Consider the following 81551-nt stretch of genomic DNA (forward strand, 5'->3'; position numbering starts at 1 on the left):
CCCCCATGCCGCCTTGTTCAAAGGCTGCGTGACCGTATTGGTCATACGCTGCTTTCTTTTGAGGCTCGGTTAGGATCTCGTACGCTTCTTTTACTTCTTTAAACTTCTCAGCCGCCGCGTCATCACCTTGGTTTCTATCTGGGTGATACTTCATCGCAAGACGCTTATACGCCTTCTTGATGTCGCGCTCTGATGCGTCACGATCAACGCCTAATACTTCGTAAAAATCACGTTTTGACATATTGCTTGTTACCAATTACTTCGACAAACAGCCCGACGCTGTTTGGGGATTGTATCGTTCTAGATAAGGATTTTAGTCCTTGGTGCTTGGTCCTTGGTCCTTGGTCCTTGGTCCTTGGTCCTTGGAGGTAGTTTCCTTATCTAGAGCGACAATGTTTACAAATTTGCGGGCGTAAAGGTTACCCCAAACGCCCGCAACAATCATTTTTCGAGAACCCAGTTCACTGAATTCTCTAAGCTATAAAGTCCAAGCTCAAGGAGGAAACGCGCAATTTGCTTAGTTTTCACAGAGAAAGTGCAAATGAGCATTTCCGACGCCGAGATTGGGCTTTATAGCGACGAGAAATTATTTTTTCTCGTCTTTTACTTCTTCAAACTCAGCATCAACAACATCGTCGTCTTGCTTAGGCTGTTCGCCAGCTTCAGCGCCTGCACCTTGTGCTTGAGCTTGCTGCTGTGCGATTTCCATTAGCTTCTGAGCCGCTGCCATTAGCGCTTGAACTTTCGCGTCGATCGCTTCTTTGTCTTCACCTTTACGAGCTTCTTCTAGCTCAGTGATTGCCGCTTCGATCTTCTCTTTCTCTTCTGCAGGTAGCGCTTCACCAGCTTCTTCTACTTGCTTACGAGTACCGTGAATCATTTGGTCTGCTTGGTTACGTGCAGTTGCTAGCTCTTCGAACTTCTTGTCCGCTTCTTTGTTAGCTTCTGCTTCTTGTACCATTTTTTCGATGTCTTCATCGCTTAGACCGCCAGACGCTTGGATAGTGATCTTCTGCTCTTTACCAGTCGACTTATCTTTCGCAGATACGTGTAGGATACCGTCCGCATCTAGGTCGAAAGTCACTTCAATTTGAGGCATACCACGAGGTGCAGCTTGAATGCCTTCTAGGTTGAATTGACCTAGAGACTTGTTGTACATCGCTTGCTTACGCTCACCTTGAAGAACGTGGATAGTTACCGCGCTCTGGTTGTCTTCTGCTGTAGAGAAAACTTGGTTCGCTTTCGTTGGGATAGTGGTGTTCTTCTCAACAAGCTTAGTCATTACGCCGCCCATAGTCTCGATACCTAGAGACAGAGGAGTAACGTCTAGTAGAAGTACGTCTTTCACATCACCCGCTAGTACACCACCTTGAACTGCAGCACCCATTGCTACTGCTTCGTCCGGGTTCACGTCACGGCGAGCTTCTTTACCGAAGAACTCAGCCACTTTCGCTTGAACCATAGGCATACGAGTTTGACCACCAACTAGGATTACGTCGTTGATGTCGCTTACTGATAGGTCAGCGTCAGCTAGAGCAACTTTTAGTGGCTCAAGAGAACGTTGTACTAGGTCTTCAACTAGAGATTCTAGTTTCGCACGAGTCACTTTTACGTTCATGTGCTTAGGACCCGTTGCATCTGCAGTTACGTAAGGTAGGTTTACGTCCGTTTGAGAAGTAGAAGAAAGCTCGATTTTCGCTTTTTCTGCTGCTTCTTTAACACGCTGCATTGCTAGTGGATCGTTCTTAAGATCGATGCCTTGCTCTTTCTTGAACTCTTCAACTAGGTAGTTGATCATGCGGTTATCGAAGTCTTCACCACCAAGGTGCGTGTCACCGTTAGTTGCTAGAACTTCAAATGTTTTCTCGCCTTCAACTTCATCAATCTCGATGATAGAGATATCGAATGTACCACCACCAAGGTCGTAAACTGCGATAGTGCGGTCGCCGCCTTTCTTGTCAAGACCGTAAGCAAGTGCCGCTGCTGTTGGTTCGTTGATGATACGTTTAACTTCTAGACCTGCGATACGACCAGCATCTTTCGTTGCTTGACGCTGTGCATCGTTAAAGTAAGCAGGAACGGTGATAACTGCGCCAGTGACTTCCTCACCTAGGAAGTCTTCAGCCGTTTTCTTCATTTTCTTAAGTACTTCAGCAGATACTTGAGGAGCCGCCATTTGCTGGCCTTTTGCTTCTACCCATGCATCACCGTTGTCAGCCTTAACGATTTTGTAAGGCATGATTTCGATGTCACGCTGAACTTCTTCGTCTTCAAAACGACGACCGATAAGACGCTTAATAGCAAATAGCGTGTTCTCTGGGTTTGTAACTGCTTGACGTTTTGCAGGTTGACCAACTAGCGTCTCGCCGTCAGTGTAAGCGATAACCGATGCGGTTGTACGCTCACCTTCAGCATTTTCGATTACGCGTGGTTTGTCGCCGTCTAGAACAGCAACACAAGAGTTAGTAGTACCTAAGTCAATACCAATGATTTTACCCATCAGGCTATCTCCGAATAATTCTATTGTTTCGTTTGCTGCCTCAGTGTGAGGCTGAGAGCCGACAAAAACTGTCCGCTCGCAATAGGTTTGTTTTCTGTATGACCCTTAGATAAGGGCGTCAAAATGCTTTTCAAGGGAAAAAGTGAAAAAAGTTTAAGTTTTTTCTGCTGCCCTAGTGCACCTGAATACCATTTATACCCGATGGCTTGCGTTGTAATTGCTTGAAAAATAAAAAACGGAGCCAAAATCGGCTCCGTTTATCATCTAAAGAATTTTTTTGTTCTTATGCATGGCTCTCTGCAAGTACGGCGTCAGAATCTTGAGTTTCTGGCTGACCAATCTCACCTTCGCTACCCGCAACAATGGTGTTGACTGCAGTATCACCAACCACGTTTGAGCTAGTACAGAACATGTCATTGATACGGTCAACAGCAGCAACAATAGCTAAGCCTTCTGGTGGCAAGCCTAGTTGGTGAAGGATAACACCAATCATCACTACGCCGCCGCCTGGAACACCACCCGCACCAATTGAAAGTAGGAGTACCGTAAAGCCTAGAGTAAACAGATCGCTCATTTGGATTGGCTGACCGAAGGCATTAGCGATGAAGATAGCCGCAATCGCGATGTAGATAGACGCACCTGCCATGTTCATAGTCGCACCTAGAGGTACACCAAAACCAGCTACAGATTTAGACACACCAATCTTGTCTGTCAGAGTGCGCATCGTCACAGGAATCGTCGCGTTAGAGCTTGCCGTTGATAGTGAGAACAGAACCTGCTCGCGAGTCGCACGGATAAACTGTGCTGGCGTCATTTTCGTCGTCGCGCCAACCATTAGAGGGTAAACCACAAAGATCCACAGAACAAGAATACCCACAACCAGTGCCACATAGCCCGCTACCGAAGCTAGTGTGTTTGCATCAAGCGTTGCGCCAAGCTGAATCATCAATGCAAATACACCATATGGTGCTAGGCTCATGACAAGACCAATGAGCTTCATCATCACATCATTTGCTACTTTGAATGCGTTGATAGCAGGACCGCCTTTTTTATCCAGAGCTTGGATAGCTAGACCTGTCAGAATCGCCATGAAGATGATTTGTAGCATGTCACCGTTAGCAAACGCCTGAATTGGGTTGCTCGGGACGATGTTAGTGATCATTGAGAAAATATCTGGCGTCGTCGTTGATGTGATTGCCACAGACTCCGCAACAGTACCGCCTAAGTTAGCACCCGCACCCGGCTGAACGACCATACCGATAGCAAGTGCAAAAGTAATCGCAATCACAGTATTTAGAATGTAAAGCGCAAAAGTTTTGCCGCCAAGGCGACCGAAAGAGTTGATGTCTTTAAGCTCTACAATACCGCAAACGATAGAAACGTATACCAATGGCACAACAAGTAGTTTGATTAATGAGACGAACATGCCGCCTACGCCTTCTGCAAAACCAAGAAGGTATTGGTCAAAAAGGCTAACACCTGCGAAAAGGTACTGGATAGCTGTACCAATTAATAGGCCAGCAAATAGACCTATAAAGATCTTTTGGGATAGTGATTTATTCATTCAATAACTCCAGAATGTTGTATTTGTTCCCTATATTTTTATAGTTATTTGCTTTCTTATTTGAAGAAAGCTCAGGGGATATTACAGATCTAAAGCCAGATTGAAAGCATAAATTTTACATTTCCTTATCCATTTTTTAAAGTTTATAAATCCAAATTTTAAGATAAAATTAGAATAAAAAACCAAAAAAATGAAGCCAATAAGGCTTCATTTTATAGAATGGAGAATTTTGTTGGGACAACCTCTAGTGTCAACCCCTAGAAATTTTCTGTTACTTTGACACCATAACCATAGCTGGTCGGATCACTCGGCCATTGAGCTCATAACCCTTTTGCATAACAAACATAACGGTATTCGGCTCGTGATCGGCACTTTCCTGAATAGACATTGCTTGGTGCTGCTCAGGGTTGAATGCTTCACCTTCTGGGTTGATCTCTTTTAGACCAAACTTAGCAACCACATCAACAAACGTCTTGTGCGTCATTTCGACACCTTCAACGATCGGTTTTACCGCTTCGTTTTCAGCATCTGCAGCTGCGATCGCACGCTCTAGATTGTCAATTACAGGTAGCAGCTCTTCCGCGAACTTGTTCAGTGCGTACTTACGAGCCTTGTCAATTTCTTGCTCAGTGCGGCGACGCATGTTTTCAACGTCTGCTTTCGCTCGTAGCACAGAATCTTGCTGCTCTTTCACTTTCGCTTCGCTCGACAGTAGCGCCGCTTCTAGTTGCGCAATCTTAGCTTCTTGAATGTCTTGCTCGGATTCTTCGTTCCATTCCACGTCAGCGTCAGAACCTACCACCTCTGCATCTTCCTGTTTTGCTTCCGCTTCTTGGGTGTTTAGCTCTTCTTGATTTACCTTATTTTCTTCGTTGCTCATGGTCTCTCCGGAATACTCGCTTCAAGGCAATGCATAATACGACTCACCCACAATTCTTAGGAACTAAATCGCACCAAACACTGCATATATACATACTTTGGGTATATTATGGGGATGAAGATTTGTGATTCAAGCACTAATAGTTTGGAAGTGATATGAAAAAACCCTTTGAGGTGATCGCCATCATAGGCAAACCTCGAGCTCAGCAAGCCATTCAAACCCATAAAGAGCTGTTTTTGTGGCTCACCTCGAAAGGCTACAAGGTTCTTGTCGATGATCGTCTTATCGATATTCTTGTCGACATCCCAAGGCAGCACTTCTTCAGCTTAGTGCGGATAGGCCGAGAAGCCGACTTGGCGATTGTGGTTGGCGGCGACGGGAATATGCTTGGTGCAGCTCGTGTATTATCTCGATTCGATGTAGCTGTGATTGGTGTCAATCGTGGCAACCTTGGCTTTCTTACAGATCTCAACCCTGAAGGCTTTGAAACCGCGCTCGAATCTGTGCTCAAGGGTGAATACCTTGAGGAGAAACGTTTTCTCCTAGAAGCGGAAATTCATCGACACGGGCAAATAAAAAGTCATAACGCCGCACTCAATGAAGCGGTTCTTCACCCGGGACAAGTCGCGCATATGATCGAATTTGAAGTCTATATTGATGACTCTTTCGCGTTCAGTTTGCGCTCTGACGGGCTTATTGTGTCTACGCCAACAGGCTCCACGGCCTACTCACTCTCCGGTGGTGGCCCTATATTATCATCACAACTCAATGCAATCTCATTAGTGCCGATGTTCCCACATACCTTGTCGAGTCGCCCATTGGTGGTTGATGGCAACTGTTGTATCAAACTGGTTGTCTCTCCTGATAACCGTGGCACCCAAGAAGTCAGCTGCGATGGACAAATCTCGCTACCGGTATCGCCTGGTGACGAAATCCATATCTATCAAAGCCCGAATGCGCTAAAACTGATCCATCCAAAAGATTACAGCTACTATCACGTACTGCGAAACAAACTCGGATGGTCGAGCAAACTGTTTTAATAAAATCAGATAGATAATCGTCATTCCAATCGATAGCCTCAATGTTTTCATTGAGGCTTTTCTGTATCTGGGGCCTAAATCCCTGCCTTTTCGATCAAATAATCAGCAACAGTGCGTCCTGTCACATAAAAATTTACCTGTGCAACTTTACTGTATAAAGAAACAGTATATACTGAACTTACATACAGTAGTGTTCATTTAAACAGGTAACTAAAAATGCTGTCTCATCTAAGTGTTAATAATTTTGCTATCGTAAAATCGCTGCAGTTAGAACTATGTACAGGTATGACAACCATCACTGGCGAAACTGGCGCAGGTAAATCTATTGCTATCGATGCGCTTGGGCTGTGTTTAGGTGGCCGTGCCGACGCTGGCGCCGTACGTGCTGGTGAAGACAAAACCGAAGTCACTGCCGCATTTGCGATTGAGAACAATCAACAAGCGACACGCTGGCTCGAAGATAATGACCTGTTTGATGGCACTGAATGTATCTTGCGCCGCACCATTACCAAGGAAGGCCGTTCTCGCGCTTTCATTAATGGCAGTCCGGTTCCACTATCGCAGCTTAAATCACTTGGTCAGTTGCTGATAAACATCCATGGTCAGCATGCGCATCACCAATTGATGAAGAGTGATTATCAGCTTAGCTTGCTTGACCAATACGCAGGTCACACTGCACTGCTTAAACAGGTTCGTTCAAAATACCAAACCTGGCGTAGTGCCGATATTGCACTCACCAAACTGAAAGAGAACAGTGCTAACAACCTAGCTCAACTGCAGTTGCTCGAATATCAGATCAAAGAGCTCAATGAGCTAGCGATTGGCGAAGACGAATTCCCCGAACTTGAACAAGAACACAAACGTTTATCCAACAGTGGTGAATTGGCGGTGACATGCCAACAAGCCATCGACATCATCTACGAGGGTGATGAAGTCAACGCGCTTGCCATGCTGCAAACCGCCAGCAGTAAACTGCTGCAGCTTGTCGAGCTCGACGCGGGCCTAACGCCATTGCCTAACATGATTGAAGAAGCCATCATTCAAATTGAAGAGGCCAATACCGAGCTGCGCAATTACCTCGACAAGATTGATGTTGATCCTGAGCGTATGGCTTATGTAGAAGAGCGTTTTTCTAAAATCATGTCACTGGCACGCAAACACCACGTGATGCCAGAAGAGCTCTACCAGCACCATCAGGACTTACTCGCACAAATCGAAGCACTCGATTGCTCAGACGAAAAAATGGCAGAAATGGAGCAAGAAGTGGCAAACCACTTTGACGCTTATGTCAGAGCCAGTGAAAAGCTGAGTAAATCTCGTGGACGCTACGCAAAAGAACTCAACAAGCTGATTTCTCAAAGCATGCATGAGCTGAGTATGGAGAAAGCCAAATTCGCCATTGATGTCGCATTTCAATCTGACCACCCTTCCCCAACTGGCATGGATAGCGTGGTGTTCTTGGTCTCTACCAACCCAGGCCAGCCTATGCAACCGATCGCCAAAGTGGCCTCTGGTGGTGAGCTATCGCGGATATCCTTGGCTATCCAAGTGATCACTGCGCAAAAAGTCGATACGCCAAGTCTTATCTTCGATGAAGTCGATGTAGGTATCAGCGGCCCCACTGCCGCAGTAGTGGGTAAAATGCTGCGTAAGCTGGGCGAATCGACGCAAGTGCTGTGTGTGACTCACTTGCCACAGGTAGCCGGTCATGGCCATCAGCAGCTGTTTGTTACCAAAACGACCAAAGCCAACAAAACCGAGACCAGCATGCTGACTCTAAATGAGCAAGAGCGTATCAGTGAACTTGCTCGCTTACTCGGTGGCAGCCAAATCACCGATTCAACGCTGGCTAATGCGAAAGAACTGCTCATCGCCGCGTGATTGCACTGCGAGAAGATAGTTCCCTAGCAAGCCAAGATTAACTGAGGATTGTTGCTTAACTCATAAAACCGAGCTTGAGCGACAATCTTACGCAGACAAGTTTTTACTTCTGGCTCATCCTTGTTTATTATCTTTGCAGTTTCACAAATCGACGTTGTAAATTAAAGCTATGCAATTTAAGAAGTGGTTACTTGCATTACCACTAGCACTCAGTGTGCTGACAGGATGTTCAGTAATAGAAAAAATCGTATATCGCATTGATATCAACCAAGGCAACTTCGTTGAGCAAAGTGCGGTAGACCAACTGCGTTATGGCATGACCAAAGAGCAAGTTCGCTTCGTTCTTGGCTCTCCAATGCTTATTGAAAACGGCTACCCGAATACTTGGTACTACATCTACCACGCAACCAAGGGACACGATGATTCTGTTCAGCAGAACCTCATCGTCAACTTTGACGGTAATGGCGTGTTAGCGTCTATCGCTGGCGACTACGAAGCAAGCGATAACTTCTTCGACGCACTGAATTAGCTCGTTAAAATACAAAAAGCTCGCCTAGGCGAGCTTTTTTCGTTTCTGCAGTAAGCAAAGGTATTAGCTTGCTTCCGCACTCTTTCTAAGTGGCGATGGCTTGCCGCCTGTCACCGGATCGGCTTTGCCAGCGTTTTTAGCTTGTTCAGCACGCTTGCGTCTGATTTCTTTTGGATCGGCCAGTAGCGGGCGATAAATCTCAATGCGGTCTTTATCTCTTACCGTGGCATCCAGCTTCACGTTACGGCTAAAAACGCCAACCTTGTTGACCGACAAATCGATCTCTGGATACACCGACAGCACGCCCGACTTTTGGATAATCTCTTCCACCGTCGATTCATGGTTCACCACCAACTGAAAAACGCGCTGTTCATTCGGTAGGGCGTAAACCACTTCTACGTGAATAAGCTGAGCATCAGCACTCATAGGTGTACACCTCTTTGGCACGCTTAGTAAACGCGTTCACCATGTTACTGGTGACATCGTGGAAGATCTTTCCAAACGCCAATTCAATCATTTTGCTTGAGAATTCGAACTCAAGTTTTAGCTCAACTTTGCACGCCTGATCATCGAGTGGAATGAAAGACCAAACGCCTTTGAGCATTTTAAATGGCCCGTCCACCAGCTCCATCAGGATCTCGCTTCCATGCACCAAAGTATTCGCAGTGGTAAATGTTTTACTGATCCCTGCCTTTGAAACGTCTACCGACGCAACCATCGCTGAGTTTGTTGCCTCTAGTACACGCGAACCTGAACAGCCCGGCAAAAAATCAGGATAACTGGCGACATCATTAACCAAGTTAAACATTTGATCAGCGCTAAACATCACGAGCGCTGAGCGAGTCACTTGTTGCATAAAAACTCCCCAAACTAAAAGGTTGCCTCCGATTCTACTGTTAAGCAGCTGTTAGCTCAAGTCACACGCTCATAGCCTTTAGTAATCGGGAGGTAACGCGCGCTCACACAAAACAAAAGCTTGGCAAATAAAACCCTTCCCTAAACGCAAAAACTCGCCGTATAATGACGCCATTATGGTAAAGAAGAATTCAAAGAATAAAGCGGGTAGCAATACCATCGCTCAGAACAAGAAAGCTCGCCACGAATTTCACATTCAAGACGAGATCGAAGCTGGTATCGAGCTGCAAGGCTGGGAAGTAAAATCCCTACGCTCAGGCAAAGCGAATATCGCTGAGAGCTACGTTTTCCTGCGTGATGGCCAAGCTTACATCAGCGGCATGTCAATCATTCCGCTTAACCAAGCATCAACTCACATTGTTGCCGAGCCAACACGCGTGCGCAAACTGCTCTTGCACCGCCGCGAACTGGACAAGCTTATTGGTCTCGTTAACCGTGACGGCATGACGCTAGTTGCTACGACTATGTATTGGTCGCGCTCTTGGGCTAAGATCAAAGTAGGCGTCGCGAAAGGTAAAAAGCTTCACGACAAACGTGCTGATTTAAAAGAAAAAGATTGGGCACGCGATAAAGCGCGAATCATGAAGAGCAATTTGCGCTAAAACTGACCAGTTAAACTCCGCAGTGCTAGACAGGCTAAGCTTTTCTGGTAACATGCGAAGAACACTTTGGGGCTGATTTAGGATTCGACAGGAATTTTGCAGTCTGAGGTGCATGCCGTGGGGCGGTTGGCCACGTAAAAAGCCGCAAAAAAATAGTCGCAAACGACGAAAACTACGCACTAGCAGCTTAATAACCTGCTCAGAGCTCTCTCGCCCTAGCTTCCGCACGTAAGACGGGGACCAACGAGAGATCAAACCCAAACGCGCTAGCCCGGATTTTCCCACCTGAGAGATGAACGGCGAATTATAATTCAGGTTAGCCATTAACTAGCGTGTCGGTTCGCAGGTTGGTGGTGAATTTAAAGATCGACTAAGCATGTAGTACCAATGATGAATGGTTTCTGGACGCGGGTTCAACTCCCGCCAGCTCCACCAAACGTTTGGAAAGGGCGCTAACTTAACAGTTAGCGCCCTTTTTCTATCCCGATGCTCAATCGCACTGGTTGTCAATCATGCATCTCAGGTGGCAACAATCAAATCATAGAAAAACAGTTGGTTCTTTTCCCTTTATAGAATCTGAAAATCCGTATTCAGCTGTTTCCAGTGCAGAATGAGAGCAGCCTTGTGTTCATTCAACATTGGTAAGTCTTGTAGCAGTTCCAACCATCGAGTCCTCGCCATTTCTAAGACATCCAGAAGGTGCGGTTTGATGGCAACCCAAGGTGCGCCTGTTTTCTCTGACCATAATTGGAAGCTCTCCATCGTGATATCGAACCATTGCTTGGTGCCCGCCATATTGAGAGCAAGGCTATCGTTTTCGATATAGGGTGTGGTAAATACCACATCATAAAGCGGGGACAAGCGTGGTGATTGCCTATCGGCATAAATAAGCGTCCAGTTTTTTAAGTGCGCGTCTCCATTACCAAGCAAAATGTTGATCAGCAACCTTCTTGCCATTTGTTGAATGTCCTTCAACCGCTCAGCACTGGTTCGATAGAGCACATTGCCAAGTTGCTCATAATTGACTCGTTGGTACTTGTCTGCCGGATAGAGGCCAAAAACCTGTGCAAAGTCTTCGGTATGAATACGACCTGCGCTGCTGCGATCAAACCTTTTAATACCGTAGGCATACTGCTCATCTGGCAACCTAATACTCGGCAAGCCTCTAGCTCACTAAGCTCAATTAATCGTACTTCAGGAATATCAGCCCCCGCCGCCTCTGCCAATTTCATGCAGCCATACTCATTAACAGGTACACCTTTGTGGACAGTTGACGGCGTCTTGATAATCCACATATCTTCAGAAATTTCCTGATCAATATGGTAACGACCATCCACATGAGATGAGGAGAACTTCATCTGCACACCAGCCAAAGAGAACTTGGTATTAGCATGTTTAACATCTATCTGCTGAGGCTCTGTCGACAAACGCTGTTCCAATGCCCAAATTGGTACATCGCCCGCTTTAATCGGCTTAGCAATAACCGCTCCCGGCAAGTTGGAGCCAAGATAGGCTAGAATTGAGAACTCATTATTGGTGTGGCATTGAAGCGCTTTCGCCGTCAGTTCTCTCAATACTCCCTCAGGCAATAGATTGGAAAGGACGGGAGGGATCTTATCGGTTCTAATCTGCGGTTTGTTCAAATAGTTGGGGTCAAGCATCTGCCTCAGAGTGAAGACTGGGCGCAGATCATCAGGCATTGCGGCAAAGTCAGGGTTGAAGGTCAGTATATTTTTGCCACCAGCATAATGGGCTATCACAGCAACATCGATACCATGAAGCTGAATCTTAAGGCCTTCCACCTTTTCTATCTGCTTACCCATCATTTATCCTCAGAACCAAACCAAAAACCGAGATCATCCTCATCGTCGTGCAGCGACTCACCTTTAGATTCTTGACTCTGACTTTCAAAAGCACCCTCTATTGGAACGGTATGCCCTTTGCTTTGCTTCGGCGATATAGAAAGTTCCAAATCAAGTCCTTCCAACACTCTAAGCAAGGTCGATAACTTTACGTCGCTACCCGATTCGATGCGTTGATATTGCTGCTGCTTCATGCCGATTCGCATGTACATGTCTTTTTGCTCGATACCGAGTTTTCTGCGCTGCTCAGCGAGCAAGGTTGAGATTTCGTCTAAGCTTTTCATTCTTTCCACCAAACAACCAAAGAGTTGTACCAACCGCCATTAACAACATATTAGTTGTATCCAATTCCAGAAACAACTTTTAAGTTGTCAAAATATCTTATAACAACTTAAAAGTTGTTTATGCATTCTTACAGTGAAAGTGTGGGATGCTCAGAAAAACGCTTAAAAATGAGGTAACAAAAACGAATGGGTACACCACTAGGTACACTATAAAAAATCAAACCAAGATTAATTCAATAAAAACAACATCATGAATAACAAATTCAACTTACGCCAGCAAACGTTTGGAAAGCGCGCTAACTTAACAGTTAGCGCGCTTTTTGTATTTGCAGACTCAATAGATTAGCTATTTGTTACTGAAACATCTCAAACCTGCACATTCCAAAAAAACGGCATTTGGCAGTTCCGTTGTCACATCCCACAGCTCCTCAACGCCTTATGCCTTCGCAAATCGATACCCCACTAAAGGATAAGTCATCTTTCATCCCCTAGTGGGGATAATATAGACTTTATCCTCTTGTGGGGATATACTTTCAACTATCCTCACTAAGTGATAATTGAATATCTTCAAGGTGTACCTTAACTCTATAGAGAGCTGGAACAAATGATATACAGTCCAAAACAGTTGGCAGATATGATGCTACTGATACGTCAGAAGAATGGATGGACGCAATCGGAACTAGCGAAAAAAGTCGGTATCAAGCAAGCGACGATCTCGAACTTCGAAAACAACCCTAACAAAACAACACTTTCTACCTTCTTCAAGCTTGCCCAAGCTATGGATCTAACATTGAGTATCCAAGAAAAATCACAGGTGGCTTCGTTAAATGAAAATGATGATGAGAGTTGGTAATGCAGAAGCTAATCGCATACATGAATGGTGAATTGGTTGGCACTCTAGAGAAACATAACAATGGTGCTCACACGTTTCAATACGATAAAAGCTGGTTAACCAATGCGGTGACTCGACCACTATCATTGTCTTTAAGGCTTCAGTTACCCGTAATCACTTCCGATGCGGTGATAAACTATTTTGACAATCTCTTACCAGATAGTCCTCAAGTCAGAGATAGAATCGTTGCAAGGTACAAGACGTCATCTAAACAACCATTTGATCTCCTGAAAGAAATAGGAAAAGACAGTGTTGGTGCAATTGCTTTACTTCCTCCAGACCGCCCCTATAAAAAAGAACCACTTAGCTACGAAGTCCTGAGTGACAAAAAACTAGAAACTGTTCTTTCTGCCTATAAGTCTGATATACCCCTAGGGATGCTCGAAGAAGAGGAGGACTTTAGAATCTCCGTGGCCGGTGCTCAAGAGAAAACGGCTCTCCTACTCGTTGATGAGCAATGGTGTATACCGAAAGGAAACACACCCACCACTCACATTATCAAACTGCCAATAGGCGAGATACAACAAGCCAACGCGACCCTAGATCTCAAAGATAGCGTAGAAAACGAGTACCTTTGTATTGAACTTGCCAGAGCGCTAGGATTCGCCGTTCCCAACGTCAAAATAGTCGAAACAGACAACATTAAAGCTTTAGCTGTAGAGCGCTTTGATAGACGCTGGACAAAAGACAGAGCTGGCTTGCTACGCTTACCTCAAGAAGATATCTGCCAAGTATTTGGTATGCCATCATCCATTAAATACGAATCTCAAGGTGGTCCAGGCATCGCTCAGATCATGACGTTGTTAATGGGGTCAAGTAATGCTCTAGAAGATCGATATAACTTCATGAGATTCCATGTATTTCAATGGCTCATTGGCGCTACAGATGGACATGCTAAAAACTTTTCTATCTACATTGATAAAGGAGGCAGCTACAGACTCACTCCATTCTACGATATTTTGTCAGCCTATCCACTGCTGGGAGGAAAAGGGCTCAATATCAGAAAGCTAAAGCTGGCGATGGGATTGAAAGCAACAAAAGGCAAGAAGTATGAAATCAGTAAAATCCTGCCTCGTCACTTTTTGGATACAGCTAAAGAAGTCAACTTTAATCAAGACACGATGCAAGAGATAATTGATGAAATGAAAGATGCCTTACCTAAGGCAATGTTACAAGTAAGCGCTAAATTGCCTGAGGGCTTTCCTGAGCATATCGTAGACTCAATTTTTGAGAATACTCAGAAGCTAATTGAGAAGATTTAGCTTTATGCAAGACCAAACGTTTGGAAAAGGCGCTAACTTTACCGTTAGCGCCCTTTTTGTATCTTAGCAGCAGGCAAATCGTTCAAGCATCGAGACCTTTTGACCACCGATAGGCCAAAAAGTCTATCACCGACTAAAAGCTAAACACACCCTTGCTCAATCAATCGGAGATACCCTCTTACATCGTCATCCGACATGTCCAGTAGCCTATCCCCCACATACCACTCAATGTAGCTTTGCTCTGCTAACATGCCTTGTTGTGGGTTGCCAATCCATAAGCTGTGCTCATTGGCAAGCTTATCTCGAAGCGCTATCGCTTTGTCTTGGCTAATAGGGAGATGGATATGCAGCATGTTCGCTTGTGGTTTGACGGGGTTTGGCGTTAGCGATGGGAACTCTGCGAGTATTTTATAGACTTGCTTCGTGCGTTCGAATAACGTGGGCATTAAGGCCAGTCTTTGATCGAACTGCATAGCTGCTGCAACGATATAAGGAGTACGATGATAGACACTGCCACCCTGACGATGCATCCATACTGCGGCTTGATCGATAAACGCTTGATCACCGAGTAACATCGCACCGCCCAGACCGCCGATGCCTTTGTACATAGAAACATAGGCCGAATCAAAGCCCTCGCATATCTCAGCGTAATCCTTTTGATAGTAAGCGGCGGTTTCCCACAGTCGCGCACCATCCATATGTAAGTGGGTATCGTTTTGACCGCAGTGAACTTTAATGCGTGATAACTCTTCAAAGCTTGGCAACTGCCCACCGATTTCACGCATCGGCAGTTCGTAAAGTACGGCTGCAAGAGTGTCTGGGATCTTAACTAAATCCTCCAGCACCCAAGGCCTGAACGGTTTGCCAACGGGAAGCAAATTAAAACGCTGCTGCAACTGATAGCCTTGGTTTTCATGCAGTTGGATATGACTTGAAGGATGCATAGCAACCTTATTGTTGCGCTTCATTTCGCAAGCGATCTGCAATGCCGTTGGCTGGGTCATGGTACCCGTAATAACAAATAATCCCGCTTCAAATCCCAGTAGCTTTGCCAGCTTCTGTTCAAAACTTTGTATTAACTCCCCTTCCCCATAACGGTCATGGCGGACTTGGTTCTGTTCACACCATGCAGACATTTGAGCAAACGTCTCGGCTGGAGAGTATTCTTTATTTCCTGGCAACGAAATCTTGCATTGTTGTTGCATCGTCTATCCCTATCTAGCATCGAGTTCGATTAGGGTAACACTGGTCTATCACTCATTAACAGCGAATCAATAGCAGCGCTCTAAACGGATGACGCTCATCTGGGAGAGATCATCAGATTCACTGTTCACTTTGTGGAGACCCAGTCGCTCACACACAGCAATCGCCGCTTTATTGCCGGCACGGGTCTCGGCAAAAATACAGCGTACCCCCATCTTCTCACGGCAAAAAGCGATAAGCGTCGACATCGCTTCCACTGCAAGCCCTCGTCCTTGCCTATCCACCGCCAGACCAAATCCGATCGAGGCTTGATCGTTGGGCTCTAAACGAAATGCGACAGTACCAATCACTTGATGGCTCTCTTTGCCTTCAATCACCAATTGAAACTTAGTGCGGGGGACTTGATGTGCCTGCTCAACAAACATTTCCAATAAGTGCGCATTGAACTCTGGGGAACATTCTTCTTTTGGATAAAAAGTTTGGTACTTGGGGTGCGAGGTGATTTTTAGCCACGATTCAATATCACCAAGTTCGAAATCTCTTAAGATAAGTCGTTCAGTTTCTAGATGGAGCGCCATTGTATTCTCTTGTTTGATTGGACGAACTGCGTCTTTATAGAAGTGTTTGAGAATAGTAGCTCACAATCCGTTATGCGAATGTGTTTTATCCTTCTGCTCTGTGACGCAAACCTAAAGTTTTTGTTAGCAAAGGTTAAAGCTAAGAATTCGGCCACAATCGCCATTTTTGCTGGCATTAACACCATACAGCTGCTTTAGGGTTTTCAACTGACTGAATTATCGTTACCATTCAGTGGTCGAAATGACATTCATCTATTCTCAGGGCGGGGCGAAATTCCCCACCGGCGGTAAATCATCATGATAAGCCCGCGAGCGCCTGATACAGAGTATCAGGGTCAGCAGATCTGGTGTGAATCCAGAGCCGACGGTTATAGTCCGGATGGGAGAGGATAAGACTATCGAGTCACCCTATCATTTATTGGTCGGGTGGGTAGGCTATTTGTGCCTAAACTCGATTTTTAGCGTTATGACTGCCATTGAGGGACACTTATCCTTTCGATGCTTTAGCGGTCGTATCGCTTAGCTCTATCTTTGGATAAACCACTTCAATGATGGTGGTGCATCCCCATATCTATGCCCTGATTCTGGTACTTAAATTTTGGAGTATTACCATGAATCAGAACCAAACTTCACTTCTTGCCGATTTTGGCACACCTTTAGAGCGTGTTGAACTGGCGCTACAAGCACTTCGCGAAGGCCGTGGCGTATTGCTACTCGATGACGAAGATCGTGAAAACGAAGGCGATATCATCTATTCCGTGGATCATCTCACTAACCAACAGATAGCACTGATGATCCGAGAGTGTAGCGGCATTGTTTGCCTATGTGTGACTGATGAGCAAGCCAAACAGCTCGATTTGCCACCTATGGTAGAAAACAACAACAGCGCTAACCAAACCGCTTTTACTGTGTCTATTGAAGCTAAAGTTGGGGTAACTACTGGCGTATCTGCAGCGGATCGCGTCACAACCATCAAAACCGCTTGCCAGCCTAGTGCCCGTCCGGAAGATCTGGCGCGCCCAGGTCACGTTTTCCCGCTGCGTGCCAAGCAAGGCGGGGTACTGACTCGTCGCGGTCACACTGAAGGCACCATCGATCTGATGCAAATGGCTGGTTTGTCACCATTTGGCGTTCTTTGTGAAGTGACCAACCCAGATGGCACGATGGCCAAAGCGCCAGAAATTGTTGCCTTTGGAAAGCTTCACAATATGCTGGTACTGACGATAGAAGACATGGTTCAATATCGCCTAGCTGCGAGTGAAAAGTCAGCATAACTACGCAGACTAACAATCGCCACGCAGACTAAAAATAGAAACAGCCGCTCATGACAAACTGAGCGGCTGTTTTACTTTGGTGCCATCATAACTCGCTAGGTGCAGTGGAGAGGTGTCATGCAACCCAGCACACCAGCGTGCGAGCTATGATGACTTAACACTTCTGGGTTACTGACATGGACCTAGATCTTTCCACACACCCCATTCACCTGATTTACTTGGCTCATCGCCTTGCGTCCACCACTTAGCAGAATACACGTGACCTTGGTACGTCACTTCTTGTCCACCAGTGTAAACAGCGGTTGAATCCCAAGGCGCAGCGCATGTTGCACCGACAGTGTCGGCTTTGACCGTCACTGTTTGTGACTGACTTGATGTAAGAGAACCATCACTCACAACAACCGTTAACACATAGTCGGTATCAACATTAACACTCGGAGCTGTGAAACTCACTTGTGCACCATTCGTTACTACAGCCAATCCAGCTGGCGCCTCCCAAACAAACGTCAGTGGATCATTCTCTTTGTCTGTCGAGCCTGATGCATCCAGTGTCACCACGTCATTAGCGTTCGCCATTGTTGGGCCAGCAATGGTCGCCACCGGTGCAGTGTTTACTGGTGTCGTGCTTTTCGGATTAACCGTTAGCGTAACTGTGGCACTGTCTGTGGCACCTTCGTTATCAGTCACTGTCAGTGTAAAGCTGTATTGCTCGCTAGCCGTTACTTCTGCCACATCCACGCTTAACTGAGCGGTATTCGCGCCAGTCACTGTAAGAGACTGACCCGCAGGTTGCGACCAAGCGTAACTGACAATCGAACCATCGCTATCACGAGAGCCGGAACCGTCTAACAGTGCAGTAGCAGGTCCTACTACCGTTTGATTACCACCAGCGTTTGCTGTTGGTGCACGATTCACTGGCGTGCCACCAGCAAGACCTTCGTGCATCGCATTGAGGATATCGCCATTGTCTGCATCGATTTCCCACGAGAACAGACCTGCAAAACCATTTGCACGTACATACTGACCTTTAGCAATCACAGATCTAGGGTCATCAAAAGTGACCAACTCCCCTGTCGTGCGGTTCCAAACATAAGGCGCTTCAGCAAGCTCGTCATAACCATATTCAAACCCATTAACGCCGGTATTGTTTGAACCAATCATGTACGTCTTCAGACCTTTATAGTCAATGACACCATCTTCCCACACGCCTTGTGTCGTCGAGCCTTTCAGCTTACCTGTTGCGACACCTGTCATTGGATCGGTTGGGTCTGTCAAAGTCTCAGGAATGACCCCTTCCCAGCCGCGACCATACATGGCAGCACCGACAACCAGCTTGTTCGCTGGTACGCCTTTCGCTAGCAGCAACTGAATACCGTTGTCTGTCGTATAGGCTGGCCCTTTGTATGGTACGCCATCCGCATCAACACCATTACCATCACACTGCCCAGGACGCATAAAGTTACCGCAATAAAGCGCCGCTTGGTGACCAGGTACATTGTTCCAACCGCCATAGAAGTCGTAAGTCATCGCGAAGATGTAGTCCATATGTGGAACGGCATCAGCGTAGTTTACGTCTTCAATTTTGTCGTAGCCCACACCCACTGCCGATGTCAGTTCATAAGTACGTCCGGTTTCTGCTGACAATTCATCAAGCATCATACGCAGCTCTTGCATTAAGGCTGCGTAGCATCGCCATCACGCAATGGATCGCCAAGATCAGGCGCCGCACCTTGTCCACCAGGATATTCCCAGTCGATGTCCACGCCATCATAGAACTTCCACGTTTGCAGGAAGCGCTTCACCGATGCGACGAAAACGTCACGATTGGCTTTGTCAGTAAAGCTGTAGAAGGGGTCAGAAAGCGTCCAGCCACCGATAGAAGGAAGAATTTTTAGATCTGGGTTGCGCTGTTTAAGCGCCATCATCATGGCATAGTTACCCTTAATAGGAGAGCTGTACTCATGCCCCGCTTGTGGGAAACTTTTTTGGTATGCAGCCCAAGGGTCATGAATCACGACTTCGTAATCAGGCATTCCCTGACAAGCCGTTTTTAGTGCATTAAAGCTATTGCCGCCCACAGATTTCACCGATTCGTTTGGTCCACAAATTGGAATGAAGCCATAAATGATGTGCGTGAGATTATCGACAGGGATATTGTCGACCGTGAACTTACGTCCATAGATGCCCCACTCTACAAAGTAAGTTCCAACTACGGTATTTGGATCGGTATTGAACGTTTTATTGTTCGGGTCGACATTCATTGTCAGCGGCGGTAGATGTGCGCCGTCGGTATCGGCGACAATCAGCTCAGCAGGGGCACTGCGCGTACAACCTGTTGCATCACAGGCTTCAACTTCGACTTGATATCGACCACCTTGTGCATAAGTAAACTGCGCCAGTGTTTGACTGCCTGAGATTGGTCCCGTGGCCACTTTCACGCCGTCGAAATAAATATTGTAGGTATCGCCAGTTGTTCCACTCCATTGGTTGAACTGGATGCTAATGTCTGCGGCATCTTTGTACTGCACCATCTGGTTGTAACCAGAGGTGGTTTCCATCGCGAGTTGGATTTTAGAAAACTGAAGGTTGTTTGAGCCATAGACGTCGATAGACGGCGTTGCTGGAGCAGCAACTGCGCCTTGACTTACTGCCAACGCAACAGCAGATAAGCCTAATAATAATTTTTTCATTGTCATTCTCTTTCCTTGAAAGACGAAAAGTATCTCTGCTCACACACGTTAACAAAGTGTGAACATCGGTATTTATTAATAGGCTGATGCGTTTATTTTTTGCGCAAAAATAAAATTCACTTCGAGTCACCACTCAAAATTAACTCTCTCGTCTCACGAAGTTTCATTCAGTACTCAATCCTGTACCCAGAATTTTCCTCTCAATTAGATCATCACATAAGTGATTAACACTAAAGAGATTCAACCCAGACATCCAAGAAGAGAAACATATTCATCCGAGAAATGAAAGTTACTCTGAGACACAAATAATATGTTGTTATTCGTTAACACTGGAAAAATCGCTGCGCTTATATGACAATGACATCCTTATTAGTCGGGGGGCATTTTTGCTGAGATCACCATATGGTGAGACCCGTTGAACCTGATTCAGTTAGTACTGGCGTAGGGAACTATAGAAAGCAAAGATGCTGTAATCAGCGTCTTTCACATCGCTATGGATCTCTTTCGCAAGTAAGGAGCATTTATGGCGACAACATCTCAAAACACTCCCATTGTCTTAACCATCGCAGGTTCCGATTCTGGCGGCGGCGCAGGCATTCAAGCAGACATCAAAGCTATTTCAGCGACGGGCGCTTACGCTTGTTCTGTTATTACCGCACTGACGGCGCAAAATACACAAGGCGTGACTGGAATTTTGGGTATCGACCCTGAATTCGTAAAAGCACAGCTTGACGCCGTATTCACCGATCTCAATGTTGTCGCAGTCAAAATCGGCATGCTTGCTGATGCAAAAATCATCGGCGTTGTGGCAGAAAAACTTCGCGAGTACCAGCCAAAGTATGTGGTTTTAGACCCAGTGATGGTTGCCACCAGCGGCGATTTGCTACTCGAAAACTCGGCCATTGATGCACTAAAGTCGGAACTGCTGCCGCTAGCGACGGTTATCACACCCAACCTTCCAGAGGGTGCTGCTCTATTAGGTACCGACGTCCCACAATCTCAGCAACAAATGGAAGCGTTGATAGATTCCTTGCGTAGCCTAGAGACACCGGCCATTTTGCTTAAAGGTGGGCATTTAGAATCGGAGCAAAACAGCAACGATCTACTTATCACAGCGGTGGATGTGGAGCATTTCGAGACCAAGCGAATTGCTACTAAAAATACCCACGGCACTGGTTGTACATTAAGCTCGGCTATCGCGTCTTTCCTTGCTCAAGGTCATGGGCTGAGCGAAGCCGTTAAGCATGGTAAGGCCTATATTACGCAGGCGATCGCGCACGCCGATGAACTCGATATTGGGAAAGGTCACGGCCCGGTGCACCACTTTTACGCGCTCAATAAAGACGCTTAATGCGATGACACCTATTCGCATACAAGGCGCGACCCTAACTTATCTAGGAGATAAGGCGCCAATATTTTCTGAACTCAACGTAGAGTTTAATGCCGCTACTTGGACCGCAATACTTGGCCCAAGTGGCTGCGGAAAATCAACGCTACTGCGCTATTTAGCAGGGCTACTTAGCGTCAAAGTCGACTTTCGTGCTGCAGAGTTTACACCCGCTCTAAGCGAACTTTCCGGGCAAGTCGCCTATATGGCGCAGCAAGATCTCCTGCTGCCTTGGCTCAGCGTTATCGACAATGTGTGCCTCGCTTCTAGGCTCAATGGTAACAAGGTCGATGACCCCACTCGCCAAAAAGCGCTTTCACTGCTTGAGCAAGTGGGTTTAGTCGAGAGGGCTGCGGCAAAGCCTGCGGAGCTGTCCGGCGGTCAGCGCCAACGCGTTGCACTTGCTCGCACATTAATGCAAGACAAACCCGTGGTATTGATGGATGAGCCATTCTCTGCTCTTGATGCAGTCACACGTCATAAGTTGCAGGCGCTTGCTGCAGCTTTACTCAAAGACAAAACCGTATTGCTTATTACCCACGATCCTCAAGAAGCGCTGCGATTGGGAGAACAGATCTTGGTAATGAACGGCACGCCAGCCAGGCTGCATAGCATAGCGCCTCCCAAGCAAGCAATCCCTCGCAGTATCGACGGTGAGTTTGCTGAAATTCAGCAATCCATTCTCGAGCATTTAGCGCGAGTACCGACCGATAACACGCCTGGAGGCTCACATGACGCCACTCGCTGATATCGCGACTCGAAGTCACAAGCAAGCTTCGAAGCAGGGGTTGAGTGCCATGATGCGAGTACTCATCAGCTTGGTGATCATATTGGCACTCTGGAAAGGTATTGTTGTTATTTTCGAGATGCCCAGCTTCATCCTACCCGCTCCAGAGGCTGTGTTTATCAAGCTTGTAGAGCGTCATGATGTCTTACTCAAACATACTTGGGTCACCAGTCAGGAGATTTTACTCGGGCTGCTACTCGGACTTTCTATGGGTCTGTTCTTTGCCTTGCAAATGCTGCTGTTTCAGCCGGTAAAACGTTGGCTACTACCGATACTCATTACCAGCCAAGCCATCCCAGTATTCGCGCTCGCGCCAATTTTAATGCTTTGGTTTGGTTATGGGATAGCCTCTAAGGTGGTTATGGCAGCGCTGATCATCTTCTTTCCGGTCACCACTTGCTGCTACGACGGGTTACGAAATACGCCGACTGGTTATCTAGATCTTTCGCAAACGATGGGCGCAAGCCGCTGGCGTCAGCTTTGGCATATCCGCTCCCTGCTTCTTTACCCGTGCTTGCCTCAGGCATTCGCGTCGCTGTTGTAGTTGCTCCCATTGGCGCAGTCGCTGGTGAGTGGGTAGGTTCTAGCGAAGGGCTCGGCTATCTCATGCTCCAAACCAATGCTCGCATGCTCATTGATGAAATGTTTGCTGCGCTGTTTATTTTGGCGGCGGTGTCCGTCTCTCTTTACTTCATTACCGACTGGGCGCTAAAGCGTCTGATCCCTTGGGAAAATAACTAAAGTCAAAAGGAAAACACATGACATTCACCTCTAAGAAAGCTGTGGCTGCACTGCTCACTGCCATGACCACATTCGCGGCCAACGCAGCAGATAAGTCTATCACGTTGATGCTTGACTGGTTCGTCAACCCAAACCATGGTCCGATTGTGATTGCCAAAGAGCGCGGCTATTTTGAGGAACAAGGCCTTGAAGTCAACATCCAAGAACCCGCCGACCCGAGCACACCAGCCAAACTCGTTGCTGCTGGCAAAGTGGATATGGCGGTGTCTTACCAGACCAGTCTCACCATTGATGTGGCTGCCGGACTGCCACTAATTCGTAGCGCCACGCTTATCGCTACCCCGCTCAATACTATGATGGTGTTGGACAATGGCAAGATTAACTCTCTCGGCGATCTCAAAGGCAAAAAAATAGGTATCGCTATCGCTGGCAATGAGGAAGCGACCATTGGCACTATGCTAAAAACGGAGGGTGTTGAGTACAAAGATGTTCAGATCATCAATGTAGGTTGGGCGCTGTCATCGTCATTGGCATCTGGCAAGGTGGATGCGATTTGGGGCGGTCTACGAAACTTCGAAACTAACCAACTAGAGCTGGAAGGCTTCAAACCAAAAGCGTTTTTCCCTGAAGAACATGGCGTGCCAACCTATGAAGAGTTGGTGTTTGTGGCGAATGCAAACAGCTATGACAAAGAGGCGATTGCCAAGTTTAACCGCGCGATTGAAAAAGCGACAACTTACATCGTCAATCACCCTCAAGCGTCTTGGAAGGAATTTGTTGCTTACGCACCAGACACACTGAACAACGAACTGAACAAACGAGCATGGCGCGACACCCTCACTCGATTTGCACTTCGTCCATCGGCTGTTGATGCCGCCAAATACGATGCGTTCACCGAGTTTATGTACCAACACAAGATCATCTCTAACAAGCCGACTGCCCAAACAATGGTGCCGGTACTTTAGGAGCAACTATGAACCACCAAGATCTTATCAATGCTTGCCGTGCAGAATGGCAAGGCTACACCGAGCATGAATTTGTACAGCAGCTCGCTAAAGGTCAACTTGAGCAGAAAGCCTACTTGCACTACCTCAAGCAAGACTTTCTATTTCTCAAGCAGTATGCAAGAGCCTATGCGCTGGCTATCTATAAAGCGAAAACGCTGACGCAAATGCGAGAAGCTGTACCGAGCGTGGCGGCACTTCTTGAGTCTGAAATTGGTCATCACGTCGCCTATTGCAGTCAATGGGGCATCACCGAAGCCGATATGGAAGCGGAAACGGAAGACTTTGGTACCGTGGCTTATACACGCTATGTGCTCGATGCCGGCATGACAGGTGAGCTTGTCGATCTTTACGCGGCACTCGCCCCTTGTGCGATTGGCTACGCTGTTATCGGTAAAGCGTTGATTGAGTCGCCAACAACGGTATTGGAAGGCAACCCCTATCGCAGTTGGATTGAGCTTTATGCGGGTGAAGATTTTCAATCCGGGGTTCAGGTGAGTATTCAACGTTTAGACAAACTACTCAAAGAGATTGAGCTCGATAGCCAAAGAGGCCAAGAACTCATACAAGTGTTTAAAACGGCCACAAGAATGGAAATTGCCTTTTGGCAGCAAGGTCTTGATACAAAATAAACCCTCAATGCCGACCCTATGGTCGGCATTTTTTCATCTCCCTACCGGTCACTTAACAAACAAAAATCACATCCACAAGCCCCACTTCGGATTTTGTGCCCAAAGTCACGCGTTAACACAATATTTACAACCAAGATTAACATTAGCAACAAAGTTGGTTAGGATGTCGTCTCGTGTTTGTAAGGTTCAAACACTTCGCGCTTACCTTTGTCATGCTTTTCGTGCAAGCAAGGACGATTGATAAAGGATGAGCATCAACAAATGATGTCGAACAATCAGACCATGAGTCGCTGAGCTTCGACCTCATCCCAAGCTTTACAGGGAAGAACTATGCAGTCTTTAGTTGATTTTTTAAATGGGATTATCTGGAGTCCCGCTCTTATTTATTTATGTCTTGGTGCTGGCCTTTTCTACTCCATTCTTACTCGATTTGTACAAGTCCGTCATTTCTTCGAAATGTGGCGCCTACTACTATCAGGTAAGAGCTCAGAGAAAGGGATCTCATCGTTCCAAGCACTGGCCGTTTCGCTGTCTGGACGCGTCGGTACAGGTAACATCGCAGGTGTGGCTGCGGCGATCGGTTTTGGTGGTCCTGGTGCGGTTTTCTGGATGTGGATGGTGGCCTTCTTTGGTGCTGCAACAGCCTACATCGAATCAACACTCGCGCAGATCTATAAAGAGGAAGATCGTGGCGAGTTCCGTGGTGGTCCGGCTTACTACATTGAAAAAGCCATGGGTCAAAAGTGGTACGCGTGGATCTTCGCAATTGCGACTATCTTTGCATGCGGTGTGCTTCTTCCAGGCGTTCAATCGAACAGTATTGGTAACGCCGTGGAAACGGCCTTTGGCACAGGCGCAATGATTGAAACAGCGATCGGTACCATCAGTTTTGCCAAAATTTTCACTGGCGCTGTCATCTCTATCATTCTTGCTTCATCATCTTCGGTGGCGTAAAACGTATCGCGCATTTCACCCAAATCGTTGTTCCTTTCATGGCGCTGGCTTACATAATCATTGCATTTGTGATCATTCTTCTAAACATCGGTGAAGTGCCACGTATCGTGGGTATGATCATCGGCGATGCTTTCACGCCAATGGCTGGCTTTGGTGCTGCAATTGGTTGGGGGTTAAGCGCGGCGTATACTCTAACGAAGCGGGGCAAGGTACCGGTCCTCACGCAGCGGCAGCAGCAAACGTTGATCACCCTGCGCAGCAAGGTCTGGTTCAGTCTTTCTCTATCTACATCGATACCCTGCTGGTTTGTTCTGCAACGGCATTTATGATTCTAATCACTGGCGCGTACAACGTACACGGTCCTGAAAGCACATTCTTGGTTCAAAACCTTGCTGAAACCATTGGTGCTAACGGCCCTGCGTTCACTCAGCTAGCGATTGAAAGTACTATGCCTGGCGTTGGTAAGCTGTTCATTGCGTTCGCGTTGTTCTTCTTCGCCTTTACCACTATCTTGGCGTACTACTACATTGCAGAAACCAATATTGCTTACATTCGTCGTACCTTTAAGTTAAACGGCCTGATGTTCTTATTGAAGCTGGTTCTGATCACCTCGGTATTCTACGGCACGGTGAAAGCTGCGAACCTAGCTTGGGCGATGGGTGATGTCGGTGTAGGTCTCATGGCGTGGCTAAACATTGTCGGCATCTTGATTATCTTCTTCATCGCGAAACCAGCTATCGTGGCACTTAAAGACTACGAGAAGCAGCAAAAACAAGGGGTTGAAGAGTATACGTTTAACCCAGTTGCACTTGGTATCAAAAACGCAGATTACTGGGAAGGTCGATACGAGCGTAAAACAGGTAAAAAGCCTGAAGCGGCTCAAGAAACGGATTCTGCGTCGACTCAGACACAGACATCATAATTAGAGTTAGTGATCGCATAAAGAAAAAGGGGTAGCTTAGCTACCCCTTTTGTCATTCACTGTTCCCGAATGAATGAAACTTAAATTATGCTGCCACTTCGTGTGCAGAAGCTACTGGCGCTTTTTTCTCACCGATAGGCAAAATAGTGCGGCCGTACTCATTGTTCAGTACTTGAGCCATAGCGAAGTAAATCGCACTCGCGCCACAGAAAATGCCTTCAAAGCCTGCGATGGTACCAATCAATTCACTACCGAAGAAATCACGCGCTGCTAGCAAGAAGAATAGGATAGTTAGTGAACCAAACACTACTTGCTTAGCCACTGGGTAGCAAAGTGAACCAATAAACATGAAACCCGTAAACACGCCCCAAAGCAGTAGGTACCAACCCATGAACTTCGCAGGGCTTGCTGGAAGACCCATGTAAGGCATCACAATAATACCTACAAGCGTCAACCAGAATAGACCGTACGATGTGAACGCAGTGGTGCCGAAAGTGTCGCCACGTTTAAAGCACATCATGCCAACAAACACTTGGCTTAGACCGCCATAGAAAATACCCATCGCCAGGATCATCGAGTCAATTGGGAAGAAACCTGCATTGTGGATGTTAAGTAGGATGGTGGTCATACCAAAACCCATTAGGCCAAGCGGCGCTGGGTTCGCGAGTTTGTTAGACATTGTCAAAGAGCCCTAAATTCAAAATTAGTGGTAAAAGTTACAGAAAAATTTTAATCCAAAATATGAATGTTGAGCAGATCTATTATTTGCAATCTAAGTTTTACAGATTGCATATCTAATATAAGAAGTTTCTGATAGGCATAAAAAAAGCCGACGTAATGTCGGCTTTGTACTGTCAGTCATTGTCTTAATTGACGCAGTCTATCGAGGATTATTCCCACTCGATAGTTGCAGGTGGCTTACCAGAGATGTCGTAAACCACGCGCGAGATACCGTCTACTTCATTGATGATACGGTTAGAAACCTTACCTAGGAAGTCGTATGGTAGGTGCGCCCAGTGAGCCGTCATGAAGTCGATAGTCTCAACAGCACGTAGAGAAACTACCCAGTCGTATTTACGGCCATCGCCCATTACACCTACAGAACGCACAGGTAGGAATACCGTGAACGCTTGAGATACCTTGTGGTAAAGGTCTGCATTGTGCAACTCTTCAATGAAGATAGCATCAGCACGGCGCAGTAGATCACAGTACTCTTTCTTGATTTCGCCAAGTACACGTACACCTAGGCCTGGACCTGGGAATGGGTGACGATAAAGCATGTTGTATGGAAGACCTAGCTCTAGACCGATCTTACGTACTTCGTCTTTGAATAGCTCGCGTAGCGGCTCAACCAGACCCATTTCCATATCATCAGGAAGACCACCCACGTTGTGGTGAGACTTGATGACGTGTGCTTTACCTGTTTTCGATGCTGCAGATTCAATAACATCTGGGTAGATAGTACCTTGAGCCAACCACTTCGCGTTTTTTAGCTTCTTCGACTCTTCGTCGAATACGTCTACGAATACGTGACCGATAGTCTTACGCTTCTCTTCTGGATCAGACTTGCCTTCAAGTGCTGCAAGGAAACGCTCTTCTGCATCTACCTTGATGATGTTTAGGCCGAACTTGTCGCCAAACATCTCCATCACTTGCTCGCCTTCGTTTAGACGAAGTAGACCGTTGTCTACAAATACACACGTCAGTTTGTCGCCGATAGCGCGGTGAACAAGCATCGCCACTACTGATGAGTCAACACCGCCAGACAGACCTAGAATTACTTCATCGTCGCCCACTTGCTCTTTAATGCGAGCAACCGCGTCTTCAATGATAGAACCAGGCGTCCATAGACGCTCACAGCCACAAGCGCCAAGAACGAAGTTCTCTAGCATTTGTAGGCCTTGCTTAGTGTGTGTCACTTCTGGGTGGAACTGAACACCGTAGTATTTCTTCTCTTCGTTTGCCATTGCTGCGTACGGACAGGTATCCGTCTCACCAACTTTTACGAAGTCTGCTGGGATTTCAACAACTTTGTCGCCGTGGCTCATCCAAACATCTTGAGTTTCTTCAAGATCTTTAAAGATTGCAGAGTCACCAGATACTTTAACTTGTGCGTAGCCAAATTCACGCTCGTTAGAGCCCGCTACTTTACCGCCCAGCTGCTCAGCCATGGTTTGCATGCCGTAGCACACGCCAAGAACTGGAACACCTGAATCAAATACGTACTGAGGAGCACGTGGAGAGTTGTCTTCCGTAACGCTTTCTGGACCACCAGATAGGATGATACCGTCTGGGTTGAATTCACGAATATCCGCTTCTTCTACGTCCCAGCTCCACAGTTCACAGTAAACACCGATTTCACGAACACGACGTGCTACTAGCTGCGTGTATTGAGAACCGAAGTCTAGGATCAGAATTCGTTGGTCATGAATATTTTTCGTCATTTTGGGCAATCTTATCAGCTAAGTGTTGAAAACGGAGGCGAGTTTACCCGCCTCTTATCTTTGCTTCAAGGAAAAAAGCAAACGTTTACGTAGGATTTATTTCACTACGTTATCGCTAGTAACCTAAGTGGTTAATTAACCTAAACGATTAATTAACCCAAACGGTAGTTAGGCGCTTCCTTGGTGATTTGAACATCGTGTACGTGAGATTCGTTTAGGCCTGCACCAGAGATGCGAACGAATTCTGCTTTAGTACGCATGTCTTCGATAGTCGCAGAGCCAGTTAGACCCATGCTTGAACGAAGACCACCCATTTGCTGGTGAACGATCTCTTTTAGGCGACCTTTGTAAGCAATACGACCTTCGATACCCTCTGGAACCAGCTTGTCAGCCGCGTTGTCAGATTGGAAGTAACGGTCAGAAGAGCCTTGAGACATTGCGCCAAGTGAACCCATACCGCGGTAAGCTTTGTATGAACGACCTTGGTAAAGGATAACTTCACCCGGAGCTTCTTCAGTACCAGCGAACATTGAGCCAACCATGACACAAGATGCGCCAGCTACGATAGCTTTACAGATATCACCTGAGAAACGGATACCGCCGTCAGCGATAACTGGAATGCCATACTCTTCAGCTGCTGAAGCCGCGTCTGAAATCGCTGTGATTTGAGGTACACCAACACCCGTTACGATACGAGTTGTACAGATAGAACCAGGACCGATACCGACTTTAACTGCGCTTACGCCAGCTTCAATCAGAGCTTTAGCGCCTGCCGCTGTCGCCACGTTACCACCGATGATGTCAAGATCTGGGTAGCTGCGCGAGTTTCGCGGATACGGTTTAGAACACCTTCAGAGTGACCGTGTGAAGAGTCGATAAGTAGAACGTCAACACCCGCTTCAACAAGCGCTTTAACACGTTCTTCGTTACCAGCGCCAGCACCAACTGCAGCACCAACACGTAGACGACCTTGTGCATCTTTACATGCGTTAGGCTTACGTTCTGCTTTGTGGAAGTCTTTTGCTGTGATCATACCGGTTAGTTGGAACTCGTCGTTTACAACCAGTACCTTCTCAACACGTGCGCGGTGCATCTCTTCTTGTACTTCTTCACGAGAAGCACCTTCTTTAACAGAGGCTAGACGCTCTTTTGGCGTCATTACTGCTTCTACTTTCTTAGAAAGGTCAGTAACAAAGCGAACATCACGACCAGTGATGATGCCTACAAGCTCGTTGTTTTCAGCAACAACAGGGAAACCAGCGAAGCCGTGCTTATCAGTCAGCGCAACCACGTCAGCGATAGATGCGTCTGGGCTAACCGTTACTGGGTTAGTCACCACACCTGCTTCAAAGATTTTAACTAGACGAACCTGCTCAGCTTGTTGCTCGATAGACATGTTCTTGTGGATAAAGCCAATGCCACCTTCTTGGGCTAGCGCGATCGCAAGACGCGCTTCTGTCACTGTGTCCATAGACGCAGAGATCATTGGAATATTCAGAGTGATATTCTTGGTCAGCCGAGTGCGAAGATCAGCTGTGTTTGGGAGAACGGTGGAGTGAGCTGGAACGAGTAGTACATCATCGAACGTCAGCGCTTCTTTGGCAATTCTTAGCATTTGCAATATCTCACAATAGAGGAGTTTAAAGGATAATCCGCCCTTATCGTTTCGCATAATAAGGTGATTTGGATTAGATATTGCGGTGGGATTATACGCCCGACGAAATCGCTTGGCTACACATTTTTCTATTTTTTATTTGCATTTACCCCCTTGATATGTATTATATTGCCGCTAATTTCCATACTCACGTCTTTGAGATTAGCTGTGTCCCTATCCCCGCGATCTACTTCTCATTCATCTTCTTCCAATCAGAACATTTACACGGTCTCTCGTTTGAATTCCGAAGTACGTTTATTGCTAGAAAATGAAATGGGGATTGTCTGGTTAGTCGGTGAAATCTCTAACTTTTCTGCACCTGTTTCTGGTCACTGGTACCTCACGCTAAAAGACTCTCGCGCTCAAGTTAAGTGCGCTATGTTCCGTGGCAATAATCGCCGAGTGACCTTTAAGCCCGTCAACGGCAATCAAGTATTGGTAAAAGCGCGTCTCTCTTTGTATGAGCCACGTGGTGACTACCAACTGATCATTGAATCGATGCAACCAGAAGGCGATGGCAGACTGCAGCAAGAATTTGAGAAGCTAAAAATGTCGCTGGCGGCTGAGGGGTTATTCTCACAGTCACTGAAAAAGCCTCTGCCCTCTCATCCTAAACGCGTGGGTATCATCACTTCTAAAACCGGTGCCGCGCTGTTCGATATTCTCGATGTCCTGAAAAGACGTGACCCATCACTGCCTGTCGTTATCTACCCAACAACGGTTCAAGGTGATGCGGCGGCGATTGAGATTGCGCAAGCAATTGGACGTGCCAATAGTCGTAACGAGTGTGATGTGTTGATTGTCGGTCGAGGCGGTGGCTCACTGGAAGATTTATGGTGCTTCAACCATGAAATCGTGGCGAGAACTATTGCTGCAAGTCAGATCCCTATCATTAGTGCCGTCGGGCATGAAATTGATGTCACTATAGCCGATTATGTTGCCGATGTCCGTGCGCCAACACCAAGTGCAGCCGCGGAGCTAGTTAGCAATGACACGTCACATAAGCACGAGACACTTAAGAGCCGCGAGCAAAGACTGCGCAATACCATGCAGATTTACCTTGCTCAGCAAAAACAGCAATTTTCAGCGCTGACACAATCGCTAAATAGTCATCACCCAAAACATCAGCTGCAAAGACAAAGTCAGCTTCTGGATGAGTTTGAATATCGCTTGAGTGCGGCGATGAAACAACGTTTGTCACAAGAAGCTCTGCGTCTTAACAATAAGCAGCATCGATTGATGGCGCTGTCTCCAGACCGTCAATTGGAAAAGCAATCAAACCGACTGATTCAATTGCAAGCTCGACTCAAACAAGCGATACAGAAACAGCTCGATACTGCCAAGCATCAGTTCGCCGTTACAGCAGGAAAACTGGATACCGTCAGCCCACTCGCGACGCTACAACGCGGGTATTCGATTACTCAAGACAGCAATGGTCAGGTGATCACAAATGCCAACAATGTCGAAGTCGGTAGTACCATAACGACGAAACTCGATAACGGTGTTATCGAGTCTCAGGTTATTCGTACAGGGGATATTGGCTAATCTAGCCAGACTTGCCTAGTCCAAAGCCTCAAAGACAAATTTCACTCGGGACTTGGATTTGAGCTCATTGCAGCTATTACAAAAGTAGCTCGCAGAGCCACACGCCTGTAACTTCTCTAACTCAGCGTCACAATCGGGACAAAAACCGATCTTTTTGTAGTGGCGTTGACAATCACTACAGTGATACTGACCATCCCAATCTAATTCTTGATGACACGTCGGACAGTTATTTTGTGTATTTGTCATGACTCGTACCTATATTAGCAATATTTAATATTAGCATCATACGACTTTCATTGCAGACAACGCATTGATGCTAATCAAAATCACCTTTCAGTCTTGGCTCTGTCTAAATACTCCGTCCACTCTGGAGCTAAGAAGCAAGCATTTGAGAATACGTGGTCATTGGGACGGTGCGTCGGTTGCGTCGTTTCACCTTGTACATCTCAGCATCCGCTTTACGGATCAACTTGTCCATCGGCAAATCAGAGCAACACTCTTTGGTAGCAAAACCTACACTAACAGAGATATTGGTCTCTTCCAGTGTCACTGGCTTATTCAATTCGCTACTCAGAGTCTCATAGAACTCTCGAGCCCCCTCTTCGCTTGGAAAACAGCAAAATGCCAAGAACTCATCGCCACCATAACGACCGAGAACCGCTTGAGGCGGCAGTATCGCTTTGAGTTCTTTCGCCACCGCTTTTAGTACTTTATCACCAAAGTAATGACCGTATTCGTCGTTCACCTGTTTAAACTTGTCGATGTCGACAAAAAAGCAGCCCAGTATATTTCCATCGAAGCAATGACTCTTCTCGACTCTCTCAAGAAGCTCACGTCGATTTAAACAGTGTGTGAGAGGATCCATCTGAGCTTGGAAAGTGAGCTTGTCTTCAAGCGCATATTTCTCAAGCGCCACCGAATATACTGCGGCAAGTGATTCTAACACCTCCACCTCAATGGCTTCCGGCGTCGCTGTGCTGTTACTATAGAGAGCAAACGTCCCTAAACAATGTTGCTGTGTAGAAATAACGGGCACCGACCAACAGGCTCGAATATCAGCAGAAGCTGCCAGCTCTGTGTACGGTTGCCAGTTACAGTGCTGTGTCACATCTTCAACGATCACTGAGCGCTTTAGAAAAGCGGCGGCGCCACAGGATCCAACACGCTCACCGATAGCGATGCCATCTATGGCCTCATTGTATGCAATGGGCAGGTTGGGCGCTGCCACTGTGTGCAAACAATGGGTTTCTTCATCCAATGATAAAATTGAAACTCGTTTGTCCGGAAACAAGCGTTCTGTCAGCTTGACTATCCTTGACACTAACTGGGATTGGGGAAGTCCCAGCGCGAGATCCTTTAATAAGTTATTCATGCCTTTATGGGCATCGATCAGCAAGTCTTTATTCATAGTTCGCGTCTTTTTGTTTGCTGCTTTATCACTCTCGCAAAGCGGATAGCAGACTGTTTATTATGCGCTTCAGGCACATACTAACACAGGGGACAGATAGATGAACTATTGACCAAAAGAATATTTGAACGTAATTTAACCTTTAAAGCCTTACATGCGCCGAACAAGGTGATGCAGCGAAAACGATCTTTATATGATCATCTTCAAAAGCTAGCTTGATCAGCGATCTGCTTAAAAAAGAACATTTATATAACCACACACCGAAAGCATAAGTTACATATCCTGTATTTCGATTTTTAACAAAACAAAAATCCAATCTTTAAGTAAAATAAGAGCCCACACAGAGTTTCATAAAAAGATCGTATTTGTCATTATTGAATTACATCGGTGTGCATTTCGATATAGCTCCCATCGATAGCACGCAGCTCAACGTTGATTCTTGAAAACGCTTGTGTCGACGAAATGTGAGTTCCTCCGCAAGGCATGACAACATCTACACCGTCCAAATGACAATGCCAGTAACGAGAACTGGTCAAATAGGGGCCTTCAAGCCTCATCGTTACATCACTTGGTACACTTAGCCAATCTTGCAGTTGCTGATTAACCTTAGTTTCGATATCTGCGAGCTCTTCCAACACTTGTGCGGTATTCAAACCACGCTTTCGCAGCGTCTTGCCCAGTCGATAGTTGTCAAAACAGCGATCTGGCGATACAAAACTCTGCTCTTGAGCATAACTATTAAAATCATAGTGCCCCAAGCCGTCTTTTCGATCGGCATCTTTTCGCCAGTAGGCTAACGCCAAGACTTTATTCAGTGCGAGTGAGGCAATATGACCGGCGCTATGTCCTCGGCTCAGGCTTTGTTGATATTGCTTGTCGACTTGTAGAATCACGCTTTGCTTCTCGGTCAGCTCGGCACCCTTTACAATACGGTGAACGACGACAAATTCCCAACCTTCAGTATCACGCTTAACCGGTATCGACTCTGCAACGTAAAGAACGCCAGTGGCCATTTCAACGGCACCCACTAGACAATCGATAACCTCATAATCAACACCGCTTACCGACAGTGTGCCTTTATCTGCGGGATGATCCGGCCAGATATGACTGACAGGATGAAAAGGCGTCTCTGCGACGACGACGTCACAGTATTGTTCGGTTTGAGAGAGAAGTTGGATCTGACTTTCTAGCGTCCAAACTTGATGGCAAAAGTGCACCTTAGTGGCTGTTATCATCAACCTTTCCTCACGACATAACTTTTATTCAACACAAAAAAACGCCCTCTGATTCAGAGGGCGTCATTACGCTAATGCTTTATTTCTTAGGACGACCTTTCATCATAGTCATCAGGCGCTTACGCTTACGCTCTTGAGAAAGAGTCATCTTACTCGTTTTACCTTCGAACGGGTTGTCACTGCTCTGGAAGTTAATTCGAATTGGCGTCCCCATGATTTCCAATGAACGGCGATAGTAGTTCATCAGGTAGCGCTTGTAAGAATCTGGCAGCTCGTTCACTAGGTTACCGTGAACAACAACGATTGGCGGGTTATAACCACCAGCGTGCGCATACTTCAGCTTCACGCGGCGACCACGAACCATCGGCGGTTGGTGATCTTCTGTTGCCATTTTCATGATGCGAGTCAGTACTGATGTACCTACACGCGTCGTCGCCGACTTGTACGCTTCTTGAACAGATTCGAACAAGTGACCAACGCCTGTGCCGTGAAGCGCAGAGATAAAGTGAATACGGGCAAAATCCACAAAGCCTAGACGACGGTCTAGCTCTTTTTTCACCTGCTCTTTCACGTCTGTATCCAAACCATCCCACTTGTTCACAGCGAGAACAATTGAGCGACCTGCGTTAAGGGCAAAACCTAACAAGCTAAGATCTTGGTCTGAGATATTCTCGCGGGCATCGATAACTACCAATACCACGTTAGCATCTTCAATCGCTTTTAGCGTTTGAACCACTGAGAACTTCTCAACCGTTTCATTGATGCGCTTACGACGACGCACGCCTGCAGTATCAATCAGAACGTATTCACGGCCATCGCGCTCCATCGGGATATAAATGGAGTCACGTGTCGTACCTGGCATGTCATAAACCACCACACGCTCTTCACCAAGAATACGGTTAGTCAGGGTTGATTTACCAACGTTTGGACGACCAATGATCGCCAGTTTAATTGGCTGATCTTGAAGACGCTTGTACTCAGCTTCCGCTTCTTCTTCGGTATAGTCGAGTTTCTCATCTTCCGCATCTTCAAACATGGTCAGGTCTTCGATTTCACCTTCAGTTTCAGAAAGGTGCTCAAAGAAAGGATCCAAGGCGCGGTCAAGCAGAGCGGTCACACCACGGCCATGAGCCGCAGCAATGTGATACATGTTTTCAACACCTAGCTGCCAAAACTCAGCGCTTGCAGCATCAGCATCAATACCATCTACCTTGTTCACAACAAGGAAAGCTGGCTTTTCAATTTTACGTAGGTGGTTGGCAATCGCTTCATCCGCAACCGTCAAACCCGCACGGCCATCCACAAGGAATAGCACGACGTCAGCTTCTTCAATCGCAGCTAACGATTGTTCCGCCATTTTGGTTTCTACACCTTCTTCAGTGCCATCAATACCACCAGTATCGATAACAATGAACTCATTCTCACCCAACTGAGCTTGACCATATTTACGGTCGCGCGTTAGTCCCGGAAAATCCGCTACCAATGCATCACGCGTACGCGTCAGTCTATTAAACAGTGTCGACTTACCCACATTCGGGCGTCCAACTAGGGCAACAACAGGTAACATATTAACCTCTACAATTATTTCTTATTGTAGTTATAGGTAAAAATGCTCTCGTTTTCCTATAACCACAACGTATTCTATCTATCCGAGCTCGAAAAGATCCTTTTGCTTCGCAGCAATAAAACGGCTCCTAACTGAAAATCAGCCAGGAGCCGTTTGTGAATTATATCACGCTTTCTAGTTAATGGTGAGTTTCTTTATTTCACCGTCGCGATTGATGATCACGTAGCCGCCTGGTACCAATGTTGGCCCTACCGCCATGCCGCTGTCATTCGTCATTTGTTGCGCTACAAACTCACCTGTTTGACGATCAAGCCAGTGCAGATAACCTAGGCTGTCACCCACCACAAGGTAACCATCGACAATCACAGGAGCAGTCAACTGACGGTTCTCAAGCTGGCTATTTTCCCAAAGCTCGGTACCACTGCGCGCATCAACGGCAATAACATGATCCGTTTCTGAGATCAAAAACAGGCTGCGGTTGTCCGTGGTCATATCTGTAGCAGAGGAGTAGTTACGCTTCCAGATTGGGTTACCAGAACGAAGATCAATAGAAATCAACTGACCATTGAAGCCCACTGTATACAGCGTGCCGCCTAGGATAATGGGTGAGGAGTCAACATCCACCAAACGGTCAATTTCAGTCGCACCTTTTGGTGTACCCACAGGCTGCTGCCAAATCAGCTGACCACGTTCAATAATGCGGCCGCCAAACGACCATTCGCGGTGCCCCAGAACACACCACCAGACACCGTTGCAGGAGCACTATCACCGCGCAGTGTTAGGTTTGGAACGTCAGTACTGATTGCCCAACGCTCTTCACCAGTGGTTTGTTCTAGAGCCGTTAATACGCCTTGACTCGTGTGCACCATAACAAGACTGGAGTCCGCTACAGGCATCGCCAGAACTTCACCGTTCACTTCTGCTCGCCAAAGCTCTTCACCTGTCTCGACGTCAAGCGCAATCACTTCGCCATTTTCACTGCCGATGTAAAGCTTTTGATAGGCTGCAGCGATGCCACCTGAAAGTCGAGCTGTCACCTCGCCGGTGATATCCACCTGCCAAAGAGTTTTGCCCGTTTCCGGATCCATGGCTTTCACTTCACCTTCACGGCTAGCAACAAACAGCTTGTCATACGCGTAGACCGGAGACAGCTTTGAGAAGAAACTTCCAACGCCATCGCCAATGCTTGAAGACCACTCCGTGCTTGGTGTGAACTCACTTTGCACTTCCGGCAACGGCGCCATAATGATGGTGTCCTCTTCACTCGAACACCCAGCAAGTACACCTAATACCGAGATAGAAAGTAATACCTTTTTAACGAGTCTATTCATCGGCTATAGCCCTTACTTGGCAAGATCATCCAATTTAAGCTGTAGCGCTTGGCTAGCATCTTGTGCTTGCTGCGCTTCGGTGTAAGCGGTATATGCCGCATCACGATCGCCTTCGCGAATCGCGATGTCACCACGAAGCTCTGCCACACGACCAGCCCAGGCTGTGTCCGTGATTTTATCAAGTTCAGCGCGAGCACCCGCGTTGTCACCGGATTCAATCATTAGACGTGCAATACGATAAGTCACTAGCGGAGTAATCGCCGCATCTTTGGTATTGCTTTGCGCCCACTGAAGCTGAGTCAATGCATCTTCAAAGTTGCCTGCTTCCACTTGGGCTTTTGCCAATTGCATTGCTGCTAGAACCGCGTATTCGCTATCTTTGCTGGTATCGATAAATGCTTGTACATCTGCACTTGAGTCTGCGCCTTTTGCGACAATGGACTCAACGGCTTTGCTGTACTGTTCTGATGCTGCTTCCTGAGCTTGGACAACGGAATCTTGATAATAACGCCAGCCAAATAAACCACCTAGACCAACAACAACGCCAAGCACAACGGCTTTGCCGTTCTCTTTCCACCAGTCTTTGATCGCTTCAACTTGTTGTTCTTCAGAATCGTAGAGTTCCACTTCCTGTCCTCTTAAAAGAAATCGTTACCTAAACGAATAGGCAGCTGAAACCTCGCTGCCTATTGTTTTAGGTTTAAACTTAAATAATATCTGCTAATTTAGCGGCTAACTCGGTTTGAGCAACAGTTTCTTGCTCTCCGCCCTGCAAATCTTTGACCACGACCGTATTCTCAGCCACTTCAGTCTCACCAAGCACAAGAGCATATACCGCCCCGACTTTGTCTGCGCGTTTGAATTGTTTCTTGAAGTTACCGCCACCAAAGTGGTTCATTACTCGAATACCTGGGATCGCTTCACGAAGACTTTCAGCAAGCTTCATGCCTGCCATCATAGTGCCTTCACCAGCGGTGACGACATAAACGTCAACACTGCGACGAACGTCAGTCAGTTCAAGCGTTTCCATCATCAGAACCAGACGCTCAAGACCCATAGCGAAGCCAACTGCTGGTGTTGCTTTACCGCCAAGCTGTTCAACAAGGCCGTCGTAACGACCACCGCCACATACAGTGCCTTGAGCACCTAGGCTTTCAGTGATCCACTCGAAAACAGTACGGTTGTAGTAATCCAGGCCACGAACCAAACGTTGGTTAACCGTATATTCGATGCCTGCTGCGTCAAGAAGTTCACATAGACCGGCAAAATGTGCTTTTGATTCTTCATCGAGGTAGTCAGAAAGCTCTGGCGCATCCACCAAGATCGCTTGAACGTCTGGGTTTTTGCTATCCAATACGCGTAATGGGTTGGTGTGCATGCGACGTTTGCTGTCTTCATCCAACACATCAACGTGCTGCTCTAGGTGAGCAATCAGTGCCGTACGGTAGTTAGCGCGCGCTTCTAGAGAACCAATAGAGTTCAGTTCTAGACGAACATGCTTGTCGATACCCAGCTCACGCCAAAGACGCGCGGTCATCATAATAAGTTCAGCGTCAACGTCAGGACCGTTTAGGCCAAATACTTCCACACCACATTGGTGGAACTGACGGTAGCGACCTTTTTGCGGACGCTCGTGACGGAACATTGGACCCATGTACCACAAACGCTGCTCTTGGTTGTAAAGCAGACCGTTTTCAATACCTGCACGAACACAGCCAGCTGTGCCTTCTGGACGCAGTGTTAGGCTATCGCCGTTGCGGTCTTCAAAGGTGTACATCTCTTTCTCAACCACATCAGTCACTTCACCGATAGCACGGCTGAATAGATGGGTCATCTCAACGATTGGCATACGTACTTCGTTGTAGCCATATGCGCTGACCACATGCTTCACTGTATTCTCAACTTTTTGCCAAAGTGGAGATTGTGTTGGGAGGCAGTCGTTCATGCCTCGGATTGCTTGAATAGTTTTTGCCACAGTTTAATACCGTAATTTCGTTGAGATTATTTGTCTTCTACTTGATTGACTTCGATGCGATTCGCGGAATCTAGCATCGACGCTTTCGCTCGAATTTTTGCTTCAAGCTGATTAACGAGGTCATCGTTGTCAAAGCGCTCTTTCTGACGTTTACCGTCTTCATAAAAAGCACTCTTCTTGTTACTGCCCGCTAGGCCAAGATGAGACACTTCGGCTTCACCTGGACCATTCACCACACAGCCAATAATAGACACGTCCATTGGTGTGATCACATCTTCCAAACGCTCTTCTAGTGCGTTGACGGTACCGATCACGTCGAACTCTTGGCGTGAACAGCTTGGACAAGCAATAAAGTTAATGCCGCGAGAGCGGATGCGCAGTGATTTCAAAATGTCGAAACCCACTTTAATTTCTTCTACTGGATTCGCAGCAAGAGAAATACGCAGCGTATCACCGATACCTTCCGCTAACAGCATGCCAAGGCCAACCGATGATTTCACTGAACCGGCACGTGCACCACCCGCTTCCGTAATACCTAGGTGAAGCGGCTGGTCGATTTTCTTAGCAAGTAGGCGGTACGAGTCTACCGCGAGGAATACGTCAGACGCCTTCACGCTCACTTTGAACTGGTCAAAGTTAAGTCGATCAAGAATGTCCACGTGACGCATTGCAGACTCAACCAAAGCCTCTGGTGTTGGTTCACCGTATTTCATCTGGATGTCTTTTTCCAGAGAGCCACCATTGACACCAATACGAATTGGAATGTTCTTATCGCGTGCACAGTCTACGACCGAACGAATACGCTCTTCATTACCAATGTTGCCTGGGTTGATACGCAAGCAATCAACGCCGTATTCAGCCACTTTCAGCGCGATACGGTAGTCGAAGTGAATATCAGCGACCAGCGGAATAGAAACCTGCTTTTTGATCTCACGGAAGGCTTCCGCCGCATCCATGGTAGGAACAGAGACACGAACGATGTCAGCGCCTACGTTTTCCAAAGCTTTGATTTGAGCAACCGTCGCGGCTACATCGGTCGTACGCGTGTTCGTCATTGACTGAACGGCGATAGGTGCGCCATCGCCGATAGGTACATCGCCCACATAAATACGCGTAGAGGGACGACGTTTAATTGGTGATTCGTGATGCATAGTGTTTTCTAAGGTAAGGTGAATCGAGCTACTTTGCCTGAAGTATACCCAGAAAGGTCGACAGGTTCACTCGCTAATGTCATAGAAACCTTCTCAGGCGCGCCTAAAATAACTTTGAAAGGCGCTTTGCCATCCAGACTTAGGTTGTCTCCTGCTTTTTTAATGCCGGTCGACACCGTTTTGCCATCGGCGTCTTTGACTTGGATCCAGCAGTCACCAGAGAACGACATTGTCAGATTAGTCAGTCCATTAGCAGGCTTTGGCTCTGCTACAGCAGGTTCAGTTTGCTCCACCGCCTCAGCAACCTCTATTTCAGCCGGCGCTTCAGTTTGACTAGCCTCAGGTGCTTCGATTTGTGGCTCTTCAGGTGTGGCAACGATCGCAGAGACATCGAGCGTCTTCACTTCGGGCTCCTTGGCAACAAGTTCAGCCTCAAGTGTGGCGATTTTTTCAGTTGCAGGCGCTTCCACTTCAAATGCAGGATCATTGCTCGAAGTGTCCGCGATCTCAGACAAGGTATCTTTTTGTTGGTTTTGCAGCCACCAAACCGAAGAAATACCGATAATAACCACACCAATACCCCAAGTGAGCTTCATGATACGGCTATCGTGTCTTTCTTTATTGGTTTTTTTCGAAAAGCTCTGCATGGGCTGTTCGTAGTGCTGCGCTGCACTATGATTCTCGATGGTGCCGAGCACCTCTTGCTCGTCGATGCCTACTGCTTTTGCGTAGGATCGTAAGTAGCCACGCGTGAACGTTGCGACTTGTTCACCATCGAACTCATTAGATTCTATTTTCTGAATGATCGCGACACGCAAACGCAAACGATCAGCGATTTGTTTCTGCGTAAGACCCAGAGCCTCACGCTTTTGCTTTAGAATGGTACCGGCAAGCATCACTTGCTCGGCTTGCGGTGACTGTTCTGTGGCGTTATTTTGCTCAGTACTCATTGATATTGTACTTCTTATGGTTGTCACTTAGACACGACACGCTTCGTTCGTTATTTTTAATAGGTGTTCGTGGTCTTAGTTTGGTAAATCGCTCGCACTAGCTGTTCAATACAGCATAGTCCCAAATGGCCAACTGCGGCACTTCTCTGTTTGTAAAGCGCTCGATTTTATTATGATTTCTGTCTGACCGATTGAGTTAGCCAGCATCATCTCGATTGGAACTGCTCATCATAGTCGATTCTCCACACGAGTTAAAATGTCCAGAGTAAAAACAGCGCAAATAGTGACATTTTTGATTAAAAATTAACACGACTCATATTTTTCTGGCGACATTTCGTAGTATTTGATTAACGAAAACTATATTTGTTCCGTTATTGTTCAATTATTTATCTAAGAAATGTGGCAAAGATCAGAGTTTGCGAGATGAATTCAAACCGCTGTTTTTACTCTGCTCTGGATACAACAAAGCCAAGTCGAAACTTGGCTTTGGACAACTCAATTTGAGTACGCGAATTACACCGCTTTAACTGGGATCGCTTGCTGGCCTTTTTGAGCTGCAATTTGCTGTGTACGTTTGGTACGGTCAATCACATCACCGACAAGCTGACCACAAGCGGCATCGATATCATCGCCACGAGTCTTACGAACCGTCACAGTGTAATCATACTGCATAAGCGTTTTCATGAAGCGGTCGATACGCGAATTACTCGGCTTCTTATATGGCGAGCCTGGGTACGGGTTGAATGGGATCAGGTTGATCTTCGCTGGCGTATCTTTAAGAAGTTCAGCAAGCTCACGGGCGTGATCCATATCGTCGTTCACATGGTCAAGCAGTACATACTCAACCGTTACCTTACCGCGGTTCGCGTTCGAAGACGCGATGTAGCGACGAACAGATGCTAAAAAGTCTTGAATATCCCAGCGATCGTTAATTGGCATGATTTCGCTACGAAGCTTATCGTTTGGCGCGTGCAGAGAAATCGCTAACGCAACGTCAATTTGACCCGTCATCTGATCCAAACCAGAAACCACGCCTGAAGTCGATACCGTTACGCGACGCTTAGACAAACCAAACCCCAGGTCATCAAGCATCAGCTCAAGTGCTGGCATTAGGTTTTTCATGTTAAGCAGCGGCTCACCCATGCCCATCATTACGACGTTAGTAATTGGGCGGCGACCGGTTTCTTTCTCAAGACCGATCTCACGCGCGGCGCGCCATACCTGACCGATGATTTCCGATACTTTTAGGTTACGGTTAAAACCTTGCTGAGCCGTTGAACAGAATTTACATTCCAGTGCACAACCTACCTGCGAAGAAACACACAGCGTCGCGCGATCATCGTCGGGAATGTAAACCGTTTCTACGTCTTGATCGCCAACACGCATTGCCCACTTGATGGTGCCATCAGAAGAGTGCTGAGCTTCAGATACGGTTGGCGCTTTGATTTCTGCCAAACGAATCAGCTTTTCACGCAGCTTCTTATTGATGTTAGTCATCTTCTCGAAGTCGTCGACACCAAAATGATAGATCCACTTCATGACTTGATCAGCACGGAAAGCTTTTTCGCCCAATTCCTCTTGGAAAAACTGACGCATACCCTTGCGATCAAAATCGAGTAGATTGACTTTTTGTGTGGTCATGGTGCCTCTTCGATGACGGTAAATGGTGTTAAGGGCGCGAATTGTACAGGCTTTAGCCCCCTACAACAAGCGTTACAAAACCCTAAAATATTAAGGTATTCATTTCTAAGTGAACATTTTTTGTACAACAAAAAGTGTCAGGTATTAAAAAAGGAGGCCACGCCTCCTTTTTACTCATCACTGCACTCAATTAACGAGGACAAATTTCTGACTGAGGAAAGAAAAACTCAATCTCACGTGCTGCCGATTCTGGGCTATCTGAACCATGCACTGAGTTGTGACGCATGCTTAGCGCGTAATCCGCGCGGATAGTGCCACACGCTGCTTCTTCTGGGTTAGTTTTACCCATAAGCTCACGATAACGACAAATCGCATCTTCACCTTCAAGTACTTGAACCATGATAGGGCCAGAGGTCATGAATGCACGAAGATCATCGAAAAACGGTTTACCTTCATGCTCAGCGTAGAAGCCTTTCGCTTGCTCGTCGGTAAGATGAACCATCTTAGCTGCGATGATCGACAGACCTGCTTTCTCGATACGGTGATAAATCTCACCAATCAAATTACGCTTAACTGCATCCGGTTTAACGATAGAGAATGTTCTTTCTAGGGCCATTAGTGTTCCTTTTCTTTCGTGTTGTTCTTTTATTAATAGTAATTTTCTTGAATTACTTATCAGCTTGCTCCGTTAGCAAACGAGCGAGTGTGCGCACACCCATGCCGGTTGCACCAGCAGACCATTTGTCGGTTCCTGACTTACGGTAAGTACCCGCACAATCGAAATGCAACCAACCTTTCTTGTAGTCTTCTACAAAGTAAGACAAGAATGCCGCCGCTGTGCTTGCACCTGGAGAGTAGTCACCGCTGCTGATGTTTGACAAATCAGCGAAGTTCGATGGCAACATGCCGCGATGGAAGTCAGCCAATGGCAATGGCCATAGGCCTTCTTTCTCTTGATTTGCGTTGGTCAGTGCTTGATGCGTTAGCTCGTCATCAAATGACATGATGGCGTGGTAATCGTTGCCAAGCGCATTCTTCGCTGCGCCGGTAAGCGTCGCACAGTCGATGATAAGCTCTGGATTTTGTTCACTTGCGTAGATAAGACCGTCAGCAAGAACCAAACGACCTTCCGCATCGGTATTCATGATTTCTACCGTCTTACCATTTTTATAGGTAATCACATCACCTAGCTTAAGCGCGCGACCGGATACCATGTTTTCAGCACAGCAAAGGATAAGTTTTACGCGCTTGTTGAGGCCACGCATGATGGCAAGACCTAGACCACCGGTAATGGTGCCCGCACCGCCCATATCCGCTTTCATCGCCGTCATAAAGTTCGATGGTTTCAGGCTATAACCACCTGAATCAAAGGTAATACCCTTACCCACTAAACAAGCAAATACCGGTGCGTTTTCATCGCCAGTTGGGTTGTAATCCAGTTGTAGCATCGCAGAGGTGCGCTCAGAGCCACGACCAACAGCAAAAATGCCTTCCCAACCTTCGGTGAGTAGATCTTTGTCTTTAACGATGCGGTAAGTCACGTGCTCTGGTGCCGCTGACTTAATAAATTCTGCCGCCATAGTCGCCAGTTGGCGCGGCGCGACTTCTTCAGCACTTTTATTGATGATGTCACGTGTCCAGTCAGTCGCTTTGATGCGCGCGTCTAACTCTTTCTTATCTTGCTCACCCAGTTCAGCAAGCTCGACTTGAGTGCTTTTCTTTGAGTTGCGGTAACCTTGGTAAAATGCCCAAGAAGACTCTAAATCCCAACCTTCGCCTGCAAGTGTGGCGTTTGAAATGCCTTGTGAATCTAACTTGCGAGCCGCGCGTTGAATCGCGCCAAGATCGTGGCCTTCACCGATGTGAATCGTCGCACCTTGCTCTGAGAAAGAAATGATAGCCTTTTCGCCCCATTGTGGCGCCGCCGCTTCTTGGCTAATAAATACCGACATTGTGCTAGACATGGTCTCTCCTTGTCTTGAATCTAATTATTGCAGCTTGCCCGTTGCAGTTCGGCTGCTGTTTCGCATTCTGTGTATCAAATGATGTTATCACTATGTAGAGACAATACCAATGACTGCACCATGGGAATTAATAACAATGTAACATGGTGCGACAAAAAAACGGGCCAAAGGCCCGTTTTTGTATAACTAACTAGTGAGTCTGTTTAATCGTACTCATCCATCCAGCATAAAATCACAGCTTCGAGGATTTTTTCATTTGAGCGATTAGGATCGTCATCAAAGTCTTCCAAGTCTGTAATCCATTTATGCAAGTCTGTGAAACGTACCGTTTTTGGGTCAGTTTCTGGGAATTGATCGCACAGCTCGATAGCGATATCACGAGAATCAGTCCATTTTAAGCTCATGAATCCTCCAGTTAATTAGTGATCTTCAGATGCGTGGTTTAGGGTGTACTTTGGAATCTCTACCACAAGATCTTCATCCGCAACGACCGCTTGGCAACCTAGACGCGACTCAGGCTCTAGACCCCATGCTTTATCAAGCATATCGTCTTCAAGCTCTTCACTCTCTTCTAGTGAATCAAAGCCTTCACGGATGATGACGTGACAAGTGGTACATGCACACGACTTCTCGCAAGCGTGCTCAATTCCAATACCGTTCTTTAGCGCTACGTCTAATACAGTTTCGCCTTCATTTGCCTCTAATACTGCGCCTTCTGGGCAGAGATCTTCATGGGGCAGAACAACAATTTTTGGCATGACTACTTAGTCCTCGATCTAAATGTTATCAACTGATTGACCCGCCAGTGCTTCACGGATGGATTTGTCCATTCGACGTGATGCAAACTCTTGGCTCGCCTTATCAGTGTCTTTAATACCTTGTTCAATAGCATCGGCATCATCGCCATTGCGAAGTTCAATCAGAGCTTCAATCGCTTTAACCAATGCCTGTTTTTCTTCTTCGTTCAGAAGTGCATCGCCGTCCGCTTGCATCGCGGCGATCAGACCTTCGATAACACGGTCGGCCTCTACGCGTTGCTCGGCCAGTGCACGCGCTAGCATGTCATCTTTGGCGTAAGTCATCGAGTCTTTGAGCATGTTGGTGACTTCGTCATCGCTAAGACCATAAGATGGTTTCACTTGGATTTCTGATTGAACACCCGTGCTCTTTTCCATCGCCGTCACAGACAGTAGACCGTCGGCATCAACTTGGTACGTCACGCGAATGTGCGCTGCACCTGCCGCCATTGGAGGAATGCCTTTTAGTGAGAAACGAGCCAGTGAGCGGCAGTCGTCCACCATCTCACGTTCACCTTGCACTACGTGCACCGACATCGCCGTTTGGCCGTCTTTGAATGTGGTAAATTCTTGAGCGCGTGCCACTGGAATTGTGGTGTTGCGTGGAACGATCTTCTCGACCAAACCACCCATGGTTTCAATGCCCAAAGACAGTGGAAGAACATCCAACAGCAGCATCTCAGAATCAGGCTTATTACCTGCAAGAATGTCCGCTTGAATCGCTGCACCAATCGCGACCACTTCGTCTGGGTTAATGCTAGTCAGTGGTGTTTTACCAAAGAAGTCACCAACCATTTCGCGAACCAATGGTGTGCGAGTCGAGCCGCCGACCATGACAACTTCTAGGACGTCTTCAGCATCGACTTCCGCATCTTTCAATGCACGGCGACATGAAAGCAATGTCTTCTTCACAAGTGGGCGAATTAGGTCTTCAAACTGAGCTTTTGTCAGTTCACCCTGCCAGCCAAGGACGTTGACAGTCGCAACATCATTTTGGCTTAGGTCAATTTTTGCTTGTGTAGCCGCGTCCAGTAGTTCACGTTGCTCATGAGCGGTAAGCTCTGACTTGCCTGCTTGCTGCTGCAAGTGGTCGGCAACGAGATGGTCGAAGTCATCACCACCCAGCGCGGAATCACCGCCTGTTGCCAGCACTTCAAATACACCGCGAGATAAACGCAGGATAGAGATATCGAAGGTACCACCACCTAGATCGTAAACCGCAATTACGCCTTCTTGACCACTGTCTAGACCATAAGCAATAGCTGCAGCAGTCGGTTCGTTAAGAAGACGCAAAACATGCATGCCCGCTAGGTTTGCTGCATCTTTGGTGCCCTGACGCTGCGCATCATCGAAATACGCTGGCACCGTAATCACCACGCCAGCTAATTCGCCACCAAGGGACTCTTCTGCGCGCTTACCCAGCGTTTTAAGAATGTCAGAAGAGACTTGAATCGGGTTCTTTGCGCCGCCTGCGGTTTGCAGGACAGGTAGACCATTGTCACTTTCTGTCAATGAATATGGCATTGACGGATAACGAGTCTGAACGTCTGCCAGTGAGCGGCCAAGTAGACGCTTCACAGAAATGATAGTGTTAACGGGATCCAGTGCTGCGTTGTCACGAGCGTCAATACCGACAGTGATACTGTCATCCGCATAGCGAACCGCTGATGGGAGGATCTTATTGCCGTTGGCATCTGGTAATGTCGCGGCTTCACCACTTCTTACTGTCGCGACAAGGGAGTTGGTCGTACCTAGGTCGATGCCCGCTGCCAGTTTATGTTCGTGCGGCGCGGAGCTTTGACCCGGCTCTGCGATTTGAAGTAATGCCATTCAAATATCCTTGGGAGCTTCCATTAACCAAGCAGCTTATCTTCTAGCTGTTCTATTTCACTTTGCAACTTGGCGATAAATTTTAGTTTTCTAACGCTATCAGCAGCGACTGGCCATTCGGCTTGCGAGAGCTGACCCTCTAACTCTGATAACTGTAGCTTGAACATTTTGCTGACCTTGGCTTCAAAGTCAAAAAGTTCTGATTCAGGGTCACTTGAAGACGCGAGATCTTCCAATTCTTCTCGAAGCTCCATCTGCTCCATTAAGAACAGGGGATCTTGCAATGTTTGCTGCTCAGCGCGAATATCGACACCATTTTCGGCCAATAAGTATTCGGCGCGAGATATAGGCTTTTTCAGCACTTCGTAGGCGTCATTGATTTGCGCTGCCTTTTGCACTGCAAGTAGCGGTCGCGCTCAGAGGCAGTGGCAAAGTTATCTGGGTGAAAGCGTTTTTGTAGTTCTCGGAACTGAGAAGAAAGAAGGCTACCGTCCAACTGAAACTGAACAGGTAGCCCAAATAATTCGAAATGGTTCATAGCATTGACTCGCAATTAATGAGCTTGGCCGATGTGACGACCAAGCTCGTCAAAGGTTAAACATTAAAGCTTTCACCACAACCACACTCGCCTTTCGCATTCGGGTTGTTGAACTCAAAACCTTCGTTCAAGCCTTCTTTTACATAATCGAGCTCTGTGCCATCGAGATAAACCAAGCTCTTAGCATCGATGATCACTTTCACGCCTGAGTGCTCAAACACTGAATCGCCATCATCCAGTTCATCAACGAACTCAAGAACGTAAGCCATGCCAGAGCAACCTGTGGTTTTTACACCAAGCGTAATCCAATACCTTTGCCGCGATTATCTAAAAATGTCTTAACTCGGCTCGCTGCTGCGTCTGTCATTGAGATGGCCATACTACAACCTTTATTCGTTTCTCTTGATGATACTGTGTCTTAATAAAGCTAAAGGGCTTGGTTATCCAAGCAGTTTAGTCGTGCTTTTTCTTGTAGTCTGCAACCGCTGCTTTGATTGCGTCTTCAGCAAGAATTGAGCAGTGCACTTTCACTGGTGGCAACTCTAGCTCTTCTGCAATTTCAGAGTTCTTGATCGCTGCAGCTTCGTCGATAGACTTGCCTTTCACCCACTCTGTAACCAGTGAGCTTGATGCGATCGCTGAACCACAGCCGTAGGTCTTAAACTTAGCATCTTCGATGATACCTTCTGGTGTCACCTTGATCTGAAGTTTCATTACGTCACCACAAGCTGGTGCACCAACCATACCACTACCCACAGCCGGATCATTCTTATCAAATGAACCTACGTTACGCGGGTTCTCATAGTGGTCAATTACTTTTTCACTATACGCCATAATAACTTCCTCGAATCCTCTACTTCCTTGAGATTAGTGGTGTGCCCACTCAACCGTGTCTAGGTCAATCCCTTCTTTATACATATCCCATAGAGGAGACATGTCACGTAATTTGTTTACTGCTGTTCTGATCTGCTCAATCGCAAAGTCGACTTCTTCTTCCGTAGTAAAGCGTCCGAATGAGAAGCGAACCGAGCTGTGTGCAAGCTCATCGTTAAGACCGAGTGCACGCAGCACGTATGAAGGCTCTAGACTTGCTGATGTACATGCAGAACCAGAAGATACTGCCAAGTCTTTAAGCGACATAAGTAGCGACTCGCCTTCAACAAACGCAAAGCTTACGTTGAGGTTGTGTGGAACGCGCTGCTCTAGGTCACCATTGACTGTCACAGCTTCAAGATCTTTAACGCCGTTCAGCAGACGGTCACGCAATGCTTTAGCGTGGTCGTAATCTTTCTGCATGTCTTGCTTAGCGATAGCAAAAGCTTCGCCCATACCCACGATTTGGTGAGTTGGCAGTGTACCAGAGCGGAAACCACGCTCATGACCGCCGCCGTGCATTTGCGCTTCTAGACGGATACGTGGCTTACGACGTACGTAAAGCGCACCGATACCTTTCGGACCGTAGGCTTTGTGAGCAGACAGTGAAATCAGGTCGACTTTCATTTCTTGAACGTCGATTGGCAGTTTACCTGCAGATTGCGCCGCATCTACGTGGAATACAATCTTCTTGCTACGGCAAAGCTCGCCGATAGCGGTAATGTCTTGAACAACACCGATTTCATTGTTTACGTGCATGATTGACACAAGCACCGTGTCTTCACGCATTGCCGCTTCCAGCTTAGCTAGGTCAACAATACCGTTTGATTCTGGCTCAAGGTATGTCACGTCGAAGCCTTCACGTTCAAGCTGACGACATGGGTCAAGGACCGCTTTGTGCTCAGTCTTAACCGTGATGATGTGCTTACCTTTCTTGCTGTAGAAGTGCGCCGCACCTTTAATAGCAAGGTTGTCAGACTCAGTAGCGCCCGACGTGAACACAATTTCACGAGGGTCAGCGTTTAGCAAATCAGCGATCTGCTCACGAGCGTTGTCTACTGCTTCTTCTGCTTGCCAGCCAAAACGGTGAGAACGTGACGCAGGGTTACCAAAGGTACCGTCCATCGTCATGTATTGAACCATTTTTTCTGCAACCCTTGGATCGACAGGGCAAGTGGCAGAGTAGTCTAGATAAATAGGCAGTTTCATTCTTTACTCCAATGTATAAGCGACACTACTACGAGCGAACATTGATTCCGATGGGTGCGGTGCTTGTACTTTTTCTTGAGAACCCATGATTTACCGCGAGATCTACGTCTTGTCGGTCTGAAATTTCTAATACTTCGTTATCTACCATCAGCTCACCGAGAGTGATGTTATTTAGGAAGTCACTGATGCGAGAGCTTAAATCTCTCCACAGTGTATGTGTGAGGCAACGTGTACCACCTTGGCAATCTCCTTTGCCAGCGCATTTTGTTGCATCAACAGACTCATCAACTGCAGCGATGACAGTACCGATAGAGATCTCGTCGGCTTCTGCGCCTAAGCGGTAACCACCACCTGGGCCACGAACACTCGCTACCAAACCTGCTTTACGCAGCTTAGAGAACAGTTGTTCTAGGTAAGACAAAGAGATACCTTGACGTTCAGAGATGTCCGCTAGAGGTACTGGGCTTTGCTGTGAGTGCAGTGCGACATCAAGCATCGCTGTTACTGCATATCTTCCTTTTGATGTAAGTCTCATATCACACTATCCACATTGATTATGTGGCATAAATATTTTCATACCTGAGTATTTTAGTCAAGTATTTAATTGACTAAAATACTCAGGTATTTAACCCAGCAAAATATATGGTTATTTTTTAACCCCAATTGCTTTTTCAACGGAGGTTAAAATGCCGCGCAATGTATTGATTTCCGAGGCTTCAGGACGTGTTCGACTAAACATTCTTCGCAGCTTATTCATCACAAGACCCGGCTTATCCTTAGAGATAAACTGGGTATCCATGATGACTTTTTCAAGGTGTTGGTAGAATAATTCCAGCTCTTTATGGCGTGGATAATCGACTTCACTTGGCTCAGAGTACTGCTGAGCTTCTCGCTCTAAATGCGCGACTCTGACTTCATAGCTGAGTGTTTGCACCGCCATAGCAAGGTTGAGTGAGCTGTACTCTGGGTTCGCAGGAATACACGTATGATAATGACACAACTGTAGCTCGTCATTGGTTAATCCGGTGCGCTCGCGCCCAAACACCAGAGCGACTGTGTGCTTTTCGCCTTCAATCGCAAACTTCTTGCCGCACTCACGTGGCTCAATCATCGGCCAATCTAGAGTACGTGAGCGCGCACTTGAGCCGACGACTAAGCCGCAATCTTCTACCGCTTCTTCTAGAGTCGAAACGATTTTTGCGCCTAATGCTATATCACTCGCACCTGCTGCCAACGCAACCGCCTGTGAATCTACCTCACATTGAGGGTCAACAAGCACCATCTGGCTCAGTCCCATTACCTTCATCGCTCGAGCAGCCGAGCCGATATTTCCAGAATGAGAAGTCCCCACCAGGACGATTTTTACGTTGTCTAGCATTGTCACGTTGCACTCATTTTACACAATCGCAGAATGGTAACATAAACTTGACTAAAGTAGTCAGGATCTTTCTATTCATAAAATTAACAGCACAAAAAATAACCACTTCCCTTTTGCTAAATCTTTGGTATACTTCGCGCCGCTTTTTGTTCTTTAACATCCGTTGGGAAAATTCGTATGCATCCAATGCTAAACATCGCTATACGCGCTGCGCGTAAAGCGGGCAACCATATTGCTAAATCACTAGAAAACACTGACAAGATTGAGTCAGTACAGAAAGGCACTAATGACTTCGTTACTAACGTAGACAAAGAAGCCGAAGCAATCATCATCAGCACTATCCAAGCTTCATACCCAGACCACAGCATCATTGCTGAAGAGGGTGGCCTAATTGAAGGTAAAGATAGCGACGTACAATGGATCATCGACCCACTGGATGGCACCACTAACTTCGTTCAAGGCATTCCTACTTTCTCTGTGTCTATTGCCGTTCGCATCAAAGGCAAAACAGAAGTAGCGTGTGTTTACGACCCAATGGCTAACGAGCTTTTCACTGCACAACGCGGTGCTGGCGCTCAGCTTAACAATGCACGTATCCGTGTAAAACAGCTTAAAGATATCAAAGGTACGGTTATCGGTACTGGCTTCCCATTCAAGCAGAAGCAACACTCTGAAAGCTACTTCAAAATCATGTCTTCAATGTTTGTTGAGTGCTCAGACTTCCGTCGAGCTGGCTCTGCAGCTCTAGACCTATGTTATGTTGCAGCGGGTCGTCTAGACGGTTACTTCGAGCTTGGTCTAAAACCATGGGACATGGCGGCAGGCGAACTGATTGCTCGTGAAGCTGGTGCTATCGTCACTGACTTCTCTGGCGGTACAGAGTACATGAAGTCTGGTAACGTTGTTGCTTCAAGCGCACGTGGCGTAAAAGCGATGTTAAAACACATCCGTGAAAACGGTAACGAAGCTATCCTTAAGTAATTCTCTAGAGCTTAAGTAGTTCCGTAAAAAAAAGTACAGCCCGTCACAGCTGAATTTTAAAATCCCGACCTATGGTCGGGATTTTTTTGTTTGGCACCTAGGTAATTTAGGTTTTGGCCAGTAGACCGATTATTGCAGGTCAAAAAAAGCCACTCTTTCGAGTGGCTTTATCAATGTCATCAAATCCAATAATCTGCCTTACGGCATCTCATCAAACTCAGCGCCTTCTTTTTCAATCTGTGGCGGCATTAGGTGCTCTTTCTGGATACCCAGTTTCAGAGCTAGCGCAGATGCAACGTAGATAGAAGAGTAAGTACCGACTGTGATACCTAGTAGCAATGCTGTCGCAAAGCCGTGGATCATCGCACCACCTTGAGTGAATAGTGCGATAACTACGAACAAGGTAGTACCGGACGTAATCAAGGTACGGCTTAGTGTTTGCGTGATTGAGCTGTTCATGATGTCAGCTGGCTCACCCTTACGCATCTTGCGAAAGTTCTCACGGATACGGTCAAATACAACGATGGTATCGTTGAGTGAGTAACCAACAACCGTTAGAAGTGCTGCCACGATAGTCAAATCGACTTCAATCTGCATCAGCGAGAAGATGCCCAGCGTGATGATAACGTCGTGCGCAAGCGCGAGTACCGCACCTGCAGCCAAACGCCATTCAAATCGCACCGATACGTAGATCAAGATACAGATGAGCGACACAAGGATCGCAAGACCGCCCGCCTCTGTTAGTTCATCACCTACGTTTGGACCCACGAACTCGATACGACGCATTTCAACGTCTTCACCCGTGCCCAAGCGAATAGCATCGAGGATCTGATTACCCAGCGCCTCGGCTTGCATATCGTCACGAGGACGCAGACGAACCATAACATCACGAGCAGAACCGAAGTTCTGTACCGTGGCATCGCCAAAGCCTTTTGCTTCCAACGCTGAACGGACTTCTTCAAGGTTTGCTGGCTGTTCAAAGCCTACCTCGATCAGTGTACCGCCTGTAAAGTCTAGACCCCAGTTCAACCACTTGGTCGACAGTGTAAAAATAGCTGCACCGATCATCACAATGGATAGAACGAACGCAACTTTTGACCAACGCATAAAGTCGATCGTTTTGTCTGCTTTCATTATCTGAAACATAACTAACCCTTAGATCGACAGTTTGTTGATACGCTTACCGCCATAAACCAGGTTCACGAGACAACGTGTACCAATGATGGCTGTAAACATAGAAGTAATAATACCGATAGACAGTGTGACCGCGAAGCCTTTGATCGCACCTGTACCGACAGCAAATAGAATGATCGCTGTGATCAAGGTAGTGATGTTCGCATCGGCGATGGTACTGAATGCGTTAGCGTAGCCTTGGTGAATCGCTTGTTGAGGGTTACGTCCCTCTTTAAGCTCTTCACGTATCCGCTCAAAGATCAGAACGTTCGCATCCACCGCCATACCCACGGTCAGTACAATACCTGCGATACCTGGCAGCGTCATGGTCGCACCTGGAATCATCGACATGACACCAACAATAAGAACGATGTTCGCCATCAGTGCCATATTGGCAAACAGGCCAAATCGACGGTAGTAAACCAGCGTAAATAGCATCACGGCAATCATACCTGTGATACACGCTTTAATACCCATATCGATGTTTTGCTGACCCATTGATGGGCCGATAGTACGTTCTTCAACAATCGAAATCGGCGCAATCAGAGCACCTGCACGAAGCAGTAGTGCTAGGTTGTGCGCTTCAGCAGCAGAATCGATACCTGTGATACGGAAGTTACGACCAAGTGCAGACTGAATCGTCGCTTGGTTGATTACTTCTTCATGCTTATCAAGGATAACCTTGCCTTCTGGCGTGCGTTTACCGCTATCTTTGTATTCAGCGAAAACCGTTGCCATTAGCTTACCGATGTTCTGACGAGAGAACGCCGCCATCTTGTTACCACCTTCACTGTCTAGTGAGATGTTAACTTGTGGGCGACCATATTCGTCTGCGCTGCTGCTTGCATCAGTAATGCTCGCACCGCCTAAGATAACGCGCTTCTTAAGCACAACCGGACGACCGTCACGATCGAGCTTAATCTCGCTGCCCGCTGGTGCGCGACCACTTGCTGCCGCAGCTAAGTCAGCCGAGCTATCAACTTCACGGAATTCTAGTGTTGCTGTTGCGCCCAAAATTTCTTTCGCGCGCGCAGTGTCTTGAACACCCGGTAGCTCAACCACGATGCGACTCGCACCTTGACGCTGAACTAATGCTCCGCCACACCTAGTTCGTTTACACGATTACGTAGGATAGTGATGTTCTGCTCAACCGCGTAGTTACGAATTTCTTGAAGGCGAGTTTCTTTGAATCGAGCGACCAAAGCAAAGCGGCCGTTTGAATCAGAGTCGAAAAAGTCCATATCTGGGTATTTGGCTTCCAGTACAGTCTTCGCCTCTGCAAGTTGCTCAGCATTACGTAGCAGTACTTCTACGCCATCTTTACCCGCTGGGCGGATAGAACGATAACGGATGCGCTCTTCGCGAAGATCGCTTCTAAAGCCTTCTTCTTGCTGACCGACCAGTTTTTCCATCGCCGCATCCATGTCAACTTCCATCAAGAAGTGAACACCACCACGAAGGTCAAGACCGAGTTTCATTGGCGCAGCGCCAATAGATTCAAGCCAATCAGGAGTAGCTGGAGCAAGGTTAAGTGCAACGATTGAATCTTTGCCTAACGCTTCACTGATGATATCACGGGCACTTATCTGAGTATCAGTGTCAGTAAAACGAACGAGAATGGAGCCATTTTCTAGAGCAATGGACTTACGAGAGAGTTGCTCTTCATCAAGAGCTTTAGTGACAGTATCCAGCGTCGACATATCAACAGAGGCGCCACGCGCCCCTGTAATTTGAATAGCCGGATCTTCACCGTATAGATTGGGAAGTGCGTATAACGCCGCTGCCGCAATGGCGAATATCACCATTAGGTACTTCCACAAAGGGTAACGATTTAGCACAGCGAGATCCTATAGCTGTTTTATAGAGACTTCAGCGTACCTTTTGGTAGCACTGCAGTAACGAAGTCTTTCTTGATAACTACTTCATTGTTGTCGTTTAGTGCGATAGCAATGTAGTCGTTGTCTTCAGCGATTTTAGTAATTTTACCAATTAGACCGCCGTTAGTTAGGACTTCGTCGCCCTTACCCATAGAAGCCATTAGGTTTTTGTGCTCTTTTGCACGTTTAGCTTGTGGGCGGTAAATCATGAAGTAAAAAATGACCGCGAACATGCCTAGCATGATTAGCATTTCGAAACCGCCACCTTGTGGTGCTGCTTCAGCTGCGTGAGCTGCAGAGATCAAACTCATCGGAGAACATCCTCTTTAATGTAAATACATATCCAAAATTGGGCTATCCCCCTATCTTTTCAAGAAGCAAACGGTAACTCAATGTTTCTTATTCGCTTAGAGGCACAAAAAGTGTGACCCAGAGCTAGGATTTGTTACCTATTGCAGGGATAGCCGACTATTTAGCCAACTATTGAGCGTCGACCTTCATATCTAGTGGTGGCACTTCGCGGTTGCGACGTGCGTAAAACTCTTCCACAAACTGCTCAAAACGATCTTCATCAATCGCCTTACGGATACTTTCCATCAGCATTTGATAATGACGCAGGTTGTGAATGGTGTTTAGACGTGCACCCAAGATTTCGTTACAGCGATCTAGGTGATGTAGATACGCTTTCGAGTAATTCTGACAGGTGTAGCAATCACAGTTCTCGTCTAGTGGACCTGTGTCTGTTTTGTTTGTCGCATTACGAATCTTAATCACACCGCCAGTCACGAATAAGTGACCGTTACGTGCGTTACGTGTTGGCATTACACAGTCGAACATGTCGATACCACGGCGAACACCTTCAACCAAATCTTCAGGTTTGCCTACACCCATCAAGTAACGTGGCTTGTCTTCAGGCAGCTTAGGGGTTGTGAACTCAAGAACGCGGTGCATTTCTTCTTTTGGCTCACCAACAGCAAGACCACCCACCGCGTAGCCATCAAAACCGATGTCAGTCAGACCTTTTACCGACACATCACGCAAGTCTTCGTATACGCTGCCCTGAACAATACCAAACAGTGAGTTTTCATTTTCTAGCTTATCGAAGTGATCGCGAGAGCGCTGTGCCCAACGAAGTGACATTTCCATCGACTTCTTCGCTTCGGCGTGAGTCGCTGGGTATGGTGTACATTCATCAAAGATCATCACTACATCAGAGCCAAGATCTTTTTGGATTTCCATAGATTTTTCTGCATCCATGAAAATGCGGTCGCCGTTCACAGGGTTACGGAAATGCACACCCTCTTCTGTGATCTTACGGATATCACCAAGCTGAATACTTGGAAGCCGCCTGAATCAGTCAGGATAGGACCATGCCAGTTCATGAAGTCGTGCAGATCACCGTGCAGCTTCATGATTTCTTGGCCTGGGCGAAGCCATAGGTGGAAAGTATTACCAAGAAGAATTTCGGCACCTGTACCGCGTACTTCTTCAGGTGTCATACCTTTAACTGTACCGTACGTACCCACTGGCATAAATGCCGGGGTTTGTACTGTACCGCGTTCAAACGTCAACTGACCACGACGAGCATGGCCATCTTTTTTCTTAAGTTCGTATTGTAATTTCACGAAGCCTCCAAATTGCCAGAGACACAGTCTGACTCAATCTTAAAACGCACTAACAAGCGTAGCTTGCCGCACTTAGATCCGCCCGCCTAACACAACTCGTTAGGCGAAAGGTTTTGGTGTTCCCTACCGTATTCCACTGAGTCCTTGAGTGAAATAAAAACTGTCGCTCACTACAGACGTCAACTACGCCGTCTTCTTAGTAATGAACATCGCATCACCGTAGCTAAAGAAGCGATATTTTTGCTCTACTGCATGCTTATAGGCATTCATGACATTGTCATAGCCTGCAAACGCACTCACCAGCATGATCAGCGTTGATTCTGGCAGGTGGAAGTTGGTCACGAGACAATCCACCAGCTGATACTCATAACCTGGGAAGATGAAAATTTCGGTATCACCAAAGAAAGGCACCAGCTCGGTACCATTTTTCAGTGCATCTTGCGCAGCACTCTCCAGTGAGCGCACTGAGGTGGTACCCACTGCAATGATGCGGCCGCCGTTCGCTTTAGTCTCTGCAATCGCATCCACCACGTCTTGAGGTACTTCCACGTACTCTGCATGCATATGGTGGTCATGAATATTTTCAACGCGAACTGGCTGGAATGTGCCAGCACCAACGTGCAGCGTCACATACGCAAAGTTGGCACCTTTCGCTTTGATCTGCTCGAGAACACTGTCATCAAAGTGAAGACCAGCAGTAGGCGCCGCAACTGCGCCTGGCTTTTCGTTATAAACCGTTTGGTAGCGCTCTTTATCTGCATCTTCATCTGGACGATCGATGTAAGGCGGCAGTGGCATGTGACCCACATCATTTAGGATCTCAAGCACTGTCTTGTCTGACTGCATTTCAATTTCAAACAATGCATCGTGACGCGCCGTCATGATCGCTTGATATTCGTCGTTTTCACCCAAGAATAACTCGGTACCTGGCTTTGGTGATTTTGAACAACGTACGTGGGCAAGAACGCGCTTGTCATCAAGCATACGCTCTACCAGTACTTCTAGCTTACCGCCAGAGGCTTTGCGACCGAACATACGTGCCGGGATAACACGCGTGTTGTTGAACACAAGAAGGTCACCAGGCTGAACTTGGCTGACGATATCGGTGAAGTTTCCATCTACAACTTCACCCGTGTTACCGGTCAATTGAAGCAGTCGCTTGAGCTACGCTCCGCCTTTGGGTAACGAGCAATCAGCTCATCAGGTAATTCGAAGTGAAAATCTGAAACTTGCATAACACCAATCTTCTCTATTAAGCGACTAAAACGGCGAAAAAATTCGCAGCCGCATAGTATAAAGTGACCCGTTGGAATAGCAAGCTGAACCGACGTTTGTGACCAGTTATCCCGTGATTTACCAAGCGCCATTTAAACCACTTTGTCAATAGGGATATTTTGTGAGTTGAACGTCAAAAAACGATGTTAATCTCAGATTTAATCAGTGAAAAAATCTATAGTTAAAGTACACAAACAGCACGAGTTGGAGGCCATATGATTAAGGTCCAAGATATGATGACTCGCAACCCTCACACCCTATTGCGGTCTCACTCACTAGCCGACGCTAAACACATGATGGAAGCGCTCGATATTCGCCATATTCCCATCGTCGATGCCGAACGTCATCTGCTAGGCATTGTTTCACAACGTGACGTTCTCGCGGCGCAAGAATCTATCTTGCAGAAAATACCCAGCGATCAGTCTTATACTCTGTCGACACCACTTAGCGAAGTCATGCGCACTAACATTATGACCGCAGAACCGCGAGCGGGTTTGAAAGAAAGCGCTCTATATATGCAAAAACATAAGGTCGGTTGCTTACCTGTAGTACATAACAAACAACTGGTCGGCATTATCACTGACAGTGACTTTGTCGCGATTGCAATCAACCTATTGGAGCTGCAAGAAGATAGCGAACCAGAAGAGCTTCAATCCGAAGGTGATAGCGAAAGCGTCAGCCTGTAGGCATGGCGTAGCGTTAGGATAAACGTAGAAAAAAGAAGCGGCTGACGCCGCTCAAATCTACCGACATTCTGTGGTCTTATTTGACCACGAGGGGCAGTGCTCAAAACAGGTTTAGTATCAGTTTTCATTTGTAGCTTTTAAACAACAGGTGATGAGCTGTTGTTTTGCCAGCCAAGCAAATTAGCCTACCAACTCTTTGATGGCTCAGTATACAAAGTGCTGATTTCTTATTGCCTTAAAAACCTCAAAACCGTCTGTTTACATTACCGCAACCCACTTTAGAGTTACAACTCCAAAGTGGCTATTTTTACGAATTCGATAGTTTCCTCTTTCCGTATCAAGGACACTATTTCTAGCCATTTTCGTTGTGAGTTACGTAAATTAATTTCAGAAACGAACATTGTGACATGTTGAATGTTTAAATCAGCCAACGTCGCGAGCCCTCCTCTCCACTTAGTTAGACTAGCATCGACAAAGCTGACAATACTTTTTCAAAATGTCACAGTGTAAAATTTACATGGTCAAGCCACTGAAATGATTGAAAACTAATTCAACATCTCCATGATTCACTGACCGAAAATAATTTGAATTTCCAGTAATAAATACTAAAAAAGGCACCTAAAATGGTGCCTTTCACTAGTACAATTTCGGTCGTTTCTTGGAAAACGGGCTATAGCAACTCAGAAACCACATCAGCAAGCTGTAAAAACGAATCACGTCTTGATGAACTTGGTCGCCATACCAAGCCAATATCACGATGCGCCTGTTGGCCAGGTGGCTCAATCACAATCAAGTTTTGATTTTCAAGCAAACCGTGCTCAATCGCCATTTGTGGAATGAACGTGGTTCCCAAACCGTTTGCCACCATCTGTACCAAGGTATGTAAACTCGTGGCGCTAAATGGGTTGATCTTCTCTTTTTCAGTGAGCTTACACGCCGACACTGCGTGCTCAGTCAGACAGTGCTCGTTTTCTAACAAGAAGACCGACTCATCGGGTAAATCATCATATTTGATTGGTACTCGAATACTGTCGGCTTGATTACGGCTAATGACCATCTTAAATGGGTCGTGACCAACAATGCAGCTTTCCATCGAACCGATATCCATTGGCAGCGCAAGAATCAGCACGTCTAGTTCACCATGCGCAGCGCCGCCAGCAAATTCGCGGTGGTATCTTCTCTTAACAGTAAGTTGAGCTGCGGATAACGGGCATTGATCTCCTGTACCAGATCACACAACAAGAAAGGCGCGATCGTTGGAATACAGCCGAGTTTTAACTGACCCTGCATCACGTCACCTTGGCAAAGATTACCCAGCTCAATCAGATCCTGACCTTTAGCTAGCAGCTCACGGCCTTGAGACACCACCATCTCGCCAGCTTGGGTAAAGACTAATGGGCTTTTCTTGTCTTTCTTTTCATAGAGAGGACAACCGATAAGCTCTTCAAGATTTTGAATGCCCTTACTCAAGGTCGATTGACTGACAAAACAGCGCTCAGCTGCCTCGCTAAAGTGTCGGGTTTCGTGAAGTGTAACCAGGTAATGAAGCTGCTTTAAACTTGGCCATTTATTCATTTCAACTGCCTGTTTTTGAACCAATATCAAAAAAGGAAATCGACCGTATGGCTTCATCGCTTTTTTCGATGGAATTAATCTATTATTTTCGCTTTTTTCAATACTACAATGTGTACTATAGTTTGTCTCGCACAAACACGGACCAAACCAAAATGGTTTGAAATTATCCCTATTTAGGAGCAAAAAAAATGGTACTAGTTGGTCGTCAAGCCCCAGACTTTACTGCAGCAGCTGTTTTAGGTAACGGTGACATCGTTGAGAACTTCAACTTCGCTGAGTTCACTAAAGGTAAGAAAGCGGTTGTTTTCTTCTACCCACTAGACTTCACTTTCGTTTGCCCATCTGAGCTAATTGCATTCGACAACCGTCTAGCTGATTTCCAAGCTAAAGGTTGTGAAGTTATCGGTATCTCTATCGATTCTCAGTTCTCTCACAACGCATGGCGTAACACTGCTATCGAAGATGGCGGTATCGGTCAAGTGAAATACCCTCTAGTTGCTGACGTTAAGCACGAAATCTGCAAAGCGTACGATGTTGAGCACCCAGAAGCAGGTGTTGCTTTCCGCGGTTCTTTCCTAATCGACGAAGACGGTATTGTACGTCACCAAGTAGTTAACGACCTACCACTAGGTCGCAACATCGACGAAATGCTACGCATGGTTGACGCTCTTAACTTCCACCAGAAGCACGGCGAAGTTTGTCCTGCTCAGTGGGAAGAAGGCAAAGCAGGTATGGACGCATCTCCAAAAGGCGTTGCAGCGTTCCTATCTGAGCACGCAGAAGACCTATCTAAGTAATTCGACCCTTCACCCTGCGCTCAAACCAGGGTTGATGGTTGGACAAATATAAAGCGAAAAACGCACGCCAATCATTGAAGAAGAAACGAGTTAGCCCAAAAACGAAGCCCGAGTCACCGACTCGGGCTTTTTTTATTTTCAGATTTCCTGGTCAGCGATATATTGATAGTAGTCTTTCTATTGAGAATTATAATGAGCTACCAACTTGAAGTCTGTATCGACAATATCGAGTCACTCGCTTATGCCATCGCTGGCGGCGCAACCCGCATTGAACTGTGTTCATCTCTCGCCTTGGGCGGCCTTACTCCAAACGCTGGATTAATCAAACAAGCGGTTCAGTCGTCTAGCATTCCAATTTACGTCATGATTCGACCTCGTCAGGGCGACTTTCTGTATGACTGTGATGATGTTGAAATCATGGCAGAAGACATTCGTACCGCCGCAAAATATGGCGCGCAAGGCGTCGTGCTCGGACTTTTAGACAAAGACGGACACATCGACATGCCACGCTCAATTCGCCTCGTAAAACTGGCTCGTGAGCTTGAGCTTGGCGTCACCTTCCACCGCGCATTTGATCAATGTAAACACCCGAAGCAGGCACTTGAGGATGTCATTGCTCTAGGCTGTGAACGAATACTCACTTCTGGATTAGCATCCAATGCATTAGAAGGCGCATCAAAATTAGCAGAGCTAGTTGAGCAAGCCGATGGCCGCATATCCATCATGGCCGGTGCAGGTGTTTGTGCCGACAACGTCGCAACGATCATCGCCACCAGCCAAGTACAAGAAGTGCACCTATCAGGTAGATCTTCTCGCAGCAGCAAAATGCACTTTATCGCCAACGAGGCAAAAATGGGCGCTGATGATGTCGATGATTTCGCTATCCCGGTCACCAGTAGCGACAAAATCCGCGCCGTCACCAAAGTGCTAAACTCTCTATAAAACAAAAGCAAAGAAAACAAACTTGGAGAAGGACTTCTATGGGCAAGAAAAACAAAATGGACAAAAAGCTCTACGAAAGTGAACTGGCTCGATTACAGATCGAGCTAGTTAAGCTACAAGAGTGGGTGAAACAAGAGGGGCTCAAAGTCGTCGTGGTGTTTGAAGGTCGTGATGCTGCAGGAAAAGGTGGCGTCATCAAGCGCATCACTGAAAAGCTTAACCCCCGCGTTTGTCGAATCGCTGCCCTGCCCGCTCCAACTGAAAAAGAGAAAACCCAATGGTACTTTCAGCGCTATGTGGCGCATTTACCTGCTGCGGGTGAAATCGTACTGTTTGATCGCAGTTGGTATAACCGTGCTGGCGTTGAGAAAGTCATGGGGTTTTGCAGCGATGAGCAGTACCAAGAGTTCTTACGCTCTTGCCCCGAATTTGAACGTATGCTGGTTCGTTCCGGTATTGTTCTTCTCAAATATTGGTTCTCTGTGTCGGACGAAGAGCAAGAAAAGCGCTTTTTAGAGCGGGTGAATACACCGATCAAGCGTTGGAAGTTCAGCCCAATGGATTTGGAATCTCGCAATCGCTGGGCCGAGTACTCACAGGCCAAAGACACCATGTTTTCTTACACAGATACCAAGCAGTGCCCGTGGTGGGTTGTACCATCCGATGATAAAAAACGCGCGCGACTAAACTGCATCACTCATCTACTTAGCCAAATCGATTACCAAGAGGTCACCTACCCAGAGATCGACTTGCCAGAAATCAACAAAGAAGCTACATGCGAACGCCTATTGAAGAACAATCTTTTGTGCCGGATAACTATGACTGAATCGTCTCAACTGTTTAGTCGACTTGATCTAAACCTATTAAAAACCTTTCGTATCTTGCTGCAAGAGCGCAACACCCGTAAGACTGCTGAGCGTCTATTTGTCACTCAGCCTGCGGTTAGCCAAGCGTTGCAGAAACTGCGTACAGCTTTTGAAGATGAGCTGTTTGTCAAAGTGCATGGCGGCCTTGATCCCACCCCTTTGCATTGGATCTTGAAGATAAAATTGCGCCATTTCTTGACGGTCTCGAAACCGCACTCAATCAAATTGAGGACTTTAACCCAGCCACACTTACGGGAACGATGCGCATAGCATTGGCACCTATCGTCATGGCTAGCCTTTCGGGAGCCTTATTTACTGCATTTAGACAACAAGCCCCGAACCTAAATTTAGAGCTACTCAGTTGGAGTCAAACTACCGCAGAACAAATTCGCAATGGTGATGTGTTTTATGGCGTGCATTACGATCTAGACAACCTCTCCAAAGAGCTCGCGCGCGATCCCCTGTTTGATTTAGAAGGGCGCATTATTGTTCGACAAAGGCACCCTATTACTAAGCCGATTATTACTCCCAAAGACTCGGTTGGTTACGAACTGGCTTCGCTCATCTCTCCAGGATGGAACGATCACTTCACCTATGCCAGCCACATCTTAGAACAACAAGGCTACACACCGAAAGTAGGCTTTCGTTCAGAGATGTTGTTAGCACTTATCGATGTGATTGAATCTACAGATATGCTGCTCCCGCACTCCAATTTGTTTCCGATCCATAACTACCCACACCTTCGTTCGCTCAAGGTGCAAATAGATGGGCAGATCTATACCAAGCGCCTGCTGGGCTACTTACACAACAAAAACCGCCACTCTGCAAAAGCAAAATGGATAGAATCCATCATCAAAGAAAAATTACCGCAGCAAGCCAATAAGCATGGCTAATTAAAACTATTAGCCATGCTACTTAGTCAGTATAAACAGGAGCCGCTACCATCGGCGCTCCTCCTGTTTGCTATTAGGTATGACCATGAAAAAGCTGCTACTACCCATCCTTGCAACCCTGCCCTTCACCGCCATAGCGTCGCAAGCTCAAGCACAGAGCATCCATCTGTCACCGGATGTTAAAATAGGGGTTTTTAACGGTGCTGGCGTTCAACTGGGTGTCGCTGATGCTCTAGGAATGGATGCGGTTTACTTCAGCTATGCACGCAAGTATTACGATACCGACCGATATGACGAGACCATCGACTCTTATCGTCTAGGTCTACAGCATATGTTTGGCGATCGCGAAAACTATGGTCTGCAAGCGGAAATCGGCCTTGCCAACTATCATGGTGAGAAGCGCACCAACAGTGAACTGCTTAATCGCAGTGCCAACGGACTGAGCATCAGTGCGGGTTACGTGTATATGCTAAACCCAAGCTTTGGCCTAAGAACCGGATTTGATTATGATGTTTTCGGTGCGAGTAACACCTTCATTTCTATGGGCTCGCACTTCTCATTAAACTTTGGCGTGGTCGGGCGCTTCTAAATAGAAACAAAAACGACAAATTAGAGTATGTCGTTAATGGCCTTCTCATCTAAGTGGCGGATATCTTTTCCCTTAACGAAGTAGATAATGTACTCACAGATATTTTGACAGCGATCGCCGACCCGTTCGATAGCGCGCGCTGACCACATGACCTGAAGAATGTTGGGGATGTTCTTTGGGTCTTCCATCATATACGTCATTAGCTGACGGACCACCGCTTCGTATTCCGCATCTAACTTATCATCTAACTTGTAGACTTCCGCCGCGGCATCAACGTCCATGCGAGCAAAGGCATCAAGTACTTGGTGCAGCATGGCAATGGCCTGTCGGCATAGAGGCTCTAAAGACACATGGAACTTCTGGTGCTTAGTTGAAGGCTGCTCTATAGCCACACGTGCGATACGAGTTGCCACATCACCAATGCGCTCTAAATCAGTAATGGTTTTAATAATGGCCATCACCAAACGCAGATCTTTGGCGGTGGGCTGACGCTTGGCAATGATGCGCGTACACGCCTCATCGATAGACACTTCCATCGCATTGACTTTGTGATCGTCTCTTACCACTTTGCGGGCAAGTTCAATGTCGTCTTTGTGCAGAGCCTGCATTGCAAACGACAACTGTTGTTCAACCAAGCCTCCCATGGTCAAAACATGGGTACGAATAGACTCAAGCTCGGCGTTGAATTGACCTGAGATATGACGACCAAAATGCATGTGTGAAAATTTCCTGTTGCAACCCTAAAGCCATTTAATCAGCCGTAACGGCCTGTGATGTAGTCTTCAGTTTGTTTTTCTATCGGTGAAGTAAATATAGTATCTGTATCCGCGTACTCTACCAGTTTTCCAAGATGAATGAACGCGGTATGGTCACTCACTCGAGCTGCCTGCTGCATATTATGGGTCACGATCACAACCGTATACTTGGTTTTAAGGTCGTTAATCAACTCTTCGATAGTCAGTGTAGAGATGGGGTCAAGCGCCGACGTCGGCTCATCCAGCAGCAACACCTCAGGTTCAATCGCTATAGCACGAGCAATCACCAATCGTTGCTGCTGACCGCCAGATAGCCCAAATGCGTTTTCATGTAAGCGATCTTTGACTTCATCCCACAGCGCCGCTGCTCGCAAAGAGCGCTCAACCGCATCATCGAGATTGCGACTGTTTTTGATGCCTTGCAGCCTAAGTCCATATACGACGTTTTCATAGATGGATTTAGGAAACGGGTTCGGGCGTTGAAACACCATGCCTACACGGCGGCGCAGCGTCGCCACATCGACTTTGGGATGATAGACATTGCCACCATGAAGCTTCACTTTGCCTTCAACCGTGCACCCTTCAATCAAATCATTCATTCGGTTAATGCAGCGCAGCAAAGTCGATTTACCGCAGCCTGATGGACCGATAAATGCTGTCACTTGCCCTTTGGGGATTCGCATCGATACATCATCCAGCGCCTGCTTATCACCGTAGTACAAGTTCAAGTTTTCAATCGCGATGGCGGTTTGCTCATCACTTAGGTTGTTCACATCTAAAGGCGTTGGGTAGCCCAGAGTCTGGTTAATAGAAAACATGATTAATCTTGTCCTAATGTGCGGTATTTTTCGCGCAGGTTATTACGTATCGCTATTGCCGTTAAGTTTAGTCCAACCACAACGGTAACCAACAAGAACGAAGTGGCGTACACCAATGGTCTCGCCGCTTCAATATTGGATGTCTGAAAACCCACATCGTAAATATGAAAACCGAGATGCATGAACTTACGCTCAAGGTGTAAAAACGGAAACTGTGAATCTACCGGTAGACTGGAGGCCAATTTTACCACGCCAACCAGCATTAAAGGTGCTACCTCACCCGCCGCGCGAGCAACCGCTAAGATTAAGCCGGTAATGATGGCAGGGCTTGCCATCGGCAGCACGATTCGCCACAAGGTTTCCGACTGCGTAGCACCAAGCGCCAGAGAGCCATGACGGGCAGACGTTGGAATACGATTCAAGCCTTCTTCTGTCGCCACAATCACCACCGGCAGTGTCAAAATGGCTAGAGTCAGCGATGACCACAGTAGACCCGGCGTTCCAAACGTTGGCGCCGGCAAACGCTCAGCATAAAACAGAGAATCGATAGAGCCGCCAATGGTGTAGACAAAAAAGCCCAATCCAAATACACCATAGACAATCGACGGTACACCAGCCAAGTTGATAACCCCAACCCGTATCATGCGTGTCAGTAAATTATTCTCAGCGTATTCATGCAAATACACCGCCACCAGCACACCGAGCGGCATCACCATGACCGACATGATAATCACCAGCAGTACGGTGCCAAAAATAGCTGGGAACACGCCGCCTTCAGAGTTTGATTCACGTGGGTCATCCGATAAGAACTTCCAAACCTGATGTCCCCAGTGAGAGAGCTTATCGGCGTAGCCCATTTGATTCGGATACCAAAAATCCAGTACGCGATTGAGGCCGATTTCTAATCGCTCGCCACGCATATCTTCGACAACCAAGGTTTTGCTCGCTAACTCAGCCCTTAGCTCATCAAGCTCAATGTCGGTTTGACTTAGCTGCTCACGAATGATTGCATTTTGCTGCTGGTAGCGAAGCGTTAACTCCTCAGTTAGCACGCCATTCAAGCTATCACGGCGCTGCTTCAAACGCAGGGCTTCAAGTTGGTGGTTGAGTCCCTTTAATCGGCGCTCGGTAATGCCGTCTATGCGATCGCGGATCAGCGCTATCTGTTGAAGTTCAAACGTTAACGTATCGGCTATCGCTGTCTCTTGCAGACCCTCGACACCTTTAAGAGCAAGGATACGGCCGAAGAAATTTCCCCCACGAGTACGCTCAATCACCACAAGATCCGAGGGCGTCTGAGCATCATGAAGCTCAGATGAAAGCAGAGACAAAAAGTCGATGCCATACAAATCTCGATTGGCTACCTTGATGCTATAGCGCTCTACCTTACCCTGTTCTAAGATCTCGTTTGGTAACAGCGACTCCGCATTGGGTATATTGTAAGTGGGTACCCAAGTCTTTGAATAAACTTGCCCAATTAATGCCCCGCCTTGGTCATCTTGCCACTGGTAGAGCGGCGCTGGCCAAAAGTAAGTCAGTCCTCGCCAACCAATAAGCAGCAATAAGCCAAGCACGGAAATCAAACTGATGCTGACCGCACCACCGGTGAGCCAAACCCAAGGTGACCCAGATTTGAACCACTTAAACATGTTCCGACTCCCCTACACAATTAAAGCGCACTGTACTTCTCCCGGAGTCGTTGTCTCACCCATTCTGCTAGCGAGTTGACCACAAAGGTAAAGCTAAACAAGATGAGTGCGATCAAGAACAGCAAACGATAATGACTGCTGCCAACTTCTGATTCTGGCAACTCGACAGCCATCGTGGCTGATAGCGTTCTCATACCTTCGAAAATATTCCAATCTAGGATCGGCGTATTACCCGTTGCCATCAGCACAATCATGGTCTCGCCAACTGCGCGTCCTAGTCCCATCATGATCGCAGAGAAAATGCCGGGACTGGCGGTTAGCAGCACGACATAGATCAGTGTTTGCCACTGCGTCGCTCCCAATGCAAGCGAACCATCAGACAAGTGTTTTGGTACGGAGAAAATGGCATCCTCGGCAATGGTGAAAATGGTAGGGATAACCGCAAAGCCCATAGCAAAACCGACAACTAACGCATTGCGCTGGTCAAAATCAATCCCATGTGTCGCGAGAAAGACCCTTGCATCACCATTGAACAGCATCACTTCCATGTCACTAGAGAACGTCATCGCCAAATAGATAGCAATCAAGATGACGGGTATAAGGGTGAAAGGGTGTAAGCCACTTGGCAGCTTTGATGTGTATGCTTTAGGGATGGCATACCACACCGCACCAGATAGCAAAGAGAGCAGCGGCAATGCCACCAGCAACAGCAAAATCGCGGGTAAATGGGTTTCTACAATAGGTGCGAACCAAAGTCCCGCTAAGAAACCAATGATAACCGTTGGCAATGCTTCCATCAGTTCGATGGTCGGCTTGACTACGCGACGCATTTTCGACGACATAAAGTATGCAGTGTAGATAGCGCCAAACACCGCGATCGGCACCGAAAACAGCATCGCAAATAGCGCTGCCTTAATGGTACCAAAGGCGATAGGAACCAAGCTGTACTTCGCCTCAAAATCATCGGAAGCGGCCGTGGTTTGCCAAATAAATTCTGGCTCAGGGTAGCTTTCGTACCACACCTTTTGCCACAGCGCGCTCAGCGAGATCTCTTGGTGCTCGTTAGGCAGATAAGCGCGATGCATTGCACCGTTAGATAGCACTAGCGCATGGTGGCCATTGTTCGACAAGCTGAAATCAAGCACGTTTGAGCTCGGCACTGGGCTCTCAGCAACGAGTTTTTCACTTGTGGTATAGAGGCTTTGTAGCTGAAAGCTGTTTGGTGCTGAGTCAGAAGTCGTTGGACTCGAAAGCAGTACGTTGAAGCCCTTACTCGTCGCCTCTGGCGTCAAAAACGCGATGTCAGCATCAAACTGAAAAGAGCGAATAGGGGTAAGCTTGCGCTCACCTTCGGTCAATACATCAAACCATTGCCACACCTGATGATTGTCATATTGCACCAACAAAGAGTACGCCCCTGACAGCAGGTGCAAACCACTCACGTTGGCACCATTCGGCGTAGATAGATCGACCACTTCACGTGCTTGCAACGATTGCGCGTCGCGATTTATCACCACGAGTTGATTTCCGGAGCGAACGTACAGGGTGCGCCCATCTGGCGTCAACACCAGCTCTTTAGCACCTTCAATCGCTGTCGGCATGAGAGCGGTTGTAGCAATAAAAGAAGGCTCACTGGCGTCTGCAGTGGTGATATGTTGTAGAACCTGAGTTTGTAGAATACCGCGCTCATCGATGCTGGCAAACACAATGTCATCTTTGATGATCACCGCACTGACCAGCTCCGCACTAGGTAACGAAATCCATTGCTCCTCAACAAGCTCTGGAACAATCAATTGTGCATCACCACTAGCTTGATCCAGTTGCAACTTTGGTTTTAACGCGGAATAACGACCTTTGTTATCCACTGTGAGCAAAGTTTTGTCATCGATAGCTTGCAGACGAACAATGCCATCGGGCAAGCGATGCTTTTTCTGCTTCCCAGTGACAAGCGACTGTTGGATATAACCGCCATCGGCAAAGAAGAATACGCTGTCATGCCCACTGTCGCTGACTAAGGTTAAAACGGGCGTATCTGCGATATCCGTGCTTATCGCGGGCTGCCATGTGACCTCGTTATCGGAAAACAAAGGCAGTGTGACATAAGCTAAGTAGACAAAGATGAAGATAAGCCCGGCGAGTACACTCAAGCCACCAAATGAGACGATCCAACGCACCAGACGATCTTTGATCAGACGCTTTCTATCTTTGGTATGAAGTGAAAAGTTGGCCGTTGCCATAGTCTACTAGTGTTCTCTTATGATGCAGTTTGGGTGTTTGAGGCGTTTGCCTTCAAGGACGAGAGGCAAGTGAACAGCATGCACGAATTGCCTCAACATAATATGTCGTTTAGATGACAATTATATTACACAGCTTCTAAGGTGCTGAAAATAATGAAATGTGCCGCGTTGCACGCGATTTGAAATAAAAGTGTCATATAGTATCTCTATGGTTCACGGCAAGAGTCATCTTACATTCCGCTTTGCTACCTTCCAGTAGCGAGCAAAAAACGTCGGTGGTTGAGTACATGAGCGCAGAAAAACTTTATATAGAAAAAGAACTTAGTTGGTTATCGTTTAATGAACGAGTACTGCAAGAAGCCGCGGACAAAACGGTTCCTTTGGTCGAAAGGATCCGCTTTTTGGGGATCTTTTCCAACAACCTTGATGAGTTCTACAAAGTTCGTTTTGCCGACGTCAAACGTCGCATCTTGATCAACCAAGACCGTGGCGGCAATGACAACTCTAAACACCTACTTGGCAAGATGCAAAGCAAAGCGCTCAAGCTCAACCAGCGCTTCGATGAGCTATATAACGAGCTGATCATGGAGATGGCTCGCCGCCGAATCTTCCTAGTCAATGAAACTCAACTTGATGAGACCCAGCAAAAGTGGATTAAAAAGTACTTTAAAAAAGAAGTACTGCCGCACATCACCCCACTTATGCTCAAAGACGACATTGATGTTTTACAGTTTCTGAAAGATGAATACGCCTATATCGTCGTCGACCTTAAAAACAATGACAGCTCTAAGTATGCGATCTTAGAGATCCCAACCGATCACTTGCCTCGCTTTGTTATGGTGCCAGAGCAAAAAGGCAAACGCCGTAAGACCATCATTCTGCTTGATAATATTATCCGCTACTGTCTTGACGATATCTTCCGTGGTTTCTTCGACTACGACGAACTCAACGGCTATGCCATGAAGATGACCCGCGACGCAGAATACGATCTGAGCCACGAGGTTGAACATAGCTTGCTTGAGCAAATGTCCGAAGGGGTGAGCCAGCGCTTAACGGCCATGCCGGTGCGATTTGTTTACGAGCGAGATATGCCAGAGGAAATGTTGACGACACTGTGTGACAAGCTGGGTATCTCCAACTACGACAGTTTGATCCCGGGTAGCCGTTACCACAACTTCAAAGACTTTATCGGCTTCCCTAACGTTGGTCGAGATTATCTAGAAAATAAGCCTCTGCCTCCGATGCGTTGCGCTGACTTTGACGGCTACGACAACACCTTCGATGCGATCCGCGCTCAAGATATTCTGCTCTACTATCCGTACCACACGTTTGAGCACATTACTGAGTTAGTGCGCCAAGCCTCGTTCGACCCTAAAGTGCTAAGCATAAAGATTAACATCTATCGAGTTGCCAAAGATTCACGCTTGATGAATTCACTGATTGATGCCGTGCACAATGGCAAGAGCGTCACAGTGGTGGTTGAGCTCCAAGCTCGCTTCGATGAAGAGGCCAACATTGAGTGGTCAAAAGTACTGACCGAGAATGGCGTCCACGTAATTTTTGGTGCGCCGGGTTTGAAGATCCACTCTAAGCTACTGCTGATAAGTCGCCGCGAGGAAGGAGAAATCGTTCGTTACGCTCACGTGGGTACAGGTAACTTCCACGAGAAAACGGCACGTATTTATACCGACTTTTCACTGCTCACGGCGGATCAGGAGATCACCAACGAGGTGCGCAATGTATTCGGCTATATCGAGAACCCTTATCGTCCAGTCAGGTTCAACCAACTGATTGTTTCGCCACGCAACTCACGTAAGCAGCTCTATCGCTTAATTGATACCGAGATAGCTAACGCACAAATTGGCAAAAAAGCGGCGTTGACGCTCAAAGTAAACAACCTCGTGGACAAAGGCTTGGTGAGTAAGCTTTACGAAGCAAGCGGCGCAGGCGTAAAAATCAATATGATCATTCGTGGTATGTGCTCTCTGGTACCGGGAATTGAGGGGGTCAGTGATAACATCAAAATTATCAGTATTGTCGATCGCTTTTTAGAACACCCTCGCGTTATTATTGCTCACAATGATGGTGATCCACAGGTGTACATCTCCTCTGCAGATTGGATGACGCGAAACATCGACCACCGAATTGAAGTGGCGACACCTGTGCGAGATGAGCGCTTAAAGCGACGTATTATCGATATCGTCAACATCCACTTTACCGATACGGTAAAGGCTCGTTGGATTGATAAAGAGATGAGCAACACCTATGTTCCTCGCGGTAATCGCAAGAAAGTTCGTTCACAAATTGCTATTTACGACTATCTTAAACAGGTAGAGAAGCAAACTAGAAAAAGCAAACAACAACTAGAACATAATGAGTCAAACCACGGACACGAACACTAAAGAACAACCAACCAACGACGTTATCACCAAAGATGTGGCGGCGATTGACCTTGGGTCAAACAGCTTTCACATGGTGGTCGCCAAAGTCGTCGATCAAGATTTACAACTGGTTAGCAGGCACAAGCAACGCGTCAGACTCGCGTCCGGTTTGGATGAGCATGGAAACTTGGATGACGCCGCAATGGAGCGAGGCCTAGAGTGCCTCGCGATGTTTGCCGAACGTCTACAAGGCTTCGAGGTCGACAATGTTCGCATTGCTGCAACCCATACACTCCGCATAGCCGCTAATGCTCATGTTTTTTTGCAAAAAGCTCGCGATGTTCTGCCTTTCCCTATCGAAATCATTCCGGGTGAGGAAGAAGCACGTCTTATCTATGCAGGCGTTGCGCACACACAAACTGAATCCAATTCAAAACTGGTTGTCGATATTGGTGGTGGTAGTACCGAGCTTATTATTGGAAAGGCGTTTGAGCCGGTGCTGCTTAACAGTACTCAAATGGGCTGCGTCAGTTATACCGATAAGTACTTTGCGAACGGTAAACTTTCATCTAAAAACTTCACCAAGGCCATTCTGTCTGCCAGACAACGTCTTGAAGCACTTACTCCACGTTACAAAAAGAAAGGTTGGGAAGTCGCACTCGGCTCATCTGGCACCATCAAAGCCATCAAAGAGGTGCTGGTTGGAATTGGCTATGAAGATGGCATCATCAGTAATAAGCGTCTTTATAAGCTCATCGACAAGCTGTGTGAGTTCGACAGTATCGATGATATCTCACTACAAGGATTAACCCCTGAGCGTAAGCCAGTATTTGCAGCCGGTGTTGCCATTCTCACCGCGATCTTTGAGAGCCTTAAAATCAAAGAGATGCATTTTTCTGCAGGTGCGCTTCGTGAAGGCCTGTTATATGAGATGGAAGAACGTTTTGAGCGCTCTGATATCCGTATGCGCACAGCAGAGAACTTAGCCAAAAAACACTTTGTCGATCTTGAGCATGCCGCCCGAGTGCGAGGTCAAGCGCATGAGTTTTTGAATCAAGTGTACGAGTCGCTCGGATTGAAAAAGAAAAGTGAGTTGTTTAGTTTACTAGAATGGAGTGCTCTGCTTCACGAAGTCGGACTGAGCATTAGCTATCAACCTTCCACCGTCACTCGAGTTATATTCTCAACCATACCAATATGCCCGGCTTTAACAGCGAGCAGCAGTTGGTGCTTGCCACCTTGGCGCGCTTTCAGCGCAAAGCACTTAAACTGCAGGAGCTCCCAGAGTTTACTCTCTTCAAGAAAAAGCACATTGTTGGCCTCATTGGTATTTTGCGTTTGGCGATCATCGTCAATGGTCAGCGCAATGAGGAGCTGCTGCCACTTGAACTATCCATCGACGATGAGACTTGGACACTCACCAGTACCCAAAGCGACTGGCTAGAGCAAAACAAGTTGCTGCAAGCGGATTTACAAACCGAACAAGTCTATTGGGAGTCAGCAGGTTGGAATCTGGTGTTCTAAACGCCTGGATGTGACTGACTACTAAAAACGGAAAAAGCGGCAAATAGGCCGCTTTTTGTTTATCCGTTAGGGCATCAGCTTATTCGATGCTCAGCCTACCTTGGCCAGTTCACCTTTGGCAAAATCAAGACTCACCGGAACATAGCCATCTTTCTGGACGATCCTTTGCCCTTCTCTAGAGTAGATATAACGAATATAAGCCTCTTCAATAGGCGAGAGTGCGCGGTTGGGATCTTTATTCACGTACACATAGAGAAAGCGCGATAATGGATAGTGCCCAGACTGAACATTCTCCTGAGTCGGCAGTACGTATTGCTCCCCATGATTGGCAATCGGCACCAACTTAGCACCAGAAACCTGATAGCCGATCCCAGAGTAACCTATGGTATTAATCGATGACGCGACAGACTGCACTACAGAGGCAGAACCCGGCTGTTCATTAACATTGCGTCTAAAGTCGCCGCCACACAGTGCTTTGTCTTTAAAGTAGCCATAGGTACCGGATACCGAATTGCGACCAAAGATTTGAATCGCACGTTCATTCCAAGGCGTTTCAATCTCTAGCTGCTGCCACGTTCGCAGATACTCAGTTCCCCCACAGCGAAGGGTTGATGAGAAAATCGCATCGAGTTGCTTAAAATTAAGTCCTTCAATCGGGTTATCAGTGTGAACAAATAACCCGATAGCATCGATAGCAACTTTTAGCGCTGTTGGTTTGTAGCCATATTGGCGCTCAAAGGCTTCGATTTCACGCGATCGCATCTCGCGGCTCATGGGGCCAAACTGCGCAGTCCCCTCTGTCAGTGCCGGTGGCGCCGTCGACGAGCCAGAAGCTTGGATCTGCGGGTTCACATTTGGATAAAGATTTTTGAATTCTTCGAGCCATAATGTGGTCATGCCGGAGAGCGTATCTGAGCCCACAGAAGACAAGTTACCCGATACGCCAGAGAGCTTACTGTACTTGGGGAGTTCCTGTGCTAAAGCAGTGCCTGACAACAAAACACACAAGGTTAATCCCCTAGCGACGCGCGCTACTAACGTCGTCATCACTGAACCACCAAGCGCTCTGGCAGAATGAACGAGAACTTACTGCCTACGCCCACTTCAGAGTGGATTTCCAAGTGTGAGTCGTGATGCGATAACGCATGTTTGACAATCGCTAAGCCGAGTCCACTACCACCAGTATCACGAGAGCGTGCTTTATCGACTCGATAAAAGCGTTCAGTCAATCTATGCAGATGCTGGGCTTCAATGCCATCACCGGTATCTTCAACCTCAAGATGAGCACCTTGAGAAGATTGATACCAACGCACTTTGACATTAGCGCCAGGAGGTGTGTATTTCACTGCGTTGTAAACCAGATTTGAAATCGCACTGCGCAGCTGATCATCATCACCAAATACGCGCAAGCTGTTATCGACATCAAAAGCGATCTTATGTTGATCATCACCGCTGAGGCTCACTGCTTCTTTTTCTAAAACCTCAAGCATAGCTGGTACATTGACGACTTCATCGAGCTCGTGCATCGGTGCGGCTTCAATCTTAGACAGCGTTAGCAACTGATTAACCAAGCTGTTCATGCGGTTGAGCTGCTCTGTCATGACGCCATGCGCTTTAGTCCACATAGGGCCGACAACCATATCTGGATCTTCGGTCATCTCTAAGTAACCTTGCAACACCGTCATTGGCGTTCGAAGCTCGTGAGAAACGTTCGCAAAAAAGTTACGACGCATGCCTTCAAGCTGCTTCAGCTGGCTGACATCACGCACCACCATCAGGTGTTCACCCTCTGTGTATGGCACAATACGCAGCTCAAGCATTCTCTCAACATTGAGGGGGAGCGCATCTCCAACGGTTCGGAGAAGTCTTGCTTACTGATGTATTTGATAAAATCAGGCGTGCGAATCAAATTCGAGATGGGCTGTCCCGAGTCATCAGGCCAACGAAATCCTAGTAGATGTTGAGCGAGCTTGTTACACCAAACGATATTACCTTCACTTCGAAATACAACGACGGCATCAGGAAGCGATTCCGCACCGTTTTTAAAACGGCGGATAAGGTTTGTTAGCTCTTTACGCTTGCGGCGCTGCCTTTGCTGAAGGCGATAGATGCCGTTAAACAATGACTCCCAATTGCCTGTACCCGATGGTGGGGTTAGGCGCTTTTCATCCCAGAGCCAAGCAGACAAGCGTAGCTGATTATGTAGGTGCCATATCAACTGCAAAACCGTGGCAACCAGAAGCAGCCACGGCATGTATCCAAATATCCACCCAACGACAATCCATGGGGTGTAAAAAAAAGCCAGCTCCCAGGCCAGCTTTTTCCAGGTTAACCTTTCAACCATTTACCTCTCCAGTTCGATGCTAGCCCTTGGTTGAGAATCGGTAGCCAGCGCCTCGAACGGTTTGAATCAATTTATCATGACCTGCAGATTCAAGAGCTTTACGTAGACGGCGAATGTGTACATCAACAGTGCGGTCTTCAACGTAAACGTTGGTGCCCCATACGTTGTTTAGTAGCTGCTCACGACTGTAAACGCGCTCTTGGTGAGTCATAAAGAAGTGCAGCATCTTAAACTCAGTCGGCCCCATATCAAGAGGCTGATCATTCGCAGTAACTCGGTGAGAAACAGGGTCTAGCTTAAGACCTTGCACATCAATCACATCTTCAAGCGCTGTTGGTGTCACGCGACGGATTACCGCCTTAAGGCGAGCAACCAGCTCTTTTGGTGAAAATGGCTTAGTGATGTAGTCATCCGCACCCACTTCTAGGCCGCGCACTTTATCTTCTTCTTCACCACGAGCAGTAAGCATCACAACAGGAATATTGCGTGTTAGCTCTTCGCGTTTCATGTGCTTGATAAAATTAATGCCAGAACCGCCAGGTAGCATCCAGTCTAATAGAACAAGATCTGGGAAAGGTTCAGCCAGTTTGTTAACTGCTGTATCGTAATCTTCCGCTTCAACAGCTTGGTAGCCTTTCTGCTCTAATACGAAACACAGCATTTCGCGAATTGGTGCTTCATCCTCGACCACCAGGATCCTTCTAGACATATCTGAATAACCTTTTGGAATCTAATCAACTTCATGCATTATCAAGAATTATTATGACACTTTTGTGACCATTGAAAACAATTTTTAATATAACTTTCGCACAAGATCTATTGCGATAATCGAGATTTAAGCTAGGACAATTTAAGCAAAATTGCCTATTATGTGCAGCTATCTATTCTAAAGGTGAGAGTAATATGTGGTTTAAAAACTGTTTGGTCTATCGATTCAACAAGGAACTTGAGTTTAATGCAGATAAGCTAGAGCAGCAGCTTGAAGAGTTTCGCTTTACACCTTGTGGCAGCCAAGACAAGCAGAAGTTTGGCTGGGTTACGGCGCTGGGTAAGCATGGCGATATGATGACCCATGTTTCTGAAAACCGAATTCTACTGTGTGCCAAAAAAGAAGAGAAAATGCTGCCAGCGTCGGTTATCAAGGACTCTCTCGCTAGCAAAGTAGAAGCGCTTGAGACTCAAGAAGGTCGCCCTCTGAAGAAGAAAGAGAAAGACGATCTTAAAGACGAAATCATCATTGATCTTCTACCACGTGCGTTTAGCCGCAGCAATCTTACTCACCTTCTAATTATGCCAAAAGAAGGCTTTGTGATTGTTGATGCTAGCAGCTACAAAAAAGCTGAAGACGTGATTGCGCTGCTACGTAAGACCATGGGTAGCCTTCCTGTTATTCCAGCATTCCCAGAGCAGCCAATTGAGAACACGCTAACCGAGTGGGTCAAAACCAACGAAGCACCAACTGGCTTTAACCTTCTTGATGAAGCAGAGCTTAAGTCAGTTCTCGAAGATGGTGGCGTTATCCGTTGTAAGAAACAAGAACTGTCGAGCGACGAGATCCTAGGTCACATTGAAGCTAACAAGTTTGTGACTAAGCTGGCGCTTAACTGGCAAGACCGCATCGAATTTGTCTTGGCTGATGATGGCAGTATCAAACGCTTGAAGTTCAGCGACGAGCTGAAGGATCAAAACGATGATATCCCACGCGAAGACGCCGCAGCGCGTATCGACGCAGACTTCTCACTTCTTTGTGGTGAATTTGGTGCCTTCTTGCCTAACCTGTATGACGCACTAGGCGGCCTACCTAAGCAATAACCCCTTCTTTACTAAGCTCGCTTCTCAACCGTACCCACACTTCTAGAGCAGCGAGCTTGATTCAAAACTTGGAAATCTCCCCATACTAGCGTAAAATTTGCGCCCCTTAGTGCCATTAGGTGGCACAACACTGACTTGTAATCAGATTAGAGATATAAAGCAATGTTTACTCCAGAACTTCTGTCACCAGCTGGCAGCCTCAAAAACATGCGTTATGCATTCGCTTACGGCGCAGATGCAGTATACGCAGGTCAACCTCGCTACAGCCTTCGTGTTCGAAACAACGAGTTTAACCACGAGAACCTAAAAATCGGTATCGATGAAGCTCACGCACAAGGCAAGAAGCTGTATGTGGTATGCAACATTCAACCACACAACTCAAAGCTAAAGACGTTCATCCGCGATCTTAAGCCTGTGGTAGAAATGGGCCCTGACGCCCTAATCATGTCTGACCCTGGTCTTATCATGATGGTTCGTGAAGCATTCCCTGAAATGCCAATCCACCTGTCTGTACAAGCGAACGCGGTAAACTGGGCGACAGTTAAATTCTGGGCTGCGAATGGCGTTGAGCGCGTAATCGTATCTCGTGAGCTGTCACTGGAAGAGATTGAAGAGATCCGTGAACATTGCCCTGAGACTGAACTAGAAGTATTCGTACACGGCGCACTTTGCATGGCGTATTCTGGTCGCTGTCTGCTGTCTGGCTACATCAACAAGCGCGATCCAAACCAAGGGACATGTACTAACGCATGTCGTTGGGAATACAAAGTTGAAAAAGCAACAGAGAACGACGCAGGTCAAATCGTAGAAGAGTTCACACCAGAAGCAGAGCCTGTTGAGGTTGTAGACGAGCGTCCAGAGACGACTATTGGTCGTGGCAAGCCAACTGACGAAGTTGTACTGCTTTCTGAAAGCCACCGCCCTGAAGACAAGATGGCGGCATTTGAAGATGAGCATGGTACTTACATCATGAACTCAAAAGACCTGCGCGCAGTTCAGCATGTCGAGCGTTTGACGAAGATGGGCGTTCACTCGCTTAAAATTGAAGGTCGTACTAAGTCTTTCTACTACTGCGCACGTACTGCACAGGTTTATCGTAAAGCGATCGACGATGCCGTTGCAGGCAAACCATTCGATGAGTCGCTAATGGGTACGCTAGAGAGCCTAGCTCACCGTGGTTACACCGAAGGCTTCCTGCGTCGTCACACACACGACAGCTACCAAAACTACGACTACGGCTATTCTGTATCTGACTCACAACAGTTTGTTGGTGAGTTTACCGGTAAGCGTCGCGGTCACTTAGCGGAAGTGGAAGTGAAGAACAAGTTTATCGTTGGTGACAGCCTCGAACTAATGACACCAAAAGGCAACGTTGTCTTCAACCTAGAAGTGATGGAAAACCGCAAGTCAGAAAGCATTGATGACGCAAAAGGTAACGGTCACTTTGTCTTCATTCCAGTACCAGAGGAATTGGATCTGGACTACGCACTACTGATGCGTAACCTAAACTCAGGACAAGATACACGTAACCCAACGGGTAAGTAATCATGGCGCTGCTCATTACTGACAAGTGCATTAACTGCGATATGTGTGACCCGGAGTGCCCGAACGGTGCAATTACAATGGGTAGTGAGATCTTTGAGATCGATCCTGCTCTATGCACTGAGTGTAAAGGTCACTACGAAAAGCCAACTTGTCAATCGGTATGCCCTATCACGAAATGCATCATCACCGATCCAAACCATGTGGAAACGGATGAAGAGCTGCTAGAGAAGTTCGTGATTATCCAAGGCATGGCCTAAACGCAAAAAAGCCTCCAAATGGAGGCTTTTTTTATTACCCAGACTTTTCGATTGGGAACACATTGCAGTACAGCTCTTTCTCGTACTGTATCTCCAGCTTTTTGCGCCAGTTTTCCGCAGAGTTTATGGGAATCAAATAGAATTTCTCTCTGCTTGTATCAGTCACAAAGGCAATGCCGTGTTGCATTAATTCGTAGTGAATGTCATTTACAAACCCTAACGTAAAGCTTTGCCTACCAGATAATTGATTAATGTCTTCTCTGGTTAGGATCACTCCGTCTTTTTCCGTCGCGAACCTCTCTCTCAGCCATCGGGCAAACTGCCTTGATGATATCATTGTCATAACAGTAGTCCTTACCCAAAGTCATAGGGGAACCGCCCCCTACAAAGCAGTAGAACAGTCCTAAGTAAGACAGCAATAAAACCTAGAAAACAACGACTAATCCACTGAAGTACTGATAACAATAGTCAACATCCAACCACTTCTCCAGTCGCATTTGTGAGAGTGATACCAATCAGGTAGTTAACCGTAATGGCTGCCATTGTCGTAATAGCTTGCGGGCTCAAGCGCGACGAATATAACTGCGACATCGAGCTCTTTACCCAAAGCAGATCGGATCTGTTCCGTAATAGCAGTAGCCACCTTATCCTTCACCTCCTGACCACGCTCAAACCACAACACTTCCACAAATGGATAGGCGTGACTTAACTTGCCATCAAAGTAGAACGCTGAGCTAACATGCTCAATAGTAAAGTCTTCTCTTGGGCAGTCCATAAGCGGTTGAAGCTCGTCAACTAACGGGCTAGAGAGGGTTTTGACTATCTCTGATTCCAGAGCTCTAAAACGTAAATGAGGCATAATCATATCCATGTATGTAATGATGATTATGAGTATATCAGTGAACGATAAGATTCGAGAATGTAGAAATACAGAAATGAAAAAGGCTCCGACCTAAGTCAGAGCCTTTGAATATGGCAGGGGTGGAGAGATTCGAACTCCCAACACGCGGATTTGGAATCCGCTGCTCTGCCAATTGGAGCTACACCCCTATCTTCGTATTTAATGAGACGACTCTC

Annotated in this window: 61 protein-coding genes, 1 tRNA gene, 1 other RNA gene, 16 pseudogenes and 2 riboswitches; of the genes and pseudogenes, 27 read left to right on the top strand and 52 right to left on the bottom strand. The window is 46.9% G+C overall.

Annotated elements, in window-relative coordinates; translation table 11 throughout:
* From TZ48_RS06215 to grpE, 4 genes are all read right to left on the bottom strand, one after another.
* Nucleotides 1-241: DnaJ domain-containing protein (locus TZ48_RS06215; protein ID WP_162674508.1), on the bottom strand; the 241-nt coding region annotated here is incomplete at its 3' end.
* A 345-nt stretch (nucleotides 242-586) separates the two neighbouring features.
* Nucleotides 587-2500 (bottom strand): molecular chaperone DnaK, encoded by a 1914-nt coding sequence (dnaK, locus tag TZ48_RS06220; protein WP_112478604.1) that lies wholly within the window; start codon nucleotides 2498-2500, stop codon nucleotides 587-589.
* Nucleotides 2501-2783: 283 nt separating this feature from the next.
* Complete coding sequence (locus TZ48_RS06230; RefSeq protein WP_112478606.1) at nucleotides 2784-4064, bottom strand: dicarboxylate/amino acid:cation symporter; 1281 nt, start codon at nucleotides 4062-4064, stop codon at nucleotides 2784-2786.
* 271 nt (nucleotides 4065-4335) lie between these two features.
* Nucleotides 4336-4944: a nucleotide exchange factor GrpE gene (gene grpE / locus TZ48_RS06235; protein WP_042500822.1), complete on the bottom strand. Its 609-nt coding sequence runs from the start codon at nucleotides 4942-4944 to the stop codon at nucleotides 4336-4338.
* A 155-nt stretch (nucleotides 4945-5099) separates the two neighbouring features.
* On the opposite strand from grpE, the gene nadK reads away from it, so the two are divergent.
* From nadK to bamE, 3 genes are all read left to right on the top strand, one after another.
* Nucleotides 5100-5984: an NAD(+) kinase gene (gene nadK / locus TZ48_RS06240; RefSeq protein WP_112478607.1), complete on the top strand. Its 885-nt coding sequence runs from the start codon at nucleotides 5100-5102 to the stop codon at nucleotides 5982-5984.
* A gap of 216 nt (nucleotides 5985-6200) precedes the next feature.
* On the top strand, nucleotides 6201-7865 hold the full coding sequence (recN, locus tag TZ48_RS06245; protein WP_112478608.1) for a DNA repair protein RecN: 1665 nt from the start codon (nucleotides 6201-6203) through the stop codon (nucleotides 7863-7865).
* A gap of 169 nt (nucleotides 7866-8034) precedes the next feature.
* The gene (gene bamE, locus TZ48_RS06250; protein ID WP_112478609.1) at nucleotides 8035-8394 is read left to right on the top strand and encodes an outer membrane protein assembly factor BamE; all 360 of its coding nucleotides are present in this window, start codon (nucleotides 8035-8037) and stop codon (nucleotides 8392-8394) included.
* Nucleotides 8395-8457: 63 nt separating this feature from the next.
* On the opposite strand, the gene TZ48_RS06255 is transcribed toward bamE, so the two are convergent.
* Together TZ48_RS06255 and TZ48_RS06260 are read right to left on the bottom strand one after the other, a co-directional pair.
* Nucleotides 8458-8820, bottom strand: coding sequence for an RnfH family protein (locus TZ48_RS06255; RefSeq protein WP_112478610.1), 363 nt, complete (start codon nucleotides 8818-8820; stop codon nucleotides 8458-8460).
* Entirely contained in the window at nucleotides 8810-9250 is a 441-nt protein-coding gene (locus TZ48_RS06260) for an SRPBCC family protein (protein ID WP_042476294.1), read from the bottom strand. Before TZ48_RS06260 ends, TZ48_RS06255 begins: the two co-directional genes overlap by 11 nt.
* Nucleotides 9251-9425: 175 nt before the next feature.
* On the opposite strand from TZ48_RS06260, the gene smpB reads away from it, so the two are divergent.
* Both smpB and ssrA read left to right on the top strand, forming a co-directional pair.
* On the top strand, nucleotides 9426-9911 hold the full coding sequence (smpB, locus tag TZ48_RS06265; RefSeq protein WP_112460957.1) for an SsrA-binding protein SmpB: 486 nt from the start codon (nucleotides 9426-9428) through the stop codon (nucleotides 9909-9911).
* Between the two features lie 68 nt (nucleotides 9912-9979).
* Nucleotides 9980-10346, top strand: a transfer-messenger RNA (tmRNA) gene (gene ssrA, locus TZ48_RS06270).
* A 132-nt stretch (nucleotides 10347-10478) separates the two neighbouring features.
* Here the strand turns inward: ssrA and TZ48_RS24790 are convergent.
* Genes TZ48_RS24790 through TZ48_RS06280 form a run of 3 tightly spaced genes read right to left on the bottom strand, consistent with a single transcriptional unit; the run spans nucleotide 10479 to nucleotide 12057 of the window.
* Nucleotides 10479-10997, bottom strand: coding sequence for a type II toxin-antitoxin system HipA family toxin (locus tag TZ48_RS24790; RefSeq protein ID WP_239670722.1), 519 nt, complete (start codon nucleotides 10995-10997; stop codon nucleotides 10479-10481).
* Entirely contained in the window at nucleotides 10883-11737 is an 855-nt protein-coding gene (locus TZ48_RS06275) for a type II toxin-antitoxin system HipA family toxin (protein ID WP_239670720.1), read from the bottom strand. Before TZ48_RS06275 ends, TZ48_RS24790 begins: the two co-directional genes overlap by 115 nt.
* On the bottom strand, nucleotides 11734-12057 hold the full coding sequence (locus tag TZ48_RS06280) for a helix-turn-helix domain-containing protein (RefSeq protein WP_112478611.1): 324 nt from the start codon (nucleotides 12055-12057) through the stop codon (nucleotides 11734-11736). The genes TZ48_RS06275 and TZ48_RS06280 overlap by 4 nt, the downstream gene beginning before the upstream one ends.
* A 604-nt stretch (nucleotides 12058-12661) precedes the next feature.
* Here TZ48_RS06280 and hipB point away from each other — a divergent pair.
* Both hipB and TZ48_RS06290 read left to right on the top strand, forming a co-directional pair.
* A complete protein-coding gene (gene hipB, locus TZ48_RS06285) occupies nucleotides 12662-12910 on the top strand; it encodes a type II toxin-antitoxin system antitoxin HipB (protein ID WP_065740598.1) in 249 nt (82 codons plus the stop codon).
* A complete protein-coding gene (locus TZ48_RS06290) occupies nucleotides 12910-14211 on the top strand; it encodes a type II toxin-antitoxin system HipA family toxin (protein ID WP_112478612.1) in 1302 nt (433 codons plus the stop codon). The genes hipB and TZ48_RS06290 overlap by 1 nt, the downstream gene beginning before the upstream one ends.
* Before the next feature lie 140 nt (nucleotides 14212-14351).
* On the opposite strand, the gene TZ48_RS06295 is transcribed toward TZ48_RS06290, so the two are convergent.
* Nucleotides 14352-15416 (bottom strand): threonine aldolase family protein, encoded by a 1065-nt coding sequence (locus TZ48_RS06295; RefSeq protein WP_112478613.1) that lies wholly within the window; start codon nucleotides 15414-15416, stop codon nucleotides 14352-14354.
* 66 nt (nucleotides 15417-15482) lie between these two features.
* Complete coding sequence (locus tag TZ48_RS06300) at nucleotides 15483-15992, bottom strand: GNAT family N-acetyltransferase (RefSeq protein WP_112478614.1); 510 nt, start codon at nucleotides 15990-15992, stop codon at nucleotides 15483-15485.
* A 250-nt stretch (nucleotides 15993-16242) separates the two neighbouring features.
* Nucleotides 16243-16387, top strand: a riboswitch (FMN riboswitch).
* A gap of 216 nt (nucleotides 16388-16603) precedes the next feature.
* On the opposite strand from TZ48_RS06300, the gene ribB reads away from it, so the two are divergent.
* A complete protein-coding gene (gene ribB / locus TZ48_RS06310; RefSeq protein ID WP_112478616.1) occupies nucleotides 16604-17266 on the top strand; it encodes a 3,4-dihydroxy-2-butanone-4-phosphate synthase in 663 nt (220 codons plus the stop codon).
* A 168-nt stretch (nucleotides 17267-17434) separates the two neighbouring features.
* Here ribB and TZ48_RS06315 read toward each other — a convergent pair.
* Nucleotides 17435-19956: pseudogene (locus TZ48_RS06315) on the bottom strand (glycosyl hydrolase family 18 protein).
* A 364-nt stretch (nucleotides 19957-20320) separates the two neighbouring features.
* A riboswitch (TPP riboswitch) is annotated at nucleotides 20321-20421 on the top strand.
* 58 nt (nucleotides 20422-20479) lie between these two features.
* Here TZ48_RS06315 and thiD point away from each other — a divergent pair.
* The 6 genes and pseudogenes from thiD to TZ48_RS06345 all read left to right on the top strand — a co-directional run bounded on the left by thiD (nucleotide 20480) and on the right by TZ48_RS06345 (nucleotide 26383).
* Nucleotides 20480-21307, top strand: a complete 828-nt coding sequence (thiD, locus tag TZ48_RS06320) for a bifunctional hydroxymethylpyrimidine kinase/phosphomethylpyrimidine kinase (RefSeq protein WP_112478617.1) — start codon at nucleotides 20480-20482, stop codon at nucleotides 21305-21307.
* A gap of 4 nt (nucleotides 21308-21311) precedes the next feature.
* Entirely contained in the window at nucleotides 21312-22091 is a 780-nt protein-coding gene (locus tag TZ48_RS06325; protein WP_112478618.1) for an ABC transporter ATP-binding protein, read from the top strand.
* 52 nt (nucleotides 22092-22143) lie between these two features.
* Nucleotides 22144-22871: pseudogene (locus tag TZ48_RS06330) on the top strand (ABC transporter permease); the annotation flags it as partial.
* Between the two features lie 17 nt (nucleotides 22872-22888).
* Complete coding sequence (locus TZ48_RS06335; RefSeq protein WP_112478619.1) at nucleotides 22889-23836, top strand: ABC transporter substrate-binding protein; 948 nt, start codon at nucleotides 22889-22891, stop codon at nucleotides 23834-23836.
* An 8-nt stretch (nucleotides 23837-23844) separates the two neighbouring features.
* A complete protein-coding gene (gene tenA / locus TZ48_RS06340; protein ID WP_112478620.1) occupies nucleotides 23845-24507 on the top strand; it encodes a thiaminase II in 663 nt (220 codons plus the stop codon).
* A gap of 330 nt (nucleotides 24508-24837) precedes the next feature.
* Nucleotides 24838-26383: pseudogene (locus TZ48_RS06345) on the top strand (alanine/glycine:cation symporter family protein).
* Between the two features lie 85 nt (nucleotides 26384-26468).
* On the opposite strand, the gene TZ48_RS06350 reads toward TZ48_RS06345, so the two are convergent.
* The 3 genes and pseudogenes from TZ48_RS06350 to guaB form a co-directional block, all read right to left on the bottom strand.
* Nucleotides 26469-27062 carry an acetate uptake transporter gene (locus TZ48_RS06350; protein WP_112460970.1) on the bottom strand — a complete coding sequence of 198 codons (594 nt, stop codon included), beginning with the start codon at nucleotides 27060-27062 and terminating at the stop codon, nucleotides 26469-26471.
* A 211-nt stretch (nucleotides 27063-27273) separates the two neighbouring features.
* Nucleotides 27274-28827, bottom strand: coding sequence for a glutamine-hydrolyzing GMP synthase (gene guaA / locus TZ48_RS06355; RefSeq protein ID WP_112478621.1), 1554 nt, complete (start codon nucleotides 28825-28827; stop codon nucleotides 27274-27276).
* A 152-nt stretch (nucleotides 28828-28979) separates the two neighbouring features.
* Nucleotides 28980-30442 (bottom strand): annotated as a pseudogene (gene guaB, locus TZ48_RS06360) (IMP dehydrogenase).
* Nucleotides 30443-30649: 207 nt separating this feature from the next.
* Between guaB and xseA the strand changes: the two are divergent.
* A pseudogene (xseA, locus tag TZ48_RS06365) lies at nucleotides 30650-31937 on the top strand (exodeoxyribonuclease VII large subunit); the annotation flags it as partial.
* Between the two features lie 104 nt (nucleotides 31938-32041).
* On the opposite strand, the gene TZ48_RS06370 reads toward xseA, so the two are convergent.
* From TZ48_RS06370 to trmJ, 21 genes and pseudogenes are all read right to left on the bottom strand, one after another.
* Nucleotides 32042-32272 (bottom strand): zinc ribbon domain-containing protein, encoded by a 231-nt coding sequence (locus tag TZ48_RS06370; RefSeq protein WP_112460972.1) that lies wholly within the window; start codon nucleotides 32270-32272, stop codon nucleotides 32042-32044.
* A gap of 127 nt (nucleotides 32273-32399) precedes the next feature.
* Nucleotides 32400-33434, bottom strand: coding sequence for a sensor domain-containing diguanylate cyclase (locus tag TZ48_RS06375; protein WP_112478622.1), 1035 nt, complete (start codon nucleotides 33432-33434; stop codon nucleotides 32400-32402).
* Nucleotides 33435-33805: 371 nt separating this feature from the next.
* The gene (locus TZ48_RS06380) at nucleotides 33806-34672 is read right to left on the bottom strand and encodes an alanyl-tRNA editing protein (RefSeq protein ID WP_112478623.1); all 867 of its coding nucleotides are present in this window, start codon (nucleotides 34670-34672) and stop codon (nucleotides 33806-33808) included.
* Nucleotides 34673-34748: 76 nt separating this feature from the next.
* On the bottom strand, nucleotides 34749-36236 hold the full coding sequence (gene der, locus TZ48_RS06385) for a ribosome biogenesis GTPase Der (protein ID WP_112460975.1): 1488 nt from the start codon (nucleotides 36234-36236) through the stop codon (nucleotides 34749-34751).
* A gap of 174 nt (nucleotides 36237-36410) precedes the next feature.
* A pseudogene (gene bamB, locus TZ48_RS06390) lies at nucleotides 36411-37567 on the bottom strand (outer membrane protein assembly factor BamB).
* A 12-nt stretch (nucleotides 37568-37579) separates the two neighbouring features.
* Nucleotides 37580-38194, bottom strand: coding sequence for a YfgM family protein (locus tag TZ48_RS06395; RefSeq protein ID WP_112478624.1), 615 nt, complete (start codon nucleotides 38192-38194; stop codon nucleotides 37580-37582).
* 79 nt (nucleotides 38195-38273) lie between these two features.
* Nucleotides 38274-39542 (bottom strand): histidine--tRNA ligase, encoded by a 1269-nt coding sequence (hisS, locus tag TZ48_RS06400; protein ID WP_112478625.1) that lies wholly within the window; start codon nucleotides 39540-39542, stop codon nucleotides 38274-38276.
* Between the two features lie 26 nt (nucleotides 39543-39568).
* The gene (gene ispG, locus TZ48_RS06405) at nucleotides 39569-40693 is read right to left on the bottom strand and encodes a flavodoxin-dependent (E)-4-hydroxy-3-methylbut-2-enyl-diphosphate synthase (RefSeq protein ID WP_112478626.1); all 1125 of its coding nucleotides are present in this window, start codon (nucleotides 40691-40693) and stop codon (nucleotides 39569-39571) included.
* An 8-nt stretch (nucleotides 40694-40701) separates the two neighbouring features.
* On the bottom strand, nucleotides 40702-41643 hold the full coding sequence (rodZ, locus tag TZ48_RS06410; RefSeq protein WP_112478627.1) for a cytoskeleton protein RodZ: 942 nt from the start codon (nucleotides 41641-41643) through the stop codon (nucleotides 40702-40704).
* 513 nt (nucleotides 41644-42156) lie between these two features.
* Entirely contained in the window at nucleotides 42157-43284 is a 1128-nt protein-coding gene (gene rlmN / locus TZ48_RS06415) for a dual-specificity RNA methyltransferase RlmN (RefSeq protein ID WP_112478628.1), read from the bottom strand.
* A 190-nt stretch (nucleotides 43285-43474) separates the two neighbouring features.
* Entirely contained in the window at nucleotides 43475-43900 is a 426-nt protein-coding gene (gene ndk / locus TZ48_RS06420; protein WP_042476257.1) for a nucleoside-diphosphate kinase, read from the bottom strand.
* Nucleotides 43901-43952: 52 nt separating this feature from the next.
* The gene (gene pepB / locus TZ48_RS06425) at nucleotides 43953-45248 is read right to left on the bottom strand and encodes an aminopeptidase PepB (protein ID WP_112478629.1); all 1296 of its coding nucleotides are present in this window, start codon (nucleotides 45246-45248) and stop codon (nucleotides 43953-43955) included.
* Between the two features lie 203 nt (nucleotides 45249-45451).
* Nucleotides 45452-45652, bottom strand: a complete 201-nt coding sequence (gene iscX, locus TZ48_RS06430) for a Fe-S cluster assembly protein IscX (RefSeq protein ID WP_042476251.1) — start codon at nucleotides 45650-45652, stop codon at nucleotides 45452-45454.
* A gap of 15 nt (nucleotides 45653-45667) precedes the next feature.
* Nucleotides 45668-46006, bottom strand: coding sequence for an ISC system 2Fe-2S type ferredoxin (gene fdx, locus TZ48_RS06435; RefSeq protein WP_006072576.1), 339 nt, complete (start codon nucleotides 46004-46006; stop codon nucleotides 45668-45670).
* A gap of 18 nt (nucleotides 46007-46024) precedes the next feature.
* A complete protein-coding gene (gene hscA / locus TZ48_RS06440; protein WP_112478630.1) occupies nucleotides 46025-47875 on the bottom strand; it encodes a Fe-S protein assembly chaperone HscA in 1851 nt (616 codons plus the stop codon).
* 23 nt (nucleotides 47876-47898) lie between these two features.
* A pseudogene (hscB, locus tag TZ48_RS06445) lies at nucleotides 47899-48413 on the bottom strand (co-chaperone HscB).
* A gap of 56 nt (nucleotides 48414-48469) precedes the next feature.
* Nucleotides 48470-48792: pseudogene (iscA, locus tag TZ48_RS06450) on the bottom strand (iron-sulfur cluster assembly protein IscA).
* 74 nt (nucleotides 48793-48866) lie between these two features.
* Nucleotides 48867-49247: a Fe-S cluster assembly scaffold IscU gene (gene iscU, locus TZ48_RS06455; RefSeq protein ID WP_042500728.1), complete on the bottom strand. Its 381-nt coding sequence runs from the start codon at nucleotides 49245-49247 to the stop codon at nucleotides 48867-48869.
* Between the two features lie 33 nt (nucleotides 49248-49280).
* Nucleotides 49281-50495 carry an IscS subfamily cysteine desulfurase gene (locus TZ48_RS06460; RefSeq protein WP_112478631.1) on the bottom strand — a complete coding sequence of 405 codons (1215 nt, stop codon included), beginning with the start codon at nucleotides 50493-50495 and terminating at the stop codon, nucleotides 49281-49283.
* Between the two features lie 28 nt (nucleotides 50496-50523).
* Complete coding sequence (iscR, locus tag TZ48_RS06465; protein WP_112478632.1) at nucleotides 50524-51030, bottom strand: Fe-S cluster assembly transcriptional regulator IscR; 507 nt, start codon at nucleotides 51028-51030, stop codon at nucleotides 50524-50526.
* Nucleotides 51031-51141: 111 nt separating this feature from the next.
* A complete protein-coding gene (gene trmJ / locus TZ48_RS06470) occupies nucleotides 51142-51873 on the bottom strand; it encodes a tRNA (cytosine(32)/uridine(32)-2'-O)-methyltransferase TrmJ (protein WP_112478633.1) in 732 nt (243 codons plus the stop codon).
* A gap of 177 nt (nucleotides 51874-52050) precedes the next feature.
* On the opposite strand from trmJ, the gene suhB reads away from it, so the two are divergent.
* Nucleotides 52051-52854: an inositol-1-monophosphatase gene (gene suhB, locus TZ48_RS06475; RefSeq protein WP_112478634.1), complete on the top strand. Its 804-nt coding sequence runs from the start codon at nucleotides 52051-52053 to the stop codon at nucleotides 52852-52854.
* A gap of 198 nt (nucleotides 52855-53052) precedes the next feature.
* Here suhB and secF read toward each other — a convergent pair whose 3' ends face one another.
* The 5 genes and pseudogenes from secF to queA all read right to left on the bottom strand — a co-directional run bounded on the left by secF (nucleotide 53053) and on the right by queA (nucleotide 58764).
* Nucleotides 53053-54000 (bottom strand): protein translocase subunit SecF, encoded by a 948-nt coding sequence (gene secF, locus TZ48_RS06480; protein ID WP_112478635.1) that lies wholly within the window; start codon nucleotides 53998-54000, stop codon nucleotides 53053-53055.
* A gap of 9 nt (nucleotides 54001-54009) precedes the next feature.
* A pseudogene (gene secD / locus TZ48_RS06485) lies at nucleotides 54010-55865 on the bottom strand (protein translocase subunit SecD).
* Between the two features lie 20 nt (nucleotides 55866-55885).
* Nucleotides 55886-56215 (bottom strand): preprotein translocase subunit YajC, encoded by a 330-nt coding sequence (gene yajC, locus TZ48_RS06490; RefSeq protein WP_006074799.1) that lies wholly within the window; start codon nucleotides 56213-56215, stop codon nucleotides 55886-55888.
* 169 nt (nucleotides 56216-56384) lie between these two features.
* Nucleotides 56385-57529: pseudogene (gene tgt, locus TZ48_RS06495) on the bottom strand (tRNA guanosine(34) transglycosylase Tgt).
* 183 nt (nucleotides 57530-57712) lie between these two features.
* Nucleotides 57713-58764 (bottom strand): annotated as a pseudogene (gene queA / locus TZ48_RS06500) (tRNA preQ1(34) S-adenosylmethionine ribosyltransferase-isomerase QueA).
* A 255-nt stretch (nucleotides 58765-59019) separates the two neighbouring features.
* On the opposite strand from queA, the gene TZ48_RS06505 reads away from it, so the two are divergent.
* Nucleotides 59020-59490, top strand: a complete 471-nt coding sequence (locus TZ48_RS06505; RefSeq protein ID WP_112478636.1) for a CBS domain-containing protein — start codon at nucleotides 59020-59022, stop codon at nucleotides 59488-59490.
* A gap of 670 nt (nucleotides 59491-60160) precedes the next feature.
* Here the strand turns inward: TZ48_RS06505 and TZ48_RS06510 are convergent.
* A pseudogene (locus TZ48_RS06510) lies at nucleotides 60161-61065 on the bottom strand (hydrogen peroxide-inducible genes activator).
* A gap of 188 nt (nucleotides 61066-61253) precedes the next feature.
* Between TZ48_RS06510 and TZ48_RS06515 the strand changes: the two are divergent.
* From TZ48_RS06515 to TZ48_RS06535, 5 genes and pseudogenes are all read left to right on the top strand, one after another.
* Nucleotides 61254-61862: a peroxiredoxin gene (locus TZ48_RS06515; RefSeq protein WP_112478637.1), complete on the top strand. Its 609-nt coding sequence runs from the start codon at nucleotides 61254-61256 to the stop codon at nucleotides 61860-61862.
* Nucleotides 61863-62054: 192 nt separating this feature from the next.
* Nucleotides 62055-62804: a copper homeostasis protein CutC gene (locus TZ48_RS06520; RefSeq protein ID WP_112478638.1), complete on the top strand. Its 750-nt coding sequence runs from the start codon at nucleotides 62055-62057 to the stop codon at nucleotides 62802-62804.
* 38 nt (nucleotides 62805-62842) lie between these two features.
* Nucleotides 62843-63630: pseudogene (ppk2, locus tag TZ48_RS06525) on the top strand (polyphosphate kinase 2).
* Nucleotides 63623-64563 (top strand): annotated as a pseudogene (locus TZ48_RS06530) (LysR family transcriptional regulator). The pseudogenes ppk2 and TZ48_RS06530 overlap by 8 nt, the downstream one beginning before the upstream one ends.
* 85 nt (nucleotides 64564-64648) lie before the next feature.
* The gene (locus TZ48_RS06535) at nucleotides 64649-65152 is read left to right on the top strand and encodes a hypothetical protein (protein ID WP_239670721.1); all 504 of its coding nucleotides are present in this window, start codon (nucleotides 64649-64651) and stop codon (nucleotides 65150-65152) included.
* Nucleotides 65153-65172: 20 nt separating this feature from the next.
* On the opposite strand, the gene phoU is transcribed toward TZ48_RS06535, so the two are convergent.
* Genes phoU through TZ48_RS06555 form a run of 4 tightly spaced genes read right to left on the bottom strand, consistent with a single transcriptional unit; the run spans nucleotide 65173 to nucleotide 70611 of the window.
* Nucleotides 65173-65868 (bottom strand): phosphate signaling complex protein PhoU, encoded by a 696-nt coding sequence (gene phoU, locus TZ48_RS06540; protein ID WP_042500704.1) that lies wholly within the window; start codon nucleotides 65866-65868, stop codon nucleotides 65173-65175.
* A 38-nt stretch (nucleotides 65869-65906) separates the two neighbouring features.
* Nucleotides 65907-66725, bottom strand: a complete 819-nt coding sequence (gene pstB / locus TZ48_RS06545; protein ID WP_112478639.1) for a phosphate ABC transporter ATP-binding protein PstB — start codon at nucleotides 66723-66725, stop codon at nucleotides 65907-65909.
* A gap of 2 nt (nucleotides 66726-66727) precedes the next feature.
* Complete coding sequence (gene pstA / locus TZ48_RS06550; protein WP_112478640.1) at nucleotides 66728-68374, bottom strand: phosphate ABC transporter permease PstA; 1647 nt, start codon at nucleotides 68372-68374, stop codon at nucleotides 66728-66730.
* 20 nt (nucleotides 68375-68394) lie between these two features.
* Nucleotides 68395-70611, bottom strand: coding sequence for an ABC transporter permease subunit (locus TZ48_RS06555; protein ID WP_112478641.1), 2217 nt, complete (start codon nucleotides 70609-70611; stop codon nucleotides 68395-68397).
* A 287-nt stretch (nucleotides 70612-70898) separates the two neighbouring features.
* Here TZ48_RS06555 and ppk1 point away from each other — a divergent pair, with 287 nt between their 5' ends.
* Nucleotides 70899-73013 (top strand): polyphosphate kinase 1, encoded by a 2115-nt coding sequence (gene ppk1, locus TZ48_RS06560; protein WP_112478647.1) that lies wholly within the window; start codon nucleotides 70899-70901, stop codon nucleotides 73011-73013.
* Nucleotides 72985-74516, top strand: a pseudogene (gene ppx, locus TZ48_RS06565) (exopolyphosphatase). Before ppk1 ends, ppx begins: the two are co-directional and overlap by 29 nt.
* A 90-nt stretch (nucleotides 74517-74606) precedes the next feature.
* Here ppx and TZ48_RS06570 read toward each other — a convergent pair.
* The 3 genes and pseudogenes from TZ48_RS06570 to phoB form a co-directional block, all read right to left on the bottom strand.
* A complete protein-coding gene (locus TZ48_RS06570; protein WP_112478642.1) occupies nucleotides 74607-75563 on the bottom strand; it encodes a PstS family phosphate ABC transporter substrate-binding protein in 957 nt (318 codons plus the stop codon).
* Nucleotides 75563-76860: pseudogene (gene phoR, locus TZ48_RS06575) on the bottom strand (phosphate regulon sensor histidine kinase PhoR). Before phoR ends, TZ48_RS06570 begins: the two are co-directional and overlap by 1 nt.
* A 19-nt stretch (nucleotides 76861-76879) precedes the next feature.
* Nucleotides 76880-77569, bottom strand: a complete 690-nt coding sequence (gene phoB, locus TZ48_RS06580; RefSeq protein WP_042500693.1) for a phosphate regulon transcriptional regulator PhoB — start codon at nucleotides 77567-77569, stop codon at nucleotides 76880-76882.
* Nucleotides 77570-77763: 194 nt separating this feature from the next.
* Between phoB and rdgC the strand changes: the two genes are divergently transcribed.
* The 3 genes from rdgC (at nucleotide 77764) to TZ48_RS06595 (ending at nucleotide 80474) form a co-directional block, all read left to right on the top strand.
* Nucleotides 77764-78672 (top strand): recombination-associated protein RdgC, encoded by a 909-nt coding sequence (rdgC, locus tag TZ48_RS06585; protein WP_112460994.1) that lies wholly within the window; start codon nucleotides 77764-77766, stop codon nucleotides 78670-78672.
* 162 nt (nucleotides 78673-78834) lie between these two features.
* On the top strand, nucleotides 78835-80217 hold the full coding sequence (gene trhP / locus TZ48_RS06590) for a prephenate-dependent tRNA uridine(34) hydroxylase TrhP (protein ID WP_112478643.1): 1383 nt from the start codon (nucleotides 78835-78837) through the stop codon (nucleotides 80215-80217).
* A gap of 2 nt (nucleotides 80218-80219) precedes the next feature.
* Nucleotides 80220-80474 carry a YfhL family 4Fe-4S dicluster ferredoxin gene (locus tag TZ48_RS06595; protein ID WP_042500690.1) on the top strand — a complete coding sequence of 85 codons (255 nt, stop codon included), beginning with the start codon at nucleotides 80220-80222 and terminating at the stop codon, nucleotides 80472-80474.
* Between the two features lie 34 nt (nucleotides 80475-80508).
* On the opposite strand, the gene TZ48_RS06600 is transcribed toward TZ48_RS06595, so the two are convergent.
* From TZ48_RS06600 to TZ48_RS06610, 3 genes are all read right to left on the bottom strand, one after another.
* Nucleotides 80509-80817 (bottom strand): hypothetical protein, encoded by a 309-nt coding sequence (locus TZ48_RS06600; protein ID WP_112460995.1) that lies wholly within the window; start codon nucleotides 80815-80817, stop codon nucleotides 80509-80511.
* A 180-nt stretch (nucleotides 80818-80997) separates the two neighbouring features.
* Nucleotides 80998-81333, bottom strand: coding sequence for a DUF1904 domain-containing protein (locus tag TZ48_RS06605; RefSeq protein ID WP_112478644.1), 336 nt, complete (start codon nucleotides 81331-81333; stop codon nucleotides 80998-81000).
* 114 nt (nucleotides 81334-81447) lie between these two features.
* Nucleotides 81448-81524, bottom strand: a tRNA-Trp gene (locus TZ48_RS06610).
* Nucleotides 81525-81551: the final 27 nt, after the last annotated feature.

The organism is Vibrio variabilis (genome assembly GCF_003263785.1).
GTDB classification, from domain to species: Bacteria; Pseudomonadota; Gammaproteobacteria; order Enterobacterales; family Vibrionaceae; genus Vibrio; species Vibrio variabilis.

What these genes read in the sequence shown, in the direction of transcription:
- nadK (WP_112478607.1), top strand. Translation starts at nt 5,100, where the DNA reads ATGAAAAAACCCTTTGAGGTGATCGCCATCATAGGCAAACCTCGAGCT.
- hipB (WP_065740598.1), top strand. Translation starts at nt 12,662, where the DNA reads ATGATATACAGTCCAAAACAGTTGGCAGATATGATGCTACTGATACGT.
- ndk (WP_042476257.1), bottom strand. Translation starts at nt 43,900, where the DNA reads ATGGCCCTAGAAAGAACATTCTCTATCGTTAAACCGGATGCAGTTAAG.
- TZ48_RS06290 (WP_112478612.1), top strand. Translation starts at nt 12,910, where the DNA reads ATGCAGAAGCTAATCGCATACATGAATGGTGAATTGGTTGGCACTCTA.
- ppk1 (WP_112478647.1), top strand. Translation starts at nt 70,899, where the DNA reads ATGAGCGCAGAAAAACTTTATATAGAAAAAGAACTTAGTTGGTTATCG.
- TZ48_RS06300 (WP_112478614.1), bottom strand. Translation starts at nt 15,992, where the DNA reads ATGGCGCTCCATCTAGAAACTGAACGACTTATCTTAAGAGATTTCGAA.
- TZ48_RS06570 (WP_112478642.1), bottom strand. Translation starts at nt 75,563, where the DNA reads ATGACGACGTTAGTAGCGCGCGTCGCTAGGGGATTAACCTTGTGTGTT.
- trhP (WP_112478643.1), top strand. Translation starts at nt 78,835, where the DNA reads ATGTTTACTCCAGAACTTCTGTCACCAGCTGGCAGCCTCAAAAACATG.
- suhB (WP_112478634.1), top strand. Translation starts at nt 52,051, where the DNA reads ATGCATCCAATGCTAAACATCGCTATACGCGCTGCGCGTAAAGCGGGC.
- TZ48_RS06555 (WP_112478641.1), bottom strand. Translation starts at nt 70,611, where the DNA reads ATGGCAACGGCCAACTTTTCACTTCATACCAAAGATAGAAAGCGTCTG.
- iscU (WP_042500728.1), bottom strand. Translation starts at nt 49,247, where the DNA reads ATGGCGTATAGTGAAAAAGTAATTGACCACTATGAGAACCCGCGTAAC.
- rodZ (WP_112478627.1), bottom strand. Translation starts at nt 41,643, where the DNA reads ATGAGTACTGAGCAAAATAACGCCACAGAACAGTCACCGCAAGCCGAG.
- iscR (WP_112478632.1), bottom strand. Translation starts at nt 51,030, where the DNA reads ATGAGACTTACATCAAAAGGAAGATATGCAGTAACAGCGATGCTTGAT.
- phoU (WP_042500704.1), bottom strand. Translation starts at nt 65,868, where the DNA reads ATGCATTTTGGTCGTCATATCTCAGGTCAATTCAACGCCGAGCTTGAG.
- TZ48_RS06605 (WP_112478644.1), bottom strand. Translation starts at nt 81,333, where the DNA reads ATGCCTCATTTACGTTTTAGAGCTCTGGAATCAGAGATAGTCAAAACC.
- TZ48_RS06325 (WP_112478618.1), top strand. Translation starts at nt 21,312, where the DNA reads ATGACACCTATTCGCATACAAGGCGCGACCCTAACTTATCTAGGAGAT.
- TZ48_RS06280 (WP_112478611.1), bottom strand. Translation starts at nt 12,057, where the DNA reads ATGAAAAGCTTAGACGAAATCTCAACCTTGCTCGCTGAGCAGCGCAGA.
- TZ48_RS06375 (WP_112478622.1), bottom strand. Translation starts at nt 33,434, where the DNA reads ATGAATAAAGACTTGCTGATCGATGCCCATAAAGGCATGAATAACTTA.
- hscA (WP_112478630.1), bottom strand. Translation starts at nt 47,875, where the DNA reads ATGGCATTACTTCAAATCGCAGAGCCGGGTCAAAGCTCCGCGCCGCAC.
- TZ48_RS06520 (WP_112478638.1), top strand. Translation starts at nt 62,055, where the DNA reads ATGAGCTACCAACTTGAAGTCTGTATCGACAATATCGAGTCACTCGCT.
- secF (WP_112478635.1), bottom strand. Translation starts at nt 54,000, where the DNA reads ATGTTTCAGATAATGAAAGCAGACAAAACGATCGACTTTATGCGTTGG.
- ribB (WP_112478616.1), top strand. Translation starts at nt 16,604, where the DNA reads ATGAATCAGAACCAAACTTCACTTCTTGCCGATTTTGGCACACCTTTA.
- pepB (WP_112478629.1), bottom strand. Translation starts at nt 45,248, where the DNA reads ATGTCTAGCACAATGTCGGTATTTATTAGCCAAGAAGCGGCGGCGCCA.
- TZ48_RS06505 (WP_112478636.1), top strand. Translation starts at nt 59,020, where the DNA reads ATGATTAAGGTCCAAGATATGATGACTCGCAACCCTCACACCCTATTG.
- pstA (WP_112478640.1), bottom strand. Translation starts at nt 68,374, where the DNA reads ATGTTTAAGTGGTTCAAATCTGGGTCACCTTGGGTTTGGCTCACCGGT.
- rdgC (WP_112460994.1), top strand. Translation starts at nt 77,764, where the DNA reads ATGTGGTTTAAAAACTGTTTGGTCTATCGATTCAACAAGGAACTTGAG.
- trmJ (WP_112478633.1), bottom strand. Translation starts at nt 51,873, where the DNA reads ATGCTAGACAACGTAAAAATCGTCCTGGTGGGGACTTCTCATTCTGGA.
- iscX (WP_042476251.1), bottom strand. Translation starts at nt 45,652, where the DNA reads ATGAGCTTAAAATGGACTGATTCTCGTGATATCGCTATCGAGCTGTGC.
- pstB (WP_112478639.1), bottom strand. Translation starts at nt 66,725, where the DNA reads ATGTTTTCTATTAACCAGACTCTGGGCTACCCAACGCCTTTAGATGTG.
- TZ48_RS06350 (WP_112460970.1), bottom strand. Translation starts at nt 27,062, where the DNA reads ATGTCTAACAAACTCGCGAACCCAGCGCCGCTTGGCCTAATGGGTTTT.
- phoB (WP_042500693.1), bottom strand. Translation starts at nt 77,569, where the DNA reads ATGTCTAGAAGGATCCTGGTGGTCGAGGATGAAGCACCAATTCGCGAA.
- thiD (WP_112478617.1), top strand. Translation starts at nt 20,480, where the DNA reads ATGGCGACAACATCTCAAAACACTCCCATTGTCTTAACCATCGCAGGT.
- bamE (WP_112478609.1), top strand. Translation starts at nt 8,035, where the DNA reads ATGCAATTTAAGAAGTGGTTACTTGCATTACCACTAGCACTCAGTGTG.
- TZ48_RS06515 (WP_112478637.1), top strand. Translation starts at nt 61,254, where the DNA reads ATGGTACTAGTTGGTCGTCAAGCCCCAGACTTTACTGCAGCAGCTGTT.
- TZ48_RS06460 (WP_112478631.1), bottom strand. Translation starts at nt 50,495, where the DNA reads ATGAAACTGCCTATTTATCTAGACTACTCTGCCACTTGCCCTGTCGAT.
- TZ48_RS06335 (WP_112478619.1), top strand. Translation starts at nt 22,889, where the DNA reads ATGACATTCACCTCTAAGAAAGCTGTGGCTGCACTGCTCACTGCCATG.
- TZ48_RS06370 (WP_112460972.1), bottom strand. Translation starts at nt 32,272, where the DNA reads ATGACAAATACACAAAATAACTGTCCGACGTGTCATCAAGAATTAGAT.
- TZ48_RS06295 (WP_112478613.1), bottom strand. Translation starts at nt 15,416, where the DNA reads ATGCAACAACAATGCAAGATTTCGTTGCCAGGAAATAAAGAATACTCT.
- guaA (WP_112478621.1), bottom strand. Translation starts at nt 28,827, where the DNA reads ATGACGAAAAATATTCATGACCAACGAATTCTGATCCTAGACTTCGGT.
- TZ48_RS06275 (WP_239670720.1), bottom strand. Translation starts at nt 11,737, where the DNA reads ATGATGGGTAAGCAGATAGAAAAGGTGGAAGGCCTTAAGATTCAGCTT.
- tenA (WP_112478620.1), top strand. Translation starts at nt 23,845, where the DNA reads ATGAACCACCAAGATCTTATCAATGCTTGCCGTGCAGAATGGCAAGGC.
- TZ48_RS06600 (WP_112460995.1), bottom strand. Translation starts at nt 80,817, where the DNA reads ATGACAATGATATCATCAAGGCAGTTTGCCCGATGGCTGAGAGAGAGG.
- TZ48_RS06595 (WP_042500690.1), top strand. Translation starts at nt 80,220, where the DNA reads ATGGCGCTGCTCATTACTGACAAGTGCATTAACTGCGATATGTGTGAC.
- ispG (WP_112478626.1), bottom strand. Translation starts at nt 40,693, where the DNA reads ATGCATCACGAATCACCAATTAAACGTCGTCCCTCTACGCGTATTTAT.
- yajC (WP_006074799.1), bottom strand. Translation starts at nt 56,215, where the DNA reads ATGAGTTTGATCTCTGCAGCTCACGCAGCTGAAGCAGCACCACAAGGT.
- rlmN (WP_112478628.1), bottom strand. Translation starts at nt 43,284, where the DNA reads ATGACCACACAAAAAGTCAATCTACTCGATTTTGATCGCAAGGGTATG.
- TZ48_RS06260 (WP_042476294.1), bottom strand. Translation starts at nt 9,250, where the DNA reads ATGCAACAAGTGACTCGCTCAGCGCTCGTGATGTTTAGCGCTGATCAA.
- TZ48_RS06230 (WP_112478606.1), bottom strand. Translation starts at nt 4,064, where the DNA reads ATGAATAAATCACTATCCCAAAAGATCTTTATAGGTCTATTTGCTGGC.
- fdx (WP_006072576.1), bottom strand. Translation starts at nt 46,006, where the DNA reads ATGCCAAAAATTGTTGTTCTGCCCCATGAAGATCTCTGCCCAGAAGGC.
- grpE (WP_042500822.1), bottom strand. Translation starts at nt 4,944, where the DNA reads ATGAGCAACGAAGAAAATAAGGTAAATCAAGAAGAGCTAAACACCCAA.
- TZ48_RS06535 (WP_239670721.1), top strand. Translation starts at nt 64,649, where the DNA reads ATGAAAAAGCTGCTACTACCCATCCTTGCAACCCTGCCCTTCACCGCC.
- recN (WP_112478608.1), top strand. Translation starts at nt 6,201, where the DNA reads ATGCTGTCTCATCTAAGTGTTAATAATTTTGCTATCGTAAAATCGCTG.
- TZ48_RS06255 (WP_112478610.1), bottom strand. Translation starts at nt 8,820, where the DNA reads ATGAGTGCTGATGCTCAGCTTATTCACGTAGAAGTGGTTTACGCCCTA.
- smpB (WP_112460957.1), top strand. Translation starts at nt 9,426, where the DNA reads ATGGTAAAGAAGAATTCAAAGAATAAAGCGGGTAGCAATACCATCGCT.
- der (WP_112460975.1), bottom strand. Translation starts at nt 36,236, where the DNA reads ATGTTACCTGTTGTTGCCCTAGTTGGACGCCCGAATGTGGGTAAGTCG.
- dnaK (WP_112478604.1), bottom strand. Translation starts at nt 2,500, where the DNA reads ATGGGTAAAATCATTGGTATTGACTTAGGTACTACTAACTCTTGTGTT.